Source organism: Aeromicrobium marinum DSM 15272, assembly GCF_000160775.2.
GTDB lineage: Bacteria > Actinomycetota > Actinomycetes > Propionibacteriales > Nocardioidaceae > Aeromicrobium > Aeromicrobium marinum.
In genome coordinates this window covers 161,016-272,808 of sequence record NZ_CM001024.1, presented here as the reverse complement: position 1 = coordinate 272,808, position 111,793 = coordinate 161,016, and the positions used below count along the sequence as shown (strand labels likewise).

The window sequence follows — 111,793 nt, the reverse complement described above, 5'->3', positions numbered from 1 at the left end:
GGTCCATCCCCATCGAGGTGCCGAGGCCGCCGTTGAGCTTGATGACGGCGGTCACGGCGGCGGCCGCCCGGCAGTCCTCGGGGTCGATGTCGACGCCCGATGCGTGGTCGATGCCGTCCAGGGGGTCGACGTCGGACTCGTGCACCAGACCGGTCGCCCCACCGACCAGCTGGGCGTAGAAGTCACCGAACACGTCGATCGCACGCTGCGGGACACCGGCCTCGGCCATCCGTCGTCGCGCCTGGGTCAGCCCGTCCATCCGGCCTAGGTTAGCGTCACGGCGTGAGCGACCTGCCCTCGTCCAAGGACGAGATCCGCCGCGCCCACCTGACGGCGCGGCGTGGTCGCAGCGCGGCGGCACGCGTGTCGGTGGCCGAGGCACTGGCCCAGCACGCCGCGGCGACGGCCGTCCTGGCCGGCGCGCGGCGGGCGGCGGTGTACCTGTCGACGGCCAGCGAACCGGGGACGGGACCGCTGATCGAGGGATTCCTCGCCCGCGGGACCGAGGTGCTCGTGCCGGTGGTCCGCGACGACGGCCTGCTGGACTGGGTCCTCTTCGACCCCGCCGCCGTCCGCACCGTCGGAGGACTGGGCATCAGCGAGCCGGAGGGCGAGCGCCTGGGGCCCGACGCGGTGGCCGGCGTCGACGTGGTGGTGCTTCCCGCGCTGGCGGTCGACCACGCGGGTCGCCGGCTCGGCCGCGGCGCCGGCTACTACGACCGGGCCCTCGCCGGGCTGCCGGTGGTCCGGTGCGCGGTGGTGCACGCCGACGAGCTGCTCCCGGTGGTGCCGAGCGAACCGCACGACGTGCCGGTCGACCTGGTGCTGACCGAGGCGGGGGTCTTCCGCATCCGCCGGTAGGGCGCGGGCTCACGCCCGGTGGTTTCGAGGCTCGCAGGCTCGCACCTCAACCACCGATCCCCTCACCCGGTGGTTGAGGTGCTGCGAGGAACGAGCAGCCTCGAAACCACCATCACGTCACCCCGGTGGTTGAGGTGCTGCGAGGAACGAGCAGCCTCGAAACCACTCCTGCCCCCCCGCACCCGCACCCCCGGTGGTTTCGAGGCTCGCAGGCTCGCACCTCAACCACCATCACGTCACCCCGGTGGTTGAGGTGCTGCGAGGAACGAGCAGCCTCGAAACCACTCCTGCCCCCCCGACCCACATCACCCCGGTGGTTGAGGTGCTGCGAGGAACGAGCAGCCTCGAAACCACTCCTGCCCCCACCATCACGTCACCCCGGTGGTTTCGAGGCTCGCAGGCTCGCACCTCAACCACCGACCCCCGCACCCGCACCCCCGGTGGTTTCGAGGCTCGCAGGCTCGCACCTCAACCACCGACCTCCGCACCCCTGACCACCATCGACGTTCAGGGGGTGCTGGGCACGAGGGTCAGGGTCGCCTCCGCGGACTCCTGGACCGCGCCGGGCGTGAACGCCCAGGGCAGCGTCTCGCCAGCCGCCCACGGTCCCGCCTGGTCGAGGTAGTTGCCGTGGAAGGCGTGCCCGGAGTTGCCGGTCAGCTGGATCCACCGCGAGGCGTCGAGGTCCGCCAGGTCGACGACCATGCGCATCGACGGCACCGCCGTGACCTCGAACCCCTCGGCGGCGTCCCAGCTCGTCGCGTTCACGGTGCCGCCGCCTCCGCCGAGCTCCAGCGGGCCGCGGTTGAACAACGCCTCGACCAGGCCGATGCCGGACTCGCCGAGGGTGCTGTTGACCAGCTCCAGACGGTGCAGCTCGCCCCACGACCACCGGTCCGGGTTGCGGGCGAGCCGGCTGGTCAGCTCGTCGCGTGCCAGCTGCATCGACCGGGCGAGGATCTCGTCGCGGTCCTCGATCCGTTCGGTGCCCTGGTCGTCCCACCACTCGGCGTCGCGGTCGTCGATGATGCGGTCGACGACGTTGAACCACCGCTCGCCACCACCCGGCCACTGCGACTCCGGCAGCTCGTCGCGGAACGTCAGTTCCAGCACGTACGACCAGACCACGTTGAAGTAGGCGGCCGCCGCCGAGTCGGCCGGCTGGGTGAAGTCCCACCCCCGCAGCGTGTCCTGACCCTCGCGGAAGTAGGGCGTCCCGAGCTGGAGGTCGAGCAGGAACGGCACCAGGCGTTCGGCGTTCGCGTTGTACGTGTCGGCCTGCAGGGTGGTGAAGTCGTCGACCGTGGCGTCGTCGAGGCCGGAGAGCAGGTCCAGGATCCGCTCCGAGCGGTACCCGGCGGCCGTGTCGGCGCCCAGCTCGAAGGGGTACGACGGTCCGGCCACCCGGTTGTTGGCGGTGACGATCATGCCGTCGTCAGGGTTGAGCACCGATGGCAGGTCGTCGAACTCGACCGTGCCGGTCCACTCGTAGCGCGGGTCCCATCCCGGGACCGGCCAGCGTCCGTCGCCCATGCCGCGGATCGGGATCCGGCCCGGTGCCTGGTAGCCGATGTTGCCGTCCACGTCGGCGTACACGAGGTTCTGCGACGGCACGTCGAAGGTCCGGGCGGCCTCCCTGAAGTCCTCCCAGTCCTGCGCCCGCCCCAGCTGGAAGACCGCCGCGACGGTCGGCGACGGGTCGAGCGCGGTCCACCGCAGGGCGACCTCGTAGTCGGCCGGGACCACACCCCGGGTGCGCCCCTCGCCCACGTCGGCGATGTCGTCGTCGACGTCGGAGATGAGCGGTCCGTGACGGGTCGACCGGACGACGATCTCCCGGTCGTCGCCCCCGGCGACCTCGATCGTCTCCGTGCGGGTCTCGAGGGGCACCAGCTCCCCGTCGTACAGGTAGGTGCTGCCGACCACCTGTTCGAGGTAGAGGTCGGCGACGTCGGCGTACATGGTCGTGACGCCCCACGCGATCCGGCGGTTGTGGCCGACCACCACGCCCGGGAGGCCGGAGAACGAGAAGCCGGCGACGTCGTACGGGCAGGTGTCGTCGAGCTCACGGCAGTGCAGACCCACCTGGTACCAGATGCCGGGCATCGAGGGCGCCAGGTGCGGGTCGTTGGCCAGCAACGGCTCCCCCGAGGCGGTCCGGTCGCCGCTCACGACCCAGGAGTTCGAGCCGATCCCGTCCCCGGTGCCGAGCAGCGTCGGGACCGCCGCCGCAGCCGCCGCCGCATCGGTCAGGGTCGCGACGGCCGCCGCCACGTCGGGCGCCGGGGGTCCCACCGCAGCCGGCGCGGCGGCCCCGGGGCCCGGGGCCGTGCCGTCCACGATCGTCGCGTGGTCGGCGGGATACGCGGGCCACAGCTCGGCCACCCGGGACTCCGGCAGTGACGTCCCGGCCAGGACCCGTCCGATCTCGTCGTCCATGTTGCTGCGCAGGTCCCACGCCATCGCCTTGACCCAGGCGATCGAGTCGACCGGCGTCCACGGCTCGGGCCGGTACTCCTCGCCGGTGATCGACAGCACGGCGTACTCCAGCGAGAGGTCCGAGCCGGACTTGCCCTCGATGTAGGCGTTGACCCCGCTCGCGTACGCCTCGAGCAGACGCCGGGTGTCGTCGTCGACGAGGGGCAGCTCGGACTCGGCCACCCGTCGCCACCCGAGGGTGCGGACGAACGTGTCGGTCTCCACGGCGTCCTCGCCGAAGATCTCGGCCAACCGGCCGCTCGTCACGTGCCGCCGCACGTCCATCTCGAAGAACCGGTCCTGGGCGTGGACGTAGCCCTGGGCGAAGAACAGGTCGGACGACGTGTCGGCGTACACCTGCGGGATGCCGTTGCCGTCCCGCAGGATCTCGACCGGACCATCCAGACCGTCGAGCCGGACCTCGCCGGAGGTGTCCGGGAAAGGGCCCCGGACGGTGACGTAGCCGAACACGGCCACCGCGACCAGCAGGACCGCGACCGCCACGGCCGTCCCCACGAGAAGTCGTCGCACCCGCCTCATTGTGCCCCGACCCGGACACGGGCGCCGAGCCGGCAGGTGCCGCCCGCGACGCTCAACCCGACAGCTGGGCGTCGCGGATCTCGCCGACCAGCTCCTCCAGCACGTCCTCCAGCATGACGACCCCGGACACGGTGCCGCTGGCGTCCGCGACCTGCGCCATGTGCGAGCCCCGCGCCTGCATGACCCGCAGCGCCTCCGAGAGCGCGGAGGAGGCCGAGACGGTCGCCAGCGGCCGGACCCACTTGTCGGCGACCGGTCGGACGCGGGCCGCCGGGTCGGTCTCCAGCACGTCCTTGATGTGCAGGTACCCGGTGAGGTCGCCGGTCGCGTCCGCGACGGGGAACCGGGAGAAGCCGGTCCGGGCGCAGGCCACCTCGACGTCGGCCGGGGTGGCGTCCGGAGCGATGGTGACCAGCACGTCGCGGGGCAGCAGCACCTGCGCCACCGTGCCCTCGTAGAACTCGAGGGCACCCTGGACGAGCCCGTACTCGTCGGCGTCGAGCAGGCCCTCGCGGCGGGACTCCTCGACCAGACCGGCCACCTCGTCGTGGCTGAACGTCGACGCCACCTCCGCCTTGGGCTCGATCCGCAGGGCCCGCAGGATCAGGTTGGCGATGCCGTTGAGCCCGAACACGATCGGCTTGAGCAGGGCGATCACCGCGAGCATGAACGGACCGAGGTACAACGAGGCGCGCTCGGGGGTCGCGAGGGCCAGGTTCTTGGGCACCATCTCGCCGAGCACCACGTGGGCGTACACCACCAGGGACAGCGCGATCGTGAACGCGATCGGGTGCACGGCGCCTTCGGGCACGCCGAGCGACTCCAGCGGCGGCTCGATGAGGTGCGCGATCGCCGGCTCGCTCACCGCGCCGAGCAGCAACGAGCAGATGGTGATGCCCAGCTGGGCCGCTGCCATGGCGATCGTGACGTTCTCCATGGCCTTGAGGGCCAGACGCGCCGTGCGGGAGCCGGCCTCGGCGGCAGGCTCCAGCTGGGTGCGGCGCGCCGAGATGAGCGCGAACTCGGCCGCCACGAACAGCGCGTTGAGCGCCAGCAGCACGACCGTGACCAGGATGCCGACCCACCAGCTCATCGGCCGTCCACCTCCCCGGTGGACGCGGCGGTGAGGGTGACCCGGTCGATCCGGCGGCCGTCGACGCGGTCGACCGACAACGTCACTTGGAGCGGCGCCGGGTCGTCCTCGTCGTCGCCCCGCGGCGGGCGCACCTCGAGGGTGATCGAGTCACCTCGTGCCGCCAGGTGCCCGAGCTCGGACACCATGAGGCCGGCGATGGTCTCGTAGTCGTCGCCCTCCGGGAGCATGACGCCGGTCTCCTCGAACACCTCGTCGGGACGCAGCAGGCCCGACAACGACCAGGTGCCGTCGCGGCGGTGCCGCGAGTGCGCGAACAGCCGGTCGTGCTCGTCGGCGATGTCGCCCACGATCTCCTCGACCAGGTCCTCCAGCGTGACCACGCCGTCGGTGCCGCCGTACTCGTCGACGACGACCGCCATCTGCATCCCCTGGGCCCGCAGCAGCGTCAGCAGCGGGTCGAGCTCGAGGCTGTCCGGGACGGTCGCGGCCGGGGCCGCGATGTCCTCGATCCGGGTGCTGCGCCGGCGGTCGGCCGGCACCCCCACCGCATGCTTGACGTGCACGATGCCGACGACGTCGTCGGGGGTGCGGCCGATGACGGGGAACCGCGAGTGACCGGTCTGGCGGGCCGCCTCGAGCACCGCCTCGGCGGAGTCGCGGCCCTCCAGGAAGGTGACCCGGACCCGCGGCGTGCGCACGTCGGCGGCGGTCCGGCTGCCGAAGGCGATGCTGCGGGCCACCAGGGTGGCGGTCTGGTCGTCGATCGCGCCCTGCTGGGCCGACCGCAGCACGAGGGAACGCAGCTCCAGCGGTGACCGCGCCGATCGCAGCTCCTCCTGGGGTTCGACCCCCCACGAGCGCAGGATCGCGTTCGCCGTGCCGTTGAGCCACCGGATCGGGTAGGCCATGACGTTCGTGAACCAGCGCTGCGGCAGCTGGGTGACGGCGGCGGTGCGCAACGGCAGCGCCAGCGCGATGTTCTTGGGGACCAGCTCGCCGACCAGCATCGTGACGACGGTGCTGAGCCCGAGGGCCAGCGCGTAGCCGGTGAACCGGGCGGCGCCGCCCTCCAGTCCGGCCGAGGCGAGCGGATCGGCCAGCAACCGGCCGATCGCCGGTTCGGCGAGGAAGCCGATCGCCAGGTTGGTGATGGTGATGCCGAGCTGGGCGCTGCTCAGCTGCGTCGACAGGGTGCGCAGGGCGGCCTGGGTGCCCAGCGCCCCCCGCTGACCCTCGGCCACGGCACGCTCCACGCTGGCGCGATCGACGGTGACGAACGAGAACTCGGCGGCGACGAAGATGCCGCAGGCGAACATGAGGAACAGGGAGAGCGCGAGGAGCAGGACCTCGGTCACGAGGCGGCTCCGGCAGGCGGGGGCTCATTCACAGTGCGGCCAACTGTACCCTTGGCCTGCTCGCCCCATCGACCTGGAGAACCGCCGTGCCCACCTACCAGTACCAGTGCACCGACTGCGGAGAAGGCCTCGAGGTGCAGCAGAGCTTCACCGAGGACTCGCTGACCGTGTGCCCCGCGTGCGAGGGGCGTCTCCGCAAGGTGTTCAACGCCGTCGGCGTGGTGTTCAAGGGCTCCGGCTTCTACCGCAACGACAGCCGGTCGACCACGACGTCCTCGGACGCGGCGAGCTCGAGCACGTCCTCAACAGCTGCCACGCCGGCGTCGGGCTCGTCGGGCTCGTCGTCGGCGGCACCCGCCAAGCCGGCGAAGTCGTCCGGCAGCGGCACCGACTCCGCGGCCTGAGCCGGCAGGCGCGGACCGCGCCTGTGGACGGACCGCTGCGCACGGGGGCGCGTCGCGCCTAGCCTCGCCGGCATGGACCGTGTCGACCGCTGGGTGTTCCTGCACCGCCGTCTCCTCGCCGCCGCACTGGCCGGCCTCGCCGTGCTGATGGTGGTCTCGGCCCTGCGGGACGTCCCGGCCGGGGTCCCCGTGGTCGTCGCCGGGGACGACCTGCCCAGCGGGCACGTGCTGAGCGCCCGCGACCTCGAGGTCCGGCACTTCCCGGCCGACGTCGTGCCCGCCGGCTCCCCCACCGACCCCGGGGCGGTCATGGGTCGGTCGCTCGCCGGTCCGGTCCGCGCCGGCGAACCCCTGACCGACCGGCGCCTCCTCGACGGCGACGACCTGTCGGGCTACGGCATCGACGGGCCGGCGGTGCTGTCGACGGTGCGGCTGGCCGACCCGGGCAGCCTCGCGGTCGTCGGCGTCGGTGACACCGTCGACGTCATCGCGGTCGACCCGCGCGGGGAGTCCGAGCCGCGGGTCGTGGTCGCGGCTGCCCGCGTGGCCGCTCTGCCCGCGGCCGATCCCGACCGGCCCGGAACCGGGGCCGTGGTCACCCTGGCCACGACCGAGGAGGCCGCGCCCGCGCTCGCCGCGGCCGGTCTCAACGCCGAGCTGACCGTGGTCGCCCGCCGCTAGGATCGGCGGGTCGGGGGCGCGCTCGCCCTCCCGATTCCGGATCGACCCAGAGGGGACCACCATGCTCCAAGGATTCAAGGACTTCCTGCTGCGCGGCAACATCGTCGACCTGGCCGTCGCCGTCGTCATCGGCACCGCCTTCACCGCCCTGGTCGGCGCGTTCACCGCGTCGTTCATCGACCCGCTGATCGGGCTGGTCGGCGGTGGCGGACCCAGCGGCATGAGCTTCGAGGTGAACGACCAGACGTTCACGGTCGGCGCCTTCATCACGGCGATCATCACCTTCGCGATCACCGCGGCGGTCGTGTACTTCTTCGTCGTGGTGCCGATGAAGAAGATGAACGAGCTGCGCGCTGCCGGCAAGGCTCCGGAGCCCGAGGGCGTGTCGGAGGACATCGCCCTGCTGCGCGAGATCCGCGACTCGCTGCAGAACCGGCCCAGCTGACGCCGGACTCAGCCCCCGTGGTGGGGCGGGACGTCACGCCGCAGGTCGTCGTCGTGCGACGACCCGGCCGGCTCGCCCCACCCACGGTCGGTGTCGTCGTCGGACGTCGACGGCACCAGGTCACCCAGGCGGTCGGCGGCACGGCGGGCCGCCTCGCGGGCGTCGCGGCCGCCGGACTCAGGCGTCGTCATCGAGCCAGTCCGGGGTCAGCTTCGGGTGCGCGGGGTACCAGCCGGTGCGCTCGCTGAACCGTTGCGAGCTCACCCGCTGCGAACGGGTCAGGATCTCCAGCTTGTCGGACCCCGCCCGCAGCACCCACGGCGGGACGAACCGACCCTCGCGCCGGCCTGCCGCCTGTGCCACGACGTCGGCGAAGTCGCGGCGCTGCACCGGCTCGGCGCCGATGTTGTACGTGCCGCTCGGCGCCGACAGGGCGTGCTCCACCGCGCTGCCGACGTCGTCGGGGTGCACGACGTGCATCCAGGTGTCCGGGTCGCCGGTGACGAACGGGCGCCCGCGGCGGGCCCGGTGCATCATCCAGGCGGAGTTGGGGTCGAACCCGACGACCAGTCCCAGTCGCAGGCAGACCGCGTCGCCCGCCCCGTCGGCCACGAACCGGGCCATCCGGGTCTCGGCGACCACGAGGGGCTCGGTCGTGCGCGAGACGTCGACGAGCGAGTCCTCGTCGATCCACCCGTCGCCGTGGTCGGCGTAGATGAAGCTGAGCGACTGCTGCACCAGCCGGCGGACGCCGACCTCACGAGCCGCGTCGACCAGCAGCCGGGTGCCGCGCAGCCGCAACCGGTCGATCTGCTTCAGCGATCCCGGCCGCAGGGCGGACCGACCGACCGGCACCTTGGTGGCGAGGTTCGCCACGGCGTCGCAGCCCTGCATCGCTGCGGGCAGGACCCCGTCGTCGAGCAGGTCGCCGCGGTGGGGGGTGGCGCCGAGCGCCTCCACGACCTCCGCGGCCCGGTCGGTGCGCACGAGACCGACGACGTCGTGGTCGGCGGCCGTCAGGGCCCGGACCGTCGCACGGCCCAGGACGCCTCCGGCGCCGGTCACCAGCACCCGCATCCGCATCCCTCCTGCCCGTCGTCGGCAGCCGACGTCGACCCGGCCGCAAGGAGACATCCTACCGGTGGGTCACTACAGGTCAGCCGAGTCCGAAGAACTCCACCATCACCTCGGTGGCGTCCACGTCGGTCGACGTGGAGCCGAGCGCGGGGACCGGCGTGCCCCCCGGCCAGGTGTGGCCGCCGCCCTCGATCACGTAGGCCTCGAGCCTGGCGTCGGCGCACGCGGTCCAGCTGAGCAGCGTGATGCCGTCGGCGAAGGAGGTCTCGGCCGGCCTCGATCGGCACCGGTCGTGGGCGGCCCACTGACGCAGGGTCGGCTCGACGGCGGGGAGCGGTCCGATGGGGGTCTCGCCGCCCTCGAACGGCACCACCTGGTCCTCGGTGCCGTGGAAGTAGACGATCGAGGTGGGCGGTGCCGAGGAGCAGGTCGACGTGTAGACCAGCGCCCCGACCCCGGCGTAGGCGCGGATGGGCAGCTGCCCCGAGCAGGCCAGGGCCATGCTCATCGCGCTGCCGTTGGACAGTCCGGTCATGAACTGTCGCGCCGGGTCCCCGCAGAACTGCGTGACGGCGGTGTCCACGACGGCGCTGAGGAACTCCGCGTCGGAGCCCGGGGTGGTGACCGGGGTCTCGATGTCCCAGCCGGTCGGACGACCCTGGCCCGTCGGGGCCACGACGATGAATCCGTGGCGCTCCGCGGCGTCGACGAACCCGGTGTAGTCCAGCGTCACGATGGGGTCCGAGCCGCGGCCGTGCAGCAGGTGCACGACGGGCACCTGACGACCCGGCTCGACCGACTCCGGGACCATCAGCACGAAGCTGCGGATCTCGCCGCCCACCGTGACGACCTGCTCGGTCAGTCCGCGGGGCAGCTGCGTCTCGCACGCTCCGCCCGCTGCAGGCTCGGTGGTCGGGGCCGGCTCACCGGCTCGACGGGCGTCGTCGCCCGAGCAGGCGCTCAGCAGCAGCATCGCGCTCACACCGGTCGCCAGCCATCGCCTCACCCAACCATCCTCTCGCGTCATCGCGAACCGTGCGGGGTAACCCGGCGTGCTCCCCCGCCGCCGGGCGTGCCCCCGAGAGGATTCGAACCTCCGACCTGTGGTTTAGGAAACCATCGCTCTATCCCCTGAGCTACGGGGGCGGGGGCCGGGTCTCCCCGGCCCCCACATCCTGACACGTCGGTCCCGAGGACCGGCCGTCAGCCGCCCGGAGGTCGGACCGGAAGGTCACGTGAAGATGCTGACTCCGCCCGGCCCGACGAGCAGACCGACGACGATCAGGACGATGCCCCAGATCATTTCGCGGCGCAGCAGTGCCAGTACGCCGGACACCACCAGGACGACGGCGATGATCCACAGGATGAGTTCCATGTCGGGCTCCTTGTTCAGTTCGGACGTGATGCTCCGCACGACAGCGTCGCACGTGGCCCGGTTGTACCCCGGCGGACTGGGTAACAAACCCACAGCTGTGCACAAACCTGTTCACAAACTTGTTCAGCCACTTGCGCTGGTGAACAAGTTCTGGATAAGTTATGAATCACTTACGGATCACCCGCTCCGATCCACACCGACCTCCCAAGGGGGAGACATGGCGAACCTCAAGCGACTTCCGATGCCGCTGCTCGAGACCTACGAGTGGCAGTTCGACGGCGCCTGCATGGGCCTGGACTCAGCCGTCTTCTTCTCGCCCGACGCCGAGCGCGGTGCGGCCAAGGCGCTGCGGGAGGCCGGCGCGAAGGCCGTCTGCGCCACCTGCCCGGTCATCGACCAGTGCCGCGAGCACGCTCTCAACGCCCGCGAGCCCTACGGCGTGTGGGGTGGGCTGACCGTCGACGAGCGGGCCCAGCTGGTGCGCACCGCGAAGGCCGGCTGACCCCTCAGCGGTGGATCAGGCAGGTCGTGGTGCCGTGGGCCACGAGCCGGTCCTGGTCGTCGACGACACGGCCCTCCGCCGTGGCCACCTGGCGGCCGGCGTGGATGACCGTCCCCGTGCCCCGCAACCGGCGGCCGTCGATCGGCACCGTGCGGATGTAGTTGACCTTGAGCTCCAGCGTGCCGTACCCGACGCCCGCCTCCAGCAGCGTGTGGACCGAACACCCCATGACGGAGTCGAGCAGCGTGGCCGCGATGCCGCCGTGCAGCACCCCCAGCGGATTGCTGAACTCCTGCACCGTCGGCACCGTGAACGTGACGCGACCGGACTCGATCTCCTCGACCTCCATGTGCAGCAGGTCGCCGATGAACCGCGGCCGGTCCTCCAGGGCGAACGCCGTGCGCAGGTACTCCAGCCCGCTCATGCGCGACATCGCATCGAGCTGCTCGGACGACAGGGCTTCACTCACGGGTGCTCCTCGGGTCGGCGCCCACTGTAGACCGGCGACGGCGGTCAGCGCGGGCCGTGGGTGCCGAGCAGCAGCACCGGCCGGTCGAGCCGATCGGCCGTGCCCAGCACGGCCGCGACGGCCTTGGCGGTGTAGACCGGTTCGAGCTCCAACCCCAGATCCGCGGCCCGGCCCAGCGCTGCCTGGCCCTCCGGGGTCGGTGCGCCGTAGGTCTGCCCCATCCACTCGGCGGTGGTGTCGAGATCGTCCGCGGTGAGGCGCAGGTCGACCTCGGCCCCACGGTCGCGCAGGAGCTCGACGGTCTCGTTGGCCAGGCCCGCGACGGTGACGGCGTCGAGGCGGAAGGCGTCGTTGACGACGATGCCGAGCACCCGGGTGGACAGACCGGCCAGCCGCAGCCCCAGGGCGAGGCCGGCCGCCGTCCCGCCCGACCCGACCGCGGTGACGATCGTGGCCGGCTCGGGCAGCTCGCCGGCTGCGACCTGGTCGGCGATCTCGAGCGCCGCCTCGACGTACCCGAGGGTGCCGACCGGCGAGGAGCCGCCGGCCGGGAGGTAGTAGGGCAGGTGTCCGCGCTGCGAGTACCGCAGCAGCAACCAGGGGGCGGCGAGCTTGAGCCTCGCCACGGACCGGTACCGGTGGATCAGCGCGCCGGACGCCTCCAACCGGCGCAGCTGGTCGCGGACGTGGTCGTCGACCGGCTGGTCGACGAGGCCCAGCACCGTGCGCAGACCGTGGTCGGCGCCGTAGAGCGCCGCGGCGAGTCCCCAGTGCGTGCCGATGCCACCGACGGTGAGGAGGGTGGACCGGCCCCGACGGTGCGCCTCCGGGATGATCCACTCCAGCTTGCGGACCTTGTTGCCGCCCCAGGCTCCGTCACCGAACGCGCCGTCGTCCTTGATCCACACCTCGGGCCCGAGGCCGACCGCCTGCCGGACCGGGGTCGGCGAGGAGCCCAGCCTCACCGAGGGCAGGTCGGCCCGCGGGAACAGCTCCCCGAGACGACTCACCTAGTCGACCACGACGTCGTCGGGGACGAACGACGGCGCCGGCTCGTCCCAGCGCCACCGCCGGACGCTGTACCCCAGCAGCGCCCACGCGGCCACGGCCGAGGCGATGAGGCCGAGGCCCGTGATCCACCCCGCAGCCGGGAGCTCAGGGCCGAGGTCGAACCCCACCACCGTGAACTCCGGGATGGACGGCGACGTCCACCACACGACGCCGAGCGCCACCAGCCACACGCCGCCGGCGAAGCTGGCGATGATCCGTGGCCAGGTCGCCACCCCGTAGCGGGCGGCCTCGACGGCACGACGCTGCAGCGGCTCCAGGATGCGCCGCGCCCACGTGTAGTGCCGGGCCAGCAGGGCCACGCCTGCGACGAGCACGATGGTGCCCGGTCCCGGCAGCGGCATCATGGGGATGCCGATCAGGACGAGGGTCCAGCCGAGCAGCTCGCTGCCCGTCCGGGCGAACCAGGCCCGCAGGCGTCCGGACCACGTCCGACGACCGCGCACCGGGGTCTCGACGTCCATGTCCCCAGCATGCCACCTGTCGCACGGCCCGGCGACCGGATTTTTCAGTTGGCGTCACGGCCCCGCACGCGATGGAATGGGTCGGTGACCACTGCATCGCGACTCCTGACCCTGGCCGAGGACGTCCTCGACCTCCGCCTGCCGATCCGCCTGAGGGCATGGGACGGCTCCGAGGCCGGCGACCCCACCGGCCCGGTCGTGGTGATCCGCGACCGGCGGGCCCTGCGGCACATCCTGTGGCAGCCGGGAGAGCTCGGTGTCGCGCGTGCCTACGTCCAGGGCGACCTCGACATCGAGGGCGACCTCGGCGACGGGCTGCGCGCCATGTGGGCCGCGGTCCGCGAGGCCCGCGAGGCCGACCCGACTGCCGGTCGCCCCCGCATCCGCGCCCGCCACGCGGCCCGCGCCGCCGGACTGGCCGTGCGGTACCGGCTCATCGGTCGACGGCCGGCCATCCCCGCGTCGGAGGCACACCTCACGGGCGACCTCCACAGCCGCGAGCGGGACCGGGCGGCCATCAGCCACCACTACGACCTCTCCAACGACTTCTACGAGCTGATCCTCGACCCGAACATGGCCTACTCCTCGGGCTTCCACCACACCCCCGGCCTGACCCTCGAGGAGGCCCAGACGGCCAAGCTGCACCTCATCTGCCGCAAGCTGGGCCTCGAGCCGGGGATGCGGATGCTCGACATCGGCTCCGGGTGGGGCTCGCTGACGCTCTTCGCCGCCGAGCACTACGGCGTCCACGTGACCGGGGTGACGTTGTCGTCCGAGCAGCGCGACTACGTGCTGAAGAAGGCCGCCGAGCGCGGCCTGTCGGACCGTGTCGACGTGAGCCTGCGCCACTTCCGCGACCTGGGGGCCGCCGGTGTCGCCGACGGCACCATCGACGCCGTCGCGTCGGTCGAGATGGGCGAGCACGTGGGCGACGCCGAGTACGTCATCTTCACCGAGTCGATCCACCGGTACCTGCGGGCCGGCGGGCGCGTCATGATCCAGCAGATGTCGCGCAGCAACGACGCCGTGGGTGACCGCCCCGGCGGCGGCCCGTTCATCGAGACCTACATCGCCCCCGACATGCACATGAAGCCGCTCGCCAAGACGCTCGGCCTCATCGCCGACGCGGGTCTGGAGATTCGCGACGTCCAGGCCATGCGCGAGCACTACCCGCAGACGGTCGCCGCGTGGGCCGACAACCTGGAGGCCAACTGGGACACCGCCGTCGCCCTCGTCGGCGAGGAGATGGCGCGGGTCTGGCGTCTCTACCTCGTCGGCGGCTCGCTGGCGTTCGAGGAGAACCGGATGGGCGTCGACCAGATCGTCGCCGTCAAGCCGTCGACGTCGGGCGTCAGTGACATGCCGGCGACCCCGCTGGTCTGGTTGGCATGAGCAACGACCTGTCCACCACCGTCCTGACCCTCGGCGTCGGGCTGGCGGTGGTCGTCGCCCTGATGACCACCGGTCTGCTGCTCGCCCGCGCCCAGCAGAAGCTCACCGTCGTCGACACCCTGTGGGGCCTGGGGTTCGTCGCCGTGGCGATCGCCAGCACCGCGGTCTCGTTCGCCGGTGACGGGGACCCCGTCGTCCGCTGGATCCTGCTCGCGATGACCGCCGTCTGGGGCCTGCGGCTGGCGATCTACCTGCACCGGCGCAACCACGGCCAGGCCGAGGACCCCCGCTACGCCGAGCTGGCCGAGGCCGACGGCCGGTCGTTCAGCCGGGTCGCGATCAGTCGGGTGTTCCTGCCCCAGGGCATCGCGATGTTCCTCGTCGCGACGCCGCTGATGGTGGGGGTCAACACCGAGGACCCGGTCTGGGCGCTCGTCGTCGCCGGTGTCGTCGTCTGGGCCGTCGGGCTGTTCTTCGAGGCCGTCGGCGACGCCCAGCTCGCGGCGTTCAAGGCCGACCCCGCGAACAAGGGGCAGGTCATGGACCAGGGCCTGTGGCGGTACACCCGCCACCCCAACTACTTCGGGGACGCCTGCGTGTGGACCGGGATCTGGTTGGTGGCGGCCTCGTCGTGGGTGGGTCTGGCCACCGCGATCAGTCCGATCGCGATGACGGTGTTCCTCACCAAGGTCACCGGCGCCTCGCTCAACGAGAAGGGCATGCGCAAGACCAAGCCCGGCTACGAGGAGTACGTGCGACGCACGAGCGGCTTCATCCCGCTGCCGCCCAAGAAGGGCTGACCCTCCCCGGGGTCAGGCCGTGACGAAGATGTGGGCCGCCGCCTCGGCGTCGAGCTCGGCGGACTCACCCTGACGGGCGAGCACCACGCCGTCGTGCCCGCGGGTGACCAGCACGTCGTTGCCGGGCAACGCCCCGACCCGGCGCAGGACCGACATCACCTGGGTGTCCTTCTGCAGCTCCTCGGCGATCCGGCGCACGACGAGACGCACCGGGTCGGTGCCGGGACCGAGCGCCGCGGTGAGGGGCCGGACGCCGTGCAGGAACTCGTCGTCACCGGCGGCCTCACCCAGCTCGGCGAGACCGGGGATGGGGTTGCCGTACGGCGACTCCGTCGGGTGCTCCAGCAGCTGCACGAGCCGTCGCTCGACCTGCTCGGAGATGACGTGCTCCCACCGGCAGGCCTCCTCGTGCACGTACTCGAACTCCAGGCCGATGATGTCGGTGAGGAGGCGTTCGGCCAGCCGGTGCTTGCGCATGACGCGGGTCGCGAGCTGCCGACCCTTGTCGGAGAGCTCGAGGTGCCGGTCGCCCTCGACGCTCAGCAGACCGTCGCGTTCCATCCGGGCCACGGTCTGGCTGACCGTCGGTCCGGACTGGTGCAGCCGCTCGGCGATCCGCGCGCGCAGCGGGATGATGCCCTCCTCCTCGAGCTCGAAGATCGTGCGGAGGTACATCTCGGTGGTGTCGATCAGGTCGCTCACGCGTCCATTGTTCCACGATGTGCGCCGCGCCCGCGCACTCGACAGGATGAGGATCATGGGGACATCGGTGATGTGGTTCCGGGCCGACCTGCGGCTGCACGACAATCCGGCGTTGCGCGCCGCGGTGGAGGCGGGCCCTGACGGGGTCGTGCCGCTCGTGGTCCTCGACGACCACCTCTGGGGGCCGGGGGCCGGCGTGCGCACCGCCTGCTTCGCCCGACTGCTGGCCGAGTTCGACGAACGCATCGGCGGACTGCACGTCGTGCACGGCGATCCCGTGGCCGAGGTCGTCCGCGTCGCCCGGGCGGTCGACGCCGGCACCGTCCACGTGGCGGCGGCCCACACCCCGTACGGCGCCCGGCGCGACGCCGCCGTCGAACGCGCCCTGGCCGACCACGACGTCGCACTCGTCCGCACCGGCTCCGCCTACGCCGTCTCGCCCGGTCGCGTCACGAAGCCGGACGGCACCCCGTACCGGGTCTACACGCCGTTCCACCGAGCGTGGTCCGCCCACGGCTGGCGCGCGCCGGCGCCCGCCGTCCGGTCGGTGCCCTGGCTGCGGCCCGGTGGTCGGACCCACCGGATCCCGGAGGTCGCGGTGCCCGAGGGGGTCACCCTGCCGCCCCTCGGCGAGGAGGCGGCGAGGCGACGGTGGCGGGACTGGAAGGAGCAGGTCACCCAGTACGACGACGTCCGGGACCTCCCGGGGGTCGACCGGACCTCCCGCATGTCGGTCCACCTCAAGTGGGGCACCATCCACCCCCGCACGCTGCTCGCCGACCTCGACGGCCATGACAGCGACGGTGTCCGGTCGTACGTGCGGGAGATCGCCTTCCGCGAGTTCTACGCCGACGTGCTGCACCACCGGCCCGACTCCGCGCACGGCTACTACAACCCTGCCCTCGCGCGGATGGAGTACGACCGCCCCGGGGAGTCGCTGGACGCCTGGAGGACGGGGACGACCGGCTACCCGATCGTCGACGCCGGGATGCGCCAGCTCGCCGCCGAGGGGTGGATGCACAACCGGGTCCGGATGATCGTCGCGAGCTTCCTGGTCAAGGACCTGCACGTGGAGTGGACCCACGGAGCGGCCCACTTCATGGACCGGCTGGCCGACGGTGACCTCGCCTCCAACCAGCACGGGTGGCAGTGGGTCGCGGGGTGCGGCACCGACGCGTCGCCCTACTACCGGGTCTTCAACCCCACGACGCAGGGCAAGAAGTTCGACCCCGACGGCACCTACGTGCGCCGGTGGGTGCCGGAGTTGCGCGACGTGCCCGACCGGTTCGTGCACGAACCCTGGACGGCACCGACCCCACCGGACGGCTATCCGGCCCCGATCGTGGACCACGCCGAGGAGCGCCGCGAGGCACTGCGGAGGTACGAGGCCGTCCGGTGACGCGGCCGCGGGGTTAGGTTGACGCCATGGTGACGATCGCGCCCCGCTTCAACGGACCCGACCACTCCGGCAACGGGGGCTACGTGGCCGGCCTGGTCGCCGAGGCGCTGGGCCGCCCGGGCCCGGTCACCTCGACGTTGCGGCTTCCTCCGCCCCTGGCGACGCCGCTGGCGTGGGAGCACGGCGACGACGAGGTGCGACTCGAGACGCACGGCGGCGCGGTGGTGGGCACGGCGGTCCCCGGCGAGTTCAGCCGTGCGGCACCGGCCTTCGCCGACACCGTCGAGATCGCCGCGGGCCTCGCGGCCTACCCGGGCTTCCACCACCACCCGTTCGACCACTGCTTCACGTGCGGCACGGCCCGTGCCGCGGGTGACGGGCTGCGCATCTTCACCGGCCCCACGACGCCCGGCCGGACGGCGGGCAGCTGGTCGGTCCACCCCGACCACGCCGACGCCGGGGGCGCCGTCGGCACCCCGGTCGCCTGGGCCGGACTGGACTGCCCCGGGGGCTGGGCCGCCGACTTCACGCTGCAGCCGATGGTGCTGGGCCGGATGACCGCCGAGGTCGTCCGGCCACCCCGTGCCGGCGAGCAGCTGCACGCGGCCGGCGAGCTGCACGTGCGCGACGGCCGCAAGTTCCACACCTCGACCGCGCTGTACACCGCTGCCGCCGAGCTGGTCGGCCGGGCCGAGCAGACGTGGATCGAGATCGACCTGGCCCAGTTCGGCTGATCCAGTTCGGCTGATCCAGTTCGGCTGATCCGGACCATCCGGTTGGCACGATAGGTAAGCCTACCTATAGTGAGGTGTGCTCACCACCACCCGCCGGTCGGTCTTCGCCGACCTCGCGCGCCACGGGGACCGGGCGGCGTTCGTCACGACCGACCGGACACTGACGTACCGGGACCTCGCCGAGCGGGTCGACGACGTCGGCCGGCGGCTCGGGGCGACGCGGCGGCTCGTGGCCGTCCCGCTGCGCAACGACGTCGACTCGCTCTGCACGTACCTCGGGGCGGTGGCCGCCGGACACGCCGTGCTGGTCACGTCGCCGGACCGGGCCGCGACCGACGCGCTCACCGCCGCCTACGACCCGGACGTCGTGGCCGGCGAGCAGTGGCAGGTCCGGCGGACCGGGTCGGCCCACGACCTGCACCCCGACCTCGCGGTGCTGCTCTCCACGTCCGGGTCCACCGGCTCACCCCGCCTGGTCCGGCTCTCCGGGACCAACGTGCGGTCGAACGCCCAGTCGATCGCCGAGTACCTCCGGATCACCCCGGACGACCGGGCCCTCACGACCCTGCCGCCGCACTACTGCTACGGACTCTCGGTCGTGCACAGCCACCTGGTCGCCGGTGCCGGGCTCGTGCTCACCGAGGGATCGGTCGTCGACGACAGCACCTGGCAGCTGGCGGCCGCCGCCGGTGCGACCTCCTTCGCGGGTGTGCCGTACACGTTCGAGATGCTCGACACCACCGACTTCGCCGCTCGCGACCTGCCCCACCTGCGCCTCGTCACCCAGGCCGGCGGACGGATGGCGCCCGACGACCTGCGCCGGTGGTGGCACCTGGGTCGGCGTCGCGGGTGGGACCTCGTCCCGATGTATGGCCAGACCGAGGCCACGGCCCGGATGGCGTACCTGCCGCCCGACCTCGTCCCGACCCACGCCCACACCCTCGGCATCGCCGTGCCCGGCGGATCCTTCCGCCTCGACCCGGTGCCGGAGGCCGCACCCGGGACCGGCGAGCTGGTCTACCGCGGCGACAACGTGATGATGGGGTACGCCGAGCGTCCGACCGACCTGGCGCGCGGACCCGAGCTGGACGAGCTGCGCACCGGCGACCTGGCCCGCCGGCACGACGACGGCAGCCTGGAGTGGGTGGGCCGGCGTCACCGGATCGCCAAGTGCAGCGGCCTGCGGATCGACCTGGACCACCTCGAGCGCCGGCTCGACGACGCCGGGTTCGACACGCGGTGCGTCGCGGTCGACGACCGGCCGCACGTCCTCACGGTCCACCACGACGTCGACCTCGTCCGGCGCACCGCGGCCGACGTCACCGGGCTGCCGTCGCACCGGGTATCGGCCCACACGGTGGCGACCTACCCCCGCACCGACCGGGGCAAGGTGGACTACCCGGCCCTGACCACCGCCGCCCGCGACGCGGCCACCCGCGCGTCCGCCGCCCGGGTCGCCGGGCCCGCGGCCGTGCGGCACCTCGTGGCCGACCTGCTCGACCGGCCCGACGCCCGCGACGACCAGAGCTTCGTCGACCTCGGCGGCGACTCGCTCTCGTACGTCGAGGTCTCGGTCCGGCTCGCTGACCTGGGTGTCGACCTGCCTCCGGGGTGGCACCTGCGGCCCCTGGCCGAGCTGACGGCCGGACCCGCCGAGGCGCGACGAGGCGTCCCCGTCGACACGTCGGTGGTCCTGCGGGCGCTCGCCATCGTGCTGGTGGTCGGCAGCCACGGCAACCTCTGGGCCCTCGCCGGCGGCGCGCACATCCTGCTCGGCATCGCGGGCTACAACGCCATCCGCTTCCGGGCGGGCGCCGGGTCGACCCGGGCCCGCGTCACGGCCGGCCTGCGGTCACTCTCGCGGCTCGTCGTGCCCAGTGCCCTGTGGATCGGCGGGGTGGCCCTGGTGACGGGCATGTACGACCCGGCCACGGCGGTGTTCCTCAACGGCGCCCTCGGCGAGGACCGGTGGACCGTCCAGTGGCAGTTCTGGTTCCTCGAGGCGGTGGTCTGGACCCAGCTGGCCGTGGTGGTCGCCCTGGCCGTCCCGGCGCTCGACCGGTGGCACCGACGATCCCCGTTCTCCCTGGCCTCAGCCGTGCTGGCGGTCGCGCTCGCCGCGCGGTACCTGCTGGTCGGGGTGGAGGCCGGCCCGACCGAGCGCTACTCCGTCGCCGTGGTCGCGTGGTGCTTCGCCGCCGGGTGGGCCGCCGCCACGGTGCGGACCACCGGGCAGCGCGTGCTGCTGTCCGGCGTCCTGGCGCTCGCCCCGGTCGGCTTCTTCGGCGAACCGCAGCGCGAGGTGCTGGTCGGCGCGGGGCTCCTGGCCCTGTTGTGGGTGCCGCGGGTGCCGCTCCCGCGGATCGCCGCGCTGCTGGTGGGGCAGCTGGCCGGTGCGTCGCTGTTCGTCTACCTCACCCACTGGCAGGTCTACCCGCACCTGGAGGACGTGTCGCCCCCCGCAGCCGTGGCCGCCTCGTTCGTCGTCGGCGTCGCCGCGTGGCGCGGCTGGGAGGCGCTGACCGGTACGGCCGGCATCGGCCGGCTCCGCGGGCTCAGGACGGCAGCGCGACCGGCGGCCGGTGGCGCGGACGACGCGGTGCCCGTGCCGCTCGGACGCCGAGCAGGGTGAGCCCGGCGGCGGCCAGCACGACCGCCAGCGGGACGGCCGCCCCGCCCATGACCTCGAGGACCAGCCGACCGGCGACCGCGAGGGCCGACCCGCCCGCCACGTAGACCGCCGACCACAGGACCGATCCGGCCACCGACGCGACGACGAACGACCGGTACCGCAGCCCCGCGACCCCGGCCGCGGCCGGGGTGAGCACCCGCACCACCGGGACCAGGCGGGTCCAGAAGACCGCCGCCGCCCCGCGCCGCTCCAGGATCGCCAGCGCCCGGTCGTACGCACCGGTGCCGACCCGGCGGATCACCCGGGTCTCGCGCAGACGGGGCCCGAAGCGTCGTCCGAGCAGGTAGCCCACGTGGTCGCCCATGCAGGCACCGACCGCCACGCACGCGCCGAGGGCCAGCAACGACGGCCAGCTCGTCAGGGAGGCCGCCAGCACGACCACGACGGTCTCGCCCGGCACGACCGTGCCGACGCCGATGCCGGACTCGGCGAACGCCACGCCCAGACCGAGCAGCAGGACCGCCACCACACCGAGGTCGTCCATGCACCCACGGTGACGACGCCGGATGACACGGTGCCGGACACCGGATGTCCCTCAGGTGAACCCTGGCCGGCGGGCGTCAGGGCTGGAGGCGGGTACGACTCCAGCCCTCGTCGGTCCGCACGTACAGCAGGCGGTCGTGCAGCCGACCGGACCGGCCGTGCCAGAACTCCACCGAGTCCACCGTGATGCGAAAGCCACCCCAGTTGTCGGGCCGGCGCACCGGGTCGTCGCCGGCGGCGGTGGCGACCCACGCCAGGCGTTCCTCCAGCGCGGCCCGGTCCTCGATGGCCCGCGACTGCTCCGAGGCGCACGCTCCCAGCTGCGAGGCCCGGGGGCGGCCGGCGAAGTACGCGTCGGACTCGGCCGGGTCGACCCGATGGGCACGGCCCTCGATGCGCACCTGACGGTGCATCGGGTGCCACAGCATCGTGGCCGCCACGCGGGGGTTCGTGTCGATCTCGTGACCCTTGCGGGAGTCGTAGTGCGTGTAGAACACCGGCCCCCGCTCGTCCAGCCCCTTCAGCAGCACCGTGCGCACCGACGGTCGGCCGTCGGTCGTCGCGGTCGCGAGCGCCATGGCGTTCGGCTCGGGCAGATCCGCCGCGGCCGCGTCGTCGATCCACCGCCGGAACAGGGCGATCGGGTCGTCACCGGCCTCGTCCTCGGTGAGCCCGTCGCGCGGGTAGTCCGTCCGCATTCCGGCCAGATCGGGGGTCTCCATGCGCACACGGTAGCCGGGAGGGGCACAATGGCGGCCATGACTGAAGTGCACCACGGACTTGAAGGCGTCATCGCGTTCGAGAGCGAGATCGCCGAACCCGACAAGGAGGGTTCCGCCCTCCGTTACCGCGGCGTCGACATCGACGACCTGGTCGGGCGGGTGCCCTTCGAGAAGATCTGGGGCCTGCTCGTCGACGGCAGCTACGAGCCGGGCCTGCCCCCGGCCGAGCCGTTCCCGATCCCGGTGCACTCCGGCGACATCCGGGCGGACGTGCAGAGCGCGATCGCCCTGACCGCGCCTGCGTGGGGCATGAAGCAGCTGTACGACATCGACGACGTCCAGGCCCGCGACGACCTGGCCCGTACCGCCGTCATGGTGCTGTCCTACGTGGCGCAGGCCGCGCGCGGTGTCGGCCAGCCGATGGTCCCGCAGTCCGAGATCGACAAGGCCGGCACCATCACCGAACGCTTCCTCACCCGCTGGCGCGGTGAGGTCAACCCCGACCACGCCAAGGCCATCGACGCCTACTGGGTGTCGGCCGCCGAGCACGGCATGAACGCCTCCACCTTCACCGCCCGGGTCATCGCCTCCACCGGCGCCGACGCCGCGGCCGCGCTGTCCGGCGCGGTGGGCGCCATGTCGGGCCCCCTGCACGGCGGCGCCCCCGCGCGGGTGCTGACCATGATCGAGGAGGTCGAGAAGTCCGGCGACGCCGAGAAGTACGTCAAGGGCCTGCTCGACGCCGGCGAACGGCTGATGGGCTTCGGCCACCGCGTCTACCGGGCGCAGGACCCCCGTGCCCGCACGCTGCGCCGCACCGCCAAGGAGCTCAACGCCCCCCGCGCGGAGGTGGCCATCGCCCTGGAGGAGGCAGCGCTCAAGGAGCTCAAGGAGCGCCGTCCCGACCGGGTGCTGGAGACCAACGTGGAGTTCTGGGCCGCGATCGTGCTCGACTACGCCCAGATCCCGCCGCACATGTTCACCGCGATGTTCACCTCGGCCCGCACCGCCGGGTGGAGCGCCCACATCCTGGAGCAGAAGCGCACGGGCCGCCTCATCCGCCCGTCGGCCATCTACACCGGCCCGCCCACCCGTCGCGCCGACGAGGTCGACGGCTGGAACCCGGACTGGGCCACCGCCTGACCGACGGGCCGGCCACCCCGAGATGCGGGGCTTGGCCGGCTTGGGATGCTGGAGGGGTTGTCCACTCCCCACCCGAAGGAGCATCCGCATGTCCGCGATCCGTGACATCGCCCTCAACGACGGCGTCAGCATCCCCCAGCTGGGGCTCGGCGTCTTCCAGGTCGATCCCGCCGAGACCCAGGCGAACGTCGAGACCGCCCTGGAGATCGGCTACCGCCACATCGACACCGCCAAGATCTACGGCAACGAGGCCGAGGTCGGCGCTGCCCTGAGCGCGTCGGACCTGCCGCGCGAGGACCTGTTCGTCACGACCAAGCTGTGGAACAGCGACCAGGGCCACGACTCCACCCTGCGGGCCTTCGACACCAGCATGGAGAAGCTCGGTCTCGACGTGCTCGACCTGTACCTGATCCACTGGCCCACGCCGCAGAAGGACACCTTCGTCGACACGTGGAAGGCCTTCGAGCAGCTCAAGGCCGACGGCCGGATCCGGTCGATCGGCGTCTCGAACTTCCGGGTCGAGGACCTGCAGAAGCTGCTGGACGCGGGCCTGACGGTCCCGTCGGTCAACCAGATCGAGCTGCACCCGGCGCTGACGCAGACCGAGCTGCGCGCGTTCCACGACGAGCACGGCATCGCCACCGAGGCCTGGAGCCCGCTCGCCCAGGGCCAGGTGTTCGAGGAGCCGGCCATCACACAGGTCGCGCAGGCCCACGGAGCCTCCCCGGCGCAGGTGATCCTGGCGTGGCACCTCGCCCTCGGCAACATCGTGTTCCCCAAGTCGGTGACGCCGCAGCGGATCGCCGACAACTTCGCCGCGACCGACATCGAGCTGACGCCGGACGAGATCCGGTCGATCAGCGGCGTCAACCGCGACGAGCGCATCGGCCCCGATCCGGCGGCCTTCAACTGACCCGCGCCGGGTCGACGCGCCGGGGCCCTATCCTGACCGGGTGAAGGGATCGGTGGTGCGCGTACTGGCCGCCGTCGTGACGCTCGTGGCGCTGGCGGCGATCGCGCTGGGGCTCAGCTCACCGGACGGCGAGGTCACGTCGGCTCCGCGACCCACCGAGCCCGCCCCGACCTCAGCAGCGCCGACGCCCAGCGCCCCGACGCCCACCCCGTCGCCCACGCCCGAGCCGGTCTCCGCAGCACTCGCCCCACGCCTCACGGTGCCGACCGCCGCCGAACGGTGCGCCTCGACCACCGTGCAGGCCACCGAGGCGGTGCGGTCGGCCGTCGGTGACGAAGGTGTGCAGGCCGCCGTGTGCCAGGCGCTCGACTTCGTGTTCGACGCCCGCTACTCGGCCCTGTCGCTGCCGCGGCAGACCTACACGTCGGCCGACTTCGACGCCGCCCGCGGATTCCTCACCGAGGCCGCCCGGGACCGGGTGTACGCGTCCCGGGTCGCGGCGGTCGTGGCGGCGCCCCGCAGCGACCCCGCCCGGCGCGGCACCGGCCTGCTGCTCCTGGACGGACCCGATGCCGGGTCGGGCCGGGAGTTCTTCGGCACCGACTGGACCACCGACGGCTACCCCGACCGGCCGGTGTGGGTGGATCCGTCCTGGTCGCCCGTGCGCGTCGGCCTCGAGCGCGGCGGGGCGACACCCCGCCTGAGCGTGGCGGTCGAAACCGAGGCCGGCGCCCTGGTGTGGAACCCGGCCAGCAGCGCGGTGGAGCAGATGCGCATCGACACCGAGGGCACCTTCGGACTCGTGAGGACCGCCGACGGCTGGCGGATCGACACGTGGACCGTCTCGAGCAGCCGGCCACGGTTCACCGCCGCGCCCCCGGCCTGACCGCGCCTGATCCCGCCTGGTCTGCCCCGACACGCCGAAGGCCGACCATCCCCCCGAGATGGTCGGCCTGACGCGGTCCGCTGCGGACCGGCGGGAGCGGTGCTGCCTGCCCTCGTGGGCTGTCCCGGGCACCACCCTAGCGCACTTCATGGTTCTAAAGAACTATGGTTCACTGGTCACCATGGGTGGTGCCTCATCGGGACCTCCGGGACACCTGCGCGACTCTCCCTCACGTACGGACCATTCCCGCCCGGTGACATCGCCCCAGACGAGGCTCGCGCATCTCCCTGCGCGGGCCTCGTCGTCCGTCCGGGCCTCAGGCGTCGTACGCCGCGAGCAACCGGTCGGCCGCCTCGGCCGCGCCCAGGTCGCCCGCCAGGATGAGGCTGCGGACCTCCTCGCGCACCTCGCCGACCCCGGGATGCGTCCGCAACCGCTGGTCGAGCTCGTCGCGCACCAGCGCCCACGTGAAGTCCCACTGCTGGCCGGCCCGCTTCTCCGCGAGACCGCGGTCGCCCATGAAGGCGCGGTGTCGCATGACCCGGGACCACACGGTGTCGATGCCGGTGCCCTCCAGCCCCGAGCAGGTCAGCACCGGCGGCACCCAGTCGGCCGTCCCCGCGTACACGAGGCGCAACGCGCCGGCGAGGTCGGAGGCGGTCATCTCGGCCTCCTTGGCCCGCTCGCCGTCGGCCTTGTTGACGGCGATGACGTCGGCGATCTCCAGGATGCCCTTCTTGATGCCCTGCAGCTGGTCGCCCGTGCGCGCCAGGGTGAGGAACACGAAGGTGTCGACCATGCCGGCCACGGTGATCTCGGACTGACCCACCCCCACGGTCTCGACCAGCACCACGTCGAAGCCGGCCGCCTCGAGGATCGTCATCGCCTGGCTGGTCGCGCGGGCGACGCCGCCGAGGGTGCCGGCCGACGGGGACGGCCGGATGTACGCGTTCGGGTCGACGGCCAGCCGCGCCATCCTGGTCTTGTCGCCCAGCACCGAGCCGCCGGTGCGGACGCTCGACGGATCGACCGTCAGCACGCCGACGCGGTGACCCTGGCCGGTCAGGTGGGTGCCCAGCGACTCGATCGTCGTCGACTTGCCGACCCCCGGGACCCCGGAGACGCCCACCCGGACCGCTCCCCCCGCGTCCGGGGTGAGGCCCGTGAGCAGCTCGCGGGCCGCGGCACGGTGGTCGGCCCGCCGGGACTCGACGAGCGTGATGGCGCGGGAGATCGCCGGACGGCGACCCTCCCGCACCTCGTCGGCGAGCCGCTCGACGTCGATGTCGGTGCCGGGTGCCGACATCAGGACGCGGTCGTGCCGCGGAGCTTGTCGAGCAGCGACAACGCGGAGTCGGCGATGACCGTGCCGGGCAGGAACACCTCGGCCGCACCCATCTCCTTCAGCGTCGGCACGTCGTCGGGCGGGATGACACCACCCATCACGACCATGATGTCGGGCCGGCCGAGCTCGTCGAGCGCCCGCTTCAGCTCCGGCAGGAGCGCGAGGTGGCCGGCTGCGAGCGACGAGACCCCGACGATGTGCACGTCGGCGTCGATCGCCTGCTGGGCGACCTCCTCGGGCGTCGAGAACAGCGGACCCACGTCGACGTCGAAGCCCATGTCGGCGAATGCCGTGACGATGACCTTCTGACCCCGGTCGTGGCCGTCCTGACCCATCTTGGCCACGAGGATGCGCGGGCGGCGGCCCTCAGCATCCTCGAACTCGGCGGTGGCGTCGATGACGCGCTGGACGTTGCCCCCCTGGCCGGCCTCGGTGCGGTACACACCCGAGATCGTACGGATCACCGCCTGGTGGCGCCCGTAGACCTTCTCGAGCGCGTCGGAGATCTCGCCGACCGTGGCCTTCGCGCGGGCGGCGTCGATGGCCAGGGCCAGCAGGTTGCCGTCGAGCGATCCGTCGCTGGACGAACCCCGCTCGGCGCTGTTGGTGAGCGCCTCGAGGCTGCGGCGGACGTCGTCGTCGTCACGCTCGGCGCGCAACCGCTCCAGCTTCGCGAGCTGAGCGGCGTACACCGCAGCGTTGTCGACCTTCAGGACGTCGAGCGGGTCCTCGTCGCGCAGCCGGAAGGTGTTGATGCCGATCACGGCCTGCTGGCCGGAGTCGATGCGGGCCTGGGTGCGGGCGGCCGCCTCCTCGATGCGCATCTTGGGGATGCCGGCCTCGATGGCCTTCGACATGCCGCCGGCGGCCTCGACCTCCTGGATGTGCGCCCACGCGCGGTTGGCCAGGTCGTGGGTGAGCCGCTCGACGTAGTACGAGCCGCCCCAGGGGTCGATGCTGCGGGTCGTGCCGGACTCCTGCTGCAGCAGCAGCTGCGTGTTGCGGGCGATCCGGGCGCTGAAGTCCGTCGGCAGGGCGATCGCCTCGTCCAGCGCGTTGGTGTGCAGGCTCTGCGTGTGGCCCTGCGTCGCGGCCATGGCCTCGATCGCCGTGCGGCCCACGTTGTTGTACACGTCCTGCGCGGTGAGGCTCCAGCCGGACGTCTGGCTGTGCGTCCGCAGGCTCAGGCTCTTGGGGTTCTTCGGGTCGAAGTCGCTGACCAGCCGGGCCCACAGGGCGCGGGCGGCGCGAAGCTTGGCGACCTCCATGAAGAAGTTCATGCCGATCGCCCAGAAGAAGCTCAGCCGGGGGGCGAACGCATCGATGTCGAGCCCGACGTCCAGGCCCGACCGGATGTACTCGACGCCGTCAGCCAGCGTGTAGGCGAGCTCGAGGTCGTTCGTCGCCCCGGCCTCCTGGATGTGGTAGCCCGAGATGCTGATGGAGTTGAACCGCGGCATCTTCTGCGCCGTGTAGGCGAAGATGTCGGAGATGATCCGCATCGACGGGGCCGGCGGGTAGATGTAGGTGTTGCGGACCATGAACTCCTTGAGGATGTCGTTCTGGATGGTCCCGGCCAGCTGTTCGGGCTTCACCCCCTGCTCCTCGGCGGCCACGATGTACAGCGCCAGCACCGGCAGCACGGCGCCGTTCATGGTCATCGACACGCTCATCTCGTCGAGCGGGATGCCGTCGAACAGCGTGCGGGTGTCGTAGATCGAGTCGATCGCGACACCGGCCATGCCGACGTCGCCCTTGACGCGGGGGTGGTCGGAGTCGTAACCACGGTGGGTGGCCAGGTCGAACGCGACCGACAGGCCCTTCTGCCCCGCCCGCAGGTTGCGGCGGTAGAAGGCGTTGGACTCCTCGGCGGTGGAGAACCCCGCGTACTGACGGACGGTCCACGGCTGGGTCGTGTACATCGCCGGGTACGGCCCCCGCAGGAAGGGCGCGAGCCCGGGGAAGGTGTCGAGCGCGTCGAGGCCGTCGAGGTCGCCCGGGGTGTAGAGGCCGTGGATGCCGATGCCCTCGGGGGCGGGCCACGGTTCGGCCCCCTCCGTCGCGGCGGCGTAGGTCGCTGGGTCCGGCGCGGCGGGCTGCTCGGGGTCCAGTGGCAGGCCGGCGAAGCTCTCGGGGATGCTCATGCCGTCAGCTCCTCTCGGGTCCGGCGGAGGAAGGCCAGGGCATCGAGCCCCATGGCCACGGTGGTGTCGGCGTCGACGTCAGCCGTGCCGGCCAGGACGACGAACCGGGCTCCGGCGTCACGCAGTGCGGTGACGAGCTCGGCGCCCCAGTCGGCGTAGGCGGCGTCGTTGCCGGTCAGGCACACCACGGGGGCGCCGTCGTAGGCCGCGAGGACCTCGGCGGTGCCGGAGGTGGCGCCGGCCGCGACGGTGTCGATCCCGCCGGCGGCGAACAGGTTGGCCGCGAAGGTGGCGCGGGCGGTGTGCGCGGCGATCGGCCCCATCGTGGCCAGGAAGACCGGAGTGGACGCCGGGGCGTCGCGCATCTGCTCGAACTCGACCCCGTAGCGGTGCACGGCGGGCGCGGTCGGGTACGGCCGACGCTCGGGCTTGACCTCCGCCAGGTTCGGGAACTCGCTGACCCCGGTGATCGGGCGCTCGCGAGTGGCGATCTGCAGCGCCCGCTCCGAGACGGTGCGCTCGATGCCGGCCGCGATGGTGCCGTCGGCGATGGCGGCCACCACGCCGCCGGCGGACTCGATGGCCCCGAACGCCTCCCACGCGGCCCGGGCGACGTCGTCGGTGAGCTTCTCGGTGACGTGGGAACCGCCGGCCGGGTCGGTGACCTTGGCGACGTGCGCCTCGCTGATGAGCAGGCTCGAGGTGTTGCGGGCGATCCGGCGGCTGAACACCTCCGGCAGGCCCAGCGGCTCGTCGAACGGCAGCACGGTGACGCTGGTCGCCCCACCGACCCCGGCCGCGAAACCGGCCACGGTGGTGCGGAGCATGTTCACGTAGGGGTCGTACGCCGACATCATCGGCCGCGAGGTGACGGCGTGCTGCACCTGGCCGGCGGCCGCGCCGCTGACCCCGCTCAGCTCGGCGACCCGCGCCCAGAGGCGGCGCGCGGCGCGGAACTTGGCGATGGTCGGGAACTGTTCGTCGGTGGCCGCCAGCCGGAATTCCAGCAGCGAGGCCGCGGTGTCGACGTCGACCCCCGACCCGACGAGCGCCCGCAGGTAGGCGGCACCGGCGGCCGTGACGTAGGCGAGCTCCTGCACGTCGGACCCCCCGGCGTCGTGCACGGCGGTGCCGTCGACCACGACGGCGCGGGCTCCGACGCCCGAGGCCAGGTTCGCGACGTCGGTGGCGACCGAGAGGTCGGTGACACCCCGCCCGCGCACGGCGTTGCCGATCGGGTCGGCCCCCAGGTTGGTACTGGGCGCCGGGGTCAGGCCCCGGTCGGCCAGGACGTCGACGAGGACCTGCGCCGCCGCCACGGGGTCGTGGGGGGCGTCCAGCACGACGGGCGCCAGGTCGAGGAAGACCGGCTCGAGGATGCGCGGGAGGTCGGCTGCGTCGACGCCGTCAGGACCGACGGTGAGCCACAGCGAGTTCACGCCGTTCTCGAGGTCGGTCATGACGTGCTCGGCGGTGCGGTCACCGTCGGGGTCGGTGAACCACGCACGGATGTCCCAGGCCTGGTGCTCGCGGGCGGCGGCGGTGCCCCGGGTGAAGGGCGCCTGGCCGGGGAGACCGGGGTCGGGCAGGTCCGCCGTCTCGGCCGGGGTCCCGAGCGGGCTCACGGCGATGCCGTCGAGGGTGGTGCTGGTGAGCTCGGTCCACACGTCGCCGTCGGGGGCGTCGTCGGCGAGGCGACGGGACTTGCGCAGGACGGCGGCCGTGGCCTTCTCCCACTGCTCACGGGTCGCGTCCAAGCCATCGGCCAGGGGGACCGTCGGGTCGGGGGCGACGGACGACGATTCGGCTGCCATGGAACGCATCGTAGGGGGTCGGCACCGGGCCGGCTCCGGGAGGACGGGCCCACGGGGGTCCCGGACGCCCGCGGGCCGGTGCGAGAGACTGGCCGGGTGAAGATCCCCGCCGACCTGCTCCCCCGCGACGGCCGCTTCGGCTCCGGCCCCTCCAAGGTGCGACCCGAGGCGCTCGCCGCGCTGGCCGCCTCCGGCTCCTCCCTGATGGGCACGTCCCACCGGCAGCCGCCGGTGAAGCAGCTCGTCGGACGGCTGCGCGAGGGCCTGGCGCAGCTGTTCACCCTGCCCGACGGGTACGAGGTCGTGCTGGGCCTCGGCGGGTCGCACGCGTTCTGGGACGCGGCGACGTTCGGTCTGGTCAGCGAGCGCAGCCAGCACCTGGTGCACGGGGAGTTCACGGCGAAGTTCGCGGCCGCCACCACGGCGGCCCCGTTCCTCGCCGACCCCGACGTGGTCGAGTCCGCCTTCTCCACCCGGCCCTCGCCGCGCGCCGTCGCCGGCGTCGACGTGTACGCCTGGGCGCACAACGAGACGTCCACGGGCGTGATGGCACCCGTCGAGCGGGTGGCCGACGCCGACGACGGCGCTCTGGTGCTGGTCGACGCGACCTCGGGGGCCGGAGGGCTTCCGGTCGACGTGTCGCAGACCGACGCCTACTACTTCGCCCCGCAGAAGTCGTTCGCCTCCGACGGTGGCCTGTGGGTGGCGCTCATGTCACCGGCAGCGATCGAACGGGCCGAACGGATCAAGGCCGAAGGACGGTACGTGCCGGCGTTCCTCGACCTGCCGACCGCGATCGACAACTCCCGCAAGGACCAGACGTACAACACGCCCGCCGTGGCCACGCTGTTCCTCATGGAGCACCAGGTGCGGTGGCTCAACGGGCTCGGCGGACTCGACGCGGCCGTCGGCCGCACCACGGAGTCGTCGGGTCGGTTGTACGCGTGGGCCGAGCGGACGTCGTACGTGACGCCGTTCGTGCCCGACCCCGCCGACCGCTCGCTCGTGGTCGGCACGCTCGATCTCGACGGCGTCGACGCGGCGGCCGTGGCGGGCGTGCTGCGCGAGAACGGGATCGTCGACGTCGACGGCTACCGCGGACTCAAGCGCAACCAGCTGCGCATCGCGATGTTCCCGGCGATCGATCCCGACGACGTCACCGCCCTCACCCGCTGCATCGACCACGTCGTCGACCGCCTCTGACTCCCTCCCCGCCCCCCCTTCCCGCCTCCCCCTTTCCCCTTCCCCCCTTCCCGCTGGGAGTGACGATTCGGCCCTGATGTTCGCCATTCCGGGGCCGAAACGTCACTCCCAGCGGGAAGGTGCCGACGGGCGAGGTGGGGTGCCGTGCGGGACACTGGGCAGATGGGAGTGCGCGAGGTCCTCGGCCAGGTGATCTTCGAGCGCGTCGCCGGCGACGAGGGGCCCGCGCACCGCGAACGGATCCACGGCAGTCCCGGACCCCGACGGTTCGGGCCGGGCGACGCGATCGTGACCGTCCACGCCGACGCGTCGATGTTCATCGGCGGCATCCGCGCCCTGCTGCTGCAGTCGCTCCACCCGTTGGCGATGGCCGCCGTCGACGAGCACTCGGGCTATCGCGGCGACCCGTGGGGCCGCCTGCACCGCACCAGCACCTTCCTGGCCGAGACGACGTTCGCGACCACCGAGGACGCCGACCGGGCCATCCGGATCGTCCGTGCCGTGCACGGCCGGATCCATGGCACCGCCCCCGACGGCCGCCCCTACCGGGCGTCGGACCCCCACCTGCTGAAGTGGGTCCACGTGGCCGAGGTCGACAGCTTCCTGCGGGCCCACGACCGCTACGGCTCCACGAAGCTCTCGCCTGCGAAGCGGGACGAGTACGTGGCGCAGACCGCGGTCGTCGGCCGTGCCCTCGGGGCCGACCGGGTGCCCACCACGGTCGCCGAGCTGGAGCAGGCGCTCGCGGACTTCCGCCCCGAGCTGGCGGGCACCGAGGCAGCCCGGCGCACCGCTCGGTTCATCCTGGTCAACCCGCCGGTGCCGCTGGCGCTCCGGGCGCCGTACGGGGTTCTCGCGGCGTCGGCGATCGCGATGATGCCTCGGTGGACCCGGTGGCCGCTGCGGCTGCCGTACCTGCCGGTCGCGGAGGGCACGGTGGTCCGTGCGTCGGGCGAGGTGGCCACCCGGGCCATCCGGTGGGCGATGACCCCGCCCGAGCGCAGCACCACCTGACGACGGTCCGACGGTCCTCGCACCCGGCATCGGTGGGTCAGCAACCGAATCCGTCGGTCGTGCGGTACCTCACCCACCGCCCGTGCCCGGGAAGGGTTGCTCACCTACCGCCCCGGGTGGGTGGGGTGGGTCAGGGGGCGGAGGTGGCGTCGCGGTGGGCGTCGCGGTGCTCCTCGTAGATCCGTGCGTTGCGGTGCAGGTGGGCGATCTCGTCGTCGGTCAGCTCGCGCCGCACCTTGCCGGGCACCCCGGCGACCAGCGTGCGCGGCGGCACCTGCATGCCCTGCGGCACGAGCGCCCCGGCCGCCACGAGCACCTCGTCGCCGATGACCGCCCCGTTGAGCACCGTGGCGTTCATGCCGACCAGCACGTGGTCGCCGATCGTCGCGCCGTGGACGACCGCACCGTGGCCGATCGAGACGCCCTCGCCCAGCACCACCGGCTGACCGACGTCGACGTGGAAGACGCAGTTGTCCTGCACGTTCGACCGCGGACCCACCGTGATCGGCTCGTTGTCGGCGCGCAGCACCGCTCCGTAGAAGACGCTCGCGCGCTCCCCGAGGCGCACGTCGCCGACCAGGGTCGCGTTGGGTGCCGCCCAGGCGCCGTCGGCGAGCCGGGGCGTGTGTCCGTCGAAGGTGATCTCCATGCGGCCCAGCCAACCACGCGACCGGTCAGGTCAACCAGCGCGTCAGCGGGTCGATCGAGAAGTACACGACGAACAGGCCCGCGACGACCCACATCAGCGGGTGCACCGCCGCGGTGCGGCCCCGCACCACCTTGAGCAGGACGAAGGTGACGAACCCGGCCCCGATGCCCGCGGTGATCGAGTAGGTGAACGGCATCAGCACGATCGTGAGGAACGCCGGCAGCGCGATCTCGACGTCGTTCCAGTCGATGCCGCTGATCTGGCTCATCATCAGGAACCCGACGAACACCAGGGCCGGCACGGCCGCCTCGTTGGGGATGCTCTGCACGAGCGGCGCGAAGAACGTGGACGCCAGGAACAGCACGCCGGTGACGATCGCGGCCAGACCCGTGCGGGCACCGTCGCCGACCCCCGAGGCGGACTCGATGTACGAGGTGTTGCTGCTGACGCCCGCGGCGCCTCCCGCGACGGCCCCCAGCGAGTCGACGACGAGGATCCGCTGGGCCCGGGGCGGCGACCCCTCCTGGTCGTTGAGCCCGGCCTCGGCACCGATCGCCGTCATCGTGCCCATGGTGTCGAAGAAGTCGGCGAGCAGGAGCGTGAACACCAGCAGCGCGGCGGCCACCAGGCCCACCCGGTCGAACCCGCCCAGCAGCGAGAACTCACCCAGCAGCGACAGGTCCGGCACGTCGACGACCGAGTCGGGCCAGCCCGGCACGTTGAGGTTCCAGCCGATCGACCCGGCGTCGCCGAGGCTCGCCGGCGTGTCGGTGAACACCTGGATGATCCCCGCCAGCACGGTGCCCGAGACGATGCCGATGAGGATCGCCCCCGGGACCGCACGGGCGTGCAGCGAGATGATCAGCAGCAGCGTCAGGCAGAACACCAGCACGGGCCAGCCCGCGAGGTTGCCACCGATGCCCAGCCCCACCGGAGGGGCCGCGTTGCCCGTGGCGCGCACGAACCCCGCGTCGACGAGGCCGATGAAGGCGATGAACAGGCCGATGCCCACCGCGATCGCCGTCTTCAGCGGCGGCGGGACCGCGTCGAACACCGCCTTGCGGAACCCGGTCAGCACGAGCAGCAGGATGATCAGGCCCTCGATCACCACCAGGCCCATCGCGTCGGCCCACGTCATCTGCGACGCCACGGAGAACGCGACGAAGGCGTTGAGACCGAGCCCGGCGGCGAGCGCCAGGGGGAAGTTGGCGACGACCCCCATGAGGATCGACAGCACACCGGCGACCAGAGCCGTGCACGCCGCGATCGTCGCGAATCCCGACCCCGGCTCGGCGCCGCCGCCGAGGTAGAGGCCGTCCGCGTCGGGGACACCGGCCAGGATGATCGGGTTGAGCACGATGATGTAGGCCATCGTCAGGAAGGTCACGACGCCACCACGCACCTCCCGGCCGATCGTCGAACCGCGGTCGGTGATGAGGAAGAAGCGGTCGAGCGTCGTGGTCATGGGGCTCCTGCCGGGCCGGGTGCGGGACGACCGGCGAACCCGGTCACCGCCACATCATGGACGACGGCGGCCGCGCACCACCAGCAGGCCGACCAGGATCACACCGAGCGCCGCCAGGACGCCGATGACGACCGACGGGTCGACGCCGTCGGTGTCCTCGGGAGCATCGACGGTCGCCCCGTCCGCTGCGCCGACCCGCGGGGCGTCGCCCGACCGGGCGTCGTCGGCCTCCGGGGCGATGGCCGGCACCCGGGTCAGCGCGGAGCCCGTGCCCTCGCTGCCGACCAGGTAGGTGCCGGTGGCCTCGACGGCGATGGTCTCGCCCTGCTCCTGGAACGGCAGCTCCACCGCTCCGAGCCGCACGAAGTCCCGGTCGTACAGCAGCGCGGACCCGTAGGTGCGCACCACCAGGCGCTCGCCGTCGGGGTGGAACGCGGCGTCGGTGACCAGCCCCGGCATCGCCACCCCCACCGGTTCGGCCCGGTGGGTGGCACCGGGCGTGAGGTCGGCCGGCAGGCGGAACACCTCTCCGCCGAGCAGGCCCTTGGTGACCAGGTGCACGGGCCCGCCCGTCGGGTCGACCAGCAGGGCCTCGACGTCGCGTGGCCCGCCGGCGAAGGAGACCGGGAAGACCGTCGGGGTGACCCGGTCGTCACCCCCGGCCGGCTCGGGCAGCACGTACAGGGCGGTGTCGTCGCGCGCCGCCAGGTTGTCGCCGGTGTCGGCGACCCACAGGGTGCCGTCCGGTCCGACCGCCAACGCCTCGGGGTCGCGCCAGGCGACGCCGTCGAGGGTCGTGCGCCCGACGGTCTCGCCGGTCGACAGCCGCACGGTGAACACCACCGGGGCGCTTCCGGAGTCGTTGACGGTGTGGACCAGGTCGGGGTCGAGCGGGCTCACCGCCAGTCCGCTCGACTCGGTGATGTCCGGGTCGAGGAACCGGCTCACCTCCGTCGCCTCGGACGCGACGGCTGCCTCGGAGGAGTCGGTGAGCGCAGCGACGACCACGACCACGACCAGCGCCGTGAGCAGGCCGGGGATCAGCAGACGTCGATAGCGCGGATTCATCGGCCCTCAGCATGCCAGCCCACCGCGAGCGTGTGACGGCGGCGGTACGCTGGCCGGGTGACCGACGGCGACGACTGGACCATCCGCGAGGGGGACGGACCGGCCACGGTCGAGCGCAAGCTCGGCCACCGCGAGCGTGAGCGGCTCGAACGCGCCGCCCGCCGGCACGACTTCGGTCGGCCCGAGGTGACCGAGCTCGAGATCGGCAACACGACCCACCGCGTGGCCGAGGTCGAGCCCATGGACGTCGACGGCGTCCGCACCATGGTCGTCGGCACCATCGTGTGGGGCGTCGCCGCCCTGGCCCTCGTGCCGTTCGTCGGCACCCTCGAGGAGTCCGACCGCATGTGGTGGTTGTGGGCCGCGGTCGCCGGATTCGGTCTCGGGTGCATCGGCATCGAGTACTGCCGGCGGCGGCGCAACGCCCTGCGGATCCAGCCGGGCCGGCGCCGCGCCGCGATCGACTGAACCCCGGTCGTCGGCGGCTCAGTCGGCGACGGGAACCGCCGGCCCGTCCGGCTCCTGCATCGCGACCGTGGTGCGCAGCGGGATCTCCTTGATCATCACGGCAGCGACCAGGCTGATCACCGAGACCACCGCCGCGACGGCGAAGATGTTCCCCGTCGCGTCACCGTAGGCGGCGCGCACCACCTCGGCCACCGGACCGGGCAGGGAGCCCACGTCCAGCAGCGACCCGGAGTCGCCCGACCGGCTCAGACCCAGCCGGCCGAGGCCGTCGGTGACGTCGGTCCGGACCTGGGCGGCGAGGATCGCTCCCAGCACCGCGACACCGACAGCACCCCCGAGCGACCGGAAGAAGGCCACCGACGCGCTGGCCGACCCGACCTCCCGCACGTCGACGGTGTTCTGGACCGCGAGCACGAAGTTCTGCAGCATCATGCCCATGCCGAGGCCGACGACGGCCATGAAGACCATGGTGTGCCACTCCGGCGTGGTGTGGTCGACCGTGGCGAGCAGGCCGAACCCGACGACCAGCAGGGCCGAACCGGTCACCAGGAACCGCTTCCACCGCCCGTACCGGGTGATCAGACGACCGGACACGACCGTGCCCACCAGGGACCCGACCATCAACGGGGTCCCGAGCAGGCCGGCGACCGTCGGCGAGTGGCCGCCCGCCACCTGGAAGTACTGGCCGAGGAACACCGACCCCCCGAACATCGAGATCCCGACGGCGATGCTGCCGATGATGGCCAGCGTCGTGGTGCGCTGCCGCACCACCTGCAGGGGCAGGACCGGCTCGGCGTGGCGCGACTCCACGACGACCACGAGGCCGGCGGCCAGGGCCGTGCCGCCCAGGAACGCGGCCGAGGTCCACGAGACCCACGGGTAGGCGTCACCCGCGAAGGTGACCCACACCAGCGGCAGCGAGGCGGCGACCGCGATCAGCAGCGCGCCTGCGTAGTCCAGGTCGACCGAGCGGCGAGTGTCGGGCAGTCGGAGGAAGCGCTGCAGGACCACCAGACTCATCACCGCCAGGGGGACGCACACGAAGAAGCACCAGCGCCAGCCCAGCCCGGGGGTGTCGACGATGATGCCGCCGATCAGCGGCCCACTGACGGTCGCGACCGCCATCGTGGCGCCGAGGTAGCCGGCGTACCGACCACGCTGACGCGGCGGGATGATCGCGGCGATCAGGGCCTGTCCGGTCGCGATGATGCCGCCCATGCCGATCCCCTGCACCGCGCGCATCGCGATCAGCTCGGGCAGGTTGCGCGAGAGTCCGGCCAGGACGGACCCGACGACGAAAATGCCGATCGCGGTCTGGATCATCAGCTTCTTGTCGAACAGGTCCGAGAGCTTGCCCCACACCGGGGTCGACACGGTCATCGCCAGCAGCGACGCCGTGATGACCCACGTGTACTGGGTCTGGCTGCCGTCGAGGTCGGCGATGATCGTCGGCACCGCGTTGGACACGATGGTCGAGCTGATCAGGCCGGTGAACATCGCCGCGAGCAGGCCCACGAGGACCTCGAGGACCTCCCGGTGGGTGTACTCCGGGCGGGGCTGCGCCACGGTCTCCGCGGGTGGGTCGGTCACCTCGTCATCAAGTTGCACACCGCAACTATATGACGAGGAGCCCCCTGCAGCAACGTGAGGGAGCCGACAGGCTCAGAGCACCTCGACGTCGTCGTTGGTGACGGTGTCGAACACCGGCGGCGGCAGCGGCTGCGGGGTGACCGACCGGCCGAGCCGGACTCCGGAGTGCGCGCCGCACCCGTGGTCGAGCGTCACCACCCGGCCGTCGTCGTTGGCCATGCCGTTCGCGCAGAGCCCGAAGCGGCCGCCCAGCTCACCGGCGAGCCCCACCATGAACCCGCAGGTGCGGCACGAGCCGGAGGCCTGCTGCGCGATGGGGGTGTCGGGACCCTGGGCCCCGGCGTGCCACCGGTCGGCGGCCATGTCGCGGCCCTCCCGGGACAGCACCCACTCCCGCTCGGAGGCGATCTCGCGGGCCACCGGACGGTCGTCGTCGTCGGTGTCCTCGGCCGACCAGGCCGGCACCAGTCGCAGGTCGTCCTCGTCGGGCGGCAGCACGTCGCCGGGCCCGAGGTCCCCGGGGCGGATGCGGTCACGGTAGGGCGTCCACGCCGGGGCCACGATGGCGTCGGACCCCGGCAGCAGGACGACGTCGTTGACCGTGACGGGGGCGTCGGCCGCGACGGCCGAGAGGCTCACGACCCAGGTCCATCCCTGGTAGCCCGGCTGCGTCGACGCGAAGTAGTGCGACACCAGGCCGTCGGCGTCGACCTCGGCCCGCAGATGGTCCCCGACGACGTCCTCGACGTCGGCCAGCGCGGCGCGCGCGGTCGCGGTGGCTGAGGTCAACAACTCCTGGACGGACATCCCACGATTGTCCCCCATCTGAGCCAGCCCGCCGACTCGGGGTGAGGCAGGATGGAGGGCATGGGTGCCCACGACGACCACGACCCCGACGGGTACGGCCGCGAACCCACCCTGCCCGAGCCGCTGCCCCCGTGGTCCGACGCGTCCGACGGGCCCGGGGCCGACCCCCGTCCCGACGGCCCGCCGCCGCCCGGGGGCGTCCAGCGGTCCGCCCGCGTGGCGGCCCAGGCGACCCGCGGCGCCGGTCGCGTCATCGCCCGCGGCAGCGGTTCGGCCTTCCGTGGAGCCCGCCGCTTCACGCACTCCGGAGGCGCCGGCGAGACCGGGCTGGCCCGCCTGCTGGAGCTGCACGCGTTCAACACCGCCGGTGACGCCGCCGTGGCCGTGGCGCTGGCCGGCACGGTGTTCTTCACCGTCCCGTCCGACGAGGCCAGTGGCCAGGTCGCGCTCTTCCTGGTGCTGACGATGCTGCCGTTCGCCTTCGTGGCACCCCTCATCGGCCCGTTCCTCGACCGCTTCCGGCGGGGTCGCCGGTGGGCGATCGGCACCACCTTGGCCATGCGGGCGTTCTGCTGCCTGGTGCTCGCCGGTGCCGTCGTCGACGAGTCGCCCACCTTCTACATCGCGGCCCTCGGCTGCCTGGTGTCCTCCAAGGCGTACGGCGTCACGCGGGCGTCGGCCGTGCCGCGGCTGCTGCCGGCCGAGCTGACCCTGGTGAAGGCGAACTCACGGATCTCGCTCACCGGCACCGCGGCGGGGGCGATCTCGGCCCCGTTGGCCATCGGTGCCGTGGCCCTGGGCTCGCAGTGGGCCCTGCGCTACGCGTTCGTGCTGTTCGTCATCGGCACCGTGCTCGCGATCCTCCTGCCGCCTCGGGTCGACTCCAGCGAGGGCGAGGAGAAGATCGACCTCACCGCCGCCAACGGCGTGACCGGCGTGCTCGCCCCCCGCGGGGTGGTGAACGCCCTGCGCTGCAACGCCGGGCTGCGGGTCATCACGGGGTTCCTCACGATCTTCATGGCGTTCGTGCTGAGGGACCCACCCGCGGTGATGGACTGGAGCGGCAACGCCACGATCCTGCTCGGCCTGGTGATCGGGGCCGCGGGCGTGGGCAACACCATCGGCGTCCTGCTCGGCTCGGCGGCCAAGGAGCGCGCGCCCGAGCTGATCGTGGTCGCCGTGCTGATCCTGGACGTCGCCGTGCTGGCGATCGTCTCGATCTTCCTCAGCTGGGGCACGGCGATGGTGCTGGGCCTCACGGCCGGACTCACCCAGTCGCTCGGCAAGCTCAGCCTCGACGCGCTCATCCAGCGCGACGTGCCCGAGCGGGTGCGCACCTCGATGTTCGCCCGGTCCGAGACGCTCATCCAGCTGGCGTGGGTCACCGGCGGGCTCACCGGCATCGGGCTGTTCACGATCGATGCCGGGGTCGACACCGGCCTGCGGGTCGTGGCCGGCGTCGTGCTCGTCTGGGTGGTCTTCGTGATCAGCCGCGTGCGCCGGGACCGTCTCCCCGCCGCCCCGACGGCCTGACCCGACGCCTCAGGCGTCGAGCTCGGTGGCGAGCGCCCGCAGCAGCAAGGCGACCGGCTTGGCCTTCTTCGCGTCGGGGTGGCGCCCGTGCCGGTAGGCCTCGCCCAGGTCGTCGAGCACGCGGATCAGGTCCTCCACGATGACCACCATGGTCTCGGGGTCCTTGCGACGGGCCTGCGCCTGTGAACGGCTGACCGAGGTCGCCGGCTCCGCCAGACGGACCTGGAGGGCCTGGTCGCCACGCCGCCCCTGGGCGATGCCGAACTCCACCCGGGTGCCGGGCTTGATGGTGTCCATGCCCTCCGGCAGGGCGTCGGCGTGCAGGTAGACGTCAGGACCCTCGTCGGAGGAGAGGAACCCGAATCCCTTGCCGGCGTCGAACCACTTCACTTTGCCCGTGGGCATGGCATGTCCTTTGGTCGGGGCGTCTGTCGTCGTGCACGAAGTGCGGTGCACCAGCGTAGACCGTGGTTCCACCGGCAGGCCACCAGCCACCGGCTGCCGGTCGCGGCGACCAGGTGGTCAGGCGGACGGCGGCTGGTCGTCGCGCGCGATGACCTCGGTCGGGGCGTCCACCTCGTCGAATCTGACCTCCACCACCTGGAAACCCTTGTGGCGCTGGGACTTGGCGTACGCGGTGTAGGCCCGCTGGTCGGCCTCGGTGAGCACCACGTTGTCGGTGAACGGCGTCAGCAGGGCCCGGGGGAACAGTCGCCTGGAGCTCACGACCGCGACCTCGAGGCCCACCACGACCATCAGGGCCGCCACGTAGATGAAGGCGATCAGACCCAGCACCAGCGCGAACGTGCCGTTCATGGAGCTGGCGGTGTTGATGACGTTGGAGACGTACGCCTGACCCGCCCACTGCAGCAGCTGCCACAGGCCGGCCGTCACGGCCGCTCCGGCGAGCAGGTACGGCCAGCGTCCGCGGCCGGCGCTCACCAGCCGGAACAGCGCCCAGAAGATGCCCACCGACAGCACGAACCCGACGATGCGCAGCGCCAGGTTGATCTCGTCGGAGAAGGTCTCGTTGATCGACTGGGCGTTGGCCAGGACCGACGACCCCACGGCGATCACCAGGATGCCGACGCCCGCGGTGGCCAGCAGGATCAGGCTCTTCAAACGCATGAGGAACGGGTTGGCACGGCTGTTGCGGGGCACCGACCACGCGATGTTGGCGGCGTTCTGGGTCGACTGGCCCAGACCCAGGGCGCCGTACAGGGCCGCGAGTGAACCGACGACGATCGCGCCGGTGCTGCCGGTGAGTCCCTCGGGCCGGCCGAGCTGGTCGCCCACGATCGGGAACTGGCTGAGCGCGGTGTCGAGCAGGCGGTCGCTGAGCCCGGGATCGCCCTGCAGCAGGAAGCCGAGCACCGAGGTCGAGATCAGCAGGATCGGGAAGATCGCGATGAACGAGTAGTACGCGATGATGGCGGCCAGGTAGGGACCCTGGTCGTCGAAGTACTTGTAGACGACCGCGATCGGGTACCCGACGACCCGGTGGCGCCGCTGGAAGGCGTCGACCCGTCCGATCCCGTTCACGACCGCCCCCCGGTACCGGCGCCGACCGCCGGCGCGACGCTGATCCTCACGTCCGAAGCCTGCCACAGGCCCCGACCGGGCCTACTCGAACTCGGGCAGTTCCCGCTTCATGACCTTGCCGGTGGGGTTGCGGGGCAGCTCGTCGAGGAACGCGATCTTGCGCGGCACCGCGAACCGGGCGACCCGCTCCTTGGCGTACGCGACGATCTCGTCCTCCGGCAGCGGCTCGCTGCCCTTGACGACGACGTAGGCCGCCAGCGAGTGGCCCCAGTCGGGGTCGGGGATGCCCGTGACCACCACGTCGGAGATGCGCGGGTGGTCGATCAGGGCGTCCTCCAGCTCGCGGGGGAACACGTTCTCGCCGCCGGAGACGATCATGTCGTCGTCGCGGCCGGCCACGAACAGCCGGCCGTCGGCGTCGAAGTAGCCGAGGTCGCCGGAGTGCATGAGTCCGTCGGCGAAGTTCTTGGTGTTGCCGTCGGTGTAGCCGGCGAACTGCATCTCGTTGCCGACGTGGATGACCCCGGTCTCGCCCGGCGGCACCTCCTGGCCGTCGGCGTCGAGCACCTTCACGACCGTGCGCCACGGCACGCGGCCGGCGGTGCCGGGCGCCGCGCGGAGGTCCTCCGGCGACGCGATCGAGACCCACCCGGTCTCCGTCGCGCCGTAGAAGTTGTAGACCGAGTCGGTGAAGGTGTCCATGAAGCGGGTGGCGAGCTCGCCGGCCAGGGCCGAGCCGCTGGAGGCGGTGATCCGCAGACTGGAGACGTCGGCCTTCTCGATCGCGGTCGGATCGGCGTCGACCAGTCGCTGCATCATGAGCGGCACGACGACCAGGGCCTCGGCCTTGTGCTGGTCGATGTCGGCGAGCACCTGCTCGGCCTTGAACTTGCGACGCAGCACGTACGTCGGGACGGTCGACAGGCCGAACCCGAAGTTGATGAGCCCCCAGGAGTGGAAGAGCGGCGCCGCGATCACGACCGTGGAGTTACCCCGGTAGGGAATGGCACCGAAGAAGGTCATCAGCGGATCGAGGTTCTCCGGCTCCTTGCGGTTGGCGCCCTTGGGCATGCCGGTGGTGCCGGAGGTGAAGATGACGATGCCGCCGGGCTTCGCGGGCTTCTTGTGGTCCGCCGAGGACTTCCCCTCCGCGATCTGCGCGAGCGTTGGCAGGCCGTGGGTGTCGTCGTCCTCCCACGCCACGACGACGAGGTCACGGTCGAGCTCGTCGGCAACCTTGAGGAACTCCTGGTCGAGGACCACCATCTCGGCGCCCTCACGGCGGGTCAGCTCCCCGAGCTGGCCGGCGCTCGCCATGGTGTTGAGCAGCAGGATCTTGCCGCCGAGCTGCATGACCGAGACCATCGCGACGACCATGTGCCGGTGGTTGCGACACAGCACCGCGACGGAGTCACCGACACCCACACCCCGGTCCTTCAGACCCTGGGTCGTGCGGTTGATCTCCTCGCTGAGCTGCTTCCACGTGAGCTCGCCCGCGTCGTCGATGATGGCGAGCTGCTGGGGGTGCCGGGCCGCGGCGGCGAGCACGGCCGCCGGGAAGCCGGGACCCCACGTGGCCAGCTTGACGCCGGCCTTCACGAGGCGGTGCGGGGGCTGGACGGACAGCAGTCCGATCTGCCGCAGCACCTTGAGCTTGTAGGTCAGATCACCCATGAAGGCTCCACATCCACACCTCGACGCGCCGGGACGCTGCCGTCCCGGCCGGATGCGCGTCAGTGTAACAACGGGTTAACCCTTGGGTGCCTCGGTCAGCCGCGCCGTCTCCTCCTCGGTGAACACCCGCGACCGGATGATGAACCGGTGGCCGGTCGGACCCTCGATGGAGAACCCGGCACCGCGTCCCGGCACCACGTCGATCGTGATGTGGGTGTGCGACCAGTAGGCGAACTGCTCCTTGGAGATCCACACCGGAGCCACCTCCGTGGCCCCGTACTCCAGGTCGCCGAGGTGGACGTCCTGGTGGCCGGTGAGGAAGGTGCCCTGGGTGAAGCACATCGGGGCCGAGCCGTCGCAGCAGCCGCCCGACTGGTGGAACATCAGCGGCTTGTCGTGCGAGGCCCGGAGGCCGCGGAGCAGGTCCGCGGCCTCCGGGGTGATCGCCACCCGCTCCATCAGAAGAAGCCCTGCGCGTTCTGCGAGTACGACACCAGCAGGTTCTTCGTCTGCTGGTAGTGGTCGAGCATCATCTTGTGGTTCTCGCGTCCGATGCCCGAGGACTTGTAGCCGCCGAACGCGGCGTGGGCCGGGTACTGGTGGTAACAGTTGGTCCACACCCGACCGGCCTGGATGTCGCGACCGGCACGGTAGGCCGTGCCACCGTCGCGCGACCACACCGCGGCGCCGAGGCCGTAGAGGGTGTCGTTGGCGATGCTCATCGCGTCGTCGTAGTCGCTGAACCCGGTCACCGACACGACCGGACCGAAGATCTCCTCCTGGAACACGCGCATCTTGTTGTGACCCTGGAAGATCGTCGGCGCCACGTAGTAGCCGCCCGACAGGTCGCCACCGAGGTCGGTGCGCTCACCACCGGTGATGATGCGCGCTCCCTCCTTCACCCCGATGTCGAAGTACGACAGGATCTTCTCCAGCTGGTCGTTGCTGGCCTGGGCGCCGATCATGGTCTCGACGTCGAGCGGGTTGCCCTGCTTGATCGCCTTGGTCCGCTCGGTCGCGGCCGGCAGGAACTGCTCGAGGATCGAGTTCTGGATCAGCGCACGGCTGGGGCAGGTGCAGATCTCGCCCTGGTTGAGCGCGAACATCGTGAAGCCCTCGAGAGCCTTGTCGTAGAACGCGTCGTCGGCGCTGGCGACGTCCTCGAAGAAGATGTTCGGGCTCTTGCCGCCGAGCTCCAGGGTTGCGGGGATGAGGTTCTGGCTGGCGTACTGGGCGATCAGCCGCCCGGTCGTCGTCTCACCGGTGAAGGCGATCTTGCGGATCCGGGTGCTGGAGGCCAGGGGTGCCCCCGCCTCGACGCCGAAGCCGTTGACGACGTTGACGACGCCCGGCGGCAGGATGTCGGCCAGCAGCTCCATGAGGAGCATGATCGACGCGGGGGTCTGCTCGGCCGGCTTCAGCACGACGGCGTTGCCGGCGGCGAGCGCGGGAGCGAGCTTCCACGTGGCCATCAGCAGCGGGAAGTTCCACGGGATGATCTGCCCGACCACGCCGAGGGGCTCGTGGAAGTGGTAGGCCACGGTGTCCTCGTCGAGCTGCGACAGCGAGCCCTCCTGCGCGCGGATGGCACCGGCGAAGTACCGGAAGTGGTCGACCACCAGGGGCAGGTCGGCGGCCAGGGTCTCCCGTACCGGCTTGCCGTTGTCCCAGGTCTCGCCGACGGCCAGCATCTCCAGGTTCTGCTCGATGCGGTCGGCGACCCGGTTGAGGATCACCGCGCGCTCGGCGACCGACGTCTTCCCCCACGCGGGGGCTGCGGCGTGGGCGGCGTCGAGGGCCTTCTCGATGTCGTCGGCGTTGCCACGGGCGATCTCGGTGAAGACCTTGCCGTTGACCGGCGAGGGGTTCTCGAAGTACTGACCGCTGGCGGGGGCGACGTACTCGCCGCCGATCCAGTGGTCGTAGCGGGGCTTGTAGGAGACGACGCTGCCTTCGGTTCCGGGCTGGGCGTAGACCGTCATGGGGACACTCCTCGGGTAGGGATGCCGACGGAGGTGCGGCATGTGCGTGACGCTAGTCACATCCCCGTTGCACGCCCGTTGCAACGTCCCGGGCCCCTGCGCCAGGTGGCGGTTCAGCCCAGCTCGTCGTCGAGCAGGGCCACGCGCGTCTCGACCTGGGCGTAGCGCGGCGACGTCGACGGCAGGATCCGCAGGGCCTGCTCCCACACCTCGAAGTCGTCGCGTCCGTGCGCGGTGTCGGCGAAGGTGAGGATCGCGTCGACGTCGTCGCTGGCCAGCAGCGACGAGCGGACGAGCAGGTGCAGCTCGTCCCTGAGCCGCTGCACCGCCGGGGCCGTCGAGTCCGGCAGCACCGGCCCCCGGTACAGGGCGACGGCACGGCGCAGCCGTCCCGCGGCGAGCTCGTCGCGCACCTGGGCGACGTCGGTGGCCACGGCGTTCTCCAGGCGGTACGGGCGGGACGCGAGCTGCAGCGGACCGAGCACGCGGCGCAGCCGTGACAGCTCGGCACGGATGGTGACCTGGGCCTGCTCGTCGTCGCTGAGGGCCACCGCCAGCTCACCGGCACGCCACCCTCCGGGCCGGTCCGCGAGCAGCAGCAACAGCTCGCTGTGCCGCAGGCTCAGCCGGGTCGTGGTGGTGCCGTGGCGCAGGGTCGCGCCCCGGGCACCGAGCACGTCCAGGCTCGGCATGCTCCACCCGGCACCGGCCACGGAGCCCGACGTCGGGGGGTGCAGTCGCTGGATGCGCAGCTCGGCCTCCACGGCCGCCACGGTGGCCCGCACCAACGACAGCCCCTGCACCGAGGCGACCTCGGCCGTCCCCGTCAGGTCCAGCACCCCCAGCACCGCGCCGGTGTCCGGGTCGTGGATGGGAGCGGCGGAGCACGACCACGGGGTGACGGGCCGGGCGAGGTGCTCGGGTCCGAAGATCTGCACCGGCCGGTCCAGTGCGAGCGCGGTGCCCGGCGCGTTGGTCCCGGCACTGGCCTCGCTCCAGTCGGCGCCGGGAACGAAGTGCATGCTCTCCGCACGCGCACGCAGTGACGACGACCCCTCGACCCACAGCAGCTGCCCGGCGGCGTCGCTGACCGCGACGAGGTGGCCGGCGTCGGCGGCGCTCTCGACCAGGAGCCGGCGGATCACGGGCATGCCGGCCGCGAGCGGGTGGAGCGCGCGGATCTCGGCCAGGGCGTCGTCGTCCAGCACCACCGAGGCCAGTCCGATCTCGGGATCCAGCCCCGACGCCAGACTGCGCTGCCACGAGTCGGTCACGATCGAGCGGACGGCCGGGTCGGTGCGGCCGGTGGACACGAAGTCGTCGTGGGCTCGGTTCAGGTGCCGGGCGAGGCTCGCGGCGTCGGCGCCCGGGGGGACCGCGAGTTCGTGGGGTCGTCCCATGTGCGCAGCGTACCCGGCAGGGTGTGAGGTGGCTCACTCGTCGATCGATCCGCCCTGCGGGACATCCCCGATGATCCACTCCATGTGTACCGTTTTTTGATGTGCCATTCATTGATGTGAAATACGTCTCAAACACGCATCCCACCTGCGTCGCCGCGTAATGGGAACCGCCGTGTCACGTCTTCCAGGTGTGTTCGACACCACCGCCCGCGAGACCGACGAGCTGCTCGACGACCAGGCTCTGATCGACCTCGCGCGCGACGGCTCCCTCGAGGCGCAGGGGACCCTGTTCCGGCGTCACCGGGAGTCCGCGCTCCGTATCGCGCGCAAGCTGGCGGGTCCCGATCGGGCCGACGACATCGTGGCGGAGTCCTTCGCCCACGTCTTCGGCGCCATCGTCCGCGGCAACGGACCCAAGGTCGCCTTCCGCGCCTACCTGCACGTGGCCGTGCGGCACCAGGCCGTGGACCTGTTCCGGGCGGAGTCCCGCTACCTGCTGGTCGACGACTTCTCCGACTCCTCCCACGAGCCCACCGTCGGCGACCTGATCGACGAGATCGACGAGTCCACCCTGCTCGCTGCGGCCTTCCGGTCGCTGCCCGAGCGGTGGCAGGTCGTGCTGTGGCACAGCGCCGTCGAGGGCGAGAACCTCACCGAGATCGCTCCCCGTCTGGGACTCACGGCCAATGCCGTGGCAGCGCTGGGTTTCCGGGGCCCGCGAGGGCCTCCGCCAGGCGTACCTGGGCCAGCACGTCCCGCCCACCGACGACGAGGAGTGCGCGGACGTGCGGTCCCGACTGCCCGCCTTCGTCCGAGGACGGCCCGGCAGCCGTTCCCGCCAGATCGTCAGACAGCATCTCGACACCTGCCTGGAGTGCGCCGCGGTCGCGGCCGAGATGGACGAGATGTCGAGCCGGCTGGGGGCCCTCATGGCGCCCGCCGTGGCCGGGATCGTCGCCGGCGCGGCGACCGGTCCGGGCCTCGTGGCCGGCTACGCGGCGAAGGTCGCGGTGGCCGGCAAGGCGACGGCGGCCTGGGTGGCCGGCACCACCGCCGTGGTGGCGATCGGGACGGTGGCGGTCGGGCAGTGGGGCCCGGGGCCCCTGGCCGAGCCGCCGTCGGACACGGTCCGCACCGTCGTGGCTGCACCCCCGACCACCCCTGCCACCCCTGAGCCGACCCCGGGACCGGTGCTGCCCTCGACGCCGACCGTCGTGCAGGAGGTCGTGTCCACCGGCACGACCCCGGCGCCGGTCGATCCACCGGCCGCGGCCCCCGAGAGCACGCCTCCTCCGGCCCCGGTCGACCCGCCCACCAGCGAACCCTCCACGACCCACGACGTCCGAGTCGCTCCCGCGATGGTGTGGCGGTTGCCCGCCACCGACGGCTGGTACCTCATCAAGGTCCCGGTCCACTCCGCCGGTGACAGCACGACCATGGACCTGGAGTTCACCAACCTGCTCGAGCACGCCCCCTACACCCTGCCGTGGTCCGGGCGCGTCACCTGCGACCCGACCGTGGTCGATGACCGGACCTCGCTCACCTGTCTGCTGTCCGCCCTGCCGTTGCGCTTCGGTTTCGTGCCCCTGCTGGTCCGCACCGACGGGCCGCCGCGCTTCCGGATCGAGGCGTCCGCCCCCGACAACGCCGACCCGAGCCCGTCGAACAACACCTGGGCCACCCGGGGATTCGTCTAGGACCCGACCGCGTAGCCCGCGACCGCGTCGATGTCGAGGTCGCACGCCGCCCGGACGTGCTCGCGCACCGACAGCAGCTGCTGCTCGAGCGTCACCTTGAGCTCCGCCAGTTCCACGATCACCCCGTCGTTGGCCAGACTGCCGCCGGTCGCACGGAAGACGTTGTCGGCCTCGTCGAACGCGGTGGCCACGGCTGACCAGGCCGTGCCGGCGACCGGGTCGGGCGACTCCCCGGCCAGCTGTGCGAACGCGCCGGCGAGGACCTCCAGGCGGTGCCGCAGGACCTCGTCAGGAGACGTCGCGGAGGTGGTGTCCTGCGCGGCCAGTGCGGCCATCGCGGCGAGTCGGGGGCAGTAGCCCCCAGCCGTACGCGGGTCGATCAGCGGCTCTGCCGGCGCCGAGGACGTCTGCTCCGGCACCGTGTCGCGGTCCGGGGGCTCGGACCCCGGTGAGCAGGCACCACCGGCCAGGGCCAGGAGGGTCACGACCGTCGCAGCGGCGGCGGACCGGGTGAGGCGCCTCACGATGCCCCCACGACGGTGTCCGCGTCCGGCACCGAGATCTCGACGGGGCCCGGCGCACGGGTGAGACGGGTGGTCGCCACCGCCCCGTCACGCGTCGCCGTCACCTCGACCACCCACGGGTCACCGTCGGCGGTCACCACGACGGTCCGGGGCGTCCCGTCCGTCACGAAGTCGAACTCGATCACGGCCACCCCCTCGCGGTCCGATCGACGGGACACCGTCAGGTCCGATGCCGCCAGGTCCGACAAGGGGGCGAGCACCGCACCGGGACCGTACTGGTCGCGGTACCGCTGGCTCCCGATCTGGTCGAGCAGGACCCACCGGCCCTCGGCCGACGCTGCGGACTCCGGGGTGTAGCCCGCAGCGACCCAGTAGGCGGGGTCGGCCAGGACCCAGGTCGTCTGGTCCCGGTGCCGGACGGTCACGTCATGGGCTTCGTTGCTGATCCGTGCCTCGAACCGAGCGGTGGCCAGGTCGGCCGTGACGGTGAACTCGCCCTCACCGGTCGCATCGGTCGTCCCACCGGCCAGGATCAGTCCGCCGGTGACCGGGATGGCGTCGCGCACCTGTTCCCACCGCAGGGCGTCGTCGGCGTCGATCGTGATCGTCGGCGACGCAGACGACGAAGGCTCGGGGCCGGCCGGTGATTCCGACGAGCTCGTCCCCGACGCCCCGCAGCCGCCGGCCAGGACGGCCAGCAGGACCGGGACCACCCAGTGCTGCCGCGTCATGGTTCGGCCCTGTCGGCGTGCAGACCCGCTTCGTGGCGGGCCAGGACCCGTTGCCCTCGCCGGCTGCGGGTCCGCTCGATCCTGATCACCGACCACTCCCACGCTCCGATGGCGCGCTCCTGCACCACCAGGTAGGTGGCGGTGCTCACGAACAGGGCGTCGAAGGCCACCATCGACAACGAGAACCACGGCAGACCCATCAGGACGGCGATGCCCAGATGCATGAGGACCACGGCGACCAGGGCGAACCTGCGGGACTGTCGGTGGAGCAGCAGGAACGGGAAGAACAGCTGCACGGCGACCACGGCCATCGTCGAGACGGCCATGATCACCGGCAGCCCGGGCAGGAGGTCGTTGAGGAAGGGGAACGGCCGGAACTCGTCGAGCTGCAGCGGGTAGTACAGGGCCGTGCCGTACTGCCACGGACCGCCCTGGACCTTGTAGAACCCGGCGGCGACGTAGATCGTGACCACCTGGACGGCGAGCACGATCACGGCCAGGTTGTGGACCGCGGTCCGAAGCCGGCGCAGGTCGGCGACGTCGACGTACTGCTTCAGTCCCCAACGGTCGCCCACGAGGTAGGCGAAGGCACCGGGGACCCCGAGCGCGGCCCGGTCGGCGTCGAACGACCACCGTGCCGAGTTCCGGGTGAACAGCAACAGCAGCAGCCCGATGCGGGCGATGTTGTCGCCCTGGTCGCCGAGCAGGGGGTTGAGCTCCACCAGCTGCCAGGAGCCGAGCCACAGCAGCGGGCCGAACAACCACGCACGCCAGCCGACGACGAAGGCGACGGCGCAGGCCATGACGGCCAGGTAGACCGTCGTGAAGAGCGCGGGCGGCAGGGCACCGAGGTTCCACAGCCATGGCTCGAAGGAGTTCGTCGCGCGGTACGGGTCGACCCAGACCGACGCTTCGCCCCACAGGACGTGTCGGGCACCGAAGTTGGTCGCCAGCAGGCCCAGCAGCGCCAGGCCGATGAGGATGCGGCACACGGCGACGCCGTGCAGCGCCAGGTCGACCCCCAGCAGTCGGTCCTCGACGTCCCGCCAGCGAGGGCGGGGCCGGGCGGGTGCGGTCATGGCGTCACTCCGATGTCGTCGAGATGGTCGGCGAACTGCTCCACCGCGACCGGGCTGACCGAGGCGGCCGAACGCCATCCGCCCACGACCCAGTCGAGCACCTGGACCGGCTCGTCGCCCCGGTCGGCATACTCGCGGACCATCTGCCGGCGGGTCCGGTACTGCACCTGGTCCACGTCGTCCCAGCGGGTCCGCGCGGTCAGGGTCGCGTAGGCGACGGCGGCGGTGTCACCCTGCAGGTACAGGTCGGCGGCGGCGGCGTCGGCGCCGGCCGCCGCGAGCAGGGCCGACCGTAGCGAGTCGGTGTCGGTCCAGTCGCGGGCGACGACCTCGGCCTGCGCCGTGGAGAGCCGGGAGGAGGCGTTCGTCAGGGTGGTGGCGACGCGCCGGGACGCGATCGACATCCGGCCGGGCGTCAAGGAGTACCGCACCAGCTCGTTCTCGCCCTCGGTGACCGCGACCCATTCGCTCACCTCACCGTCGGGGAGCATCGCGCGGACCTCCAGGACCGACGAGCCCCGCTTGGGCACGGGAGCGAAGATCGACCAGCTCTGGTCGAAGAACGGGTCGATGTAGGCGGCCAGGCGGTCGGTGCCGACCTCGGCCTTGATGAGGTTGGGAGGCCCGACCCACAGGGCGACGGCGGTCGTGTGCACGAGGACGGCCACGAGCAGGGCACGGAAGATCCACCGGGTCGGGCCGCCGACCGGCGGGTCCTCGATGCTCCGGGAGTCCTCGAGCGAGGGCGAAACCATGGAACTGCCTTCCTGCCGGGAAGGCGCGACCGAGCGTGCCGGTCGCGCCCTCCCGGGATCAGCGGAGTGTCAGCCGCGCGTACGGGACGTGCGGATGACCGACGACCCGAGGGTCGCCAGGCCCAGCGCGAGGAGGCCGAGGCCCCACATCAGCAGCGAGACGGGCGAGCCACCGGTCGCCGGCAGGTGGCTCCCTCCGGAGCTGCCCGATCCCGAGGCACCGAACTGGTTCGCACCCGCCTGCGTGGCGCCGTTCTGGGCGCTGCCGGACTGATCAGTGCCCGTCTGATCGACACCGGTCTGATCGACACCGGTCTGATCGACACCGGTCTGATCGACACCGGTCTGATCGACACCGGTCTGATCGGTACCCGAGTCGCTGCAGTTGATGCCGCCCAGCGGGGCCTGGACCTGCGCGTCCGCGCGCTCGAAGCCGAGCTCGGCGGCGCCGAGACCCGCCGGCGCCACGATCGGGATCGGCGCGAGGGTGAGATCGGCCTGCAGACCGTTCAGCGATCCACCCGCCACGGTGCCGTTGGCGGCCTCGACGACGTTGGTGGTGCCGGTGTAGGTGATCTCACCGTCGATGAGACCGGACAGGGCATTGCCCACCGGGGACCCGTTGAAGACCTGGTCGAGCTCGATCGCCAGACCGGGCTGCAGCTCGACCGAGGCGTCGCCGATCCGGATCGTCATGTCCGGCAGCTCCGACACCACGAGGTCGGCACCGGCCGGCATGCCGTTCGCGGTCGCCGTCAACAGGGCCGAGTCGTTCGGGTTGCCCGCGTCACCGCCCCACGAGACGTTGACCAGGCCGTTGAACAGGGCGATGTCGGCGAAGTCCCAGCTGACCTGCGACTGCACGGCGAGGCCGGTGGAGCACGCCGCGGAATCGGGGACGAGCGAGACCTCGCTGGTGTTCTGGCCGAGGTCGGCCTCGCCCAGGGGGAAGATGCCGACCGGAAGCGGGATGCCCAGCGTCGGGTCGAGCAGGGTCAGCGCACCGGTGTTCGACTCGGCGTAGCCGAGGCGGCCACCGGCCGTGAGCACCGTGTCGTTCCAGTTGGTGTCGGCCGACCCGGTGAGAACACTGAGGTTGCCCAGGACCGGGATGTTCAGCGTGCCGAAGTCCTGCACGTCCAGGACGCCGTCGACCACGGTGGTCGACACCGACTCGGCCTTGACCAGCTGCAGGTTGAGTCCGACGGCTCCCACCCCGACCGGAGCGGCGCGACCGTAGGCGCGGGCCGTCGGGTCGTTCGCGACCGTCGAGGGCACGGCGAACTGTCCGACGCCGGTGCCGTCGTAGGCCGACAGGCCCTTGCTGTTGACGACCACGACGCCCTCGGCGATGTTGGCGCGCGCGTTGATGGAGTTGTTCAACAGCCCGACCGCTGCGAACACGCCGTAGTTGCGGGCGGTGCCGCTGAACGCCTCGTCGATGTCAGCCGCTGACGCGGCCGGAGCCCCGCCGATGGCCCAACCGGCGGTGGCGGTCATCGCCAGGACCACACCCCCGGCCGTGGTCCGGCGCCGCGGCGCCTGCCTGTTCCCTCGCATCACCATGTGATCTCGTCCCTCGTCCTCGTGTACGTGAAGGGCCGACGTCGATGGCGGCCCTACCTGCTGACGGCAGGACCCACCGATCGGCGACAGACGTCACCGACCGACATGGATTCCCACCCGATGGAGGAGACGGGCTCGCGACCCCGTGGATTACGCAGGATCAGCGGATGTGAGATGAGACACCCCGTGCGGTGCGGGCGGTACCACCGCGAAGCGCGCGCACACGAAGTCGACGTTGCGCCCCGTGTCCTCGAGCCGCAGGTCGACGCGGTGCGGCAGCAGGGGGGCGCCGGACCCGAGCGTGACCGGCGCGATGGACACCACGACCTCGTCGAGCAGACCGGCCACCGCCAGCCGGCCGGCGATGTCTCCGCCGCCCACGACCCACAGGTCACGTCCGGCGGCAGAGGCCAGCATGGCCGGATGCAGCTCGGTCACGTCCTGGGCCGCGAACCGTACGTCGGCCCCGGGGAGCGGATCGGCGGACCGGTGGGTGAGGACCCAGCACGGGATGGTGTACGGCCACGGTTCGCCGGAGTCGGCGAGGTGATGGACCAGCCAGTCGTAGGTCGACCGCCCCATGACCGCGGCCCCGACACCGGCCATGAAGGTGTCGTGGTCGAACGGTCCCCCCGGCTCGATCGTGGCGGCGAACAACCACTCGAGCGAGTGGTCGTCGGTGGCGATGAACCCGTCGAGGCTCGTGGCGGTGACGTACGACGTGCGCGGCATGCCGCGACGCTACTGCGCGGTACCGACAGAAGGGTCGTGGTGGACACGGGTGCCGGTCTCGGTCAGCCGGTCGCCGGTCCCGCCCCACCGCAGCGCGATGATCTCCGCCGCCACGGACACGGCCGTCTCCTCGGGCGTCCGGCCGCCCAGGTCCAGGCCGATCGGACTCGACAGCCGCGCGAGCTGGTCCTCGGTCAGCCCGGCCTCGCGCAACCGCTCCCACCGGGTCTCGTGGGTGCGGCGCGATCCCATCGCCCCGACGAACGCCGGCCGCCGGTCGCCGTCCAGGCGCAGGGCCAGGCTCAGCACCGGCACGTCGAACTTCGGGTCGTGGGTCAGGACGCACACGACGGTGCGCCGGTCGATCCTGTCGGCCCCGGCCTCCCGCTCCAGGTAGTGATGGGGCCACGACACGACGACCTCGTCGGCCTCGCGGAACCGTGCCCGGGTGGCGAAGACGGGCCGGGCGTCGCACACCGTCACGTGGTAGCCCAGCAGCTTGCCCTGGCGTGCGACGGCCGCGGCGAAGTCGATCGCCCCGAACACGATCATGCGGGGTGGCGGCTGGAAGGACGCGACGAACACCCGCATGCCGGTGTCCATCCGCTCGCCGGCGGGCCCGTAGGTGAGGACCGTGGTGGAGCCCGCCGCCAGGAGGCCCCGGGCGTCGTCGGCGATCGCCGCGTCGGCCCGCGGCAGGCCGAGTGAGCCCTTGGTGTCGTCCGGTCTGACCACCAACCGGCGACCCAGCCAGGTCGGGTCGGGGTGGTCGATGACGGTGGCCAGGGCCACCGGTCGACCTCCCTCGATGTCGTCGGCGAGACCTCCGAGCTCGGGGAAGGTGGCGGTCGACACCGGCTCGACGAACACGTCGATGATGCCGCCGCAGGTCAGCCCGACGGCAAACGCCTCGTCGTCGCTGAAGCCGTACCGCTGCAGGCGGGCCCGCCCGTCGGCCACGACCTCCTCGGCCAGGCCGTACACGGCACCCTCCACGCACCCGCCCGAGACCGAACCGGACGCCGTTCCGTCGGGAAGGACGAGCATCGCCGCCCCGGCCGGCCGCGGCGCGGACCGCACGGTCCCCACGACGGTCGCCAGTCCGATGGTGTCACCGGCACGCCACCGCTCGACCAGCTCGGTCAGGACCTCGCGCATGGGACTCCTCCGGTCGTGTCGGCGGGAACCCGGGGAGCGTAGCCTGCCGGGCCGAGGTCGGCAGTTCTACCGCGGCGGGTGCCACCGACCCAGCCCCGGTCGCGGCACGTCCACGTCGCCCCCGGTGGCGAGGTCGCCGCACTCGACCTCGAGGACCGTCCGGTCCGCGAGGTAGTCGCGGGCCCCGCCGTCACCGGTCGCCGCAGCCGCCACGCCCGACCAGTGCGTCCGGCCGATCAGGACGGGATGACCCGGCCCACCGGAGTACACGGCACGGGCGAGGACTTCGGTACCCGCGTGGGCCAGCACCCGCGCCACCACGTCGTGGCCGACGTCGGGCAGGTCGACCAGGTGCACCACCGCCGACTCCGCCCCGGTGTCCTCGGCCACCCGCAACCCCGCGGCCAGGGAGACGGCCATGCCACCGGCCCAACCGTCGGCGACGACCACCCGCGCCGACTCCCCGACCAGCCGCCGCCCCTCGTCGGCCGCGGCCCCGAGGACCACCACGACGTCCTCGCACCCCCCGTCCCGCAGGGCGAGGATCGAGGACGTCAGCCAGGGGCCCCGGACCTCGTCGGTCACCAGGGCCTTCGGCACCCCCATCCGCGCGCCGGCACCGGCGGCGAGCAGCAGTCCGGTCGTCGTCATGGGGGCAGTGTCCCCTGCGCAGCCCCACTGCGTCACCCGACCACCCCGGTGGAACGGTGCCGCCCGCAACCATCTGACCGTTGGTCGTGTCAGATCGACCGTTCGTCGCAGACATCGCATCTCCGATGGTGGTCCGGGTCACATCGTGGTCAGATCGGGGCCGAGGAACGAGCACCGCACACCCATCGTGACGGCCTTGAGGGAGGGGTCGCGAGAGGAAGCACATGACCACGTACGACACCGGACCGGTCCGCGACGACACCACATCGGGGGTGGCCGGACCGCCGGCCGAGACGGGGCCCACGGGCACTCCTCGGCGCCGCTTCCTCACCTACCTCGTCGCCGCGCCGACCCTCACGGTCGCCGCGCACCTGGGCCTGCAGAGCAAGCGGCCCGCCGAGGCGCTGCAGCCGGCCGACCTGCTGGACCTCGGAGAGCTGCTGATCCTCGCGGGTGCCGCGACCTCGGGCATGCTCGTCCTCGAGATCACGGCGGAGGGACGGGCCCGGCTCGAGCTGCCCCGCTCGGAGAACGGGCAGGGCATCACCACCGCGTTCGCGATGCTCGTGGCCGACGAGCTCGACATGGACGTGGAGGACGTGGACGTCGAGCTCTCGGACGCCACCCCCGAGCTGCTGTTCAACCAGCTGACCGGTGGGTCGAACACCGTGCGCAGCATGTACCACCCGGTCCGGGAGACCGCCGCGGCCGCACGCGGACGCCTGATGGCCGCCGCCTCCGAGCAGTGGGGGGTCCCGGTCGACAAGCTCTCGACCTCCGGCGGCTCGGTCGTGGGCCCGGGCAACCTGCTCGCCGCCTTCTCCACCCTCACGGTCGCCGCGGCCACCGGCGGCGGGAACCTCACGAGCCGGCCCAAGTCGGCCGAGGACTACAAGATCATCGGCAAGCCGCGCAACCGGATCGACGCCCGCAAGGCCGTCACCGGTCAGCTCAAGTACGCCACCGACCTCGACGTCCCCGGGGCGATGCCGACCATGGTGGCTCGTCCGCCGACGATCAACGGCTCGCCGATCTCCTTCAACGAGGCCGAGGTCCGTCGGATGCCCGGCGTCCTGGACGTCGCCATGATCGAGACCGGTGTGGCGATCCGCGCCGAGACGTTCGGTCAGGCGCTCGACGCCAAGATGGCCGTCGACGCCCAGTGGACCGCCGGCACCATCGACGGCATCTCCGACGAGCAGATCTTCGACAAGCTCCGCGGTGCGGCCCTGCCGTTCCTCGTGCCGCCGCTGCTGCCGCACGTCGATGCGGAGTTCGACTTCCACACCGTGAGTCACGCGCCGCTGGAGCCGAACTCGGCGATCGCCGACGTGCGCAGCGACGGCACGGCCGAGATCTGGGCGGCCGCGAAGTCCCCGATCATCGCCCAGCAGACCATCGCGTCCGAGCTCGGTCTGTCCGTCGACGACGTCACGTTCCACGTGCTGCAGGGCGGTGGATCCTTCGGCCGCCGACTCTTCTTCGACGCAGCCCTGGAGGCGGCTCGCGCCTCGAAGGCCTTCGGCGCTCCGGTGCGTCTGCTCTGGACACGGATCGACGACACCCGCCACGGCCGCGCGCGCGCCGCCTCGCACCACAAGGTGCGGGCCACCATGGCGCTGGGCCAGGTGCTCACCTACGAGCACCGCGTGGCCTCGGTCGAGACGGACCTGCGGCACGGGCTGGGCGAGATGCTGACGGCCGTGTCCGCCAGTCTCCCGGTCGGCGGGAACCTGTCGTTCGCCCAGACGGTCTTCCTCACCACGGTCCACGTGCCGTACAAGTTCGGTGTGGTCACCGAGCTGCTCAACGAGGTGCCGCTGGACATGCACACGGGCAGCTGGCGGTCGGTGTACTCGGCGAACACCCGTGGTGCCGAGGAGATCGTGGTCGACGAGATCGCGGCCAAGCTGGGCAAGGACCCGGTCGAGTTCCGGATGAAGGCGCTGGAGGACGATCGGCAGCGCGCGGTGCTGCAGAAGTGCGCCGACGAGGGCGAGTGGGGCAAGGAGATGCCGGAAGGGTTCGCCCAGGGCATCGCCTTCCACGACGAGTACAAGTCGTGCACCGCCTGCCTGGTCGAGATCGACGCCCGTGACCCGCAGGACCCGCGGGTCACGAAGGCCACGATCGTGGTCGACACCGGACTGACGCTCAACCCCCGCGGGTTGGAGGGGCAGATGCTCGGCGGGCTCAGCGACGCGATCTCCACGACGCTGCGGGCCGGCCTGCACATCGTCGACGGCCTGCCGCTGGAGGGCAGCTACTCGCAGTTCAAGTACGCCCGCCAGGCCGACCAGCCGACCGACGTGAAGATCCACATCATCACCAGCAGCGAGGAGCCCGGCGGAGCCGGCGAGCTCGGGGTGCCGGCCGCGGTGGGTGCCATCGCCAACGCGTACGCGCGCGCCACCGGCACCAAGCCCCGGTCGTTCCCGATCATCTTCCCCGTCGACTTCGAGCCCTTCCCCAAGAACTGAGGACCTGACATGCCGAACTACACCTTCAACCTCAACGGGTCACCGGTCACCGTCGACGCCCCCGCCGACCTCGACCTGCTGTGGGTCCTCCGCGACAAGCTCGGGGTCACCGGCCCGAAGTACGGCTGCGGCATCAACGTCTGCAAGGCGTGCACCAGCCACCTGGACGGCGACGCGTTCAACCCCTGCGTCACCCCGGTGGCCGAGGTCGCGGGCCGCGACGTGACCACGATCGAGGGTCTCGCCGACGGTGACGACCTGCACCCCGTGCAGGAGGCGTGGCTCGACCAGGACGTCGCCCAGTGCGGCTACTGCCAGCCGGGCCAGATCATGGCCGCCGTCGCGCTGCTGCGGCGGACCAAGAATCCGACGGACGCCGACATCGACGCGATCGAGAACGTCTGCCGGTGCGGCACCTACTTCCGCATCCGTGAGGCGATCAAGGCGGCAGCGGCCGAGATGAGCTAGCCCCGAGTGGCGCAGTTCGGGACCCGAGTGGCGCAGTTCGGCGCGACACGCCGTCTCAGAACCGCCGAACTGCGCCACTCGCGGGACCGGTGGGGGGCGGGGCCGGTTGGGGGGCGGGTCACCGGAGGGTGAGGGTGAGCGTCAGCGTCGCGGCGGTCAGCACCGTGGCTGCGGCCAGCGTCGCCGCGGCCGCAGGACTCCTGCGGACCAGCCACTCGGCTGCCTGGTAGGCCGCCGTGATGGCGGCCAGCACCAGGGTGACGTGCAGCAGGACGGCCAGGGCCACGCCGACCACCGCACCGGCCGCGGCGAACCGTCCCCACGCTCCGGCCAGAAGCAGGGGTACCACGACGGCGCCCGCCGCCCCGCCGAGGAGCTCGAGCCACCAGGGCCGGCCCGCACCCATCCACGGCAGCCAGGCCACGACGTCGAACAGGTCGAGGGTGGCGACAGCACCGAGGACGGCGATCGCCCCGAGCGTGACGGCCACGGTGAGCCGGTACCGCAGGTGCCGGGCCGGTGACCACGACGCCGATCCTCGCCACAGCGTCGCCAGGGTGACCGCCGACCAGATGAGCCACCGCCGCACCGGCCCGGTGTGCGTGTCGCGCAGGGCCCGCCGGAAGACCCGGTCGGCCGCGACACGGTCGAGCACGTGCCCGTCGGTCGAGAGGTAGGCCGCGCTGCGGTCGACCAGCCCGTCGTGGACGAGAGCGGCCGGGAGGTGCTCGCCGGACCGCGGCACCAGCCACGTGAACAGCCTCGGCACCGAGGTGAGGTCGGTGCGGAAGGTGCGGAGGTCGGCGGGCACGAGCAGCTCGCCGAACTCCTCGTCGACGTAGCCGACGCGGCGCCCCAGGCCGAACACCTCGGTGGCGCCCCTGGTGTCCCGCTCGAGCGTGATGCGCAGGGGCGCTGCCCGGTCCGGTGGCTCCGTGTCGGTGCCACCGTCGTGGAATCGCGCGGGCTGCGCGGGCGACGGGCGAGGGGTCAGGTCCATGTCATCCAGTATCGAGGCCCGGTCGCGGGACCAGGGCCGCCAGCCGGGGTGGGGCCTGGACGAGGTAGGAGTCGGTCAGAAGCTCGCCGAGCTCGTCCCAGTCGGTGTGGTCGCCGACGACCACGCCGACGACGTCGTGGCCCCAGCCCGCACGGAAGTACGGCGCACCGAGGTGCTCGAAGGCCATGACCTCGTCGGGCGCGGCCCGGAACATGACCCGGAACAGCTGGTCCTCGCCGCCGAAGACGTGCGCGACGGTGGCCTGGCCGACCCGCCACCGGATCCCGGTCCACGCCGACTCCTCGTGCAGCTCCGGCAGGCCTGCGAGGAGCGGCCGGAGCCGCTCGAGCAGAGCGGTCGGGACGTCGGGGCGGTCGGCCATGGGATCGAAGGTGCCACACGGCACCGACACCCGTCACGCACGAGGGCCCCGACCGCCGTGCGGTCGGGGCCCTCGTCAGGCGGGTCGGGCGGGGCTCAGAAGCCCATGCCGCCCATGTCGCCCATGTCGGGCGCGCCGCCACCGGCCGGGGCCGGCTCGGGCTTGTCGGCCACGACGGCCTCCGTGGTGAGGAACAGCGCGGCGATCGACGCGGCGTTCTGCAGGGCCGACCGGGTGACCTTGGCGGGATCGATGATGCCCGCGGCGATCAGGTCGACGTACTCGCCGGTCGCGGCGTTGAGGCCGTGACCCGGCTCGAGGTTGGCGACCTTCTCGGCCACGACACCACCCTCGAGACCGGCGTTGACGGCGATCTGCTTGAGCGGGGCCGACGCGGCGACGCGCACGATGTTCGCGCCCGTGGCCTCGTCGCCGACGAGCTCGAGCTTCTCGAACGCCAGCTTGGTGGCCTGGACGAGGGCGACGCCGCCACCGGCGACCACACCCTCCTCGACGGCAGCCTTCGCGTTGCGGACGGCGTCCTCGATGCGGTGCTTGCGCTCCTTGAGCTCGACCTCGGTGGCTGCGCCGACCTTGATGACGGCGACGCCGCCGGCCAGCTTGGCCAGCCGCTCCTGCAGCTTCTCGCGGTCGTAGTCGGAGTCGCTGTTCTCGATCTCGGCCTTGATCTGGCTGACCCGACCGGCGATCTGCGACTCGTCACCGCCACCCTCGACGATGGTGGTCTCATCCTTGGTGGTGACGACCTTGCGGGCGGTGCCCAGCAGGGTGAGATCGGCGTTCTCGAGCTTCAGACCGACCTCCTCGCTGATGACCTCTCCACCGGTGAGGATGGCGATGTCGGCGAGGATCGCCTTGCGGCGGTCACCGAAGCCGGGGGCCTTGATGGCGACCGACTTGAAGGTGCCACGCATCTTGTTGACGATCAGGGTGGCCAGCGCCTCGCCCTCGACGTCCTCGGCGATGATGACCAGCGGCTTGCCGGACTGCATGACCTTCTCCAGCACGGGGACGAGGTCCTTCACGCTGGTGATCTTGGAGTTGACGATGAGGAGGTACGGGTCCTCCAGCACGGTCTCCTGGCGCTCGGGGTCGGTGACGAAATAGCCCGACAGGTGACCCTTGTCGAAGCGCATGCCCTCGGTCAGCTCGAGGTCCAGCCCGAAGGTGTTGGACTCCTCGACCGTGATGACGCCTTCCTTGCCGACCTTGTCGAGCGCCTCGGCGATGATGTCGCCGACGGTGGTGTCGGCGGCGGAGATCGAGGCGGTGGCCGCGATCTGCTCCTTGGTCTCGATGTCCTTGGCCAGGCTCAGCAGCTGGCTGCTGATCGCCTCGACGGCCGCCTCGATGCCCTTCTTGAGGGCGATCGGGTTGGCGCCGGCGGCGACGTTGCGCAGACCCTCACGCACGAGCGCCTGGGCCAGCACGGTGGCGGTGGTGGTGCCGTCGCCCGCGACGTCGTCGGTCTTCTTGGCGACCTCCTTGACGAGCTCGGCGCCGATCTTCTCGTAGGGGTCCTCGAGCTCGATCTCCTTGGCGATGGACACGCCGTCGTTGGTGATCGTGGGGGCACCCCACTTCTTCTCCAGCACGACGTTGCGGCCCTTCGGGCCGAGCGTCACCTTGACGGCGTCGGCGAGCTGGTTCATGCCGCGCTCGAGGCCGCGACGGGCCTCTTCGTTGAATGCAATGGTCTTGGCCATGTGTGGTCTCTCCGCGTGTGCGTCGAATGGGTGGTCGGGCGGCGCCCGCGACGGACGGCTGCTCCGGTCGGCGAACCCTTCTCGCCGCGGCGACAACCTCACCGTTCCGACCGATGAACTGATTGGCACTCTCAGCATACGAGTGCCAACCCCGAAATTAGCACTCGACCCCCTCGAGTGCAAAGGCCCCGGCCCGAGGAACCGGCGGTGGGTGACCAACCCTTCCCCCCAGCGGCGGTAGGTGGCGAACCGAATCGCGGCCCCATTCGGTGCCCCTCCTACCGCCGGGCCACGGATTCGGTTGCTCACCTACCGCTCGGCGCGGGCGGTCAGACGTTGAACAGCAGGAACAGCCCGGTGAACGTGAAGGCGATCATCAGCACCAGCATCGCGAGCTGACCGGTGAGCCGGTGGCTGCGCGGCAGCAGCTCGAGCGCCTTGTCGTGGGCCGCGACGACGGCCAGCACGTGCCCCACCACCACGAACGTGACCTTGAGCGAGGCGAGCAGCTCGGGGTCCGACGACAGCACGTAGGACGGCTCGAGGTCCCCGAACGGTGTCCAGCCACGCCCGAGCGGATCGCCGAGCGCGATCAGGGTCTCCTGCCCCTTCTCCACCAGGTACGTGACGTAGTGGGCGAAGACGTAGCCCACCACGATCGGGACCAGGGAGTGCGCCAGCAGGCCGGGCAGCTCACGACGACGGTCGCGGTCCAGACCCCCGGTGGCCCGCGCGGCGCCGGTGAACAGCAGGCCGGCCACGGCGCAGAACCCCAGCAGGACGATCGTCTGCCCGACGTCCCCCACGTCACGGCGCTGCCAGAACGGTGACGCGGCGAAGCTGTCGAACGCCGTCGACCCGAGCAGCACGCCCAGCACGGCGACCAGGCCGTGGTCGACGGGCACCTGCGGCAGGCTCCGCAAGGGGTTGTGGAGCGCGAACCGGCCGTCACGGACGAAGGGCGAGAGCCGGGCGACCACCGCGCTGTACACGTCGAACGGGTCGGCCCGGTCGAACCAGCGCGGGCCGAACGCGGTGCCGCCGACCAGCATCACCACGACGTACACGCCGACCCACCAGCGCATCGCGACGACGCTGCCGGGGTCCGGGGAGGCGAGCTCGAGCCAGACGAAGGCGAACAGCCCCACCACCGCCGGCCAGTAGCCCCAGCCGGCCGGCCAGGGCAGCCAGCCGTCGGGACGTCCGGTCAACCGGCCGACGGCCGCCTGGGCGGTGCGCCACGGCGACAGGTCGCGCCACACGTGCCCGAACAGCAGGGCCAACGGCACCAGCCCGACCCACACCAGCACGTAGACCCCGCCGAGGGCACCGTTGCTCGCGTCGGCCGGACCGGCGTAGAGCGCCAGCAGCAGCCAGCCCGTGAGCACGAGGCCGAGCGCAGCCGACCAGCGACGGCGCGGCGGCGGCTCGGCGGCCGGCAGGTCGCTCTGCAGCAACGGCCGCTTCCACGCCAGGGCCAGCACACCGAACGAGATCGCCAGGGCCCACGACGCACCGATGACCGCGGCGGTGAAGGGGATCGGAAGATCCGTGGCGCCCCCCAGACCGTGGAGCGGCAGGATCATCGGGCGACGAGCTGGACGATCGTGACGCCGAGGTCGTGCGACTCCACGGCGACCTGGCCGGGCCGGTCGACCGTGACGACGAAGTCCTCGTCGGTGGTGGGGGTGATCGCGAACGACGCATCGGGCTCGGTGTGCACGTGCAGCTCGTCGGTCAACCCTCCGGGGTTGGTGACGCGCAACGTGACCGGTTCACCGACCACGACGTCGACCCGGTCGCCGCGGGGCGAGACACCGTCGGCGGTGTACGTGATCTCGACGACCACGCCCTCGTCGACCTCCTCGACCGGCGCCTCGGGGGCGGCCGTGGTCGGGGCCGCCGAGGTGGGGGCCGCGGACGGCGGTGGCTCCTCGTCACTGCCGCACCCGGCGAGCACGGCGAGGCAGGCGGCGGTGGCGGCAGCGATCGTCAGGGTGCGGGTCACGGGTCCTCCAGGTCCTCGGGCAGGTCGTCGAGCGCGCGCTCCAGCAGCTCGCGCTCCTCACGTTCCTCGCGGCGGTCCTTGCGGGCGACGTACACGACGACCCCGGCGATGACGATCGCCGGCACGAAGGCCGGGATCGCCAGCAGCAGGGGGTGGTGCGCCTGCCACACCGCGTCCTGGACCGCGGCCAGGACTTCGGTCATCCGGTCACGGGGTCCCGATCGGCGGCCGCGTCACGCTGCTTCTCCAGAGCGGCGATGCGACCCGAGACGCGGGCGACCGACACGCAGACACCGGTGATCACGGCGAGGCTGCACAGCAGCACCACGAAGTTCGCCAGACCCCAGAGCCACGCCGGGGCGTCGAAGTCGCGCTCGCGCTGCAGGATCTCGATCTCGGGGATGAACTCACGCGTCATCGTGGCCTCGACGGGCAGCTCCTCGGCACCGATCGCCTCGTCCGGGGAGAGGTAGATCGGGGCCGCGGTGAGCGTGCGGCCGTCCTGCACCCGCAGCAGGGTCTTCCAGGTGCCGCCGATCGGGACGGGCCGGGTCGACTCGTAGGTGTCGGGGGCGCTGCGACGCAGGTTGTCGGTGACGATCCCCTCGCCGCCGCCCTGCCACGCCGTGATCTGGACCCACGTCGGGTTGTCGTCGACGAGACCCTCGGACAGCACCACCTCGGTGAGGATCTGCGGGTCGTCGGGCGTGCCGACCTGCGTCGTGGTGAACGTCGCGGTGGCACCGTCGGGCACCGTGGCGTACAGGCCGTTGGCCACGGCGCCGGAGACCACGAGCACCGACAGCGTGACGACCGTGCGGGACACCGCCCGGCTCGGCAGCTCGCCGAGCAGACCCATCGCGAACAAGGCTCCGCACATGCCAGCACCGATCGCCACCGGCACCGCCATCAGCAGGCCCTCGAGGTAGATGTCCGACGTCCACGGGAAGTCGAACACCTGGTCGTTCCACACCTTCTCGATCGCCAGGCCGACCGTGCCGATCAGCAGACCCGCCGCGGCACCGAAGGCGAGCTTGTTCTCGCGCAGCCTCGACAGCGCGAGCAGCTCCACGAGCAGGGCGCAGCCGAGGTAGAGGGGGAACACGTGGTCGGCCTGCCCCAGCACCGGGCCGACGATGAAGGCGACCAGCCCGCGCATGCCGAGGAAGAAGGCGGCCGCGAACAGGGCGGCGCCGGGACCGACGAACAGGCGGGCAGCGACGAGGGTGATGCCGGCTGCGGCGACGATCATCAGGGGGGCGAACACCATGCGGAACTGCGCGATGCCGAAGTCGAACTCGGCCTGGAAGACCGACAGGCCGATCAGCAGACCACCGAAGGCGGCCCCGTAGACGAGGAACCGGGCGAGTCCGCCGCGGTCCTCGTAGTCCATCGAGAACTCCGCCTCGCGGCGCAGGATGATGATGCCGGCCGTCGAGAGGCCGGCGCCGCCGATGAGCATCAGGTGCGTCGGACCCCACAGCGTGACGTCCTGGCCGAAGAGTCGGTGCCACACGTCGTCGAGGGGGAAGCCGATGAGGGCGTACAGGCCGCAGGCCGCGATGTAGATGCCGGCCACGGGGGCGTACCACTGGCGGGTGATCTTGACCGACGCGATGCCGGGCTTCACCCCGTCGCGGGAGTAGACCACTGCGCTCATGCCGGCGATGAACAGGGCGAAGAGTCCGTAGAGGATGAAGTAGTGGGCCGGGTTGGCCAGCGGACCCTCGTCCCGGCCCCGGCCGGCGTGCAGACTGACGTCCCACAGGAACCCGAGCAGCGCGACGATCAGCGAGCTCGCCACGAAGAACACCGGGATCGCGGCCCAGCCGGGCTCGCCCATCCGGGCGTGGAGGAAGTCACCGAACCTCTGGAACCACTCGATGCGGTGCGTGCGGTGCTGCCAGGCGATGAACAGCAGCACGAGCGACACGGCGCCGGCCACGACGGACAGCCACAGGACCTGGTCGAGGGCGGCCCCGCCGACGGGAGTGGTGGTGCTGGCTTCGATGAGCATTCCCGGAGTATGCCAACGGCCATGTGTCATGACAAGTGTCGCGTCACACGTTCGTCACATGACGCTGATCACCCGGAAACCTGCAGGTCAGCCCCCGGCGACGGCCGGGATGATCGAGATCTGGGTGCCCTCGGGGGTGGGGGTGTCGAGGCCCGACGCGAACCGGACGTCCTCCTCGGCCACGTAGATGTTGACGAACCGGCGCAGGGCGCCGGCCTCGTCCACCACCCGCGAGCGGATCCCGGGGAAGTCGGCCTCCAGGGAGTCGAGGACCTCGGCGAGGGTCTCGCCGTCGGCCGTCACCTGGGACTGGTCACCGGTGTAGCTGCGCAGGATCGTGGGGATGCGGACGGATACGGGCATGGTCGTGGGCTCCTGGTGGGACGGGTCAGGCGATGCCGGAGGCGGCGAACGCATCGTAGGTCGGCGCGATCGTGGCGACCGGTCCGACCCGGCCGGAGACCGCGTCGAGGGTCTTGAGTCCGTGCCCGGTGTTGATGACGACGGTCTCGAGCGCGGGGTCGAGCACGCCGGTGTCGACCAGCTTCTTGAGCGTCGCGACGGTCGTGCCACCGGCGGTCTCGGTGAAGATGCCCTCGGTGCGGGCCAGCAGCACGATCCCGGCGCGGATCTCGTCGTCGCTGACCTGCTCGACGGTCCCCCCGGTCTGCCGGGCGATGTCGAGCACGTACACCCCGTCGGCCGGGTTGCCGATCGCGAGCGACTTGGCGATGGTGTCGGGCTTGACCGGGCGGATCGCGTCGACGCCGGCCGCGAAGGCCGTGGCCACCGGCGAGCACCCCTCGGCCTGGGCGCCGAACACGCGGTACGGCTTGTCCTCGACCAGGCCCAGGGCGATCAGCTCCTGGAAGGCCTTGTGCACCTTGGTCAGCTGCGACCCCGACGCCACCGGGATGACGATCTGGTCGGGCAGGCGCCACCCGAGCTGCTCGGCGATCTCGTAGCCGAGCGTCTTGGACCCCTCGGCGTAGAACGGCCGCACGTTGACGTTGACGAACGCCCAACCGTCCTCCTCACCGGCGATCTCGCTGGCGAGCTTGTTGACGTCGTCGTAGGTGCCGTCGACGGCGACGAGGTTCTCGGTGAACACCGCCGAGTTGACCTGCTTGGGGGTCTCGAGGTCGCTGGGGATGAACACCACCGTGCGGATGCCGGCACGTGCGCCCGCCGCGGCGACCGCGTTGGCGAGGTTGCCCGTGGACGGGCAGGCGAACACCCGGCTGCCGAACTCGCGGGCCGCGCTCAGGGCGCAGGCGACGACGCGGTCCTTGAAGGAGTTGGTGGGGTTGGTGCTGTCGTCCTTGACCCACAGGTTCGCGATGCCGAGCTCGCGGCCGAGGTTGTGGGCCTGCAGCAGCCGGGTGAAGCCCGGCTCGAGGTTGGGGCTGGACTCGATGTCGTCGGGCACCGGCAGCAGCGCCTTGTAGCGCCAGATGTTGGCCGGCCCGCTCTCGATCTGCTCCCGGGTGACGGGGCCGAAGTCGTAACCGATCTCCAGCGGGCCGAAGCACTCGTGGCAGGCGTAGTGCGGTCCCAGGGGGCGCGTGGTCCCGCACTCACGACAGACCAGCTCGCGGGCGGGGCCGAAGGCTCCCTCGCGGAGGGCGACGGCGGGACGGGGTTCGGTGGTGATGCTCACGGATACCTCCAGGTCATCTTCCCCGGAGCGGACTCCGGGACGGACGTAGCACCTGGTCGAAGACCGACTGGTTGCTGGGGTATCAGCGGGCCGTTCCCTCCACCCCTCGTGATGAGTGGAACCAGCCTACGAAGTGGTCTCACGATGTGTCCAATCCGTCCATATCCCGGACAGACCTCAACGACGTCGGGCGCGGCGCAGCCGTGCAGCGCGGTAGCCGCCGTCGTCCAGACCGGCGAGCCGCTCGAACGGGTTGTACGAGGCGTGGTCGCCCGCCAGCACCCAGGAGACCGCGGCGGCAGCACCGTACAGCGGCAGCATGACCGGACCGAGGCTCCACGCGTACTGCGTGCAGTGCCGGTCCTCGTGCCGCAGCAACGTCTCGCGGCCGGTCCACCATGCGGCGTCCCGTCGACTGATCACGACGTTCCCGACGGTGAAGGCGTCGGCCCGGGGGAACCCCCAGCGGTGACCTGTCGCCAGCAGCACACCGCGCCCCTGCCGCCGCGGGGTCGCCCCGCCCGCCCGGGCGACGAGCAGACCCAGCGCGGTCGACCCGTTCACCGCATTGACCACCGCACGGACCCGGGTCCACCGGGTGGCGTCGGCCGCCGGTTCAGAGCGCATCGGCGAGCTCGACCAGCCAGGCGGCCACGGCGTCCGGGCCGTCGAGCACCAGGTCGGCCCGCGGCACCAGTGCGGTCTGTTCCGTCGAGGCCGAGCACACCGTGAACCCGGTCGTCCCGCCGCGGCGCAGGTCGTCGACGGCGTCGAAGGCCGGTACGTCGCCGAGGTCGTCCCCCGCATAGACCACCACCCGCGGCGACCGCTCACCCACCAGCGTGCGCAGGGCGTCACCCTTCGTGACCCCGCTCGCTCGCAGCTCGACGACCTGACGGCCGGGCTCGACGGTCAGACCGTGCGCCCGCGCCAGGTCCGCCAGGGGGCGGCCGATGGACTCCAGGACCCCGTCGCCGAGCCCACGGGTGTGCACCGCGACCGCGAGGTGCTTGTCCTCGATCCTGGCCCCGGGGGCGCCGTGCCGCGCCAACCAGTCGGGCAGCGCCTCGGCCAGCGCCGCGACCGCGTCGGGTCGCGTCGGGCTCGACACGGCCCCCGTCGCGGCGTCCCACCGCTCCGCGCCGTACTGACCACAGATCACCAGGTCCTCGAGCCCGGCCCGACCGCGGAAGCCGCCGAGCTCCAACGCCTGGAGCACGGGACGGCCGGTGATGACGGCCACCGTGCCGAGCCGGCCACCGAGTCGGGACAGTGCCTCGGCGGCCGCCGGGTGGACGTGCGCCTGTGCGGGGTCGTCGACGATCGGCGCGAGGGTGCCGTCGAAGTCGAGCGCGAGCAGGGTGCCACCGGGGTCGGCCACCACCGCGTCGCGCAGGGTGGCGCGAGAGGTCATGGCACCGATGATGTCGGTTCGGCGAGGATGACCGTCAACCGGTCCGTGCGCATGGTCGCGACGATCGGCAGGATCCGCGTGATCCCGAGGTCGGCGGCGAGCAGGTCGGCCTGGTCCCGCAGGCCCGGTGCGAAGTACACGGTGTTCTCGGGGATGGCCCCGCGCCAGTTGCCGACCGTGACATCGGGCCAGCCCACCTCCTCGACCCCGTCGGCGAAGGTCGCGGCCAGGCCGGCGACCGCGGTGTTGTTGAGCACCGAGACCCCGGCCTCGCGCAGCTCGGGCTCCGGCGACGGGGTCGGGGTGGGTGTGGGGGTGACCTCCGCGGTCGGCGCGGGGGCGGGGTCCGCGTCGGGGGTCGGCGTGGGCGCGGGATCGGCGGCGACGACCGTGGTGTCGTCGGCGAGGTAGCGGTCGTAGCCCAGCCAACCGAGTCCCGCGACGCCGGCGACCAGGGCCGTCACGGTGACGACCAGCAGCCACACGGGAGGCACGAACGCCTTGCGGCTGATCGTGCGGCGGTGATCCACGCGGAGCCTCAGGTCAGACGTCGATGCCCAGGCGGCGCGCGGACCGGGTGCGGGCACGCTGCGCGCGGAGTCGGCGCAGACGCTTGACGAGCAGGGGATCGAAGGCCAGGGCGTCCTCGCGGTCGATCAGGGCGTTGAGCACCTGGTAGTACCGGGTGGCCGACATGTCGAACTTGTCGCGGATGGCCTGCTCCTTGGCGCCCGCGTACTGCCACCAGAGCCGCTCGAGCGCAAGGATCTCGCGGTCGCGGTCGCTCAGGGTCTCCGCGACCGAGGTGGTCGCGTCGTGCTGGTTCGGGGCAGCGCTCATGCGGGCAGTCTAGGGCACGAATGACAGCGTTGTCATTCGTTCTGCGGGTGCGCCGGGGCCGTGGCGTCGGGCTAGGGTGACGCCATGGGGATCGGATCGGCTGAGTTCGTGGTGATCGCGAACCGCCTGCCCGTCGACCGGGTGGTCGGACCCGGGGGCGAGACCCTGTGGCGCACCTCCCCCGGCGGTCTCGTCACCGCCCTCGAGCCCGTCATGCGGCGCAAGGGTGGCGCCTGGTTGGGCTGGCACGGTGCGCCCGACGAGCAGATGGAACCGTTCACCCACGCCGGCCTCGACCTCGTGCCGGTCCCGCTCAGCGAGACCGAGGTCGTCGAGTACTACGAGGGCTTCTCCAACGGCACGCTCTGGCCGCTGTACCACGACGTGATCGCTCCCCCGGAGTTCCATCGCGAGTGGTGGGACTCCTACGTCGCGGTGAACCGCCGCTTCGCCGAGCGGGCTGCCCAGATCGCGGCGCAGGACGCCGTCGTCTGGATCCAGGACTACCAGCTGCAGCTGGTGCCCGCGATGCTGCGCGAGCTGCGGCCCGACGTACGGATCGGGTTCTTCCTGCACATCCCGTTCCCTCCGACCGAGCTGTTCCAGCAGCTGCCGTGGCGCCGCGAGATCCTCGAGGGTCTGCTGGGCGCCGACCTGGTCGGGTTCCAGCTGCCGGGCGCCGCCCAGAACTTCATCCGGCTGGTGCGCCAACGGGTCGGGCACAAGACCCACCGTGACGCCGTGTACCTGCCCGACGGCCGCGTGGTGCATGCCCGCGCCTACCCGATCTCGATCGACGCCAAGGGGTTCGAGGAGCTCGCCCGCACGCCCGAGGTGATCGCGCGGGCCGCCGAGATCCGCGAGAGCCTCGGCAGCCCCGACACGATCGTGCTGGGCATCGACCGGCTCGACTACACCAAGGGGCTGCGGCAGCGGATCCGCGCGTTCGGCGAGCTGATCACCGACGGCGCCGTCCACGTCGACGACGCGGTGTTCGTGCAGGTGGCGACGCCGTCGCGTGAGCGGGTCGACCAGTACCGGCTGCTGCGCGACGACATCGACCGTCTGGTCGGCCGCATCAACGGTGACGTCGGGCGCATCGGCCAGCAGCCCATCACCTACCTGCACGCCTCCTACCCCCGCGAGGAGATGGCGGCGCTGTACCGGGCCGCCGACGTCATGGTCGTCACGCCGCTGCGCGACGGCATGAACCTCGTGGCCAAGGAGTACATCGCCTGCCGGTGGGACGACCGGGGCGCCCTGGTGCTCAGCGAGTTCGCCGGTGCGGCCGGCGAGCTCAAGCAGGCCTACCTCGTGAACCCGTACGACATCAACGGGATGAAGGCGCGCCTGCTGGAGGCCATGCGGGCGACCCGCAAGGAGAACTCGCGCCGGATGAAGGGCCTGCGCAAGCAGGTCATGGAGAACGACATCGACCAGTGGGCCAACGACTTCCTGGCCGACCTGCGCGCCGACCCCGAGACCCATCACAAGACCACCCGTCCGGTCTGACGGACGGGACCCAGTCGCCGTGGAGACCGACCCGTGGGAGGGCGCCGGGACGATGACCGGTGCCCACGTCCGGCTCGAGCCGCTGCGCCGCGACCACGCCGCCGACCTGCTGGTGGCTGCCGACTCCGACGACGTCTTCGAGCACCTCACCGTGTCGAGGCCCCGCAGCGCCCGTGAGGCCGAGGACCTCGTCGGGGCGCTGCTCGGCCGCGACGACCTGCAGCCCTGGGCGCAGGTCGAGGTCGGCTCCGGACGAGCGGTCGGCGTGACGACGTACTACGAGGTCGACCGGACCCAGCGCACCGTGGCGATCGGCCACACCTGGCTCGCCCGGCGGGTGTGGCGCACGCCGGTCAACACCGAGGCGAAGCTCCTGCTGCTGACCCGCGCCTTCGACCAGATGGGGTGCGTCCGGGTGGTGTGGCACACCGACGTGCGCAACCTGCGGTCTCAGGCCGCCATCGAGCGGCTCGGGGCGGTGCGCGAAGGCCTGCTGCGCAAGCACCGCCGCCGGCTCGACGGGTCGTGGCGCGACACCGTCGTGTACGCGATGACCGACGACGAGTGGCCGGGCGTCCGCAGGTCGCTCGAGGCGCGCCTGGCCTGACGAGGCCGCCCCGCCGGGTCAGGCGTGGGCGACGGGCCGGGCCTCGCGCAGCGTGCGGTTGGCCGCGAGGGCGAGCACGAGGGCGACCCCGGCGGCCGCGACGGTGACGGCGAACGCCGGTCGGTGACCGCTGTCGTCCGCCAGCCGTCCGGCCAGGGACGCGCCGAGCGCGTAGCCGATGCCGGTGGCGCCGGCCAGCAGCGTCATGGCGGTCCCGACCCGGTGCAGCGGGACGAGGATCCCGGCCAGGGCGAAGTTGCTGATCATGTAGGGCGCCACCGCGAAGCCCAGCAGGGCGATCACCACGACGAGCGAGAGGATCGAGTCGACCAGCAGCAGGGGGGCCGACAGCACCAGCAGGCCGGTGGCGGCCACCAGCATCCGGGTCGCGTAGAGGACCCGCTCGGGCAGGGCCGTGACGGCCAGACCGGCGATCACGCTGCCGATGCCGAGGACGGCGTGGATGAGCCCCGCCGCGCCGGCCTGCCCGACCCCGTCGGCCAGGACGGTGGTGCCGGTCTGGACACTGCCGAAGATCGCCCCGATGCACAGCTGCGCGAACACCAGCACGACGAACGACACCGTCCAGAGCGTGGATCCGCCGACCACGTCGGTGGCGGCCCGCTTCGCGACCAGCGCTGACGTGGGGTGGACGGCGAACCAGGTGCCGAACACCGCGAGCAGGACGGCCGCCGCCACCAGCGCCCCGGCCGGCTCGGCCACGATCGCCAGCACCCCGATCAGTGCCGGACCGAGCACGAACGAGGCCTCGTCGGCGGCCCCCTCGTAGGAGAAGGCCGCGTCGACGAGGCGGCGCTGGTCCCCCCGGTCGGACGTGATCGGGCGCCACCGGACCCGGGCCAACGGACCGACCTGCGGCATCGCGAAGCCGGTGATCCCGGCCGCGAGGAAGATGATCCCGTGGGCCGCTCCGGCACCGGTCACGAGCACGACCGCGACCAGCCCGACCGCACCCACGAGCGACTGCACGAGGACGACCGGCCGCTGCCCGACCCGGTCCGCGAGCGCGCCGGCCAAGGGCGAACCGATCGCGTTGGCCACGGCCAGGATGCCGGCGGCGGCTCCGCCGACCCCGTAGCGACCGGTCTCGGTGCTGACCAGGACGAGGACGCCCAGCTGGCTCATGGCGAGCGGGATCCGCCCGAGGAAGGCTACGACGACGTAGGCGGGCCCGACGATCCGCAGGAGCGCGCGGTAGGCGGCGATGGCTGACACAGCGGGAGCCACCCTACCGACCGCCGTTAGGCTCGCGGGATGAGCCGTGACCTGTCCGACCTCGTGGCGCCGGACTGGGCCGAGGCGCTGGCGCCGGTCGCGGGCGAGATCGCCGCCGTGGGCGACTACCTCCGCTCCGAGATCGCAGCCGGGCGCAGCTACCTGCCGGCGGGGCCGCACGTGCTGCGCGCCTTCGAACGGCCGCTCGCCGACGTCCGCGTCCTGATCACCGGACAGGACCCCTACCCGACCCCGGGGCACCCGGTCGGGCTGTCGTTCTCGGTCGCGCCCGACGTCCGACCGCTGCCGCGCAGCCTGACCAACATCTACACCGAGCTGACCGCGGACCTCGGGATCCCCGCTCCGCCGCACGGGGACCTGTCGGCCTGGGCCGACCAGGGGGTGCTGCTGCTCAACCGGGTGCTGACCGTGCGGCCGGGCAACCCGGCCAGCCACCGCGGCAAGGGATGGGAGCGGGTCACCGAGCAGGCGATCCGTGCCCTGGTCGCCCGGGGCGGTCCACTGGTCGCGATCCTGTGGGGACGCGACGCGCAGGCCCTGTCCCCGCTGCTCGGCGACACCCCGCAGATCGCCTCGGCCCACCCGAGCCCGCTGTCGGCGTCACGCGGGTTCTTCGGATCACGGCCCTTCAGCCGCGCCAACGACCTGCTGGCGCAGAAGGGAGCCGCGCCGGTCGACTGGCGTCTGCCGACGGGCGGGCTGCCGACGGATGGCTAGGCTGGTGCGGTGAACCGACCGGACCCCGAGCAGCCGCGCGTGATGGACCGCGCCGCGGTGATCGACCACGGGTTCGACGGCATGCAACGCTGGTCGATCCGCATCGTCACCATCGCCCTGGCCGCCGTGGTCGTCGGGTGGGTCCTCGGTCAGACCTGGATGGTCTGGTACCCGGTCGCGCTCGCGATCATCGTCTCCACCGTGCTGGCCCCGCCCGTCACCTGGCTGCGCTCCAAGGGTCTGCCGTCGGTCGCGGCCGCCGGCCTGGTCATGATCGGCTTCCTCGGGCTGATCACGACCCTGGTCGCCATCCTCACCCCGCAGGTGGCCGGTCAGGCCCCCGACATCGCCGACCAGGCGTCCCGCGGACTCCAGAAGGTGCGGGACTGGTTGATCGACGGGCCCATGCAGCTGTCCGACGCCCAGATCACCCGCGCCGTCGGGGCCCTGCAGGACCGCATCCAGGACAGCGCCGCGGCCATCAGCGCCGGCATCTTCTCGACCATCAGCACGGCCACCTCGGTGGTCCTGAACCTGGTGGTCATCCTGATCCTGACCTTCCTGTTCATCAAGGACGGTCACCGCTTCCTCCCCTGGGTGGCGTCGCTCGGCGGACGCCGCGCCGGCCACCACCTGACCGAGGTCCTCGGCCGCTCGTGGGAGACCCTCGGCGGGTTCATCCGCACGCAGAGCATCGTGGCGCTCATCAGCGCCACCATCATCGGCATCGCCTTGGCGATCGTCGGGGTGCCGCTGGCCGTGCCGCTGGCCGTCGTGACCTTCTTCGGCAGCTTCATCCCGATCATCGGCGCCTTCGTCACCGGGGCGCTCGCCGTGCTGGTGACGCTGGTGACCGGGTCCCCGCAGGACGCACTGGTCATCCTGCTGGTGTTCGTCGGGGTCCAGCAGCTCGAGGGCAACCTGCTGTCGCCGTGGCTGCAGGGCAAGACGATGAACCTGCACGCCGCGGTCATCCTGCTGGCGGTGCTGGCGGGCGGCTCGCTCTTCGGGATCACCGGCGCGTTCCTGGCCGTGCCGGTCGTCGCCACCGTCGCGACGGTGCTGCGGTACGTCAACGAGCAGATCGACCTCTCGGTCTCCCCCGAGGCCCCGCCGGAGGACGCGCACGCCGCCTCGCCCCCACCACCCGAGGACTGAACCCGACGATGACATCGATCCGGCAGGTGCTGCCGGGCTCCCCCGGCACGCCGGTGGGACCGGCCCAGCTCGAAGACCTCTACCCGTGGCCCGTCTGGCCCGCGGATCTCGTCTGGGTCCGAGCCATGATGGTGACCACCCTCGACGGCGCAGCGGCCGGACCCGACGGACTCAGCGGGTCCATCTCGTCGCCGGAGGACAGGGACGTGCTGGTCGCCGTGCGCCGCCACGCCGACGTGGTCCTGATCGGAGCGGGGACCCTGCGCGGCGAGCGCTACTCGCCGATGACGGCCCGGGCCTCCGACGCCCAGCAGCGCCACGAGGCGGGCCAGCGGAGCGCACCCACCCTGGCCGTGCTCAGCGGGTCGCTCGACCTCCCGTGGGACCTGCCGGTGTGGGCCGGATCCACCCATCGCCCGGTGGTCCTGAGCCGCGATGACGCCGATCCGGGACGGATCGCCACCGCTCGCACGCACGCCGACCTGGTCCTGCTCCCCGATCTCGCGCCCGCCACGATCATCGGCGCGCTGGTCGAGCGGGGCCTGCGACGCATCGTCTGCGAGGGCGGGCCCAGCCTGCTGCGCGAGCTCATGGTGGCGGGCCTCGTCGACGAGGCCGACATCACCGTCTCGCCCCTGTTCGTCGGCACCAGCCAGTCCTCCGTGACCGAGACGATGGCGGTCCCGGCCCGGTTCCGGCTCGTCCACCTCCTCGAGAGCGACGGCACCCTGATGGCTCGATACACCAAGGACCTGACGTGATCTCCTTGTCCGACCTGGCCGACCTGGCCACGACGTACCGCGACGACCTGGACCACCCGGTCGCTCCCCTCAAGCTCGGCTCGGTGCTCCTCGACACCGATGTCGAGCCCGCGCTGATGGGCATCGTGAACCTCTCGCGGGACTCGACCTACCGCGAGAGCGTGGCCGTCGGCACCGCCGCCGCGGTCCGCAAGGCCCGGGTCCAGGTCGCCCAGGGGGCTCACGTCATCGACATCGGCGCGGAGTCGAGCCGGTCCACCGCCTCGCTGGTCACGCCCGAGGACCAGGTGCGACAGCTCGTCCCGGTCATCGAGGACCTCGTCGCGGACGGCATCGTCGTGTCGGTCGAGGCCTACGACCTGCACGTCGTCGAGGCGTCACTGCGCGCCGGGGCGCAGGTGCTCAACCTGACCGGGTCCCAGCAGGACGACGCCATGTTCGCGCTCGCGGCCGAGGCCGACGCTGCCGTGGTGCTGTGCCACATCCTGGGCGGCCATGCACGGTCGGTCGACGCCCCGGCGGTCGACGCCGACCCCGTCCCCGCGATGCTGGAATCGTTCGGGGAGCGGATCGAGAAGGCGCGCTCCTGCGGTGTCACGGAGATCGTGATCGACCCCGGGGCCGGATTCGACTTCCACCTCGACGACCAGCAGGCCCGCATGCGCCACCAGGCCGTCTCGCTGCTCAACACCTTCCGGTTGCGCCGGCTCGGTGTGCCGGTCTGTCATGCCCTGCCGCACGCGTTCGACCTGTTCGGGGACCAGTTCCGCAGCGCCGAGGGATTCTTCGCGGCCCTGGCGTTCCTGGGGGGCACCGGGATGTACCGGACCCACGAGGTTCCGTTGACCAGCGCCGTCCTGGCGGCCATGGCTGCGTTCTCCGCCACCGCTCGGTGACCACCGTGCTCGACGACCTGGGGCATGCGGTCGCCGTCCCCGCGCCGGCCACCCGGGTGGTGTCGCTCGTGCCGTCGTTGACCGAGGCGATCGCCGCGACCCGCCCCGGGTCCCTGGTGGGCGCCACCGACTGGTGCACCCACCCGGGCGACCTGACGGTGACGCGGGTCCGGGGCACCAAGAACCCCGACCGCGCGGCGATCGTCGACCTGCGCCCCGACCTCGTGGTGACGAACCAGGAGGAGAATCGGGAGCTCGACGTGCGGCGGCTGCGCGAGGCCGGGATCGCGGTCTGGGTGACCCGGATCGAGACCGTGGCGGAGTCGTTCGCCTCGATGCGCAGGCTGTTCGACCTCGCCCTCGGATGGGGCGTCCCCGCGTGGCTCGAACGCGCCGAGGCCGCGTGGGAGCAGCCCGCCCCCGCCCGACGGCGACGGGTCGCGGTGCCCATCTGGCGTGACCCGTGGATGGTGGTCGGCAGTCGCACCTTCACCGGCGACCTGCTCGACCGCCTCGGGCTCGACAACGTGTTCGGCGACTCCGGCGACCGCTACCCGCAGGTCGACCTCAGCGCGATCGACACCGACCGGGTCGACGTCGTGCTGCTGCCCGACGAGCCGTACGTGTTCACCCCGGACGACGGACCGGAGGCGTTCGACACCGCACCGGTCGTCCACGTGTCGGGTCGCGCGCTGACCTGGTACGGCCCCGCCCAGCTGACCGCCCGCGACGAGATCCTCACCGCCCTCGGCTGATCCCCCCCCCGACCGGCGGTGGATTCGCGACCGAAAGGCCCCGTCGGTGCCCAGCGGACCGAAAGAGCCGTCATACGGTCGCAGATCCACCGCCCCGGGGGAGGCAGAGGGGAGGGCCGAGGTCAGTCGGGGGAGACGGCGCGCCAGAAGGCGGCCTGGTCGGTGACCGGTCGCACGTCGCCGCCCGGGCCCACCCAGCCGACCCCGGGCTCGAGCCGGCGCACCACGCGGGCCGGGACCCCGGCGACCACGGTGTGGTCGTCCACCACGCCGCGCACGACCGATCCTGCGGCCACGACGACGTTGCGCCCGAGTCGCGTCCCGGGCAGCACGATCGCCCCGTGACCGATCCAGGAGCCGGCCCCGACCGACACCGGCAGGTGCTCGCCGAACTGTTCGCCCACCGGGAGCCCGGGATCCTGGTAGCCGTGGCTCGCGTCGGAGACGAAGACGTCCTGGCCGCACCAGACACCGTCCCCCAGCTCGATGGAGGCGTGGGCGGTGAGACTGGAACGGGCGCCGATGACGCAGTGGTCGCCGATCACCAGACCGCGCTCGGGCCGGGTGCTCCAGAGCGCGCCGTAGCCGACCGACAAGGTGACGTGGCGCCCGATGAGGGTGTTCGACCCGACGTGGATCGACTCCAGGCCCATGAGGGTGGCGGCCGGGAACCCGATGGCGCTGCCGGCGCCGAACGAGCCGAACTCGTCGGCGCGGTCCGTCCCGGGCACGATCTCGCCGACCCGGTCGACCCACCGGTGGACCGCGTGCACGGAACGGTTCAGCAGGCGTCGCCGTCGGGTCACGGGGAGAGGTTAGCGGGCCGCCGCCGCGCCACCGCCACGACACCGAGGGCCAGCACGACGGTCAGCAGGCCGAACTTCGCCAGCGCGAAAGCCCTCGCCTGCTGGAAGGCCGCATCCGTGCCGTCCTCCAGTCCGCTCCACAGCCGGGCGTTCTCGACCACGTCGAACAGTCCCGCCGCCACCGCGGCGACCACGAGGAGCCCGGCGAGCCCGCGGCGGCCGAGCCGGGTCGACAGCAGCACCGCCGTCAGCACGTAGCCGGGGATGAAGGCCACCCAGTCCACGACCAGAGCGGCCCGGAACTCGTCCTCACGCCCGGCAGCGAGCTCAGCCGCGGTGAGGGCGTCGCCGGCCAGCTCGAACTGCACGATCGGCAGGGTCGGGTGGCCGAAGATCCCGTAGGCGACGCCGCCGACGAGCACGGGGACGAAACAGATCCAGCGGGGCATGCGCCCGATCATGGCAGACCGGCGCGGGTGACCGGTGGTTTCGAGGCTCGCAGGCTCGCACCTCAACCACCCGAAGGTCACCCCGGTGGTTGAGGTGGCGCGAGGAACGAGCGCCCTCGAGACCACGCCCACCCAGCCTCACCGGGCGAGGTCGCGGCCGATCACCAGGCGCTGGATCTGGTTGGTGCCCTCGAAGATCTGCATGACCTTGACCTCCCGCATGTACCGCTCCACCGGGAAGTCCTTGGTGTAGCCCGCGCCCCCGAGCACCTGCACGGCGTCGGTCGTGACCCGCATGGCGTTGTCGGTGGCGACGAGCTTGGCGATGGATGCCTGGCGCGCGTAGGGCCGACCTGCGTCCTTCAACCGGGCGGCGTGCAGGTACGTCGCCCGCGCCGACTCCACGGCGGCGGCCATGTCGGCGAGCAGGAACGTCAGTCCCTGGTGGTCGACGATCGGCCGGCCGAAGGCCTCCCGCTCCTTGGCGTACGCCAGCGCGACGTCCAGCGCGCCCTGGGCCACGCCGGTCGCGACCGCCGCGATGCCCAGCCGACCGGCGTCGAGGCCGGCCAGCGCGATCGAGAGGCCCTGACCCTCCTCGCCGAGCCGTCGGTCGGCCGGGATGCGGACGTCCTCGAACAGCATCGTGGCCGTGGTGGAGCTCATCAGCCCCATCTTCTGCTCGGGGTTGTCGGCGGTGAGGCCCGGCGTGCCGGCCGGGACCAGGAAGCACGAGATGCCCCGTCCGCCGGTGTCGGAGGTGCGGGCCATGACCTTGTAGACGTCCGCCTCGCCGCCGTGGGTCGTCCAGGCCTTCGCCCCGTTGATGACGTACTCGTCGCCGTCGCGGACGGCGGTGGTGCGCATCGCCGCCGGGTCCGACCCCGCGTGCGCCTCGGACAGGCAGTACGCCCCCAGCAGGTCACCCGCCAGCAGGTCGGGCATCCAGCGCTGCTGCTGCTCGGGGGTGCCGGCGTGCGACAGGCCGAAGCACGAGAGCGCGTGCACGCTGACGCCGACGCCCACGGCCGCCCACGCCGAGGCGATCTCCTCGACCACCTGCAGGTACACCTCGTACGACTGGCCGCCGCCGCCCAGCTCCTCGGGGTACGGCAGGCCCAGCAGACCGGCTCGCCCGAGGGTGCGGAAGACCTCCCGCGGGAAGGTCGCGGACCGTTCGGCCTCGTCGACGCGGGGCCGCAGCTCCTTGTCGACGATCGTGCGGGTGAGGTCGACCAGGTCGGCGGCGTCGTCTGACGGCAGCAGGCGTTCGGCGGGCATGGCGTCAGCCTAGCCCGGCTCAGTACCGGACGTAGTACCCAGGCACCGCCGCTGGTACTGTCCTGGGGTGATCGACCGCGAGGCGCCGGCAGACCGTCGCGAGGAGCTGCTCGACGAGCTGGTCGAGCTGTTCCTCGCCGAGGGATTCCTGCGCTTCAGCGTCGAGGACCTGGCCCGACGACTGAACTGCTCCAAGACCACGCTGTACCAGGTGGCCCCGAGCAAGGAGCAGGTCATCCTGACGGTCGTGCGGGCCGCCTTCCGGCGGTCGACGGACGCCGTCGAGGCCGCCGTCGCCGCCACCACCGACCCGGTCGGTCGCATCGCCGCCTACCTCGACGCGATCTCCGCCGAGCTCGCCCCGGCCGGCCCCCAGTACTACGCCGACCTCGACACGTTCGTCCCCGCGCGGGAGATCTACCGCCAGAACACCCGGCTCGCGGCGCGACGGCTGCAGGACCTCGTCCAGGAAGCCGCCCCCCGCTCCCACGTCCGTCCCGAGTTCACCGGCAACGTCGCCGCGCTCGTCATGGCCGCGATCCAACGCGGCGAGATGGAGGCCGCCACCGGGCTCGACGACGCCACCTGTTTCCACGAGCTGGCCCTGCTGATCACGTCCGGCATCCAGGGCCGCACCGACCGACCGTCCCCCGAGAGGACCCCCGCATGATCCGTACCGAGTTCACCGAGCAGTTCGGCGTCGACCACCCGATCGTGTGCGGAGGCATGACCGGCCTGGGCACCGCAGAGCTGATCTCGGCCGTCGCCAACGCCGGGGCGCTGGGCTTCCTCACCGCGCTGACCCAGCCGTCCCCGGAGGCGCTGGCCGCCGAGATCGCCCGCACCCGCGAGATGACCGACCGACCGTTCGGCGTCAACCTCACGATCCTGCCGACGATCGACCCGGTGCCCTACGACGAGTACCGCGCCGTCATCGTCGAGGCCGGCATCACGGTGGTCGAGACGGCCGGCTCCAGCCCCGCGCCGCACCTGCCGGACTTCAAGGCCGCGGGCATCAAGGTGATCCACAAGGCCACGAGCGTGCGTCATGCCCTGTCGGCCGAGCGCAAGGGCGTCGACGCGATCAGCATCGACGGCTTCGAGTGCGCCGGCCACCCCGGCGAGGACGACGTGCCCGGCCTGATCCTCATCCCCGCCGCCGTCCGGCAGCTGTCGATCCCGGTGATCGCCTCGGGCGGCATCGCGAACGGTCAGGGCCTGGCCGCCGCGCTCGCGCTGGGGGCGTGCGCCGTCAACATGGGCACCCGCTTCATGGCCACCACGGAGGCCCCGATCCACCAGAACGTGAAGGACCAGATCGTCGCCAACGACGAGCGCGACACCGTGCTGGTGTTCCGCCGGTTCCACAACACCGCCCGGGTCGTGCGCAACAGCGTGTCGGAGCAGATCGTGGAGATCTCCGAACGCCCGGACGCCACGTTCGACGACATCGCGGAGCTGGCCTCCGGCGCCCGCGGCCGCTCCGAGGTCCTGACCAAGGGCGAGATGGAGGGCGGCATGTGGTGGGCCGGCCAGACCCAGGGTCTGATCCACGCCGTCGCCCCCGTGGCGGACGTGGTCGACGAGGTCATCGCCGACGCCGAGGCCATCATCGGTCGCCTCCCCACGCTGGTCTCCTGAACCCCGCTCCCCACACCGAAGGAATCCCCATGGACATCAACCACCAGGTCGCGCTCGTCACCGGCGGCGCCTCCGGCCTCGGCCTCGCCACCACCCACGCCCTCCTCGCGGCCGGCGCGAAGGTCGTCATGCTCGACCTGCCCGGCTCCCCCGGTGACGACGTCGCCGCCGAGCTCGGCGAGAACGCCCGGTTCGCCGCCGCCGACGTGCGCGACGAGGCGGCCGTCTCCGCGGCGCTCGACGTCGCGGCCGAGCTCGGCGACCTGCGGGCCGTCGTCAACTGCGCCGGCACCGGCGACGCGATCAAGACCGTCGGGCGTGACAACGCCCCGTACCCGCTCGACAAGTTCCAGCGGATCATCGAGATCAACCTGATCGGCACCTTCAACGTGATCCGGCTGGCCGCCGCCCGCATGTCGGCCCTCGAACCGCTGGGCGAGGAGCGCGGCGTCATCGTCAACACCGCCTCCGTCGCCGCCTTCGACGGCCAGATCGGGCAGGCCGCCTACTCCGCCTCCAAGGGAGGGGTCGTCGGCATGACCCTGCCGATCGCGCGCGACCTCGCGAAGACCGGCATCCGGGTGATGACGATCGCGCCGGGCCTGTTCGACACCCCGTTGCTCGCGTCGCTGCCCGAGGACGCCAAGGCCTCGCTGGGCGCCCAGGTCCCGCACCCGAGCCGACTGGGCGACCCGGCCGAGTTCGGTGCGCTGGCCGCGCACATCGTGGCCAACCCGATGCTGAACGGCGAGACCATCCGGCTCGACGGCGCCATCCGCATGGCGCCCCGCTGATCGTCAGGAGAACCCCATGAGCACCCAGCACGGAACCCGAACCGGCACCGAGGTCGAGGCCGTTCTCGACGCAGGAGTCCTGACCGTCACCATCCGTCGCCCGGACTCCCTCAATTCGGTCAACGACCAGGTCCTCCACGACCTCGCCGACCTCGTCGAGGGAGCCGCCTCCCACGCCGACGCCCGCGTGGTCGTGCTGCGTGGGGAGGGCCGGGCGTTCAGCTCGGGGGCCGACCTCGACCCCGACGAGCAGGCCGGCGACCCCTCGACCGCCACGATCGATGCGGCCAACCGGCTGGTCGGGGTCATCCGCGACTCCCGGCTGCCGGTGGTGTCGGTCGTGCAGGGCCCGTGCGCCGGGGTGGGTGTACCGATCGCGCTCGCCGCCGACCTCACCGTGGCCAGCAGCGCGGCGTTCTTCATGCTGGCGTTCACCAAGATCGGGCTGATGCCCGACGGCGGTGCCTCGGCGCTCGTCGCGGCCTCCGTCGGCCGCGCCACGGCCATGCGGATGGCCCTGCTGGCCGAGCGGCTGAGCGCCACGGACGCGAAGGCCGCCGGACTCGTGGCCGCGGTGCACGATCCCGAGGTGTTCGACGCCGAGGTCCGGGCGGTCCTCGACCACCTGGTCGCCGGTCCGCCGGCCGCGTACGCGCGCACCAAGCAGGCCATCAACTCTGCCACGCTCGGCGCCCTCGACGCGGCCTTCGAGCTGGAGCGTGACGGCCAGATGGTCCTGCTCGGCGCCGACGACTTCGCCGAGGGAGCCGCGGCCTTCCGAGAGAAGCGGACCCCGACGTTCTCCGACCGTTGACCGGGACCGACGTGGTCACCACGACGGCCCGCACCTACGAGACGCGGGACGGGCTCCGTCTCGCCGCCGACGTGTGGACGGTGCCCGACGCCGCCGGGACGGTGCTGCTCCTGCACGGGGGCGGCCAGACGCGCCACTCCTGGAAGTCCGCGGGCGAGCACCTGGCCGCCACCGGCCACACGACGGTCGCGCTCGACCACCGCGGGCACGGTGACAGCGACTGGGACCCGGCCGGGAACTACGACACCACCACCATCGCCCGCGACGTGGTCGACGTCGCCGCCGAGCTCGACCGCCCCCTGGTCATCGTCGGGGCCAGCCTCGGCGGGCTCACCGGGCTGCAGGCCGCGGCGTGGATGGGTGACGACCTGCGCGCGCTGGTGATGGTCGACGTGGTCCCCCACACCGAGACCGCCGGGGTGCAGCGCATCCATGCCTTCCTCGGCAGCGCACCCGAGGGCTTCGCGACGCTGGAGGAGGCGGCCGACGCGATCGCCGCGTACATGCCGCACCGGCCCCGTCGGGGCGTCACCCCGGGCCTGCGCAAGAACCTGCGCCTGCGCGAGGACGGCCGGTGGCACTGGCACTGGGACCCCCAGCTGCTCACCCAGCGCGGGCTGCCGTTCGGCCAACAGCTCGACCATCTCCACGAGCTCGGCCCGGACCTCACGATGCCCGTGCTGCTGGTGCGGGGCATGATGTCCGACGTCGTCAGCGAGGCCGGGGTGCGCGAGTTCGCCGCCACCGTGCCGGACGCCCGTATCGTCGACCTGGCGGGCGCGAGCCACACCGCGGCCGCGGACGACAACGACGCCTTCACCGGAGCCGTCGCGTCGTTCATCTCCAGCCTCGACTGAGCCGAACGGAAGGCCCTCCCATGGACCACGACCTCGCAGCCCTCGTCCTTCGGGTCGTGCTCGGCGCCACCTTCGTCCTGCACGGCTGGAACCACGGCTTCGGTGCCGGAGGACTGGCCGGCACCGCCTCGTGGTTCGAGGGCATCGGCCTGCGGTGGCCGCGGTTCCAGGCGGCGGTGTCGACCTACCTGGAGCTCGCCGCCGGCATCGCCCTGGTGGTCGGCCTCTTCACCCCCGCGGCGGCGGCGGCCTGCATCGGGGTGATGGCGACGGCCTTCTTCACCGTGCACCGCTCCAACGGGTTCTTCATCTTCAAGGAGGGCTACGAGTACGTACTCGTGATCGCCGCCTCGCTCACGGCGCTCGCGATGGTCGGGCCCGGTCGTTACTCGCTCGACGACGCGTTCGGTCTGGAGCTCGCGGGGTGGGAGTACGGGGTCGGCGCGTTCGCGGTGGGCGTCGCCGGCGCGGTCGGCATGCTCGCGGTGTGCTGGCGGCCGTCGAGGACCGCCGACACGGGCAGCGAGGGCTGAGCCGTGGACACCGCACCCGGGGTGCTGGCCGTGGTGCTCGCCGGGGGTCGCTCCCGGCGCCTGGGCGGCACGGACAAGCTGCTCGCCACGAAGGACGGCCGGTCGCTGGTCGACCGCACGGTCGACGCCGTGGCCGCCGTCGCCGACCGGGTCGTGGTCGTGGGACCGGACCGTGAGGTGCCGCGTGACGTCGTGGTGGTGCAGGAGGACCCGCCGTTCGGGGGCCCGGCCGCCGCCCTCGTCGCCGGACTCACCGCGCTCGCACGGGGCGTGCCGGTCAGCGACCACGCCCTGGTGCTCGTGGTGGCTGCTGACGTCCCCGCCGTCGACGAGCTGGTCGCCGCCCTGATGGCTGCGCCCCCCGCGCACGACGGGCGGGTGGCGGTCACCGACGGGCGACGGCACTGGGCTGCCGGCGTGCACCGGTTCGGTTCGCTGCGTCGTTCCGCCGCACGGCTCGGACCCCCGGCGGGGCGGGCGCTCCTCGACCTGCTCGAACCGCTGGAGCTCGAGGGGGTGGACGTCGATCCCCGGCTGGTCCAGGACGTCGACACACCGGCCGAAGCCGAGGCGCTCGGGGTCGTGCTGCCTCCGGCGGGCGGGTCGGCGACCGCTGCCGGCGGACCCGACGACGTCGTCGTGCGCTGGTGGCGACACGTCGTGACCGAGCTGGGGCTGACCGACGTGCCGCTGGACCCGACCGTCGTGCTGGACCTCGCAGGCGCAGCGGCTCGCGGCGTCGTCCGCCCGGCAGCGCCGGTCAGCACCTATCTGCTCGGATGGGCCGCCGGACGCGCCTCGGCCACCGACCCGTCGATGGACCCGGCCGACCTGGTCGCGCGGCTCCAGCGGCTCGCCGACGAATGGCCCGGCTGAAGCGGATCCGCCGGGCTCAGGTCACCGGCTCCAGCCGGATGACGACCGACTTCGACGCCGGGGTGTTGCTGTCCTTCGCCACCGCGTCCAGCGGGACCAGCACGTTCGTCTCGGGGTAGTAGGCGGCCGCGCACCCCCGGGGGGTGTCGTAGGCCACCGCGCGGAACCGCTCGGCGCGGCGTTCGACCCCGTCGGCGAACTCCGACACGAGGTCGACGTGGTCGCCGTCGACCAGGCCCTGGGCGGCGAGGTCGTCGGCGTGCACGAAGACCACCCGCCGGCCACCCGTGATGCCGCGGTACCGGTCGTCGCGCCCGTAGATGGTGGTGTTGAACTGGTCGTGCGACCGCAGGGTCTGCAGCAGCAGGCGACCCGGCGGCACGACCGGGTAGGTCACCTCGTTGCGCGTGAAGTGCGCCCGTCCGGTCGAGGTCTCGAAGCGTCGCTCGTCCCGCGGCGGGTGCGGCAGCACGAAGCCGCCCGGGCGGTCGAGCCGTCGCTCGACGTCCTCGAAGCCCGGGACGACCCGGGCGATCGACTCCCGGATGCGGCGGTAGTCGCCGCGCAGCGCCGACCAGTCGACCCGGGGCGCGTCGGTCCGGCCCGCCAGGACCCGCTCGGCGATGCCGGCGATGATCGCCACCTCGCTGCGCAGGTGTGGTGACGCGGGCTCGAGGCTCCCGACCGAGGCGTGCACCGCACTCATGGAGTCCTCGACGCTCACGCGTTGGGGTCCGGTCGCCTGCTCGTCGACCTCGGTCCGGCCGAGCGTCGGCAGGATCAGCGCCCGGCGACCGGTCACGACGTGGGACCGGTTCAGCTTGGTCGACACCTGCACCGTGAGGTCCAGCGAGGCCAGCGCCTCCTCGGTGGCGGCGGAGTCCGGTGTCGCCCGGACGAAGTTGCCCCCGAGGCCCATGAACACGCGCACGTCACCGCGCCGCATGGCGCGGATCGAGTCGACCGTGTCGAGACCGTGCTCACGCGGTGACCGGAAGCCGAACTCGTCGTCGATCGCGTCCAGGAACTCCTCGGGCATCTTCTCCCAGATCCCCATGGTGCGGTCGCCCTGCACGTTGGAGTGGCCACGCACCGGGCACACCCCCGCGCCGGGTCGCCCGATGTTGCCCTGCAGGAGCAGCAGATTGACCGCGTCGCGCAGCGTCGCCACGGCGTGCGGGTGCTGGGTGAGCCCCATCGCCCAGCAGATGACCGTCCGGCGGGACCCGGCGAGGATCCCGGCGACGCGGCGGATGTCGGCCTCGGCCAGCCCGGTGGCCTCGTGCACCGTCGCCCAGTCGAGGGTCGCCAGGCCCGCGAGGAAGTCGTCGAGCCCGTCGGTGTGCGCGGCGATGAACTCGTGGTCGAGCGCGGCGCCCGGCGACGCGGTGTCGATCTCGACCAGGATCGCGGCGAGCGCCTGGAACAGCGCCTGGTCGCCGCCGAGCCTGACCTGCAGGAACTCGTCGGCCAGGTCGGTCCCCCGGCCGACGACGCCGCGGGCCTTCTGCGGGTTCGCGAAGTTCAGCAGGCCGGCCTCCCGCAGCGGGTTGACCGCCACGATCGTCGCGCCCGCAGCCTTGGCCTTCTCCAGGGAGGTCAGCATGCGCGGGTGGTTGGTGCCGGGGTTCTGGCCCGCGATCACGATGACGTCGGCCTGCTCGACGTCCTCCAGGCTGACGCTGCCCTTGCCGATCCCGATCGTGTCGCCGAGGGCCGACCCGCTGGACTCGTGACACATGTTCGAGCAGTCCGGCAGGTTGTTGGTGCCGAAGCCACGCACGAACAGCTGGTAGAGGAACGCCGCCTCGTTGGAGGTGCGGCCGGACGTGTAGAACGTCGCGGCGTCCGGGGTGTCCAGCGCGGCCAGCTCCTCGGCGACCACGTCGAACGCCCGCTCCCACGTGACCGGCCGGTAGTGGGTGTCACCCGCCTCCAGCAGCATCGGGTGGGTCAGCCGCCCCTGCTGCCCGAGGGCGAAGTCGTCCCACTCGCGCAGGTCCTGGAGCGAGTGCTCGGCGAAGAACTCCGGCGTGACCCGGCGGCGGGTGGCCTCCTCGGCGACGGCCTTCGCGCCGTTCTCGCAGAACTCCGCGGTGTGCCGCTGGTCGTGCTCGGGCCAGGCGCAGCCGGGGCAGTCGAAGCCGTCGGTCTGGTTGACCTTCAGCAGCGTCAGCGCGGTCCGCTTGACGCCCATCTGCTGCACCGACATCTGCAGCGAGTGCCTGACGGCGGGAACGCCGGCCGCTCGCTTCTTGGGCCGCCCGACCTCCAGACGCGACTCGTCGATGTTCTCGACCTGCCGGTCGGTCTCGTCAGCCATGTCGTCCGCCCGCCCGGGTCGCCGTCCGACGCCCCTGTGGCGATCGTGTCATGATCGGTCGCACGAGGCACGAGGAGGAGCGGCGATGACCAAGCCCGTCCAGCGACGGCGGCTGGAGCGGGTCGAGGTGGGCCGGTCCCGACAGCCCCGGCACGACTCCCTGGTCACCGAGGAGCCGCTCGAGGTGCGGGTCGAGGGCCGGTCGTTCAGCGTGACGATGCGGACCCCCGGCGACGACTTCGACCTGGTCGCCGGCTTCCTCGTCTCCGAGGGCGTCGTCCGCTCCGCCGACGGGCTCGCGGCGATGCGCTACTGCGCCGGCGCGGTCGACGGGGACGGTGGGAACACCTACAACGTCATCGACGCCAGCGTCACCGGTCCCGGCGCGCTCGTGGCCCACGCCCGTGACCGCCACGTGTTCACCTCCAGCTCGTGCGGGTTGTGCGGGCTGGCGTCGATCGAGGCCGTCGAGACGGCGTCGTCGTTCGACGTGGGAGCCGATCCGGTCGCGGTGTCCGCCGACGTGCTCGCCGGGTTGCCCGATGCACTGCGGGCCGAGCAGCGGTGGTTCGACGACACCGGTGGTCTGCACGCCGCGGGACTGTTCGACACCGCCGGCGCCCCGCTGGTGGTGCGGGAGGACGTGGGCCGGCACAACGCGGTCGACAAGGTCGTGGGATGGGCGCTCCGCGAGGACAGGTTGCCGCTGGCCGGGTCGGTGCTGCAGGTGTCCGGTCGGGCGTCGTTCGAGCTGGTGCAGAAAGCCGGCATGGCCGGGATCCCGGTGCTCGCCGCGGTCAGCGCACCGTCGTCGTTGGCCGTCGACCTGGCCGACCGGATCGGGCTGACGCTGGTCGGGTTCTCGCGCGGTGGACGATTCAACGTCTACACCCGGGGGGACCGGGTCGCGACCTGACGCGATACGGGAACGTATCCTCGCAGCCATGACGTCGACCGCCCCCGCCTCGTCCTTCGACGAGCTCGTCCGCGCCCGCCGCAGCTGCCGTGGCTTCCGCCCCGACCCGGTCGACCCGGCCGTCGTCGAACGCATCATCGGTACCGCGCTGCACGCCCCCTCGTGGTGCAACAGCCAGTCGTGGCACGTGCACGTCATCGGCGGCGAGGCGGTCGAGCGGTTCCGCACCGGGATGGTCGCGGCGATCACCTCCGACCCCTCGGAGAACTCCGACCTGCCGTTCCCGGCCGCCTACGAGGGCGTGTACCGGGAGCGTCGCCGTGCCACCGGCTGGCAGCTGTACGAGGCGGTCGGCGTCGAGAAGGGCGACCGGCTGGGCTCCGCGGTCGAGATGCTGCGCAACTTCGAGTTGTTCGACGCCCCGCACGCCGCGATCATCACGACCGACGCGCAGCTGGGCACCTACGGGGCGATCGACTGCGGGCTGTTCCTGCAGACGTTCCTGCTGGCCGCGGAGGCCCACGGCGTCGCGACCGTCGCCCAGGCCGCGCTGGCCAGCCAGGCGCCGTTCGTGCGGGACTTCCTCGGTCTCGGCGACGACCGGCTCGTCGTGGCCGGCGTCTCGTTCGGGTACGCCGACCCCGAGCACGCCGCCAACTCGTTCCGCACCCCCCGCCAGTCCCTCGCCGAGGCCGCGACCTGGGTCACGGACTGACCCCCGTTCGCCGGGGACGAGCGTGGGCGTAGAGGCCTTCTCGCCAGCCCGAGCCTGCGAGGGCGTGAGACGCTTCTCTGTTGGTCAAGCGGCTGTCAGGTGGCCCGGCGGTTGCTCGAGGAGTCGGTAGATGTTTCGGGCGAGGTGGCGATTGATGATTCGTCGGGTGCGGCGGTCTGTCAGGTCTTCTGCTCGTCTCCTGTTGAGGTAGTCGCGGGTCGCGGGGTCGTGGCGGATGCGGGTGTCCGCGAATCCAGTCGGCCGCGCGACGCAACCCCGCAGGGCTGGTCACCGGCCGCCGCCACGACCGGACGAGTCTCACGCATGACACCCCTCAGGGGTCAACGCAGCGATGAGTCACGACCACGACGACACACGACGATTAGCCCTGCCAGCCAACCCCAGGTCAGCCAAGAACAACACCTGCAGCGCAGCGAGGCGAACCCCCGCGCACGTGAACGCCTCGGGCTCGTTCCTCGCCCTCACGCTCGCTTCGCTCCTTGACGAACGTCTGCTCGCGAGGGAGGCGAACCCGCCCCCGCATTCGGACGGGCGAGCGGCAAACTACCTGGGCGCTTCACATCGCTCCCCCGTAGTCGATACAGTTCGGCATGCGATCTTTTCAAATGACAGGATCGGGTCCGCCTCCAGATGATGGGCCCTCGGAGAAGCCCATCAGTCAGCCGACCACCACCGCCGCAACCACCAGCGGCGTCGGCCGTCGTCAGCCTCAGCCTCGTTTGCACTCCCCGCACCGCCGGGAGAACAGTTCGGAACGCCTGACCGGCGGTCGGGCATGACCACTTCCCCCGAGGTGGAGCACCTCGATGTGCTGGTGGTCGGTGCCGGCCTCTCCGGGCTCGGTGCCGGCCGATACCTGAAGGTCGAGCACCCCGCGAGGTCATTCGCGATCCTCGAGGCCCGCGGCGCCTCGGGTGGGACGTGGGACCTGTTCAGGTACCCCGGAGTCCGCTCGGACTCGGACCTGTACACGTTCGGCTACGAGTTCGAGCCATGGCGGGACAAGGAGTCCATCGCCTCAGCTTCGAAGATCCTCGACTACCTTCGGGCCACTGCCAGTAAGCACGGCGTTGATCAGCACGTTCGCTACTACCACCGGGTCGTCTCCGCGGACTGGTCGAACGACGATGCCCGTTGGATGGTCGAGATCGAACGGACCGACACCGGTCAGCGCAGTCACCTGACCACCGGGTGGATCTTCTGCGCCGGCGGCTACTACCGGTACGACGAGGGCTACACGCCGGAGTTCATCGGCCGCGAGAGCTACAGGGGTCAGATCGTCCACCCGCAGCACTGGCCCGCAGACCTCGACTACACCGGCAAGAAGGTCGTCGTCATCGGCAGCGGCGCCACCGCGATCACGTTGATCCCGGCCATGGCCGAGGAGGTCGAGCAGATCACGATGCTGCAACGCACGCCGACCTACGTCCTCCCGGTGCCGAAGGAGGATCCGCTCGCCGCCCCATTCATCAAGGTTCTCGGGGAGAAACGCGGGTACGCGGCGATCCGTCGCAAGAACATCGAGCAGCAGCGTCTGGTGTACAGGCTCTGCCAACGGTTCCCGAGAGCCGCGCGACGGCTGATCCGCACCGTCAACAGCAAACAACTGCCCGACGGATTCCCTGTCGACGAGCACTTCAACCCGCCCTACGACCCGTGGGACCAACGTGTCTGCGCGGTGCCGGACGGAGACCTGTTTCGCACGATCAGACAGGGCAAGGCCTCCGTGGTCACCGACCGAATCGCGACCTTCACCGAGACCGGCCTGCTCCTGGAAAGCGGTCGCCAGTTGGAGGCCGACATCATCATCACCGCCACGGGGCTCAACCTGCAGGTCTTCGGAGGGATGGATCTGGCCGTTGACGGACGTCCGGTCGTCCCGTCCGAGACCGTCGTCCATCGCGGCACGATGCTGAGCGGCGTACCGAACTTCGCGATGGCGATCGGCTACACGAACTCGTCATGGACACTCAAGGTGGGTCTGCTGTGCGAGTACTTCTGCCAGCTGCTCACCCACATGGACCAGCACGGACACGACACCGTGTACGCCGTCGCCGACCCGGACATGCCGACCCAGCCGCTGCTCGACTTCGGCGCCGGTTACGTGCAGCGTTCCCTTGCCGAACTCCCCCGACAGGGCCCAGCCGCCCCGTGGCTGATGTCGAAGGAGTTCCTGGAGGACCGCAAACTGATACGCCGTGGCGAGATCGCCGACGATCACCTGACGTTCTCCGGTCCCGCGGCCCGCGGCGCCGGGCCGAACCGCGTACAGACCCAAGGAGCACCGAGATGAGAACCCATCCTGTCCGCGACAAGGTCGCCGTCATCACCGGAGCCGGCTCAGGCATCGGCCGGGCATTGGCGATCGAGCTGAGCGCGCGCGGCGCCCGGGTCTCAGGGTGCGACCTGAGCGAGGACGCCCTCAAGGAGACGTCCTCCCTGTGCCGCGGCGAACTACACCAGGCGGTGGTCGACATGGGTGAGCGGGACGCCGTCCGGGAGTACGCAGCCGAGGTCGCGGATCACTTCGGCCAGGTGCACCAGATCTTCAACAACGCCGGCATCGCCTTCAACAGTCTGATCCTCGACAGCGAGTGGGCGGACTACGAGCGGGTGCTCCGCGTCAACCTGCACGGAGTCGTCCACGGCACCCAGGCGTTCTTGCCGCACCTGATCGCCTCCGGCGATGGGCACGTGGTCAACGTGTCCAGCATGAACGGGTACTTGGCACTCCCGGGGATGTCCCACTACTGCACATCGAAGTTCGCCGTGCGCGGATTCACCGAGAGCCTACGCACTGAGATGCTCCTCGACCGGCATCCCGTCCGCGTCTCCGTCGTACACCCCGGTGGCGTCGCCACCAACATCGCCGACAGCGCGGTCGCCCACGCCCGCGCCGCCGGGGTCGAGATCACTCCGGCCAAGGAAGCCAGAGCACGTACCTATCGCGAGAAACTGCTGACGATGGACCCGCAGCGGGCGGCACGGATCATCGTCGACGGTGTCGAAAAGGGACGCCCCCGCATCCGGGTCGGCCAGGACGCGATCGTCGTCGACCGGATCGTTCGGCTGCTGCCCTCGTCGGCCACCCGCATGGCCGTGCATATCGAGCGGCGGCTTCAGAAGTCCGAGCATGCGTGACCGTGGTCGATCTCGACTGCGCCGCTCGCTCTCGACACGAGTTGCCTTCACTCTCGTCGAGGCAAGCCCCCGAGGCGTGGGGTCGATCACGTAGGGGCTCCCGCCACCGCCACGGCCGCGAAGTGAGAGTCGCGATCGCGGATCTCTCCTCGCTCCGTCGTCGACGCCGTTCTATGCGGGGGAACCAGTCCCCCCGCTGATGATCGGCTTCAGTTGGCTCCCGACGCGACTGACGGGGCCGTGGACAGGACAGGAAGACAGGACAACGGGTTGCGGGAGGTGAACGCACGACCTCCACCAATCGCGCGGTACGCGAGAAGGGGTCAGGTCCAGTCGGACACGGCAGCCGCGACCGACCCGATCGACCACGCATCGGTGGTGTCGGCCGACCGCGCGCCCGTCCACCCCTGCAGCTCGGTGATGTTGCCACCCTGGACCGCGAAGACCTTGCCGGTCAGGGTGCAGGCGTCGGATGCCAGGTAGGCCACCAGCGGCGAGATGTTCTGCGGGCCGAGCGTGTCGAGTTCTCCCTCGGGGACCTCCTCGGCGAACATCGCACCGAAGCCCGGCGTCTGCAGCGTCAGCCGGGTGCGGGCGATCGGCGCGATGCAGTTCGCCCGCCCGCCGAAACGGGCCAGCTCGTCGGCCGCCACCAGGGTCAGCGCAGCGATGCCCGCCTTGGCGGAGCCGTAGTTGGCCTGGCCCGCGTTCGGCATGAAGGTGCCGGACGCCGACGCCGTGTTGATGACCGAGGCAGCGACCGGTGACCCGGCCTTGGCCTGCGACTTCCACCAGGCGGCGGCGTGGCGCAACGGCCCGAAGTGACCCTTCAGGTGCACCGCGATGACCGCGTCCCACTCGGCCTCCGTCGTCGCGGCGATGTACGCATCTCGCAGGATCCCGGCGTTGTTGACCAGCACGTCGAGTCCGCCGAAGGTGTCGACGGCCTGCTCGACGAGCGCATCGGCGTCGGCCCAGTCGGCCACGTTGCCGCCGTTGACCACTGCCCGGCCACCGGCCGCCTCGATCAGCGCGACCGTCTCCTGCGCCGGCGTCGCGTCGGCGCCGTCGCCGGTCGAGTCGCCACCCAGGTCGTTGACGACCACGGCGGCGCCCTCGGCCGCGAGGAGCAGCGCGTGCTCCCGACCGATCCCGCGCCCGGCGCCCGTGACGACCGCGACCTTGCCCTCGAGCGTGCCCATCAGGCGGCCAGACCCTGCAGCGTCTCCAGCGAGGCGGTGAGCTCTTTGGTGGTGCTCTTCTCGACCGCGCTGCCGATCGCCCCGACCACCATCTGACCGGTGAACTCGGCGTCGATCGTGGCCACCGAACCGGTCTCGTCCGCCGCCACCGACAGGACGAACCGGATGGCGACTCCGGCCATCCCGGTGCCGGAGATCGTCAGCGACCGGGGTGGATCGTAGGCGTCGACGGTCCACTCGATGACGTTGGCCATGCCGAGGACGCTGACCTGCTGGGTGAAGGTCGATCCGACTGCGAACTCGGCGGGCGGGTCCGCTCGCCAGGCGTCGTGGATCGTGAGCCACTCCTCGAACCGGGAGAGGTCCGAGAGCAGGGACCAGGCCTCTTCGGGGGGCAGGGACAGGTGGGCGGAGACGTTGCTGGTGGCCACGGGCGTGGTCCTTTCGTGGAGCGGGTCAGGAAGCGGGGCGGTAGGCGGTCACGACGGCGGCGCCGCCGAGACCGATGTTGTGCTGGAGCGCCAGGGTGGCGCCCTGGACCTGTCGGTCGCCGGCGGTGCCGCGCAGCTGCCACGTCAACTCGGCGCACTGCGCCAGACCGGTGGCGCCGAGCGGGTGACCCTTGGAGATCAGGCCGCCGGACGGGTTCACGACGACCTGGCCACCGAAGGTCGTGGCGTCGGCGTCCACGAGGGTGCTGCCCTGGCCCTCCTCGCACAGGCCGAGCGCCTCGTAGGTCAGCAGTTCATTGGTCGAGAAGCAGTCGTGCAGCTCGATCACGTCGATCTGGTCGGGCGTGATGCCGGCCTGCGCGTACACCTGTCGGGCGGCCGTCGCGCTCATGTCGGCACCTACCAGGGTGATCGCGCTCTTGGCCTCGAAGGTCGATGCCAGGTCGGTGACCATCGACTGTCCGACGATCTCCACCGCCCGGTCGCGCAGCCCGTTGGCGTCCAGGAACCGCTCGCTGACGACGATCGCGGCGGCGGAACCCTCCGAGGGGGGCGAGCACTGCAACTTGGTCAGCGGGTCGTAGATCATCGGCGCGGCCTGGATCTGCTCCAGGGAGTAGATGTCCTGGAACTGGGCGTAGGGGTTGGCCGCGGAGTGCCGATGGTTCTTCTCGGCGATCCGGGCGAACTGCTCGGGGGTCGAGCCGAAGCGGCGCATGTGCTCACGGCCCGCCGCCCCGAACATGTACGGCGCAGCCGGCATCGCGAACTCCTCGAGCTCGGCCAGCGCCAGCAGGTGCCGCAACAGGGGCGACTCACGGTCCTCGTAGCCGGCCGCCAATGCACCGGGCAGCATCTTCTCGAAGCCGAGCGCCAGCGCGACGTCGACCTGACCGGAGCGCACCGCCTGGGTCGCCAGGTACAGGGCCGTCGACCCGGTGGAGCAGTTGTTGTTGACGTTGACGACGGGGATACCGGTGAGCCCCAGCTCGTAGACCGCGCGCTGCCCGGCGGTGGAGTCACCGTAGACGTAGCCGACGTAGGCGGCCTCGACCTGGCCGTACTCCAGACCCGCATCGGCCAGGGCGGCCGTCCCGGACTCCCGGGCCATGTCCGGGTAGTCCCATTCCCGCTTCCCCGGCTTCTCGAACTTGGTCATGCCGACGCCGGCGACGAATGCTGCGGTCATCAGGTGCTCGCTTCCTGGCCGCGCACCACGGCGAGGCCATCGGTGATGACGGGGTCGTCCCCGCACATGGTGGTGAACCCGAACGCCGCATCGCTGCCGGCCGCCCCGAGATCGAAGTACCGGGTCGACAGCTGGTCCCCCGGTCGGGCGATGCCGGCGAACCGCACCGCGAGCCGGGACAGTCGGCCGGGATCGGCGGGGCACACCGTCTCGACCAGACCGACTGAGGTGAAGGCCATCGTGCAGAGACCGTGGGCGATGATCCCCGGCAGCCCCATCGCCCGTGCGAACTCGTCGTCGGTGTGGATCGGCATCGGGTCGCCGGATGCGGCGGCGTACCGGTGGGTCTGGTCTGGATCGATCCGCTGCTGGACCACGAAGTCGGCCGGACGGGCCGACACCCGCGGCGACAGGGCGTGCTCGGGGAAGGCCTCACCGGCATCCGGCTCCCACCGCCCGCCACGGAAGAACCCCGCGAACGACTGGCTGACGACCGGCGCTCCGGTGTCGTCCACCGTCTCGATCGCGGTGGTCACCACGACGCCCGACGACTTGCCGTGGATGCCCACCACCCGGGAGCGACTGGTCAGCCGGTCGCCGGCGACGATCGGCCGATGGCTGCGGATGTCCTGCTCACCGTGCAGGATGCGCAGCATCAGGTGGTCGGGGACCGGCGCCATGGCACGTTCGGCCATCAGGGTGAAGGTCGGTACGACCGCGAACACGATCGGCGCCTGCCGGCCGCTGAGGTGCCACGGATGCGGATCGTTGGTGGCGGCGGCGTAGGCCGCGATCTGGTCGCCGGTCACCTCGGTCGTGCTCGGGTCGCCCCAGACACCGATCTGGTCGACGTCGAAGTCGTCGATGAGCGGGGAGTCGCTGGCCGTTGTCGGGGTCACGGTGGCGACGCTACGCACGGCCGGGGCGACTCGACAGGACCGCAGCGGTCGGTGTTCGTGACCCATCCGATCACGTCCGCCCCCCCGGCACCGCGGATAAGACAAGGTGACTTTTCAGTTGGGTAGGCTGAGGCCATGACGCACCGCATCCCGGCCGGGCCCCCGACCGGGGGAGTCCCCGTGCTGGGCGGCCCGACCCTGGGGGTGCACGTCATCCGCGCTGCGATCCGCTGGGCGGCCGACAGCGGTGTCGACCTGACCGTCCCCCTCACCGCTGCGGACCTCACGGCGGCCCAGATCGCCGACGACCACGGCCGGTGCACCGCCGCACAGCTGGCCGCCTTCGTGAGGTCGCTGTGGCGGCTGAGCAATGACGAGTTCTTCGGCCTCGGGAACGCCCCGGTCCCGCGCGGCACCTGGTCGCTGCTGTGCCACGGGCTCATCCACGCCGCGAACCTGAACGACGTGCTGCGGCGCGCCGACCACTTCCTGCCGGTCCTGCCGGGCCTGCCTCGGGTGAGTTTGGTCGACGGCGGCACCTCGACCCGGATCGAACTCGACCTGTCCGGGTTGGACGACCCCGAGTACCTGCTGACTGACCTCGCGGTGATGATCACCCACCGGTTCGGCGCCTGGCTGACCGGGTCGACCGTGCGGCTGGACGAGGTCTGGCTGCCGTACGACCGACCGGCCGAGGACCGCGAGTACCTCCACCTGTTCGGGACCCTGCCGCGGTTCAACGCCCCGACGACGGCACTGGTCGTGAGCCAGGACCAGATGAACCGACCGGTCACGCGCACCGAAGCAGACCTCAACCGGTACCTGCGCAACGCTCCGGTCGACATCTTCGCCCAGCGGGACTACGAGACCACCCTGACCGCCCGGGTGAGGGCGGCGCTCTCGGCCACCCCGGTGCGACAGTGGCCCGACGCCTCCGACCTCGCCTCCGCGTTGGCCTACAGCGAACCCCACCTGCGGCGCCTGCTGCGTGCCGAGGGGTCCAGCATCAGCGGCTTGCGCAACGACCTGCGCCGCGACCTCTCGATCAGCGCCCTCTTGGCCGGTCGGCCCACCGACGAGGTGGCCGAGCTCGTCGGGTTCAGCGAGACCAGCGCCTTCCGGCGAGCCTTCAAGCGGTGGGTCGGCGCCTCCCCCGGCGCCTACCGCCCCTGACCCGCGAACCGGCCCCACGAGCCTCGATGGCCGACACGCGACGGGGATCAGTTGACGGGTCAGCGGCAGTGAGCCGGGGCTGACGCGAGGGCCGATCCGGTGTTGAGCAGTCCGCCGAGCGCCAGCGTCCGCAGCAGACCCGGCCCTCCGGGGCGACCCCACCAGGTGTTCTTGGCCGCCACCTTGTACCGGACCACGTTCGCGGCCAACAGACCCCCGACGACACAGTTCTGACCCACGCTGCCGAGTGCGCCACCGCCGAGGTCGATCGTCGAACGCGTGGTCCGGCCGAAGTCCTCGATCGAGACGTCGGCGATGCTGGACCCGAAGCTCGAACTGCCAGCCAGGTTGCTGCGCTGCACTTTGACCACCAACTCGTCGAGCTTCGTGAAGTTGCGGACACTCAGGTTGCCGCCACGGTTGCCGGTGATCTGCGTGTTGTCGACCTCGACGACGATGCGCCCGCTCGCTCCGGTGCCGTTGACGACGTTGCTCCCGATTGACAGGCCGTTGTTGGAGCAGTCTCGGAGCACACTGTCGCGCACGACGAGACTGACGTCATTGCGGGCGCCGAGGCTGCCGGCCACCACGCAGTCGCCATTATTGAAGGGCAAGATCTTGGTGTCGCCGAACCCGGCAGACCGCTCGACCGTGACGCGCTCGAGCAGCATCTCCATCCGGGCATCGGTGCCCAACGCCCCGTGCTCGACGAGGTCACCCGGTGACCCGGAGAAGTGGCTGTCGCGAACCACGACCGAGACGTCTGATCCGCTGCCCATCGTGACCACCTCCAGCCCGTTCGCTGAGAAGTTCCCGACACCCTTGTCGTTGGTGTAGATGTTCTCGGTGATCGTGACGTGCATGCGTGACGGGCCGACCCCGTTGACGTAGACGCCCTCGGAGTTCGATCCAGCGAGGATGAAGTTCAGCTCCTCGGGGTCGCCGAGATCGGACTGGGTGTTGTCGTGGACGATCGCGGTGAGCTCGGAGGTGTCGCTGGCCTGCATGCCGATCGCGAGGACCGACTTGAAGTCAGGGCCCTGCTTCAACGAGCGCACGTCGTTGCCGCGGACCGTGACATCGGCCGAGGCCGACCCGGCGGTGCGGATGTCGATGCCGTCGCCACAGTCGGCATCGCGTACGAGGTTGTCGGCGATCGTGGCGGTGACCCCCTGGCGCTCGGTGACATCGATCATGATGCCGGCCCAGCCGTTCTGCAGCCCCCCACCGACCGGGATGCCGATGCCCGGCACGTTGGTCGGGCCGATGAACGCCGGAATCAGGAACCCGGGCGTGCACGACGTGTTCTGCCCGGCCACGTCGTTGCCCTCGACCAGGACCTCGGTCACGTCCAGTCCGTAGACCGCACCGCGGCGGGCACCGGTGATGCGCAGGTTCTGAACCGTCGTGCCGTCGGCCAGCCGCACGGCGTCGCCGTCGAGCCGGTCCGTGGTGTTGGTGAGCTGCGGGGCCACCACCGCACCGGCGGTGACGGAGGGGCCCTCCCCCACGAGTCGCTGGCCGGGCTTGAGCTCAATCCCGCCGTCCAGCACCTTCGGGGAGGGCAGTACCACGATGGTGTCGCCCGGCGCTGATGCAGCCTCGGCCTCGGCTAGCGATCCGAACGGCGAGTCGACTGCGCCCGATCCGCCGGCCGCCGAGCCCCCTTGGACGTACCAGGACGGTCCGGCAGCAACTGCGCTGGTGGGAAACACCAGGAGCGCGCCAGCCAGGCTGGCGCACATGGCTGCGACCAGAAGCGGCAGCTTCAGCGGCATCGATCGGTTCACCGTCATGTGGCTCCATTCGGAGGGCGCAGGGATCATCAGCCGGGGATCCTCGAGCAGTTGCTCTTCGCCGGCAGGCCGGCGAAGCGATCCTTGAGGAACCTCACGGCCCGGGGGGCTCCCACGATGATCTCGGTCAGATGTTCGCCCAGCAGCGACTCGACGCTCTGCACGGTGGCACCGCCGTCACAGTAGTTGCGCATCGTCGCGCGGGCCGGCGCGATCGGGGCGAACTGGTCGAACACCGTGTGGTAGTGGTACACCGGCGCGGTGGGGACGCCCGGCAGGTGCAGTGGGCTGTTCTCACGCAGCATGGCCGCGACGGGTGGAACGCTCAGCACGTCAGGTATCGCCTCGATGCTCCCGGTCCGCAGGAGTGGGTATCGCAGCGCGGCGTCGAACAGGCAGTCACCTGCAGTCGCCTCGATCTTCTCCCGCCCTACCTCGTTGATGTACTGCAGGAGGTCGAGTTCCGGGTAGGCCCGCAGGAACCCGTTGAAGCCCATGGGGATCGCGCCGCCGCCGATGCTGCCGCTGAACGCGTCGATCGTGGACCGGACGTCGCCGAGCAGACCGCCCAGCGCGATGCCCTCGAACTCCAACTCCGGCGCGTAGGTCAGCTGCAGTTGGGCTGCGGTGGCCGTCGCCAAGCTCCCACCGGAGTAGCCCCACAAGCCGACCGGCGAATCGGCCAAGCCAGCGGGTGAGAAGTTCTGGACAGCCCGGATGCCATCAAGGACACCCTTGGCCTGTGTGCCGGCGACGAGGAACTCCGACCGCGGGCCCTCGTAGTCGGGCGCGGCGACAGCCCACCCCTGCAACAGGGCCAGTCCGATCAGCGGGGTCTCGCTCAACGAGCCGGTGAATCCGCCCTGGACGCCGGCCCGCAGCGCATACGACGGCGCGCACCGGCCGGCCACGCCATCCTCGGCCGTCTGGTACGAGACCAAGGGCCGCGGGCCGGGCTTCCTCCAGTCCGACAGGGGCACCATGACGGTGGTGACCGTGGCGCTCGGCCGGCCCTTGGAGTCCTCCGTGCGGTACAGGACCTGCCAGGCTCGCGCCGGCAACGGAAGCTCGAAGGCCTTGACGTCGACCGAGCGACTGTCGATGACGTCACCCGGCTCGTAGTCCGCGATGTCGGCGGGAACGGAGTAGAACGGGTCGTCCTCGGGAACCGGCAGCGGCGTCGCAGCCGCGGGGACCGTTGCCCCGGCGGCGACGGCCACGGAGGCCACGAGGGCAACCGCAACCGTCACGGCCCACCGGCGCGCCCTCACGGCGTCACATTCCGAACAGTTGTAATGGTCCCGGGGCTGACGGTGACCATGTCGGTCCGGCCGTCGCCGTCGGCGTCGATCAGCATCGGGTTCTGGGGGAACGACGCCGTGGCAAAGGCGCCGACCTTGGTCGGGCGGGCAGTGCCATTGCCGGCGAGGACCGTCAGGGTGCCCTGCAGGGGATTGGCGAGGGACGAGACCACCAGGTCCTCGCGACCGTCGCCATCCAGATCGGCTGCAGCCGCGCTGGTCGGTCCGGGACCGGCAAACCGCACTGTGGCGGGGAAGACCGACCGGAACCTGCCGATGCCGTTGGTCAGCCCGGTCGCCAGGGTGAAGCTGAACGAGCCGACCGTGGCCGCGTCGTCGAAACCGTCACCGTCCAGGTCGATCGCCACGACGTCCTCGGGGATGAAGCCGGATCCGAGCAGGCGTCCGGTGACCGTGTACCTGCCACCACCGGTACCGACGAGCGCGAAGGTCGTGCCGCTCAATCCATCGACGGCGAAGAGGTCACCGAGCCCGTCGCTGTCGAGTCGGGCCGGCGCGATGGCTGACACCACTCCCGCGCCGGCGACCCAAGAGGTCGGCCCATCGGCAAAGGTGCCAGAACCGTCGTTCAGGAGAGTGTTGATCGACGTGAACGACGGGGAGACCACGTCGAGATCGCCGTCGTTGTCGACGTCGGTGAGGATCGGCTGTACCTGCCCGCCCAACGAGTAGGGGTAGGTGCCGGCTGAGGTGAAGGTGCCGTCGCCGTTGCCGAGCAGCACCTGAAGTTGTGCGACCGTCGCCGTGACGACATCGGCAATCCCGTCGCCGTCGACGTCACCGACGTCCACGCCCTGGCTCCCGGACGTGCCGGGGATGCTGGTGGCAGCGGCGAAGGTGCCGTCGCCGTTGCTGATCGAGACGAGCAGGCCGCCGAAGCCAAGGTTCCCGATCGAGACGATGTCCGGCGACCCGTCGCCGTCGACGTCCGCCGACACGTTGGCTCGTGGGGCCGGACCCGGCCCGGCGCCGTTGTCGATGGCCGACTCGACCGGCGGGGCGAAGTCGATGGAAGCGGCGGACGCAGCGGTCGGGACGAGGGCGACGCACAGGGCCGCGACCGGGACGACGATGGACCGGGGGACCGAAACGTTGAATGACCACATGTGACGCAGGCTATATCGATCCGACTGATCCGACAAGCCCTCGTTTCACTCTGTGGCGTGCTCCGATGATCGATCCGGTCACGGGATGCGAGCCCTCGGGTCATCGCTTCCGCCGCCCGGCCGCCCTAGCGTCCACCCATGGACCTCAGCAGGAGCAGGACAGCACGCCGGACGCCGGAGCCCTCGGGGACGAGCGCATGATCGAGTGGTCGGAGTCCGACCTCGCGGTCCGCGATGCCGTGCGCGACTGGATCGACACCGAGCTGCGCCCGCACCTGGACCGCCTCGAGTCGGGCGACCTGCCCCCGTACGACCTCGTCCGGAAGCTCTTCGCCGACTTCGGCATCGACACCGTGGCCTCCGAGGCCCTGGCGGCCATGCTCGCGGCCGACCGCCGACGGCAGCAGCCCTCCGACGGGACCGCCGACGAGCCCGCGCCCCCGTCGCCGGCCGGCGACCTGGACGGCGCGGCCTCCATGGCGGCGGTGCTGGTCAGTGAGCTCGCCGGCGTGAGCCTCGGGTCCGTCGCGTCGGTCACCGTCTCGCTGGGGCTCGGCGCCGGCACCATCGCGAGCAAGGGGACGCTCGAGCAGAAGGAACGCTGGCTGCCCCGGCTGGTGACCGCAGAGCACATCGCGGCGTGGGCGATCACCGAACCGGAGTCCGGGTCGGACGCGTTCGGGGGCATGACCACGACCGTCCGCCGCGACGGCGACGACTACCTCCTCACGGGGCACAAGACGTTCATCACCAACGGCCCGTACGCCGACGTGATCGTCGTCTACGCCAAGCTCGACGAGGGCGACGGGACCCCGGTCCGCGACCGCCCCGTGCTCACCTTCGTCCTCGACCGCGGCATGGACGGGCTGGTCCAGGGCGCACCGTTCAAGAAGATGGGCATGATGTCGTCGCCGACCGGCGAGCTGTTCTTCGACCGGGTCCGCCTCACCCCCGACCGCCTCCTGGGCGGGGAGAAGCCGACGGGCGGCAGCGACGACGGGCGCGAGAGTGCCCGGCAGAACTTCGTGATGGAGCGGGTGGGCTGCGCCGTGCTGTCCCTGGGCATCATCCAGGAGTGCCACCGTCTGAGCATCGACTACGCCCGGCAGCGCGAGCTCTGGGGCCGGCCCATCGGCGACCTGCAGCTGATCCAGCTCAAGCTCGCGAAGATGGAGGTCGCCCGCCTCAACGTGCAGAACATGGTGTTCTCCGCCCTGGAGCACCTGCGCTCCGGCCGCATGCCGAGCCTGGCCGAGGCGTCGGCGGTCAAGCTCTACTCCACCGAGGTCGCCACCGACGTGGCCATGGACGCCGTGCAGCTGTTCGGCGGCAACGGCTACATGGCCGAGTACCGGGTGGAGCAGCTGGCGCGCGACGCCAAGTCGCTCATGATCTACGCCGGCAGCAACGAGGTGCAGGTCACCCATGTGGCGAAGGGCCTGCTGGCCCGCTGACGGCCGGTGGTCTTCAGGCGGCGATGAGCGCGACCGCCAGGTCGGCGAGCATAGACTCCAGGTGCTCCACGCTGTGCCGACCGGGCCGCAGCGTCCAGTCGTAGACGATCGCGGTGGCGGCCCCGGCGAGCGCGAGCGAGGCGAACCGGAAGTCGCGATCGGTGATCTCCCCACGCCGCACGGCGGCCGACCCCTCGGTGGTGATGATCTCCACCAGCGACTCCCGGAAGGCGAGCCGCTTCTCCTCCATCTGCGGGCTGACCCCCATGATCTCGACGAAGGCGATGCGCGCGGTGCGGACGTCGCGCACCATCGGGCTGAGGTAGGCCAGGAACGCCGCCGGCACGCGCTCGACCATCGGACGCCCCTCGGTCTCGGCCAGGCTGGTCATCGCGGCTGAACCCGAGGCCGAGATGATGCTGTCGTACAGGTCGATGAAGGCGGCTTCCTTGTTGTCGTAGTGCTGGTAGAAGTGGCGCGTCGACACCCCTGCCGTGGAGCAGATCCTCTCGACCGTCGTGCTGGCGTAGCCGCTCCCCCCGATCAGTTCGCGGCAGGCCGACCGGACGCGCTCACGCCGGTGCGCGTCGCGCTCCTCGGCGGTCTGGCCGGCGTAGCGGCGGGCGGTCGTCGTCACGGTCACTCCTCAGGGCAGGTCTTGTCATCGTAGGACGCCGCCGACTACTGTCGGCGAGGTGAAACGAAAAGGCGACATTTCCGTTCATGGTCGCACCTCGCCGTCGGTCGTGCACAGCGTGCGGGTGCTCCTCGGGTCCGGTGTCGTCGACCTGCGCCGGCCCGTGCTGACCCTGCAGTCCAGTCTGGCCGTCCGCACCCGCGGGCCGATCGCCGGTGCCGCGTTCATCGCCGCCCGCCGCCGGCCCGACGACGTCGCGGTGATCGACGACGACGGCCCGCTCACCTACGGCGAGCTCGACCTGCGGACCAACGCCCTGGCCCGGGCCATCACCGCGGCCGGCGTGGCCGAGGGTGACGCCGTCGGCGTGCTGTGCCGCGACCACCGCGGCGTCATCGAGGTCATGGTCGCGGCCGGCAAGAGCGGCGCCCGGCTGGTGCTGCTCAACACCGGGTTCGCCCCACCCCAGCTGGCCGACGTGCTGGTGCGCGAGGGGGTGAAGCTGCTGATCGCCGACGCCGAGTTCGACGCCCTGCTGGCCGCGGCGCCCGACCACGTCACCACCGCCGTGGTCGGCGGCCCCGCAGCCGGCCCGCACCTCGTCGTCGACGACCTGGTGGCCGCGCACTCCACCGACCGGCTCCCCGCCCCGTCCCGTCAGGGAGGGCTGGTGCTGCTCACGGGCGGCACGACCGGCACGCCGAAGGGCGCACCCCGCCAGGTCGGTTCACCACTGGCGGCCGCCCAGTTCCTCGAGCGCATCCCCCAGCGCCGCGGCGACGTCCTGCTGATCGCCGCCCCCACGTTCCATGGCACCGGCCTGTCCCAGCTGATCCTCGCGATGGCGCTGGGGTCCACCGTCGTGCTGCGCCGGCGCTTCGACGCCGAGGCCACCGTCCGCGCCGTGGAGCAGCACCGCGTGACGATGTTGGTGCTCGTGCCGACGATGCTGCAGCGGATCCTCGCGCTGGAGGACCTCGCCGCGCACGACACCTCGTCCTTGCGCATCATCCTCTGCGCGGGCGCCGCCCTGCCCGCCGAGCTGGGCGACCGCGCCACGGCTGCGTTCGGGCCCGTGGTGCACAACCTCTACGGCTGCACCGAGGTCGCCCTCGCGACCGTCGCGACGCCCGAGGACTGGGCGGCGGCCCCCGGCACGGCCGGGCGCCCGCCCCGCGGCGTCCAGGTGGCCCTGTTCGACGCCGACGACCAGCCGGTGACCGCGTCGGGCGTGTCGGCCCGGATCTTCGTCAGCAACGGCCTGCGCTTCGAGGGTTACTCCGGGGGAGGCACCAAGCCCACCATCGGTGCGTTCATGGGCACCGGCGACACCGGCCACTGGGACGACGACGGCCGGCTGTTCGTCGACGGCCGTGACGACGACATGATCGTGTCCGGCGGCGAGAACGTGTTCCCCGGCGAGATCGAGCAGGTCGTCGGCACCCTCGACGGCGTGGTCGACGTCGCGTCGCTGCCCGTCGACGACGTCGAGTTCGGGACGCGCCTGCGTCTGTTCGTGGTGACCGACGGCTCGGCACCGGTCGACGCCGACCTGGTGAAGGCGCACGTCCGGTCGCACCTGGCCCGGTTCAAGGTGCCGCGGGAGGTCGTGGTCGTCGAGGCCATCCCCTACACGCCCACCGGCAAGGTCGATCGCCGCGTCCTGGCGACGCTGTAGCCCCTGCCCGGCTCACTCGCCGGCCGGCGGGATCGACACGTCGGCGTAGGGACCGGTGCGCGCCTCGACCCGCACCGTCGTGACGATCGGGTCGCTCTCCGCGAAGGTCAGCTCGAGCGGCGCACGGAATCCCGGCACGAGTCGCACCGACGACAGGACGACCTCGGGCTGCTCGGCCAGACGGACCGGCTCGTCGGACGGCAGGGTCACGGGTCCCCCGACCAGGTCCACCGCGATCGGCAGCTCGAGCAGGCTCTCGCCCTCGGCATCCACGTCGACCAGCCGGTCGGCCCCGGGTCCGCGGTTGAGCAGGGTGCCGATCAGCACCCCTCGCCCGTCGCCGTCGACCACGATCACCAGGTTCGCCGCGGTGACGCTCTCCGTGCGCTCGACCTGCCCGGACGACCGCTCGTGCTGCGGCGGGTCCGCGTCACAGCCGGCCGTCGCCAGGACCAGCCCGGCCATCAGTGCGGGGACGGCCCGTCGGGCCGCACGGCGCCATGTCATCGTCGTACCTCCGTGGCTCGGGGACATCACACGCACGTGACGTACCCGAGTCATGGCGCACCACACGTCGTGGTCGCCTCAGGTGCGGCGGCCTCAGGTGCGCCCGGCGGCGGCGACGCGGGCCAGGTGCTCGTCGAGGGCGCGCTTCATGCTCTCCTCCATCGACTTGGCCAGCATCTCCCGCACGGTGACCAGGGTGGAGTGTCGCAGCTCGCCGAACATCGACGCGGCCTCCGGGGCCTCACTGCCCGACGGCACCCAGGTGTCGCCGTGCTCGGAGATGAGGTGACGGGAAGCGGTCTCGACCAGCCGGTCGGCGACCCCCGACAGCGACGCGTCCATCGACTCGTAGAGGTCGATCAGGTCGGCCTGGGGCCACCCCAGCGCCACGACCCGCTCGAACACCGAGAGCAGTCGTGCGCTGCGGAACGTCGACACGTCGCCCTCGTGCTCGACCCACCCGATCGCGGCGAGGCGGTCGACGTGCTCGTCCCCGCCGACCCGGCGCGCCAGCTCGGTCCGCAGCATCTCGACCGGCACCTCGTCGGACCACGGGTCGGTCACGGCGCCCTCGAGGTCGATGACCTGGCCGAGGTCGCGGCCGTTGTCCCAGGCGTCGAGCAGCTCGTGGATCTGCGCCGAGGCGTACCCCCGCTGCAGCAGCGACAGGATGCGACGCAGCCGGCGAACGTGCGAGTCGGAGTAGATGCCGGCCCGCCCGAGGAGCTTCGGCGGGTGCAGGAGTCCGCGGTCCTGGTACGCCCGGATGTTGCGGACGGTGGTGCCGACGGTGCGTGCCAGGTCGTCGATGCGGTAGTCGGCCACTGCTCCTCCTCCGGTGCGGATGATCTGCTCGGAGTGGTTGACATCCCCGATCAGTGACCCCATGCTAGCCGTATGACTGTGACATCGACCAATGGTTCATACATCGATGAGAACTTGCGGGTGTCCTCACGGGCACGACTCGGGTCGGCCGTCACGGCTCGCACGCTCCGCCCGTTCAGCCAGGTGGCCCCGCAGGGCCGGCTGGGTGTCGCGATCACCCGGGCCATCATCGCCTCCTCGATGCACTCGCTCGGGCAGGGGGCACCCGACACCGACATCACCCGGATCCGTCACCGCTCGCCCGACGGACAGGTCATCGGCGAGTGGGTCCGGCCCGCGGCGGCCCGCCGCACCGACGCGGTGATCCTGTACCTGCACGGCAGCGCGTTCGTCGCCTGTTCCCCGCGCACCCACCGCAAGCTGGTGTCGCGCATCGCCGCCGCCAGCGGCACCCCGGCGTTCACGGTGCAGTACCGCCGCGCCCCCCGGCACCGCTTCCCCGCGGCGTCCGACGACGCCCTGCGCGCCTACCGGTGGTTGGTCCACCAGGGCCACCAGCGCATCGTGGTGGCCGGGGACTCCGCGGGCGGACACCTCGCCGTCGACCTGGCCCTCGAGCTCGCCCGCACCGGCGAGCAGCAGCCCGAGGCCCTGGTGCTGCTGTCCCCCCTCTACGACACCTCGTTCTCCCTCGCCGCGGCCCGCGAGCTGGTGCAGCGCGACCCGATGATCTCCGCCGCCCGCGCCCGCACGCTCGTCGACCACTACACGGTCGGGGTCGACCCCGACCACCACCGGCTCCGGCTGGCCGTGCGCGAGGCGCCCGCCCTGCCCCCGACCCTCATCCAGGCCGGCGGCGCCGAGATGCTCGCCGCCGACGCCGAGCAGCTCGCGGCCGACATCACCGCCGCGGGCGGCACCTGCGAGCTGCAGGTGTGGCCGGGCCAGATGCACGTGTTCCAGGCCATGCCGCGCATGGCCCCCGAGGCGGGACGCGCCGTCGGCGTCGTCGGACGTTTCGTCCGCCGGCAACTGGCCACGCCGGCGGCCGCCACGCGCAAGCCCAAGCCGCCTCGGGTCACCCGCGCCGCGGCCGCGCGCCGACGCGCCTCCTGACCTCACCACGACCGTCCCTGCACCACCCACGACAGGAGCACGACCATGGCACTCGACCTCGACAAGACCCTGGCCACGATCAAGGAGCGCCAGTGGGCGCTGGCCGACATCGACTGGGACGCCCCCGGCGCCGACAACCTGAGCACCGAGCAGAAGGCCAAGCTGAAGGACTTCATGGCCGACCTGGTGTGGATCGAGAACATCGGCGCCCGCGGCTTCTCCGCGATGGCCAAGAAGGCCCCCACCGACACCCTGCGCGACATCTACACCTACTTCCACGCCGAGGAGCAGCGGCACGCCAACGCCGAGCTCGCCCTGATGCGTCGGTGGGGCATGCTCGAGGCCGACGAGGTCCCCGAGCCCAACATCAACGTCCGCCTCGCGATCGAGTGGCTCGACAAGTACGCCGACAGCATGTCGCTGTCGGTGCTGGGCACCGTCATCCCGATGCTCGAGGTCGCGCTCGACGGCGCCCTCGTCAAGTTCCTCATGGACGAGGTCGAGGACCCGATCTGCCACGAGGTCTTCCAGCTCATCAACGCCGACGAGTCGCGCCACCTGGCCGTCGACTTCGAGGTGCTCGACATGCTCGGTCACGCCAAGATGCGCAAGATCCTGATCGAGTTCGCCGGCAACGCCCTCAGCCCCTCGCTGCTCATCGGCGCGCTCATGTACATCCCCCTGCTCAACCGCATGCGCGACAACATCGCCCACATGGGCATCGACGAGGACCGCCTCTACGTCGCGCTCAAGCGGTTCTCGAACGTCGGAGACCGCAGCGAGTTCACCCGTCGGCTGCCGCTCTACCAGGTGATCAAGTGGCAGGGCGCCATGGTGATCGACCGCAGCCACCCGTACCACCTGCTGGCCGACAAGATGGTCATGGCGTCGACGCACTACCCGCGCCGCCTGCTGCGGTCGCTGCCGTCGTGGTCCAAGGAACTCACCTACGAGCCGCAGGCATGAGCGAGCGTCAGCGCACCCCCATGGCGCACACGACCGTCGTGATCGGTGCGGGCTTCGCCGGACTCGGCGCCGCGGCCCGGCTGCGCGCCGCCGGCATCGAGGACGTCGTCGTCCTCGAACGCTCGGACCGCGTCGGCGGCACCTGGCGCGACAACACCTACCCGGGCGCGGCCTGCGACATCCCGTCGCTGCTGTACTCCTACTCGTTCGCCCAGAACCCGCAGTGGTCGCGCACCTACGCCGGCAGCGACGAGATCCTCGCCTACGTGGAGTCGATCGCCGACGACTTCGGGGTCCGCGACCTGATCCGGTTCGACACCGAGGTCACCTCGCTGACCTTCGACGAGCCGTCCGGCGAGTGGACCGTCGAGGTTGCGAAGGGCAAGAGCCTGCGTGCCCGCAGCGTCATCGTGGCGTCCGGCCCGCTGTCGAACTCCTCGTGGCCCTCGATCCCGGGGCTCGACACCTACGAGGGCCACAAGATCCACAGCGCACGCTGGGACCACGACTTCGACCCCCGCGGCAAGCGCATCGGCGTGGTCGGCACCGGTGCGAGCGCGGTGCAGATCATCCCCGAGCTGGTCAAGGAGGCCGAGTTCGTCAAGGTCTTCCAGCGGACCCCCGGCTGGGTGATGCCGCGCATGGACACCCGGCGTCCCGACTGGACCAAGGCACTGTTCGCCAAGGCGCCGCCGGTGCAGACCGCGGCCCGGCAGGCGTGGTTCTGGGGCCACGAGGCGATGGCGCTCGGGCTGGTCTGGAACTCCCCCGTCACCTCGCTCGTGCAGCAGGTGTCCCGTGCCCACCTGCGCCGTCAGGTCAAGGACCCGTGGATGCGCCGCCAGCTGACCCCGGACTTCCGCGCCGGCTGCAAGCGGATGCTCATGTCCAGCGACTACTACCCGGCCCTGCAGGCCGACAACTGCAAGCTGTTCACCTGGCCGATCGCGACGATGTCGCCCGCCGGCATCCGCACCTCGGACGGGGTCGAGCACGTGCTCGACGCCGTCGTGTTCGCGACCGGCTACGACATCAGCAAGCAGGGCTCGCCGATCCCGGTCCACGGTCGCGACGGCCGGTCGCTCGACGACGAGTGGTCCGGCGGCGTGTACGCCTACAAGAGCGCCAGCGTGTCCGGCTACCCCAACCTGTTCCTCACCTTCGGCCCCAACTCCGGCCCCGGCCACAACTCGGCACTGGTCTACATGGAGGAGCAGATCGAGTACGCCGTGCACGGGGTGCGCGCGATCGTCGAGGACGACCTCGCGGTGCTCGACGTGCGCCCGGAGGTGCAGGACGCCTACAACGCCCGGATGCAGGAGCGCCTCTCGCGCACCACGTGGAACTCCGGCTGCCGCAGCTGGTACCTCACGCCCGACGGCTTCAACGGCACCATGTACCCCGGCTTCGCGACCCAGTTCGCCCGGCAGATGCGCTCGTTCCGGCTGACCGACTACGAGCGCCGACCGATTACATCACCCGTCAATGTCACATAGGTGTTGACACGTAGCGCAGGGCGGCGGACGATGGACACACCCCTCGGGACCACGGAAGGCTCACCATGACCCAGACGATCGAGAATCCCGCACCGTCCGCCGACCTGCCCGACCTGTCGGCCGGTCTCACCCGCGAGCAGTACGCCGCGGCGCTGAAGACCCTGTCGGAGGGGTCGGTCGAGCGGCACTTCGACGCCTTTCTCGACGTCGACTGGGACAGCGAGGCCTTCCAGATCCGGCACGACGATCCCCGCTGGGTCCTGCCCCCCAACACCGACCCGCTCGGCAGCCACCCGTGGTACCTCGCGCTGCCGCAGGAGCGTCAGATCGAGATCGGCATGTGGCGCCAGGCGAACATCCTGCGCGTCGGCCTGCAGTTCGAGAACGTCCTGATCCGCGGCATCATGCAGTACGTCTTCACCCTGCCCAACGGCTCCCCGGAGTACCGGTACCTCACCCACGAGGCCACCGAGGAGTGCCACCACACCCAGATGTTCCAGGAGACGGTCAACCGCATCGGCATCGACGTGCCGGGCATGCCGCGCTGGGTCAAGACGCTGCTGCCGGTCATCCCCATGACGGCCTCGGTCGTCCCCGTGGCGTTCTTCATCATGGTGCTGTCCGGCGAGGAGCCGATCGACCACACCCAGAAGGCGATCCTGCGCGACGGTCACCAGATGCCGCCCGTCATGCAGCGCATCATGGAGATCCACGTGGCCGAGGAGGCCCGGCACATCTCCTTCGCCCACGAGTACCTGAAGTACCACGCGCCGCGGATGGGCCGGCTGAACCGGTTCGCCGCCTCGATCGCGTTCCCCATCATCATGCGGGCCGGCTGCGACCTGATCATGGTTCCGCCCGCCGACTTCCGCAAGGAGTTCGACATCCCGAAGTCGGTCATCAAGGAGCTGTACTGGAAGGCCCCGGAGTCCCGCGAGCGTCTCGCCGAGCTGTTCGCCGACGTACGGATGCTGGCCGAGGAGGCCGGGCTGATGAACCGGGTGTCCCGTGTGGTGTGGCGGCTGCTCAAGATCGACGGTCGCAGCTCTCGCTTCCGCGGCCACCCCGCGCCGCACCTGCGGGCCGCCTGACCCTCACGTTCGCCCGGTGGTTTCGAGGCTGCTCGTCCCTCGCAGCACCTCAACCACCGACCGCGCGCGACCACGTGTTCGCCAGCCCGAGCGTGCGAGGGCGTGAGCGCAGCGAGGCGAACCCCACCCGAGTGTCGCCTCGGGCTCCGCCCTCACGGTCGCTCCGCTCCCTGGCGACCGCGACCCCGCGCGACCCTCGGGCTCGCGACCACGTGTTCGCCAGCCCGAGGAACGAGGGCGTGAGCGCAGCGAGGCGAACCCACGCGACCATGCGTTCGCCAGCCCGAGGAACGAGGGCGTGAGCGCAGCGAGGCGAACCCCACCCGAGTGAGTCGCCTCGGGCTCCGCCCTCACGGTCGCTCCGCTCCCTGGCGACCACGACCCCGCGCGACCCTCAGCGAGGCTGACCGTAGAAGCGGTAGCTCCCCGACCCCGACACCGCGACGACCCGCCAGCGGTAGAAGCCGTCGGGCACCGAGACCCGGACGTCCTCGACCGGGCCGGCCGTCCGCGACGAGGCGACCGAGTTCCAGCTGCAGAGGATCAGCAGGCACGACTGACGCTCGAGGACCAGGTCGACGTCGACCGTGGCGGCGCCCCGCAGGAAACCGGCGACCGGTCCCCCGGCGCGGAAACCGCCCACGCCGGGATGCAGCGCCGACCCGCCGGCGGACAGGCTGCCGGTGTACTCGGTGCAGCCGGCGCACGGCGCTCCCGGAGCGGGAGCCGGCGGCTGGGGCTGACTCGGCGGTGCCGGTGCCGCGACCGGCGGCGCAGGTGCGGGCG

The 111,793-nt window shown here is 71.7% G+C and carries 109 protein-coding genes, 1 tRNA gene, 2 pseudogenes and 1 riboswitch (1 of these 113 running past the window's edge); of the genes and pseudogenes, 46 read left to right on the top strand and 66 right to left on the bottom strand.

The window, feature by feature from the left end; translation table 11 throughout:
* A protein-coding gene (locus HMPREF0063_RS01480) for a UTP--glucose-1-phosphate uridylyltransferase (RefSeq protein ID WP_007076871.1) crosses the window boundary here: on the bottom strand, nt 1-259 show its 5' end (the start). The gene continues 1,121 nt to the left of window position 1, outside the view; the window shows 259 of its 1,380 coding nt (coding positions 1-259); it begins with the start codon at nt 257-259; the stop codon falls past the left edge of the window.
* A 23-nt stretch (nt 260-282) separates the two neighbouring features.
* On the opposite strand from HMPREF0063_RS01480, the gene HMPREF0063_RS01475 reads away from it, so the two are divergent.
* Nucleotides 283-861: a 5-formyltetrahydrofolate cyclo-ligase gene (locus HMPREF0063_RS01475; RefSeq protein WP_007076870.1), complete on the top strand. Its 579-nt coding sequence runs from the start codon at nt 283-285 to the stop codon at nt 859-861.
* Nucleotides 862-1,368: 507 nt separating this feature from the next.
* Here HMPREF0063_RS01475 and HMPREF0063_RS01470 read toward each other — a convergent pair.
* From HMPREF0063_RS01470 to HMPREF0063_RS01460, 3 genes are read right to left on the bottom strand one after another with little or no spacing between them, the layout of a single operon-like run.
* Nucleotides 1,369-3,879, bottom strand: a complete 2,511-nt coding sequence (locus HMPREF0063_RS01470) for a penicillin acylase family protein (protein ID WP_007076868.1) — start codon at nt 3,877-3,879, stop codon at nt 1,369-1,371.
* Between the two features lie 52 nt (nt 3,880-3,931).
* Nucleotides 3,932-4,972 (bottom strand): hemolysin family protein, encoded by a 1,041-nt coding sequence (locus HMPREF0063_RS01465; RefSeq protein WP_007076867.1) that lies wholly within the window; start codon nt 4,970-4,972, stop codon nt 3,932-3,934.
* Nucleotides 4,969-6,330 (bottom strand): hemolysin family protein, encoded by a 1,362-nt coding sequence (locus tag HMPREF0063_RS01460; RefSeq protein WP_007076866.1) that lies wholly within the window; start codon nt 6,328-6,330, stop codon nt 4,969-4,971. The genes HMPREF0063_RS01465 and HMPREF0063_RS01460 overlap by 4 nt, the downstream gene beginning before the upstream one ends.
* Nucleotides 6,331-6,416: 86 nt before the next feature.
* Here HMPREF0063_RS01460 and HMPREF0063_RS01455 point away from each other — a divergent pair, with 86 nt between their 5' ends.
* The 3 genes from HMPREF0063_RS01455 (at nt 6,417) to mscL (ending at nt 7,860) form a co-directional block, all read left to right on the top strand.
* Entirely contained in the window at nt 6,417-6,734 is a 318-nt protein-coding gene (locus HMPREF0063_RS01455; RefSeq protein ID WP_007076865.1) for an FmdB family zinc ribbon protein, read from the top strand.
* 72 nt (nt 6,735-6,806) lie between these two features.
* On the top strand, nt 6,807-7,415 hold the full coding sequence (locus tag HMPREF0063_RS01450; protein WP_040320019.1) for an SAF domain-containing protein: 609 nt from the start codon (nt 6,807-6,809) through the stop codon (nt 7,413-7,415).
* 61 nt (nt 7,416-7,476) lie between these two features.
* Entirely contained in the window at nt 7,477-7,860 is a 384-nt protein-coding gene (mscL, locus tag HMPREF0063_RS01445) for a large conductance mechanosensitive channel protein MscL (RefSeq protein ID WP_007076864.1), read from the top strand.
* Nucleotides 7,861-7,868: 8 nt separating this feature from the next.
* On the opposite strand, the gene HMPREF0063_RS01440 is transcribed toward mscL, so the two are convergent.
* The 5 genes from HMPREF0063_RS01440 to HMPREF0063_RS16725 form a co-directional block, all read right to left on the bottom strand.
* Nucleotides 7,869-8,051, bottom strand: a complete 183-nt coding sequence (locus HMPREF0063_RS01440) for a hypothetical protein (protein WP_007076863.1) — start codon at nt 8,049-8,051, stop codon at nt 7,869-7,871.
* A complete protein-coding gene (locus tag HMPREF0063_RS01435) occupies nt 8,038-8,937 on the bottom strand; it encodes an NAD-dependent epimerase/dehydratase family protein (protein ID WP_040320409.1) in 900 nt (299 codons plus the stop codon). Before HMPREF0063_RS01435 ends, HMPREF0063_RS01440 begins: the two co-directional genes overlap by 14 nt.
* Nucleotides 8,938-9,016: 79 nt before the next feature.
* Nucleotides 9,017-9,943, bottom strand: coding sequence for a CE1 family esterase (locus tag HMPREF0063_RS01430; protein ID WP_156794004.1), 927 nt, complete (start codon nt 9,941-9,943; stop codon nt 9,017-9,019).
* Between the two features lie 67 nt (nt 9,944-10,010).
* Nucleotides 10,011-10,083, bottom strand: a tRNA-Arg gene (locus tag HMPREF0063_RS01425).
* Nucleotides 10,084-10,168: 85 nt separating this feature from the next.
* Nucleotides 10,169-10,312: a GPGG-motif small membrane protein gene (locus HMPREF0063_RS16725; RefSeq protein WP_169309964.1), complete on the bottom strand. Its 144-nt coding sequence runs from the start codon at nt 10,310-10,312 to the stop codon at nt 10,169-10,171.
* Between the two features lie 217 nt (nt 10,313-10,529).
* Here HMPREF0063_RS16725 and HMPREF0063_RS01415 point away from each other — a divergent pair, with 217 nt between their 5' ends.
* On the top strand, nt 10,530-10,814 hold the full coding sequence (locus tag HMPREF0063_RS01415) for a WhiB family transcriptional regulator (protein ID WP_007076860.1): 285 nt from the start codon (nt 10,530-10,532) through the stop codon (nt 10,812-10,814).
* Nucleotides 10,815-10,818: 4 nt separating this feature from the next.
* On the opposite strand, the gene HMPREF0063_RS01410 is transcribed toward HMPREF0063_RS01415, so the two are convergent.
* Genes HMPREF0063_RS01410 through HMPREF0063_RS01400 form a run of 3 tightly spaced genes read right to left on the bottom strand, consistent with a single transcriptional unit; the run spans nt 10,819 to nt 12,815 of the window.
* Nucleotides 10,819-11,283 (bottom strand): PaaI family thioesterase, encoded by a 465-nt coding sequence (locus HMPREF0063_RS01410; RefSeq protein ID WP_007076859.1) that lies wholly within the window; start codon nt 11,281-11,283, stop codon nt 10,819-10,821.
* A 44-nt stretch (nt 11,284-11,327) separates the two neighbouring features.
* Entirely contained in the window at nt 11,328-12,293 is a 966-nt protein-coding gene (locus tag HMPREF0063_RS01405) for a 1-aminocyclopropane-1-carboxylate deaminase/D-cysteine desulfhydrase (RefSeq protein WP_007076858.1), read from the bottom strand.
* Nucleotides 12,294-12,815: a PGPGW domain-containing protein gene (locus HMPREF0063_RS01400; RefSeq protein ID WP_007076857.1), complete on the bottom strand. Its 522-nt coding sequence runs from the start codon at nt 12,813-12,815 to the stop codon at nt 12,294-12,296.
* 84 nt (nt 12,816-12,899) lie between these two features.
* Between HMPREF0063_RS01400 and HMPREF0063_RS01395 the strand changes: the two genes are divergently transcribed.
* Nucleotides 12,900-14,207 (top strand): SAM-dependent methyltransferase, encoded by a 1,308-nt coding sequence (locus tag HMPREF0063_RS01395; RefSeq protein ID WP_007076856.1) that lies wholly within the window; start codon nt 12,900-12,902, stop codon nt 14,205-14,207.
* A complete protein-coding gene (locus tag HMPREF0063_RS01390) occupies nt 14,204-15,007 on the top strand; it encodes a DUF1295 domain-containing protein (RefSeq protein ID WP_007076855.1) in 804 nt (267 codons plus the stop codon). The genes HMPREF0063_RS01395 and HMPREF0063_RS01390 overlap by 4 nt, the downstream gene beginning before the upstream one ends.
* Nucleotides 15,008-15,019: 12 nt before the next feature.
* On the opposite strand, the gene HMPREF0063_RS01385 is transcribed toward HMPREF0063_RS01390, so the two are convergent.
* Nucleotides 15,020-15,709, bottom strand: a complete 690-nt coding sequence (locus tag HMPREF0063_RS01385) for an iron-dependent transcriptional repressor DtxR (protein WP_007076854.1) — start codon at nt 15,707-15,709, stop codon at nt 15,020-15,022.
* 55 nt (nt 15,710-15,764) lie between these two features.
* Here HMPREF0063_RS01385 and HMPREF0063_RS01380 point away from each other — a divergent pair, with 55 nt between their 5' ends.
* From HMPREF0063_RS01380 to HMPREF0063_RS01370, 3 genes are all read left to right on the top strand, one after another.
* A complete protein-coding gene (locus HMPREF0063_RS01380; RefSeq protein WP_040320017.1) occupies nt 15,765-17,108 on the top strand; it encodes a cryptochrome/photolyase family protein in 1,344 nt (447 codons plus the stop codon).
* Nucleotides 17,109-17,134: 26 nt separating this feature from the next.
* Complete coding sequence (locus HMPREF0063_RS01375) at nt 17,135-17,842, top strand: hypothetical protein (protein ID WP_007076852.1); 708 nt, start codon at nt 17,135-17,137, stop codon at nt 17,840-17,842.
* 76 nt (nt 17,843-17,918) lie between these two features.
* Nucleotides 17,919-20,474, top strand: a complete 2,556-nt coding sequence (locus HMPREF0063_RS01370) for an AMP-binding protein (protein ID WP_007076851.1) — start codon at nt 17,919-17,921, stop codon at nt 20,472-20,474.
* Here the strand turns inward: HMPREF0063_RS01370 and HMPREF0063_RS01365 are convergent.
* Entirely contained in the window at nt 20,398-21,018 is a 621-nt protein-coding gene (locus HMPREF0063_RS01365; protein WP_007076850.1) for a DedA family protein, read from the bottom strand. The two genes, HMPREF0063_RS01370 and HMPREF0063_RS01365, sit on opposite strands and share 77 nt — an antisense overlap.
* A 76-nt stretch (nt 21,019-21,094) precedes the next feature.
* Nucleotides 21,095-21,739 (bottom strand): pyridoxamine 5'-phosphate oxidase, encoded by a 645-nt coding sequence (gene pdxH / locus HMPREF0063_RS01360; protein ID WP_007076849.1) that lies wholly within the window; start codon nt 21,737-21,739, stop codon nt 21,095-21,097.
* 36 nt (nt 21,740-21,775) lie between these two features.
* On the opposite strand from pdxH, the gene HMPREF0063_RS01355 reads away from it, so the two are divergent.
* The 3 genes from HMPREF0063_RS01355 (at nt 21,776) to HMPREF0063_RS17050 (ending at nt 24,681) form a co-directional block, all read left to right on the top strand.
* Complete coding sequence (locus tag HMPREF0063_RS01355) at nt 21,776-22,882, top strand: citrate synthase 2 (RefSeq protein WP_040320016.1); 1,107 nt, start codon at nt 21,776-21,778, stop codon at nt 22,880-22,882.
* 88 nt (nt 22,883-22,970) lie between these two features.
* Nucleotides 22,971-23,795: an aldo/keto reductase gene (locus tag HMPREF0063_RS01350; protein ID WP_007076847.1), complete on the top strand. Its 825-nt coding sequence runs from the start codon at nt 22,971-22,973 to the stop codon at nt 23,793-23,795.
* 40 nt (nt 23,796-23,835) lie between these two features.
* Nucleotides 23,836-24,681 (top strand): hypothetical protein, encoded by an 846-nt coding sequence (locus HMPREF0063_RS17050; protein WP_156794003.1) that lies wholly within the window; start codon nt 23,836-23,838, stop codon nt 24,679-24,681.
* Nucleotides 24,682-24,997: 316 nt separating this feature from the next.
* On the opposite strand, the gene meaB is transcribed toward HMPREF0063_RS17050, so the two are convergent.
* The 3 genes from meaB to HMPREF0063_RS01330 are packed head-to-tail and all read right to left on the bottom strand — an operon-like array spanning nt 24,998 to nt 29,984.
* Nucleotides 24,998-25,987, bottom strand: a complete 990-nt coding sequence (meaB, locus tag HMPREF0063_RS01340) for a methylmalonyl Co-A mutase-associated GTPase MeaB (protein WP_007076845.1) — start codon at nt 25,985-25,987, stop codon at nt 24,998-25,000.
* Nucleotides 25,987-28,170 carry a methylmalonyl-CoA mutase gene (scpA, locus tag HMPREF0063_RS01335; protein WP_007076844.1) on the bottom strand — a complete coding sequence of 728 codons (2,184 nt, stop codon included), beginning with the start codon at nt 28,168-28,170 and terminating at the stop codon, nt 25,987-25,989. Before scpA ends, meaB begins: the two co-directional genes overlap by 1 nt.
* Nucleotides 28,167-29,984 carry a methylmalonyl-CoA mutase subunit beta gene (locus HMPREF0063_RS01330; protein ID WP_007076843.1) on the bottom strand — a complete coding sequence of 606 codons (1,818 nt, stop codon included), beginning with the start codon at nt 29,982-29,984 and terminating at the stop codon, nt 28,167-28,169. Before HMPREF0063_RS01330 ends, scpA begins: the two co-directional genes overlap by 4 nt.
* A gap of 96 nt (nt 29,985-30,080) precedes the next feature.
* Here HMPREF0063_RS01330 and serC point away from each other — a divergent pair, with 96 nt between their 5' ends.
* Both serC and HMPREF0063_RS01320 read left to right on the top strand, forming a co-directional pair.
* Nucleotides 30,081-31,187 (top strand): phosphoserine transaminase, encoded by a 1,107-nt coding sequence (gene serC, locus HMPREF0063_RS01325; protein WP_007076842.1) that lies wholly within the window; start codon nt 30,081-30,083, stop codon nt 31,185-31,187.
* A gap of 162 nt (nt 31,188-31,349) precedes the next feature.
* Entirely contained in the window at nt 31,350-32,201 is an 852-nt protein-coding gene (locus HMPREF0063_RS01320) for an oxygenase MpaB family protein (protein WP_007076841.1), read from the top strand.
* 130 nt (nt 32,202-32,331) lie between these two features.
* Here HMPREF0063_RS01320 and HMPREF0063_RS01315 read toward each other — a convergent pair whose 3' ends face one another.
* From HMPREF0063_RS01315 to HMPREF0063_RS01305, 3 genes are read right to left on the bottom strand one after another with little or no spacing between them, the layout of a single operon-like run.
* Nucleotides 32,332-32,850, bottom strand: a complete 519-nt coding sequence (locus HMPREF0063_RS01315; protein WP_007076840.1) for a gamma carbonic anhydrase family protein — start codon at nt 32,848-32,850, stop codon at nt 32,332-32,334.
* A gap of 25 nt (nt 32,851-32,875) precedes the next feature.
* Nucleotides 32,876-34,315: an NCS2 family permease gene (locus tag HMPREF0063_RS01310; RefSeq protein WP_007076839.1), complete on the bottom strand. Its 1,440-nt coding sequence runs from the start codon at nt 34,313-34,315 to the stop codon at nt 32,876-32,878.
* A 54-nt stretch (nt 34,316-34,369) separates the two neighbouring features.
* Nucleotides 34,370-35,383 (bottom strand): SdiA-regulated/phytase-like domain-containing protein, encoded by a 1,014-nt coding sequence (locus HMPREF0063_RS01305; RefSeq protein ID WP_007076838.1) that lies wholly within the window; start codon nt 35,381-35,383, stop codon nt 34,370-34,372.
* Between the two features lie 57 nt (nt 35,384-35,440).
* Between HMPREF0063_RS01305 and HMPREF0063_RS17045 the strand changes: the two genes are divergently transcribed.
* Nucleotides 35,441-35,851 carry a DUF2530 domain-containing protein gene (locus HMPREF0063_RS17045; RefSeq protein WP_007076837.1) on the top strand — a complete coding sequence of 137 codons (411 nt, stop codon included), beginning with the start codon at nt 35,441-35,443 and terminating at the stop codon, nt 35,849-35,851.
* An 18-nt stretch (nt 35,852-35,869) separates the two neighbouring features.
* Here the strand turns inward: HMPREF0063_RS17045 and HMPREF0063_RS01295 are convergent, their stop codons facing one another.
* Both HMPREF0063_RS01295 and HMPREF0063_RS01290 read right to left on the bottom strand, forming a co-directional pair.
* Nucleotides 35,870-37,459, bottom strand: a complete 1,590-nt coding sequence (locus HMPREF0063_RS01295) for an MDR family MFS transporter (protein WP_007076836.1) — start codon at nt 37,457-37,459, stop codon at nt 35,870-35,872.
* 54 nt (nt 37,460-37,513) lie between these two features.
* Entirely contained in the window at nt 37,514-38,248 is a 735-nt protein-coding gene (locus HMPREF0063_RS01290; protein WP_007076835.1) for a DUF3027 domain-containing protein, read from the bottom strand.
* Between the two features lie 60 nt (nt 38,249-38,308).
* Here HMPREF0063_RS01290 and HMPREF0063_RS01285 point away from each other — a divergent pair, with 60 nt between their 5' ends.
* Nucleotides 38,309-39,781: an MFS transporter gene (locus HMPREF0063_RS01285; RefSeq protein WP_156794001.1), complete on the top strand. Its 1,473-nt coding sequence runs from the start codon at nt 38,309-38,311 to the stop codon at nt 39,779-39,781.
* Nucleotides 39,782-39,790: 9 nt separating this feature from the next.
* On the opposite strand, the gene HMPREF0063_RS01280 is transcribed toward HMPREF0063_RS01285, so the two are convergent.
* The 6 genes from HMPREF0063_RS01280 to HMPREF0063_RS01255 form a co-directional block, all read right to left on the bottom strand.
* Complete coding sequence (locus HMPREF0063_RS01280; protein WP_007076833.1) at nt 39,791-40,186, bottom strand: cold-shock protein; 396 nt, start codon at nt 40,184-40,186, stop codon at nt 39,791-39,793.
* A gap of 117 nt (nt 40,187-40,303) precedes the next feature.
* Nucleotides 40,304-41,323 (bottom strand): YihY/virulence factor BrkB family protein, encoded by a 1,020-nt coding sequence (locus tag HMPREF0063_RS01275; RefSeq protein ID WP_169309963.1) that lies wholly within the window; start codon nt 41,321-41,323, stop codon nt 40,304-40,306.
* Nucleotides 41,324-41,404: 81 nt separating this feature from the next.
* Nucleotides 41,405-42,997 (bottom strand): AMP-binding protein, encoded by a 1,593-nt coding sequence (locus HMPREF0063_RS01270; RefSeq protein ID WP_007076831.1) that lies wholly within the window; start codon nt 42,995-42,997, stop codon nt 41,405-41,407.
* 75 nt (nt 42,998-43,072) lie between these two features.
* Nucleotides 43,073-43,456 (bottom strand): DUF779 domain-containing protein, encoded by a 384-nt coding sequence (locus tag HMPREF0063_RS01265; protein WP_007076830.1) that lies wholly within the window; start codon nt 43,454-43,456, stop codon nt 43,073-43,075.
* Nucleotides 43,456-44,979 carry an acetaldehyde dehydrogenase ExaC gene (gene exaC, locus HMPREF0063_RS01260; RefSeq protein WP_007076829.1) on the bottom strand — a complete coding sequence of 508 codons (1,524 nt, stop codon included), beginning with the start codon at nt 44,977-44,979 and terminating at the stop codon, nt 43,456-43,458. The genes HMPREF0063_RS01265 and exaC overlap by 1 nt, the downstream gene beginning before the upstream one ends.
* Nucleotides 44,980-45,092: 113 nt before the next feature.
* Nucleotides 45,093-46,379 (bottom strand): GAF domain-containing protein, encoded by a 1,287-nt coding sequence (locus HMPREF0063_RS01255; RefSeq protein WP_007076828.1) that lies wholly within the window; start codon nt 46,377-46,379, stop codon nt 45,093-45,095.
* A gap of 160 nt (nt 46,380-46,539) precedes the next feature.
* Here HMPREF0063_RS01255 and HMPREF0063_RS17285 point away from each other — a divergent pair.
* Nucleotides 46,540-47,013 (top strand): annotated as a pseudogene (locus HMPREF0063_RS17285) (RNA polymerase sigma factor); the annotation flags it as partial.
* Between the two features lie 52 nt (nt 47,014-47,065).
* Entirely contained in the window at nt 47,066-48,076 is a 1,011-nt protein-coding gene (locus HMPREF0063_RS15515) for a zf-HC2 domain-containing protein (RefSeq protein ID WP_050760874.1), read from the top strand.
* On the opposite strand, the gene HMPREF0063_RS01245 is transcribed toward HMPREF0063_RS15515, so the two are convergent.
* The 8 genes from HMPREF0063_RS01245 to HMPREF0063_RS01210 all read right to left on the bottom strand — a co-directional run bounded on the left by HMPREF0063_RS01245 (nt 48,073) and on the right by HMPREF0063_RS01210 (nt 55,272).
* Nucleotides 48,073-48,600, bottom strand: a complete 528-nt coding sequence (locus HMPREF0063_RS01245) for a hypothetical protein (protein ID WP_007076826.1) — start codon at nt 48,598-48,600, stop codon at nt 48,073-48,075. The genes HMPREF0063_RS15515 and HMPREF0063_RS01245 overlap by 4 nt on opposite strands.
* On the bottom strand, nt 48,597-49,331 hold the full coding sequence (locus HMPREF0063_RS16470; protein WP_007076825.1) for a hypothetical protein: 735 nt from the start codon (nt 49,329-49,331) through the stop codon (nt 48,597-48,599). The genes HMPREF0063_RS01245 and HMPREF0063_RS16470 overlap by 4 nt, the downstream gene beginning before the upstream one ends.
* Nucleotides 49,328-50,410, bottom strand: a complete 1,083-nt coding sequence (locus tag HMPREF0063_RS15510; protein ID WP_007076824.1) for an HTTM domain-containing protein — start codon at nt 50,408-50,410, stop codon at nt 49,328-49,330. The genes HMPREF0063_RS16470 and HMPREF0063_RS15510 overlap by 4 nt, the downstream gene beginning before the upstream one ends.
* A complete protein-coding gene (locus tag HMPREF0063_RS01230) occupies nt 50,407-51,165 on the bottom strand; it encodes a DUF5819 family protein (protein WP_007076823.1) in 759 nt (252 codons plus the stop codon). The genes HMPREF0063_RS15510 and HMPREF0063_RS01230 overlap by 4 nt, the downstream gene beginning before the upstream one ends.
* A 69-nt stretch (nt 51,166-51,234) precedes the next feature.
* Complete coding sequence (locus HMPREF0063_RS01225) at nt 51,235-52,665, bottom strand: hypothetical protein (protein ID WP_156793998.1); 1,431 nt, start codon at nt 52,663-52,665, stop codon at nt 51,235-51,237.
* A 216-nt stretch (nt 52,666-52,881) separates the two neighbouring features.
* Nucleotides 52,882-53,463 carry a dihydrofolate reductase family protein gene (locus HMPREF0063_RS01220; RefSeq protein WP_007076821.1) on the bottom strand — a complete coding sequence of 194 codons (582 nt, stop codon included), beginning with the start codon at nt 53,461-53,463 and terminating at the stop codon, nt 52,882-52,884.
* Nucleotides 53,464-53,472: 9 nt separating this feature from the next.
* Nucleotides 53,473-54,621: an XdhC family protein gene (locus tag HMPREF0063_RS01215; RefSeq protein WP_007076820.1), complete on the bottom strand. Its 1,149-nt coding sequence runs from the start codon at nt 54,619-54,621 to the stop codon at nt 53,473-53,475.
* Between the two features lie 66 nt (nt 54,622-54,687).
* The gene (locus HMPREF0063_RS01210; RefSeq protein ID WP_007076819.1) at nt 54,688-55,272 is read right to left on the bottom strand and encodes a nucleotidyltransferase family protein; all 585 of its coding nucleotides are present in this window, start codon (nt 55,270-55,272) and stop codon (nt 54,688-54,690) included.
* Between the two features lie 224 nt (nt 55,273-55,496).
* Between HMPREF0063_RS01210 and HMPREF0063_RS01205 the strand changes: the two genes are divergently transcribed.
* Both HMPREF0063_RS01205 and HMPREF0063_RS01200 read left to right on the top strand, forming a co-directional pair.
* A complete protein-coding gene (locus tag HMPREF0063_RS01205; RefSeq protein WP_007076818.1) occupies nt 55,497-57,752 on the top strand; it encodes a xanthine dehydrogenase family protein molybdopterin-binding subunit in 2,256 nt (751 codons plus the stop codon).
* A gap of 9 nt (nt 57,753-57,761) precedes the next feature.
* Nucleotides 57,762-58,220, top strand: coding sequence for a (2Fe-2S)-binding protein (locus HMPREF0063_RS01200; protein WP_007076817.1), 459 nt, complete (start codon nt 57,762-57,764; stop codon nt 58,218-58,220).
* 118 nt (nt 58,221-58,338) lie between these two features.
* Here HMPREF0063_RS01200 and HMPREF0063_RS15505 read toward each other — a convergent pair whose 3' ends face one another.
* The 13 genes from HMPREF0063_RS15505 to HMPREF0063_RS01135 form a co-directional block, all read right to left on the bottom strand.
* Nucleotides 58,339-59,220 carry a DUF1353 domain-containing protein gene (locus tag HMPREF0063_RS15505; protein ID WP_007076816.1) on the bottom strand — a complete coding sequence of 294 codons (882 nt, stop codon included), beginning with the start codon at nt 59,218-59,220 and terminating at the stop codon, nt 58,339-58,341.
* Between the two features lies 1 nt (nt 59,221).
* Nucleotides 59,222-59,602, bottom strand: a complete 381-nt coding sequence (locus HMPREF0063_RS01190; protein ID WP_007076815.1) for an MmcQ/YjbR family DNA-binding protein — start codon at nt 59,600-59,602, stop codon at nt 59,222-59,224.
* Between the two features lie 95 nt (nt 59,603-59,697).
* On the bottom strand, nt 59,698-61,329 hold the full coding sequence (gene groL / locus HMPREF0063_RS01185; protein ID WP_007076814.1) for a chaperonin GroEL: 1,632 nt from the start codon (nt 61,327-61,329) through the stop codon (nt 59,698-59,700).
* A 329-nt stretch (nt 61,330-61,658) separates the two neighbouring features.
* Entirely contained in the window at nt 61,659-62,915 is a 1,257-nt protein-coding gene (locus HMPREF0063_RS01180; protein ID WP_007076813.1) for a hypothetical protein, read from the bottom strand.
* A complete protein-coding gene (locus tag HMPREF0063_RS15500; RefSeq protein WP_007076812.1) occupies nt 62,912-63,337 on the bottom strand; it encodes a hypothetical protein in 426 nt (141 codons plus the stop codon). Before HMPREF0063_RS15500 ends, HMPREF0063_RS01180 begins: the two co-directional genes overlap by 4 nt.
* The gene (locus tag HMPREF0063_RS01170) at nt 63,334-63,540 is read right to left on the bottom strand and encodes a hypothetical protein (protein ID WP_007076811.1); all 207 of its coding nucleotides are present in this window, start codon (nt 63,538-63,540) and stop codon (nt 63,334-63,336) included. The genes HMPREF0063_RS15500 and HMPREF0063_RS01170 overlap by 4 nt, the downstream gene beginning before the upstream one ends.
* Entirely contained in the window at nt 63,537-65,354 is a 1,818-nt protein-coding gene (locus tag HMPREF0063_RS01165) for a hypothetical protein (protein ID WP_007076810.1), read from the bottom strand. Before HMPREF0063_RS01165 ends, HMPREF0063_RS01170 begins: the two co-directional genes overlap by 4 nt.
* Nucleotides 65,355-65,441: 87 nt before the next feature.
* Complete coding sequence (locus tag HMPREF0063_RS01160; RefSeq protein WP_007076809.1) at nt 65,442-65,717, bottom strand: MoaD/ThiS family protein; 276 nt, start codon at nt 65,715-65,717, stop codon at nt 65,442-65,444.
* A gap of 25 nt (nt 65,718-65,742) precedes the next feature.
* Nucleotides 65,743-67,014 carry a threonine synthase gene (gene thrC / locus HMPREF0063_RS01155; RefSeq protein ID WP_007076808.1) on the bottom strand — a complete coding sequence of 424 codons (1,272 nt, stop codon included), beginning with the start codon at nt 67,012-67,014 and terminating at the stop codon, nt 65,743-65,745.
* A 10-nt stretch (nt 67,015-67,024) separates the two neighbouring features.
* Nucleotides 67,025-67,132: riboswitch (SAM riboswitch) on the bottom strand.
* Nucleotides 67,133-67,191: 59 nt separating this feature from the next.
* Nucleotides 67,192-67,641, bottom strand: coding sequence for a hypothetical protein (locus HMPREF0063_RS01150; RefSeq protein ID WP_007076807.1), 450 nt, complete (start codon nt 67,639-67,641; stop codon nt 67,192-67,194).
* Complete coding sequence (gene otsB, locus HMPREF0063_RS01145; RefSeq protein WP_007076806.1) at nt 67,631-68,428, bottom strand: trehalose-phosphatase; 798 nt, start codon at nt 68,426-68,428, stop codon at nt 67,631-67,633. The genes HMPREF0063_RS01150 and otsB overlap by 11 nt, the downstream gene beginning before the upstream one ends.
* The gene (locus HMPREF0063_RS01140) at nt 68,425-68,958 is read right to left on the bottom strand and encodes a LytR C-terminal domain-containing protein (RefSeq protein WP_007076805.1); all 534 of its coding nucleotides are present in this window, start codon (nt 68,956-68,958) and stop codon (nt 68,425-68,427) included. Before HMPREF0063_RS01140 ends, otsB begins: the two co-directional genes overlap by 4 nt.
* A gap of 13 nt (nt 68,959-68,971) precedes the next feature.
* Nucleotides 68,972-69,268, bottom strand: a complete 297-nt coding sequence (locus HMPREF0063_RS01135) for a DUF3263 domain-containing protein (protein ID WP_007076804.1) — start codon at nt 69,266-69,268, stop codon at nt 68,972-68,974.
* An 84-nt stretch (nt 69,269-69,352) separates the two neighbouring features.
* On the opposite strand from HMPREF0063_RS01135, the gene HMPREF0063_RS01130 reads away from it, so the two are divergent.
* Both HMPREF0063_RS01130 and HMPREF0063_RS01125 read left to right on the top strand, forming a co-directional pair.
* Nucleotides 69,353-70,780 (top strand): alpha,alpha-trehalose-phosphate synthase (UDP-forming), encoded by a 1,428-nt coding sequence (locus HMPREF0063_RS01130; RefSeq protein ID WP_007076803.1) that lies wholly within the window; start codon nt 69,353-69,355, stop codon nt 70,778-70,780.
* Between the two features lie 19 nt (nt 70,781-70,799).
* A complete protein-coding gene (locus tag HMPREF0063_RS01125; RefSeq protein WP_007076802.1) occupies nt 70,800-71,387 on the top strand; it encodes a GNAT family N-acetyltransferase in 588 nt (195 codons plus the stop codon).
* Nucleotides 71,388-71,405: 18 nt separating this feature from the next.
* Here the strand turns inward: HMPREF0063_RS01125 and HMPREF0063_RS01120 are convergent, their stop codons facing one another.
* Nucleotides 71,406-72,623: an MFS transporter gene (locus tag HMPREF0063_RS01120; protein WP_007076801.1), complete on the bottom strand. Its 1,218-nt coding sequence runs from the start codon at nt 72,621-72,623 to the stop codon at nt 71,406-71,408.
* A gap of 39 nt (nt 72,624-72,662) precedes the next feature.
* Between HMPREF0063_RS01120 and HMPREF0063_RS01115 the strand changes: the two genes are divergently transcribed.
* From HMPREF0063_RS01115 to HMPREF0063_RS01095, 5 genes are read left to right on the top strand one after another with little or no spacing between them, the layout of a single operon-like run.
* Nucleotides 72,663-73,361 (top strand): uracil-DNA glycosylase, encoded by a 699-nt coding sequence (locus HMPREF0063_RS01115; RefSeq protein WP_007076800.1) that lies wholly within the window; start codon nt 72,663-72,665, stop codon nt 73,359-73,361.
* A gap of 9 nt (nt 73,362-73,370) precedes the next feature.
* A complete protein-coding gene (locus HMPREF0063_RS01110) occupies nt 73,371-74,519 on the top strand; it encodes an AI-2E family transporter (protein WP_007076799.1) in 1,149 nt (382 codons plus the stop codon).
* An 8-nt stretch (nt 74,520-74,527) separates the two neighbouring features.
* A complete protein-coding gene (locus HMPREF0063_RS01105; RefSeq protein ID WP_007076798.1) occupies nt 74,528-75,280 on the top strand; it encodes a dihydrofolate reductase family protein in 753 nt (250 codons plus the stop codon).
* A complete protein-coding gene (locus tag HMPREF0063_RS01100; protein WP_007076797.1) occupies nt 75,277-76,176 on the top strand; it encodes a dihydropteroate synthase in 900 nt (299 codons plus the stop codon). Before HMPREF0063_RS01105 ends, HMPREF0063_RS01100 begins: the two co-directional genes overlap by 4 nt.
* Before the next feature lie 5 nt (nt 76,177-76,181).
* Nucleotides 76,182-76,931, top strand: a complete 750-nt coding sequence (locus HMPREF0063_RS01095) for a helical backbone metal receptor (RefSeq protein WP_040320392.1) — start codon at nt 76,182-76,184, stop codon at nt 76,929-76,931.
* 122 nt (nt 76,932-77,053) lie between these two features.
* Here HMPREF0063_RS01095 and HMPREF0063_RS01090 read toward each other — a convergent pair whose 3' ends face one another.
* The 3 genes from HMPREF0063_RS01090 to HMPREF0063_RS01080 form a co-directional block, all read right to left on the bottom strand.
* Nucleotides 77,054-77,737 (bottom strand): acyltransferase, encoded by a 684-nt coding sequence (locus tag HMPREF0063_RS01090; RefSeq protein WP_156793997.1) that lies wholly within the window; start codon nt 77,735-77,737, stop codon nt 77,054-77,056.
* Nucleotides 77,734-78,186 (bottom strand): hypothetical protein, encoded by a 453-nt coding sequence (locus HMPREF0063_RS01085; RefSeq protein ID WP_040320015.1) that lies wholly within the window; start codon nt 78,184-78,186, stop codon nt 77,734-77,736. Before HMPREF0063_RS01085 ends, HMPREF0063_RS01090 begins: the two co-directional genes overlap by 4 nt.
* Nucleotides 78,187-78,324: 138 nt before the next feature.
* The gene (locus tag HMPREF0063_RS01080; RefSeq protein WP_007076793.1) at nt 78,325-79,467 is read right to left on the bottom strand and encodes an acyl-CoA dehydrogenase family protein; all 1,143 of its coding nucleotides are present in this window, start codon (nt 79,465-79,467) and stop codon (nt 78,325-78,327) included.
* A 67-nt stretch (nt 79,468-79,534) separates the two neighbouring features.
* On the opposite strand from HMPREF0063_RS01080, the gene HMPREF0063_RS01075 reads away from it, so the two are divergent.
* From HMPREF0063_RS01075 to HMPREF0063_RS01045, 7 genes are read left to right on the top strand one after another with little or no spacing between them, the layout of a single operon-like run.
* A complete protein-coding gene (locus HMPREF0063_RS01075) occupies nt 79,535-80,137 on the top strand; it encodes a TetR/AcrR family transcriptional regulator (protein WP_007076792.1) in 603 nt (200 codons plus the stop codon).
* Complete coding sequence (locus HMPREF0063_RS01070; protein WP_007076791.1) at nt 80,134-81,108, top strand: NAD(P)H-dependent flavin oxidoreductase; 975 nt, start codon at nt 80,134-80,136, stop codon at nt 81,106-81,108. The genes HMPREF0063_RS01075 and HMPREF0063_RS01070 overlap by 4 nt, the downstream gene beginning before the upstream one ends.
* A 29-nt stretch (nt 81,109-81,137) precedes the next feature.
* Nucleotides 81,138-81,902, top strand: a complete 765-nt coding sequence (locus tag HMPREF0063_RS01065; protein WP_007076790.1) for a 3-hydroxyacyl-CoA dehydrogenase — start codon at nt 81,138-81,140, stop codon at nt 81,900-81,902.
* Nucleotides 81,903-81,918: 16 nt separating this feature from the next.
* On the top strand, nt 81,919-82,716 hold the full coding sequence (locus HMPREF0063_RS01060; RefSeq protein WP_007076789.1) for an enoyl-CoA hydratase: 798 nt from the start codon (nt 81,919-81,921) through the stop codon (nt 82,714-82,716).
* Nucleotides 82,713-83,573 (top strand): alpha/beta fold hydrolase, encoded by an 861-nt coding sequence (locus HMPREF0063_RS01055; RefSeq protein WP_007076788.1) that lies wholly within the window; start codon nt 82,713-82,715, stop codon nt 83,571-83,573. Before HMPREF0063_RS01060 ends, HMPREF0063_RS01055 begins: the two co-directional genes overlap by 4 nt.
* A 20-nt stretch (nt 83,574-83,593) precedes the next feature.
* Nucleotides 83,594-84,106, top strand: coding sequence for a DoxX family protein (locus HMPREF0063_RS01050; protein ID WP_007076787.1), 513 nt, complete (start codon nt 83,594-83,596; stop codon nt 84,104-84,106).
* A gap of 3 nt (nt 84,107-84,109) precedes the next feature.
* Nucleotides 84,110-84,982, top strand: a complete 873-nt coding sequence (locus HMPREF0063_RS01045) for an NTP transferase domain-containing protein (RefSeq protein WP_007076786.1) — start codon at nt 84,110-84,112, stop codon at nt 84,980-84,982.
* A gap of 16 nt (nt 84,983-84,998) precedes the next feature.
* Here the strand turns inward: HMPREF0063_RS01045 and HMPREF0063_RS01040 are convergent, their stop codons facing one another.
* Nucleotides 84,999-87,305 (bottom strand): FdhF/YdeP family oxidoreductase, encoded by a 2,307-nt coding sequence (locus tag HMPREF0063_RS01040; RefSeq protein WP_007076785.1) that lies wholly within the window; start codon nt 87,303-87,305, stop codon nt 84,999-85,001.
* 85 nt (nt 87,306-87,390) lie between these two features.
* Here HMPREF0063_RS01040 and fdhD point away from each other — a divergent pair, with 85 nt between their 5' ends.
* The 4 genes from fdhD (at nt 87,391) to HMPREF0063_RS01020 (ending at nt 92,098) form a co-directional block, all read left to right on the top strand.
* Nucleotides 87,391-88,221, top strand: coding sequence for a formate dehydrogenase accessory sulfurtransferase FdhD (fdhD, locus tag HMPREF0063_RS01035; protein ID WP_007076784.1), 831 nt, complete (start codon nt 87,391-87,393; stop codon nt 88,219-88,221).
* A gap of 28 nt (nt 88,222-88,249) precedes the next feature.
* The gene (locus HMPREF0063_RS01030) at nt 88,250-88,936 is read left to right on the top strand and encodes a nitroreductase (RefSeq protein WP_007076783.1); all 687 of its coding nucleotides are present in this window, start codon (nt 88,250-88,252) and stop codon (nt 88,934-88,936) included.
* Nucleotides 88,937-89,732: 796 nt separating this feature from the next.
* Entirely contained in the window at nt 89,733-91,250 is a 1,518-nt protein-coding gene (locus HMPREF0063_RS01025) for a flavin-containing monooxygenase (protein WP_007076782.1), read from the top strand.
* Nucleotides 91,247-92,098 (top strand): SDR family NAD(P)-dependent oxidoreductase, encoded by an 852-nt coding sequence (locus HMPREF0063_RS01020; RefSeq protein ID WP_007076781.1) that lies wholly within the window; start codon nt 91,247-91,249, stop codon nt 92,096-92,098. The genes HMPREF0063_RS01025 and HMPREF0063_RS01020 overlap by 4 nt, the downstream gene beginning before the upstream one ends.
* Nucleotides 92,099-92,421: 323 nt before the next feature.
* On the opposite strand, the gene HMPREF0063_RS01015 is transcribed toward HMPREF0063_RS01020, so the two are convergent.
* From HMPREF0063_RS01015 to HMPREF0063_RS01000, 4 genes are read right to left on the bottom strand one after another with little or no spacing between them, the layout of a single operon-like run.
* Nucleotides 92,422-93,300, bottom strand: coding sequence for an SDR family oxidoreductase (locus tag HMPREF0063_RS01015; protein ID WP_007076780.1), 879 nt, complete (start codon nt 93,298-93,300; stop codon nt 92,422-92,424).
* Complete coding sequence (locus HMPREF0063_RS01010) at nt 93,300-93,731, bottom strand: type II toxin-antitoxin system Rv0910 family toxin (RefSeq protein ID WP_007076779.1); 432 nt, start codon at nt 93,729-93,731, stop codon at nt 93,300-93,302. Before HMPREF0063_RS01010 ends, HMPREF0063_RS01015 begins: the two co-directional genes overlap by 1 nt.
* A gap of 25 nt (nt 93,732-93,756) precedes the next feature.
* Nucleotides 93,757-94,941, bottom strand: a complete 1,185-nt coding sequence (locus HMPREF0063_RS01005; protein ID WP_007076778.1) for a lipid-transfer protein — start codon at nt 94,939-94,941, stop codon at nt 93,757-93,759.
* Nucleotides 94,941-95,840 (bottom strand): MaoC/PaaZ C-terminal domain-containing protein, encoded by a 900-nt coding sequence (locus tag HMPREF0063_RS01000; RefSeq protein ID WP_169309961.1) that lies wholly within the window; start codon nt 95,838-95,840, stop codon nt 94,941-94,943. The genes HMPREF0063_RS01005 and HMPREF0063_RS01000 overlap by 1 nt, the downstream gene beginning before the upstream one ends.
* Nucleotides 95,841-95,975: 135 nt before the next feature.
* On the opposite strand from HMPREF0063_RS01000, the gene HMPREF0063_RS00995 reads away from it, so the two are divergent.
* Complete coding sequence (locus HMPREF0063_RS00995; protein WP_007076776.1) at nt 95,976-97,013, top strand: AraC family transcriptional regulator; 1,038 nt, start codon at nt 95,976-95,978, stop codon at nt 97,011-97,013.
* Between the two features lie 59 nt (nt 97,014-97,072).
* On the opposite strand, the gene HMPREF0063_RS00990 is transcribed toward HMPREF0063_RS00995, so the two are convergent.
* The 3 genes from HMPREF0063_RS00990 to HMPREF0063_RS00980 are packed head-to-tail and all read right to left on the bottom strand — an operon-like array spanning nt 97,073 to nt 101,237.
* Nucleotides 97,073-98,809 carry a right-handed parallel beta-helix repeat-containing protein gene (locus tag HMPREF0063_RS00990; RefSeq protein ID WP_050760870.1) on the bottom strand — a complete coding sequence of 579 codons (1,737 nt, stop codon included), beginning with the start codon at nt 98,807-98,809 and terminating at the stop codon, nt 97,073-97,075.
* A 29-nt stretch (nt 98,810-98,838) separates the two neighbouring features.
* Nucleotides 98,839-100,038 carry a lipase family protein gene (locus tag HMPREF0063_RS00985; RefSeq protein WP_050760869.1) on the bottom strand — a complete coding sequence of 400 codons (1,200 nt, stop codon included), beginning with the start codon at nt 100,036-100,038 and terminating at the stop codon, nt 98,839-98,841.
* A 38-nt stretch (nt 100,039-100,076) separates the two neighbouring features.
* Complete coding sequence (locus HMPREF0063_RS00980) at nt 100,077-101,237, bottom strand: FG-GAP repeat domain-containing protein (protein WP_007076773.1); 1,161 nt, start codon at nt 101,235-101,237, stop codon at nt 100,077-100,079.
* 197 nt (nt 101,238-101,434) lie between these two features.
* Here HMPREF0063_RS00980 and HMPREF0063_RS00975 point away from each other — a divergent pair, with 197 nt between their 5' ends.
* The gene (locus HMPREF0063_RS00975) at nt 101,435-102,691 is read left to right on the top strand and encodes an acyl-CoA dehydrogenase family protein (RefSeq protein WP_040320012.1); all 1,257 of its coding nucleotides are present in this window, start codon (nt 101,435-101,437) and stop codon (nt 102,689-102,691) included.
* Nucleotides 102,692-102,704: 13 nt separating this feature from the next.
* Here the strand turns inward: HMPREF0063_RS00975 and HMPREF0063_RS00970 are convergent, their stop codons facing one another.
* Nucleotides 102,705-103,328 carry a TetR/AcrR family transcriptional regulator gene (locus tag HMPREF0063_RS00970; RefSeq protein ID WP_156793996.1) on the bottom strand — a complete coding sequence of 208 codons (624 nt, stop codon included), beginning with the start codon at nt 103,326-103,328 and terminating at the stop codon, nt 102,705-102,707.
* Nucleotides 103,329-103,437: 109 nt separating this feature from the next.
* Here HMPREF0063_RS00970 and HMPREF0063_RS00965 point away from each other — a divergent pair, with 109 nt between their 5' ends.
* On the top strand, nt 103,438-105,006 hold the full coding sequence (locus HMPREF0063_RS00965; RefSeq protein ID WP_211208745.1) for an AMP-binding protein: 1,569 nt from the start codon (nt 103,438-103,440) through the stop codon (nt 105,004-105,006).
* A gap of 12 nt (nt 105,007-105,018) precedes the next feature.
* On the opposite strand, the gene HMPREF0063_RS00960 is transcribed toward HMPREF0063_RS00965, so the two are convergent.
* Entirely contained in the window at nt 105,019-105,513 is a 495-nt protein-coding gene (locus HMPREF0063_RS00960) for a hypothetical protein (protein ID WP_156793995.1), read from the bottom strand.
* Between the two features lie 93 nt (nt 105,514-105,606).
* Nucleotides 105,607-106,401: a MerR family transcriptional regulator gene (locus tag HMPREF0063_RS00955; protein WP_007076768.1), complete on the bottom strand. Its 795-nt coding sequence runs from the start codon at nt 106,399-106,401 to the stop codon at nt 105,607-105,609.
* A gap of 57 nt (nt 106,402-106,458) precedes the next feature.
* On the opposite strand from HMPREF0063_RS00955, the gene HMPREF0063_RS00950 reads away from it, so the two are divergent.
* The 4 genes from HMPREF0063_RS00950 (at nt 106,459) to HMPREF0063_RS00935 (ending at nt 111,007) form a co-directional block, all read left to right on the top strand.
* Complete coding sequence (locus HMPREF0063_RS00950) at nt 106,459-107,454, top strand: alpha/beta hydrolase (RefSeq protein WP_245527725.1); 996 nt, start codon at nt 106,459-106,461, stop codon at nt 107,452-107,454.
* A 45-nt stretch (nt 107,455-107,499) separates the two neighbouring features.
* The gene (locus HMPREF0063_RS00945) at nt 107,500-108,420 is read left to right on the top strand and encodes a hypothetical protein (RefSeq protein ID WP_007076766.1); all 921 of its coding nucleotides are present in this window, start codon (nt 107,500-107,502) and stop codon (nt 108,418-108,420) included.
* Complete coding sequence (locus HMPREF0063_RS00940) at nt 108,417-109,916, top strand: flavin-containing monooxygenase (protein ID WP_007076765.1); 1,500 nt, start codon at nt 108,417-108,419, stop codon at nt 109,914-109,916. The genes HMPREF0063_RS00945 and HMPREF0063_RS00940 overlap by 4 nt, the downstream gene beginning before the upstream one ends.
* Before the next feature lie 65 nt (nt 109,917-109,981).
* Nucleotides 109,982-111,007, top strand: coding sequence for an AurF N-oxygenase family protein (locus HMPREF0063_RS00935; protein ID WP_007076764.1), 1,026 nt, complete (start codon nt 109,982-109,984; stop codon nt 111,005-111,007).
* Nucleotides 111,008-111,401: 394 nt separating this feature from the next.
* On the opposite strand, the pseudogene HMPREF0063_RS16715 reads toward HMPREF0063_RS00935, so the two are convergent.
* Nucleotides 111,402-111,793: pseudogene (locus HMPREF0063_RS16715) on the bottom strand (hypothetical protein); the annotation flags it as partial.

Excerpts from the sequence above, each read along its gene's own strand:
- HMPREF0063_RS01060 (WP_007076789.1), top strand. The coding sequence starts at position 81,919 with ATGAGCACCCAGCACGGAACCCGAACCGGCACCGAGGTCGAGGCCGTT.
- HMPREF0063_RS01230 (WP_007076823.1), bottom strand. The coding sequence starts at position 51,165 with ATGGTTTCGCCCTCGCTCGAGGACTCCCGGAGCATCGAGGACCCGCCG.
- HMPREF0063_RS00945 (WP_007076766.1), top strand. The coding sequence starts at position 107,500 with ATGGCACTCGACCTCGACAAGACCCTGGCCACGATCAAGGAGCGCCAG.
- HMPREF0063_RS01015 (WP_007076780.1), bottom strand. The coding sequence starts at position 93,300 with ATGGGCACGCTCGAGGGCAAGGTCGCGGTCGTCACGGGCGCCGGGCGC.
- HMPREF0063_RS00975 (WP_040320012.1), top strand. The coding sequence starts at position 101,435 with ATGATCGAGTGGTCGGAGTCCGACCTCGCGGTCCGCGATGCCGTGCGC.
- HMPREF0063_RS16470 (WP_007076825.1), bottom strand. The coding sequence starts at position 49,331 with ATGACGCGGCAGCACTGGGTGGTCCCGGTCCTGCTGGCCGTCCTGGCC.
- HMPREF0063_RS01435 (WP_040320409.1), bottom strand. The coding sequence starts at position 8,937 with ATGCGGGTGCTGGTGACCGGCGCCGGAGGCGTCCTGGGCCGTGCGACG.
- HMPREF0063_RS16725 (WP_169309964.1), bottom strand. The coding sequence starts at position 10,312 with ATGGAACTCATCCTGTGGATCATCGCCGTCGTCCTGGTGGTGTCCGGC.
- HMPREF0063_RS01365 (WP_007076850.1), bottom strand. The coding sequence starts at position 21,018 with ATGGACGACCTCGGTGTGGTGGCGGTCCTGCTGCTCGGTCTGGGCGTG.
- HMPREF0063_RS15505 (WP_007076816.1), bottom strand. The coding sequence starts at position 59,220 with ATGGACCTGACCCCTCGCCCGTCGCCCGCGCAGCCCGCGCGATTCCAC.
- HMPREF0063_RS01255 (WP_007076828.1), bottom strand. The coding sequence starts at position 46,379 with ATGGGACGACCCCACGAACTCGCGGTCCCCCCGGGCGCCGACGCCGCG.
- HMPREF0063_RS01390 (WP_007076855.1), top strand. The coding sequence starts at position 14,204 with ATGAGCAACGACCTGTCCACCACCGTCCTGACCCTCGGCGTCGGGCTG.
- HMPREF0063_RS01170 (WP_007076811.1), bottom strand. The coding sequence starts at position 63,540 with ATGACCGAAGTCCTGGCCGCGGTCCAGGACGCGGTGTGGCAGGCGCAC.
- HMPREF0063_RS01020 (WP_007076781.1), top strand. The coding sequence starts at position 91,247 with ATGAGAACCCATCCTGTCCGCGACAAGGTCGCCGTCATCACCGGAGCC.
- HMPREF0063_RS00990 (WP_050760870.1), bottom strand. The coding sequence starts at position 98,809 with ATGACGGTGAACCGATCGATGCCGCTGAAGCTGCCGCTTCTGGTCGCA.
- mscL (WP_007076864.1), top strand. The coding sequence starts at position 7,477 with ATGCTCCAAGGATTCAAGGACTTCCTGCTGCGCGGCAACATCGTCGAC.
- HMPREF0063_RS01005 (WP_007076778.1), bottom strand. The coding sequence starts at position 94,941 with ATGACCGCAGCATTCGTCGCCGGCGTCGGCATGACCAAGTTCGAGAAG.
- HMPREF0063_RS01290 (WP_007076835.1), bottom strand. The coding sequence starts at position 38,248 with ATGTCCGTCCAGGAGTTGTTGACCTCAGCCACCGCGACCGCGCGCGCC.
- HMPREF0063_RS01215 (WP_007076820.1), bottom strand. The coding sequence starts at position 54,621 with ATGCGCGAGGTCCTGACCGAGCTGGTCGAGCGGTGGCGTGCCGGTGAC.
- HMPREF0063_RS01205 (WP_007076818.1), top strand. The coding sequence starts at position 55,497 with ATGACCACGTACGACACCGGACCGGTCCGCGACGACACCACATCGGGG.
- HMPREF0063_RS01375 (WP_007076852.1), top strand. The coding sequence starts at position 17,135 with ATGGTGACGATCGCGCCCCGCTTCAACGGACCCGACCACTCCGGCAAC.
- HMPREF0063_RS01130 (WP_007076803.1), top strand. The coding sequence starts at position 69,353 with ATGGGGATCGGATCGGCTGAGTTCGTGGTGATCGCGAACCGCCTGCCC.
- HMPREF0063_RS01465 (WP_007076867.1), bottom strand. The coding sequence starts at position 4,972 with ATGAGCTGGTGGGTCGGCATCCTGGTCACGGTCGTGCTGCTGGCGCTC.
- HMPREF0063_RS01070 (WP_007076791.1), top strand. The coding sequence starts at position 80,134 with ATGATCCGTACCGAGTTCACCGAGCAGTTCGGCGTCGACCACCCGATC.
- HMPREF0063_RS01440 (WP_007076863.1), bottom strand. The coding sequence starts at position 8,051 with ATGACGACGCCTGAGTCCGGCGGCCGCGACGCCCGCGAGGCGGCCCGC.
- HMPREF0063_RS01285 (WP_156794001.1), top strand. The coding sequence starts at position 38,309 with ATGGGTGCCCACGACGACCACGACCCCGACGGGTACGGCCGCGAACCC.
- HMPREF0063_RS01220 (WP_007076821.1), bottom strand. The coding sequence starts at position 53,463 with ATGCCGCGCACGTCGTACGTCACCGCCACGAGCCTCGACGGGTTCATC.
- HMPREF0063_RS01350 (WP_007076847.1), top strand. The coding sequence starts at position 22,971 with ATGTCCGCGATCCGTGACATCGCCCTCAACGACGGCGTCAGCATCCCC.
- HMPREF0063_RS01315 (WP_007076840.1), bottom strand. The coding sequence starts at position 32,850 with ATGGAGATCACCTTCGACGGACACACGCCCCGGCTCGCCGACGGCGCC.
- HMPREF0063_RS01320 (WP_007076841.1), top strand. The coding sequence starts at position 31,350 with ATGGGAGTGCGCGAGGTCCTCGGCCAGGTGATCTTCGAGCGCGTCGCC.
- HMPREF0063_RS01040 (WP_007076785.1), bottom strand. The coding sequence starts at position 87,305 with ATGGCTGACGAGACCGACCGGCAGGTCGAGAACATCGACGAGTCGCGT.
- HMPREF0063_RS00935 (WP_007076764.1), top strand. The coding sequence starts at position 109,982 with ATGACCCAGACGATCGAGAATCCCGCACCGTCCGCCGACCTGCCCGAC.
- HMPREF0063_RS01085 (WP_040320015.1), bottom strand. The coding sequence starts at position 78,186 with ATGCCCCGCTGGATCTGTTTCGTCCCCGTGCTCGTCGGCGGCGTCGCC.
- HMPREF0063_RS00955 (WP_007076768.1), bottom strand. The coding sequence starts at position 106,401 with ATGGGGTCACTGATCGGGGATGTCAACCACTCCGAGCAGATCATCCGC.
- HMPREF0063_RS01190 (WP_007076815.1), bottom strand. The coding sequence starts at position 59,602 with ATGGCCGACCGCCCCGACGTCCCGACCGCTCTGCTCGAGCGGCTCCGG.
- HMPREF0063_RS01380 (WP_040320017.1), top strand. The coding sequence starts at position 15,765 with ATGGGGACATCGGTGATGTGGTTCCGGGCCGACCTGCGGCTGCACGAC.
- HMPREF0063_RS00980 (WP_007076773.1), bottom strand. The coding sequence starts at position 101,237 with ATGTGGTCATTCAACGTTTCGGTCCCCCGGTCCATCGTCGTCCCGGTC.
- HMPREF0063_RS01470 (WP_007076868.1), bottom strand. The coding sequence starts at position 3,879 with ATGAGGCGGGTGCGACGACTTCTCGTGGGGACGGCCGTGGCGGTCGCG.
- HMPREF0063_RS01330 (WP_007076843.1), bottom strand. The coding sequence starts at position 29,984 with ATGGCAGCCGAATCGTCGTCCGTCGCCCCCGACCCGACGGTCCCCCTG.
- HMPREF0063_RS01310 (WP_007076839.1), bottom strand. The coding sequence starts at position 34,315 with ATGACCACGACGCTCGACCGCTTCTTCCTCATCACCGACCGCGGTTCG.
- HMPREF0063_RS01165 (WP_007076810.1), bottom strand. The coding sequence starts at position 65,354 with ATGCTCATCGAAGCCAGCACCACCACTCCCGTCGGCGGGGCCGCCCTC.
- HMPREF0063_RS01270 (WP_007076831.1), bottom strand. The coding sequence starts at position 42,997 with ATGGGTGATCTGACCTACAAGCTCAAGGTGCTGCGGCAGATCGGACTG.
- HMPREF0063_RS01400 (WP_007076857.1), bottom strand. The coding sequence starts at position 12,815 with ATGGACGTCGAGACCCCGGTGCGCGGTCGTCGGACGTGGTCCGGACGC.
- HMPREF0063_RS01355 (WP_040320016.1), top strand. The coding sequence starts at position 21,776 with ATGACTGAAGTGCACCACGGACTTGAAGGCGTCATCGCGTTCGAGAGC.
- HMPREF0063_RS01080 (WP_007076793.1), bottom strand. The coding sequence starts at position 79,467 with ATGCCCGCCGAACGCCTGCTGCCGTCAGACGACGCCGCCGACCTGGTC.
- HMPREF0063_RS01225 (WP_156793998.1), bottom strand. The coding sequence starts at position 52,665 with ATGACCGCCACCGCCGGTTGGGCCATCGGCGGGGCTCCGGCCGCGTCA.
- HMPREF0063_RS01025 (WP_007076782.1), top strand. The coding sequence starts at position 89,733 with ATGACCACTTCCCCCGAGGTGGAGCACCTCGATGTGCTGGTGGTCGGT.
- HMPREF0063_RS01265 (WP_007076830.1), bottom strand. The coding sequence starts at position 43,456 with ATGGAGCGGGTGGCGATCACCCCGGAGGCCGCGGACCTGCTCCGCGGC.
- HMPREF0063_RS01280 (WP_007076833.1), bottom strand. The coding sequence starts at position 40,186 with ATGCCCACGGGCAAAGTGAAGTGGTTCGACGCCGGCAAGGGATTCGGG.
- HMPREF0063_RS15510 (WP_007076824.1), bottom strand. The coding sequence starts at position 50,410 with ATGACCGCACCCGCCCGGCCCCGCCCTCGCTGGCGGGACGTCGAGGAC.
- HMPREF0063_RS00960 (WP_156793995.1), bottom strand. The coding sequence starts at position 105,513 with ATGACATGGCGCCGTGCGGCCCGACGGGCCGTCCCCGCACTGATGGCC.
- otsB (WP_007076806.1), bottom strand. The coding sequence starts at position 68,428 with ATGACCTCTCGCGCCACCCTGCGCGACGCGGTGGTGGCCGACCCCGGT.
- HMPREF0063_RS01160 (WP_007076809.1), bottom strand. The coding sequence starts at position 65,717 with ATGCCCGTATCCGTCCGCATCCCCACGATCCTGCGCAGCTACACCGGT.
- HMPREF0063_RS01200 (WP_007076817.1), top strand. The coding sequence starts at position 57,762 with ATGCCGAACTACACCTTCAACCTCAACGGGTCACCGGTCACCGTCGAC.
- groL (WP_007076814.1), bottom strand. The coding sequence starts at position 61,329 with ATGGCCAAGACCATTGCATTCAACGAAGAGGCCCGTCGCGGCCTCGAG.
- HMPREF0063_RS01210 (WP_007076819.1), bottom strand. The coding sequence starts at position 55,272 with ATGACGACGACCGGACTGCTGCTCGCCGCCGGTGCCGGCGCGCGGATG.
- HMPREF0063_RS01450 (WP_040320019.1), top strand. The coding sequence starts at position 6,807 with ATGGACCGTGTCGACCGCTGGGTGTTCCTGCACCGCCGTCTCCTCGCC.
- HMPREF0063_RS00995 (WP_007076776.1), top strand. The coding sequence starts at position 95,976 with ATGACGCACCGCATCCCGGCCGGGCCCCCGACCGGGGGAGTCCCCGTG.
- HMPREF0063_RS01135 (WP_007076804.1), bottom strand. The coding sequence starts at position 69,268 with ATGAGCGCTGCCCCGAACCAGCACGACGCGACCACCTCGGTCGCGGAG.
- HMPREF0063_RS01065 (WP_007076790.1), top strand. The coding sequence starts at position 81,138 with ATGGACATCAACCACCAGGTCGCGCTCGTCACCGGCGGCGCCTCCGGC.
- fdhD (WP_007076784.1), top strand. The coding sequence starts at position 87,391 with ATGACCAAGCCCGTCCAGCGACGGCGGCTGGAGCGGGTCGAGGTGGGC.
- HMPREF0063_RS01115 (WP_007076800.1), top strand. The coding sequence starts at position 72,663 with ATGAGCCGTGACCTGTCCGACCTCGTGGCGCCGGACTGGGCCGAGGCG.
- HMPREF0063_RS01305 (WP_007076838.1), bottom strand. The coding sequence starts at position 35,383 with ATGAATCCGCGCTATCGACGTCTGCTGATCCCCGGCCTGCTCACGGCG.
- exaC (WP_007076829.1), bottom strand. The coding sequence starts at position 44,979 with ATGACGGTCTACGCCCAGCCCGGAACCGAAGGCAGCGTCGTCTCCTAC.
- HMPREF0063_RS00940 (WP_007076765.1), top strand. The coding sequence starts at position 108,417 with ATGAGCGAGCGTCAGCGCACCCCCATGGCGCACACGACCGTCGTGATC.
- HMPREF0063_RS01030 (WP_007076783.1), top strand. The coding sequence starts at position 88,250 with ATGACGTCGACCGCCCCCGCCTCGTCCTTCGACGAGCTCGTCCGCGCC.
- HMPREF0063_RS15515 (WP_050760874.1), top strand. The coding sequence starts at position 47,066 with ATGCCGTGGCAGCGCTGGGTTTCCGGGGCCCGCGAGGGCCTCCGCCAG.
- HMPREF0063_RS01180 (WP_007076813.1), bottom strand. The coding sequence starts at position 62,915 with ATGATCCTGCCGCTCCACGGTCTGGGGGGCGCCACGGATCTTCCGATC.
- HMPREF0063_RS01150 (WP_007076807.1), bottom strand. The coding sequence starts at position 67,641 with ATGCGCTCTGAACCGGCGGCCGACGCCACCCGGTGGACCCGGGTCCGT.
- meaB (WP_007076845.1), bottom strand. The coding sequence starts at position 25,987 with ATGTCGGCACCCGGCACCGACATCGACGTCGAGCGGCTCGCCGACGAG.
- HMPREF0063_RS01050 (WP_007076787.1), top strand. The coding sequence starts at position 83,594 with ATGGACCACGACCTCGCAGCCCTCGTCCTTCGGGTCGTGCTCGGCGCC.
- pdxH (WP_007076849.1), bottom strand. The coding sequence starts at position 21,739 with ATGGAGACCCCCGATCTGGCCGGAATGCGGACGGACTACCCGCGCGAC.
- HMPREF0063_RS01105 (WP_007076798.1), top strand. The coding sequence starts at position 74,528 with ATGACATCGATCCGGCAGGTGCTGCCGGGCTCCCCCGGCACGCCGGTG.
- scpA (WP_007076844.1), bottom strand. The coding sequence starts at position 28,170 with ATGAGCATCCCCGAGAGCTTCGCCGGCCTGCCACTGGACCCCGAGCAG.
- HMPREF0063_RS01415 (WP_007076860.1), top strand. The coding sequence starts at position 10,530 with ATGGCGAACCTCAAGCGACTTCCGATGCCGCTGCTCGAGACCTACGAG.